The following is a 114,102-nucleotide window of genomic DNA, read 5'->3' as shown; positions in this document are numbered from 1 at the left end:
TTCTACTGGCAGTATGCATGGGGGCCAGGAAAGCACATTGCTATCAATGATGCTGCCATTGATGCATCACGGTATGCTCATATTAGGCCTACCTTACACTGAAACGGCCCTGCGTGAGACAACATCCGGAGGCACTCCCTACGGACCGAGCCATGTGTCATTAAACAATGCAGTGTTAAGTGATCAGGAAAAAAAATTATGCCGTGCTCTTGGTACTCGCTTGGCTAAAACGGCGCAGTATATAAAACAAGGCTCATGAAAATAAAAACGATCTATTATCATTCTATGGCTTTGGCTGGCTTTTTCGGCCTGTTTGTCTTGCTGATGCTGTGGCCTACCATTCTAGTTCCTTCGGTGCACTTTCCTGTTGCCTTAGTGTTATTAATTACCGTTACCCCATTATTGCTACCGATGCGCGGATTGCTGAATAGAAATCGGAAAAGCTGCGCCTGGGCTGCCTACATCAGCCTTATCTATTTTATACACGGCTCTGCTGAAGCGTATGCCAACACGGATGAACGTTTGTACGCCTCTTTGGAAATCATGCTAAGTTTGATGCTTTTTCTCGGTTCGACATTCTATGTCCGCTTTTCAGGAAATCACAGCTGATAATGGCAAAGCAACTCCCCTTACATTTTGAATTCAGGGCCAATCAGACGTTTAATAATTTCTACCCTGGAGAAAACGAAGAAATTATCAATCATTTGCAAAACTGTATTGCAGGCACTGGCGAACAGCTTATTTTTCTCTGGGGTAATCATGGGCTGGGAAAAAGTCATTTATTGCAAGCCTGCTGTTGCCAGGCCTATGTTCTAGGGTTAAATTCGTTCTATTTCTCTTTTTCGAGATCAGCCCTACCTGACCCGGCTATGCTTAATGGACTTGAGGAAATCGATGTCGTCTGCTTTGACAATATTGAGCATTTGGCGGGAGATCCAACTTGGGAGGTGGCTTTTTTTAATTTTTTCAATGACCATCGCGACCGCGGCCACAAACTTATCCTATCTAGCCATCGTGCACCTAACAACATTGCTATTCAGTTGCCAGATCTTAAAACCCGGCTTAATTGGGGACTGGCATTAAAAATCCAGCCTTTAGCTGATCATAACAGAATCGCGGCTTTAACCTTTAAAGCCAATCAAATGGGCTTTGAGATTTCTCCTAAGGCCGGGCGCTTCTTATTGACGCACTATGCCAGAGACTTGGCTTCATTGTGGGCCCTGCTGGAAAAGTTGGATCAGGCATCATTGGCTGCCAAGCGGAAGCTGACCATTCCATTCTTAAAACAGATTATGGACGGCAACCATGCCTAACAAAATACTAATCATTGGTGCTGGCGCCATTGGCGCATTCTATGGTGCGCTATTGGCTAAAGCAGGCGCTGATGTCTCGGTCGTCTGCCGCTCCGATTACGAACATGTCAAACAGCATGGCTTTATTATCAACAGCAATGATCTTGGCAGATGGACTTTCACCCCATCCCAAGTGCTAAAAAATGCGGCGGACTTTAAAGGCATGGCGGATTATGTTTTACTCTGTACAAAAGTGCTTCCCGATATTGATTTGGCTGCATTGGTTCGCCCTGCAGTGACTGCCGAAACAGCTATTGTATTCATTCAGAATGGTGTTGAAATCGAGCAGACGATGCTGACGGCTTTCCCCGACAATGAAGTCATCAGCGGTCTGGCGTTTATTTGCAGTAATCGGATAAATCCCGGAGAGATATTACATTTAGCTTATGGCCATCTGGCACTAGGCAATTTGCCCGGTTTCATCAGCAGCAAGACCATAAGACTTTGCGAATTATTTGTTCGATCCGGCATTGAATGCGAAGCAACTGAAAATATTGTTACCCGACGCTGGCAAAAATGCATCTGGAATGCGCCTTTTAATCCATTATCAGTTCTATCGGGCGGCCTGCCGACCCTTGATATTTTACGATCTCAGGAAACTTTCGTGCGCCATATCATGCAGGAGATTTTCAGCATTGCTGAAGCCTGCGGGCATTCTCTGCCCGAGGATATTATTGACATCAATATCAACAATACTTATGCCATGCCACCTTATAAAACCAGCATGTTACTGGATTATGAAAACGGCCATCCTATGGAAACGGAAGTTATCTTAGGCAACGCGCTACGTGCTGGCAAACGGGAAGGTATTGCGTGTCCTTATCTGGAATCCGTCTATAGCTTGATGAAACTCCGGGAATTAAAGCTCAATCAATCGGCATAAAAAATGTAGTCTGCGGTATATGGAACGCGTTTTTCGCTGCCTAGATGATTAGCATCGCATCCGGATAAAGGCGGGAGCCCTCCATGCGTGTTAACTCGATTGATATATTTCACATTCGAAAACAAGCCGCTGCCTTTGTGTTCTATAACTTCAACCAGTAGCCAGGAAATAGATGTCTCTGGAGCAATATCGACTTTATTGACTATCCGTCCGACAACACGACTACCTTCTTTATACTCCCATATAGGCCCGGCATAGTGATTCCCAACAATCTGACCTTGAGCATCATATAAGCGGGCATCAGGCGCCTGTATTTTCCAGAAATATTTATTGTTATCTACTGAACACTGGTAAATCTGATCACCCTTCGCATGCACGGATAAAACAGGTTTATTGCCAATTGGCACTCGAATTTGCTCAGGTATCGAGGGATCAGCATTGACAGTTCCCAATAACACTCCCCAAACAAACATTATTTTTTTAATCATGTGCTTCACCATGGTAATTGAGTTCCGTCATACTTAATAAAGCTGCCTGATTGCGATAAAGCAAAATTGTCTATCACGGAACGCATGCCAGACACACTCTCATCAGCTTCAATCAAAGCGTTGATACCGCCCATGTCCGTTTTAACCCAACCTGGATGTAAAATAAGCACACCGACAGATTGCTCTTTAAGATCAAGCGCTAAAGACTTCATTGCAGCATTAAGTGCAGCCTTGCTTGAACGATATAAAATACTACCACCGCCTGTATTATCGGCAATACTGCCCATTAGACTACTTATGCTGACGATTAACTTTTTTTCGCTGCGTTTAATTTGCGGCAGAAAAGCTTCCGCCATTTTAACAGGCGCCTGAGTATTAATAAGAAACGATTTAGTCCATGCCTGGTAATCCAACTGACCAAAAGCATGTTTTCGGTCATCGGCATAAAGACCGACGTTATTGATCAGTACATCAATCGATAAATTGGCTAATTTATGCGCAAGCATTCCAATCTGCTCAAAATCAGAAACATCTAAAGTTTCTATCTGCACATTACTTTGTAAGCTCGCGAGATTGTTTAACTCAAACGCATCCTCTGGATTGCGGCAACAAGCAATGACAGTCCAGCCAGTTTGCGCATATTGACGGCAAAACTCAAGACCTAAACCACGACTTGCACCAGTAATTAAAACTGTAGCCATTCTATTACTCCCAATAAAAAAAGCCTTCTGCATTTTAGGATACAGAAGGCTTCTATCAGTTCAGAATTTAAGCTGAGAAGTTTTTAGCTACAAAATCCCAATTAACTAATGACCAGAAATGATCTACATAAGATGGACGTGCATTACGGTAATCAATGTAATAAGCATGCTCCCAAACATCGCAGGTCATCAGAGGCGTTTGTCCTGTAGTTAATGGGCAACCTGCATTACTGGTACTAACAATGGCTAAACTGCCGTCAGCGTTTTTTACCAGCCATGCCCAACCTGAGCCAAATGTGGTGATAGCGCATTTAGTGAATTCTTCTTTAAATTTTTCAAATGAGCCAAAGGCAGCATTAATAGCATCGGCTAAAGCACCTGTAGGCTGGCCGCCACCATTAGGCGTCAGGCAGTTCCAGTAAAATGTATGATTCCAGACTTGAGCCGCATTATTGAAAATGCCGCCAGAAGATTTGACGATGATTTCTTCTAAAGATAAACCTTCGAATTCAGTTCCAGGAATGAGATTATTCAGATTAGTTACATAAGCTTGGTGATGCTTTCCATAATGGTACTCTAGGGTTTCTTCTGAAATATGGGGAGCTAGTGCATCTTTAGCATAAGGTAAAGCAGGAAGTTCGAAAGCCATTTGATTCTCCTTATAAAATACGTTAAGAATTGTTGCTAATTAGTCAGTCTACAACAGAATATAAATACCAAGTAATTTAATAAACTATTACTTTAGCACTGCTAGGCAATTAAATAAAGTAAGACGTACTTAACTCTTCTTTAACTTTCCATAATCAAAAAATATTATATTGCCTCCAATATTTTTTGATTATGGTTAGAGTATTAAAGTTATCTTATAATTCATATTTTTATATGAGAGTATGTCATGCCAACTAAAACTAACTTACCCCTTCCCGCTCAAGTTGAAGCAGGCAAAAGCTATTCATGGTGCAGCTGTGGATTAAGTCAAACCATGCCTTTATGTGATGGCGCACATAAAGGGGCTTCAGATAAAAAACCAGTCACTTTTGTAGCAGAGGAGACTAAAACGGTTTATCTGTGCGCCTGCACAGCATCGCAAACTCCTCCTCGGTGCGATGGCAGCCATTGCAAATAAGAATCTGTTTATTATGGCCATAGAAGTAGAACATAAATTTTTACTTGCCAATAATGATTGGCGCAAACAAATTAAACGCTCTATAAGATATCGACAAGGCTATTTAAGCTCTGTTGAGACTAGTTCAATCAGAATCCGAATCAGTGATGAGCAAGCCTGGTTAAATATAAAAAGCGCAACCATCGGCACACATAGGCACGAATATGAATATGAAATTCCGCTATCTGATGCCAACGAAATCTTAAGCAACCTGTGCAAAAAGCCTCTAATAGAAAAAACCCGTCATTTTGTCACTAATGATACCAACATTTGGGAAATAGATGAGTTTGAAGGGGAAAATCAGGGGTTGGTTATCGCTGAAATTGAGCTATCGGAAGAAGGGCAATCTTTCTCAAAACCTGACTGGTTAGGCGAGGAAGTGACCTATGATTTGCGTTATTACAACAATAATCTTGCGATTCATCCTTATTCAGAATGGTGCAAAAACTAAATCTTTCATACATATATTGAAATAAACGGCAATTTGCTCTATAGTTGCCGTATGAAAAAAACAACTTTTGTTGCATTATTACTACTATCAGCTCAATGTTTTGCAGACACCCTTAACGCTTCTCTGCAAAACATTGAGACTGAATGGGCAACTATTTATTATAACACTCCAAAATCAAAACAAAGTCCGGCTTATCATCAACTCCTCAATAAGTTAATGACTTTATCCGAACAATATCCAAATGACGCTGATCTTATGTTCTGGCAAGCTGTTGTAAAAGCTACAAATGCCGATCATCAAGATGCACTTACTGCACTCGATGCAATTAAAGAGGCTCGATCGCTATTAGTCAAAGCCATACAGATAAATCCAGAAACCATGAACGGATCTGCTTATGTCACCTTAGGCACACTTTACTATATGGCACCTAAATGGCCTATTTCATTTGGTGACGATAAAACTGCTCAAGAAATGTTAGAAGCAGCGCTCCAGATCAATCCTAATGGCATAGACAGCAACTACTTCTATGGTGATTTCCTTTTATCACACGACAAAACTGATGAAGCTATAAAATATTTCGAAAAAGCAGCGACATCTCCTGCACGAGATAACCAACTTTATGCAGACAGCCAACTCAGAACAGAAGCGAATCTTGCTTTAAAAAATGCAAAAGAGCGAAAAGTCAACAGCTCAAAAGGCTTATTTCTGTCTTTATTTAATTAGCAAATACTAAATGCATAAGCGCATTATTTAGCAAACCTATAGCGGGAGCAGTAAGTTTTGAACGATTAAAACTCTACGCGCACCATTAAAATAATTAATAGCGTCTCTCGCAAAACTCAATGTTTTATCGACTACCACTTTCTGCTAAGATGCGCATTAAATTAATCAATTTTCCCTGTAACTTTCCTGGTAATAATTATGACTTTTGTAGTCACTGAAAACTGTATTAAATGCAAATTTACGGACTGCGTTGATGTATGCCCTGTAGATTGCTTTCGTGAAGGCCCTAATTTTCTAGTAATCGATCCAGATGAATGCATTGATTGCACATTGTGCGAACCTGAATGCCCAGCCAATGCAATCTTTTCCGAGGATGAGTTACCGGCAGGACAGGAAATCTTTCTTGAACTCAATGCCAAACTATCCAAAGAATGGCCCGTTATTACCGAAGTCAAAGCTCCTCTGCCAGACGCAGAAGAATGGAACGGTAAACAAGCCAAAATTGACTTACTTGAAAAATAAAAACTTATCTTTTTTATCTTCAGACATAAAAAAAGCCGGTTTAACCGGCTTTTTTTATGTCTGAAGATTAATCTTCAATAGTATTCACTTCAGGTCTGTCAACTAGTTCGACGTAAGCCATAGGCGCATTATCACCAGGCCTAAATCCACATTTCATAATACGTAAATAACCACCCGCTCTATTTTGATAACGTGGACCAAGCTCATTGAATAACTTGGTTACAACTTCACGATCACGCAATCTTGAGAATGCGAGGCGCCTTTTGGCCACATTATCTACTTTAGATAAAGTAATCAAAGGCTCGGCAAAGCTTCTTAATTCCTTAGCTTTTGGTAAAGTAGTTTTAATTAGTTCATGTTTAAATAATGAGCTAGCCATGTTGCTAAATAGCGCCTTACGATGACTACTATTTATATTGAATTTTCTACCGGATTTACGATGTCTCATTGTAAGAAGACCTAAAGTTAGTTAATTTACTGCGTGGTTTTGATCTGCCAGGTTTTCAGGGGGCCAATTTTCCAGGCGCATACCCAGAGACAAACCTTTTAAGGCAAGAATGTCTTTTATTTCTGTTAAAGATTTTTTGCCAAGATTTGGAGTTTTTAATAATTCAACCTCAGTTCTTTGAATTAAATCTCCAATATAAAAAATATTCTCAGCTTTCAAACAATTAGCAGAACGCACTGTCAATTCAAGGTCATCGACAGGACGAAGAAGAACAGGGTCAAAAATTTCTTCAACCTCTACCGGCTCTTCTGCTTGCTGATCACTTACCTTCTCAAAATCAACAAAAACAGATAACTGATCATGGAGTATAGTCGCAGCAAGTTTGATTGTTTCTTCTGGATCTACAGTTCCATTTGTTTCCAGCTCGATAATTAACTTATCCAAATTTGTTCGCTGTTCTACACGCGTACTTTCAACCTGATAAGCCACTTTAACAATTGGACTATAGGAAGCATCTAGTTGGAGAGCACCAACTACTGAACCGTGATCAGAATTTGCTTTACGAGCACTAACAGGCTCATACCCTCTTCCTCTACGCACCCTGATCTTCATATTTAATACGCCAGTTTGAGTCAAATTGGCGATTACCAGTTCAGGATTTATAATTTCAACATCATGAGGAACATTTATATCAGCTGCCGTAACGCAACCTGCGCCAGTTTTAGTAAGAGTCAGCTCAACTTCATCTTTTGAGTGAAGCACAACCGCCAATTTCTTGAGATTCAGCAGAATATCAATTACATCTTCTTGAACACCTTCTATGGTTGTATACTCATGAAGAACACCCTCAATCTCAACATCTGTAACTGCACAACCTGGAATTGTAGATAACAGTACACGTCTCAAAGCATTGCCTAGAGAATGCCCAAAGCCGCGCTCAAGCGGTTCAATAACAATTTTTGAATGATTAGGTGTTTTACTTACAACCTCAACTAATCGAGGCTTCAATAAGCCAGAAATAGAATTCTGCATTTATATTCCTCTGAACTGCAATTATTTAGAGTAAAGTTCCACAACTAACTGTTCATTTATATCACTTCCCAAATCTACACGATCAGGCAATGAATTAAACGTGCCAGACATAGTTTTTGAATTAACTTCAACCCATGAAGGAAAACCATATTGCTCAGATACAGTTAATGCATCAATGATTCTTTGCTGTTTTTTTGCTTTTTCTCTGATTGACAGTACATCGCCTGGACTTACTTGGTAAGAAGGGACATTAATCAGAACACCATTGACCAGAATTGATTTATGACAAACTAATTGGCGAGCTTCCGCTCTAGTAGACGCAAAGCCCATACGATATACAACATTATCAAGCCTTGACTCAAGAAGATTCAATAGGTTCTCACCTGTCGCACCTTTCTTCATATCAGCAGATTTATAATAGTTGCGGAATTGTTTTTCTAAAATTCCATAGATTCTACGTAAACGCTGTTTTGCTCGCAACTGCAGAGCATAATCAGAACTTCTTGTACGTTTAGTACCATGTTGACCAGGCCGCTGATCCAACTTGCATTTATTTTCTAAGGACTTTCCTCTGCTTTTCAAAAACAGATCCGTACCTTCTCTTCTACTTAATTTACAGGTAGGTCCAAGATATCTTGCCATAATAAACTACTCCAGATTCTTATACGCGGCGCTTCTTAGGTGGACGACAGCCATTATGTGGGATTGGCGTCACATCTACAATGTTATTTATTTTAAATCCCAGATTATTCAGTGAACGAACCGCTGATTCACGTCCAGGACCAGGACCCTTAATCATAACATCAAGGTTTTTCATACCAAATTCCTGTGCTACAGAGCCAGCTTTTTCAGCTGCAACCTGCGCTGCAAATGGAGTACTTTTCCTTGAACCCCGGAATCCAGACCCACCTGAAGTTGCCCAAGACAGCGCATTTCCCTTTCTGTCGGTGATAGTTATGATTGTGTTATTGAAAGAAGCATGAACATGCGCAATGCCATCTGCCACTTCTTTTTTTATACGTTTTCTAGAACGATTTGGACTAGCCATTATTTAGAACCTCTAAAAGGAATATCTTATTTTTTAATAGGTTTACGCGGACCTTTCCGAGTACGAGCATTCGTTCTCGTTCTCTGCCCTCTTAAAGGCAAACCTCTTCGATGTCTTATTCCGCGATAGCAACCTAGATCCATCAAACGCTTGATATTCATAGAAACTTCACGACGCAGATCACCTTCCACTGTCATCTTTGAAACCACATTACGAATAGCTTCTAATTGCTCTTCAGTCAGTTCTTTAATTTTTATGGAAGGCGTTATACCTACCTCAACGCAAATTTCACTTGCAGTTTGACGACCAATACCATAAATAGAAGTTAAAGCGATTACCGCGTGTTTATGATCTGGTACATTTATCCCGGCAATACGTGCCATCTAGATACTCCCCTGAGTATTATTCTAAAGTTAAGCGCCGAATTATAGCATTACAGCAATTATAGCGCAACAAATTTTAGCCTTGGCGCTGCTTGTGTCTACCATCTACACAGATAACCCTGACAACACCATTTCTTTTTACCACTTTACATTTTCTACAAATTGTTTTTACAGAAGCTCTAACCTTCACCATTAACTCCGAAGTTATTTATCACATTAAAATCATTTTCTTAAATTGGCTTTTCTCATCAAACCTTCATATTGCTGAGACATAATATGCGTTTGCATTTGTGAAATGAAATCCATTACAACCACAACAATAATTAATAGAGAAGTACCACCGAAATAGAACGGCACATTCCAATATACTATCAAGAACTCTGGCAATAAGCATACTAATGTAATATAAAAAGCACCGATCAAAGTCAATCGAGTCATAACTTTATCGATATAAGAACTGGTCTGCAAACCTGGTCTTATACCTGGCAGAAAAGCTCCAGATTTTTTTAAGTTCTCAGCAGTTTCTTTTGAATTAAATACTAATGCAGTGTAGAAAAAACAGAAGAAGACAATAGCTGCCGCATATAGCATGACGTAAACAGGCTGACCAGGTGATAACATAGTCGCAATATCTTGAAGCCAAGTAAACCCATCAGTATTACCAAACCATCCTGCTACAGTAGCCGGAAATAAGATTATACTTGAAGCGAAAATAGGCGGTATAACACCGGCCATATTAAGCTTCAATGGCAAAAAGCTACTTTGCCCGCCATACATTTTGCGCCCTTGTTGTCTTTTTGGATAATTGATGAGGATTCTTCTCTGCCCTCTTTCAACGAAAACAACAAGCGCCGTTACTGAAAGTGACAGCAAAAACAATAGAATAATAAAACCGGCATTCATTTCACCAGTCCTTGCTAATTCCAATGTTCCACCAATTGCCTTGGGCAAACCTGACACAATACCTGCAAAAATGATAAGAGAAATACCATTACCAATTCCACGCTCAGTTACCTGCTCTCCTAACCACATCAAGAATATAGTACCGGTAACCAATGTAACTGTAGTGATTACAATAAAACCAAGACCAGGATTTAAAACAACCGAGAGCCCTCCGGCAGATTGGTTTTGCAACGCTAGAGATATACCTATTGCCTGGAATGTTGCTAAAACAACAGTACCATATCGGGTGTATTGCGAAATTTTGCGCCTGCCGGACTCGCCTTCTTTCTTTATCTGCTCCATAGCAGGTATAACAACAGTCATCAATTGCATAATAATTGATGCCGAAATATAAGGCATAATACCAAGAGCAAAAAGGCTAAGGCGCATCAATGCACCACCAGAGAACATGTTAAACATATCCAAAATCGATCCACTTTGCTGCTCAAACATAACAGCAAGAGCCTTTGGATCTATCCCTGGGACAGGAATATGCGCCCCGACTCTGTAAACAAAAAAAGCTCCCAAAACAAACAGAAGTCTTGCCTTCAGTTCTGAGAAACCACCAACTTTGCTAGCCATTTGAGCTCTTGAAGTACTCACCTTAAACCTCTACTTTGCCGCCAGCAGCTTCAATAGATTCCTTAGCGCCACCAGTTACTTTGAGACCTTTAACTGTAACCGCTTTATTTACTTCGCCTGATTTAATTATCTTTGCCGTTTTCGTGAAGACAGGCACGACATTTTCTTCAATCAATAATTTCAAATCAATAACATCGGCGCTCAGTGAATTTAATTCACTTAAACGCACCTCTGCTGAGAATTTATTAATTCTGGAAGTAAATCCGATCTTTGGCAAACGGCGCTGGAGCGGCATCTGTCCGCCTTCGAACCCTACCTTATGGAAACCGCCACTTCGAGCTTTTTGTCCCTTATGGCCTCTTCCGCATGTTTTACCGAGTGTACATCCAATTCCACGTCCCACTCTTTTTGATTTTTTTCGTGATCCTTCGCTTGCCTGGATGGTATTTAAAAACATTATACTTCCTCGACTTTTAACATGTATGATATTTTATTTATCATACCCCGGTTTTCTGCTGTATTAAGCACCTCAACCGTTTGATTAATTTTGCGCAAACCCAAGCCTTTTAAACAAGCTTGATGACGTGGTAATCGCCCATGTTTGCTTTTTATCATCGTCACACTTAACTTTGTACCAGCCATCGCTACTACCCAATAATCTGTTCAACTGATAAGCCACGCTTTGCAGCTATTTGGTTGGCATTATGCATTCCTGTAAGCCCATCGATAGTCGCTCTGACCACGTTAATAGGATTACTGGTGCCGATACATTTTGCTAATACATTATGCACACCAACAACTTCAAATACAGCTCTCATGGCACCACCAGCAATAATACCAGTACCTTCAGAGGCTGGCTGCATATAAACTTTTGCAGCTCCAGTTGAAGACATAATAGGGTATTGCAAGGTATCGCCTTTTAATGAAACCTTACGCATATTTTTACGTGCTTGTTCAAGAGATTTTTGTATTGCTATAGGTACCTCGCGCGCTTTACTGACGCCGTAACCTACACGTCCCTCACCATCACCGACAACTGTTAAAGCAGTGAAGCCAAAAACTCTACCGCCTTTTACCACTTTTGCAACGCGTCTTACAGAAACCAGTTTTTCTTGTAATCCGTCTGTACTACCTTGAGAAGGTGCTGTAGCCATTCTATACCCCTAAAATTTCAATCCGGCTTCACGTGCAGCATCAGCTAATGCTTTCACACGACCATGGTATTTAAATCCTGAACGATCAAAAGCAACTTCTGTGATTCCAGCAGCAATAGCTTTCTGTGCAATATATTTACCTACTTGAGTTGCAGCTTCTATATTCCCTGTATTCTTTAGAGCAGATCTAATTTCTGACTGAGTAGTTGAAGCGCTAGCCAATGTAGTTGTACCATCACCACTTATAACTTGAGCATATATATGCTGCGAAGTTTTATGTATGGACAAACGGGTTGCATTTAATTTCTTAATCCTGCTGCGCAACTTTACTGCGCGCTTTAAACGAGACTGTTTCTTTTCCATCACGCTACCTTACTTCTTCTTAGCTTCTTTTCTTACAACATTCTCTTCAGCATATCTGATACCTTTGCCTTTATATGGCTCGGGCGGACGATAAGCTCTGATTTTTGCTGCTACCTGACCAACTTGCTGTTTATCGCTTCCTTTGATCACTATATCAGTTTGGCTTGGCGTTTCGACAGTAATGCCTTCAGGCACTTCAAAATCTATTGGATGAGAGAAACCAAGCGCAAGGTTAAGAATATTTCCTTTCGCTTGCGCTCTATAACCTACTCCAATCAACGTCAGTTTCTTTTCGAAACCAGCAGATACGCCTGCGACCATGTTGCTTACGATTGCTCTTGCAGTCCCGGCCTGAGCAGTAGCTAATTTATTATCTTTGTCCCATTGCATTTGAATTACATTATCTGCAATATCCATGCTTATTGCTGGGTTAAAATCGTATGATAACTGACCTTTACTTCCTTTCACGGTCATACTATTACCATCTAGTTTTACATCTACACCGCTAGGAATAGTAACTGGAGCTTTAGCAATTCTTGACATAAACTGGCCTACAATTAACAAACAGTGCAAATAACTTCGCCGCCATGTCCAATCGCACGAGCCGCTCTATCTGTCATAACACCACTCGATGTTGAAACAATAGCAATACCTAACCCGCCAAGAACTTTCGGCAATTCGTCTTTAGATTTATAAATGCGTAAACCAGGTTTACTAATTCTTTTTAAACTTTCAATTACTGGCGCACCTTTGTAGTATTTCAACTCGATAGTCATTTCTGTATGACTGCCGTTTGTTTCAGTGCTGAAGTCTGTAATATAACCTTCTTCTTTCAATACTTTTGCAATTGATACTTTCAATTTTGACGAAGGTTGTTTGATGGTTTTCTTGCCAGCAGATTGCCCATTTCTAATACGGGTCAACATATCTGCTATTGGGTCTGTCATACTCATTTTCTATTTCTCCAAACTTGACTAACAGATATTACCAACTCGCCTTCACAACACCGGGCACGTCACCCCGCATAGTTGCTTCTCTCAGCTTGTTCCGGCTAAGACCGAATTTGCGGTAATATCCATGAGGACGACCAGTTAAATTACAACGGTTTCTTACTCTCGTTGCACTAGAATCCCGTGGTAATTTTTGAAGTTGAAAATGAGCAGACTCTTTATCTTCAAATGATGCATTTGGATCTCTGATAATCTCTTTCAAAGATTTGCGTTTTGCATCATATTTATCTACTAATTTCTTACGCTTGACTTCGCGCGCAATCATTGACTTTTTTGCCATACTGAAATCGCCCTTTAGTTCTTGAATGGAAAGTTAAAAAGCTTTAACAAAGCCAAACCCTCTTCATTAGTTTGGGCTGTTGTTGTGATAGTAATATCCATACCACGTAAAGCGTCTATTTTGTCATAATCAATTTCAGGAAAAATGATCTGTTCTTTAACGCCCATTGAATAATTACCACGCCCATCAAAGCTTTTAGGGCTTAATCCTCGAAAATCACGAATTCTAGGAATAGAAATAGTGATTAATCGATCCAAAAATTCATACATCCTATCGCTACGCAAAGTTACTTTACAACCGATAGGCATATCATCACGAATTTTGAAGCCTGCAATTGATTTTCTTGCTAAAGTAACAACCGGTTTTTGACCGGAAATCTTTTCCATATCGCTAACAGCAGATTGCAGGATTTTTTTATCTGCGACAGCTCCACCGACGCCCATATTGAGCGTTATCTTTGTAATACGAGGAACTTGCATTACAGATTTATAGCCGAACTGCTCCATTAATGCAGGCAGAATTCTTTCTTTATATTCGGTTTCTAGTCTAGCCATGATTTATCTACACCTTATGCATCAACAACTTTGCTTGTTGACTTAAAATATCTGACTTTTTTTCCATCTTCTAGAAACTTAAAGCCAATACGATCTGCTTTTTTAGTTTCAGGATTATATAGCCCCACATTAGAAATATGGATCGGCATATCTTTGACTATAATTCCACCTGAGATACCTGCATTTGGATTAGATCTCTGATTTTTTTTGACCTGATTGATTCCTTCAACCAAAACTTTATTGTCTTTTAAAACCTTCAAAACTCTACCGCTCTTACCTTTATCCTTACCAGTGCGAACGATAACTTCATCACCTTGTTTAATTTTTTGCATTTTTAACCCTACCTTACAATACTTCAGGAGCAAGCGAGATAATTTTCATGAACTTCTCACCTCTTAGCTCACGTGTTACAGGGCCAAAAATACGCGTACCAAGTGGTTGTAGATTGTTATTCAGAATAACTGCCGCGTTTCCATCGAACCTAATTACAGATCCATCTGGGCGACGCACACCCTTACGGGTTCTAACGACTAAAGCATTATAAACTTCGCCTTTTTTTACTCTTCCACGAGGAATAGCATCTTTAATACTGACTTTGATAATATCTCCAATGCCAGCATAGCGTCTATGCGAACCCCCTAATACTTTGATACACATGACCCTTTTTGCGCCACTGTTGTCGGCGACGTCAAGGTTAGTTTGCATCTGAATCATGATTTATTCCCAATTATCTGAATATTTAATAGCTTATGTACTATTTGTTAGCACTCTCTAAGACTTCAACCAATTTAAAAGTTTTATTCTTAGACATAGGCCTGCATGATGTAATTGAAACTACATCACCTTCTTGACAAATATTTTGTTCGTCGTGAGCCATCATTTTAGTTGACCGTTTAACATACTTACCATAAACAGGATGCTTAACGATTCGCTCAACTAAAACTGTAATTGTTTTATCCATTTTGTTACTAACAACCCGGCCAGTGATTGTCCGCAACTTGGTTTCATTTCCGCTCATATTTATGCGCTCGCCATTTCATTTAATATAGTTTGAATACGTGCCACATCGCGTCTAACCTTTTTTACTTGATCAGGCTTTGACAATTGCCCTGTTCCTTTTTGCATTCTAAGATTAAATTGTTCACGCGACAAATCGAGCAACATAGCCCCTAACTCGTCTTTTGATTTTTGGCGTAGTTCACTTGCTTTCATTACATTATCGTCCGAACAGTAAAAGTTGTTTTTAAAGGTAACTTAGCTGCCGCTAAAGCAAAAGCTTCCCGAGCCAATTCTTCAGAGACACCTTGTATCTCATACAACATTGTTCCCGGTCTGACTTGAGCAACCCAATATTCTACACTACCTTTACCTTTTCCCATACGAACTTCTAAAGGTTTTTTAGTAATTGGCTTATCAGGGAAAATTCTGATCCAGATTTTACCGCCACGTTTTACGTGTCTTGTAATCGTTCTCCGAGCCGCTTCGATTTGCCGGGCGGTAAGTCTACCACGACTGATAGACTTTAGGCCATATTCGCCAAAACTTACTGAAGATCCACGTACGGCAGTACCGTTATTTCTGCCTTTAAATTGTTTACGGAATTTTGTTCTTTTAGGTTGAAGCATTTCTCTATCCCTTCAACTATTTCTTAGATTCTGAGTTAATAGACGCTAGATGCGCATCCATATCGAATACTTCACCTTTGAATATCCAGACCTTAATCCCGATTATCCCATAGGTTGTATTTGCTTCCGCGGTAGCATAATCAATGTCTGCTCTTAAAGTATGCAGAGGCACTCGCCCTTCTCTATACCATTCGCTTCTTGCGATTTCCGCACCATTTAAACGACCGCCAACATTAATCTTTATTCCTTCAGCACCTAAACGCATTGTATTGGTTACAGCGCGTTTCATTGCTCTACGGTACATGATGCGCTTTTCTAATTGCTGAGCAATACTTTCCGCCACTAATTGCGCGTCTAATTCAGGTTTTCTAATTTCTTCAACATTGAGCTGGACAGGAATACCAATCATTTTAGATATTTCTTGTCTTAGAACATCAATGTCCTCACCTTTTTTACCAATTACAATACCTGGACGAGCAGTATGAACAGTAATGTGAGCATTGTTTGCAGGGCGATTAATCTGAATTTTGCTTACAGACGCATGAGCCAATTTTTTCTTAATATAGTCACGAACTGTTAGATCCTGATGCAGGAATACTGAATAATCCTGGCTATTTGCATACCATCTAGAATTCCAATCTTTAACAATACCAAGGCGAATGCCTGTTGGATGTACTTTTTGACCCATTTTTGCCTCTACTCGTTTTCTGCGACTTTAATCGTAATATGGCAAGTTCTTTTGAGGATATGATTTGCACGTCCTTTAGCTCTTGCCTTAAATCTTTTCATTGTCGCCCCTTCATTTACATAAACGGTAGACACTCTTAACTCATCAATATCTGCACTCTCATTATGTTCTGCATTTGCTATAGCAGACTCGAGAACCTTTCTGACAATCGCCGCACCTTTTTTTGAACTGAATTTTAACGTATTCAGTGCTTTTTCAACTGGCATGCCACGGATCTGATCACCTACTAGCCGAGCTTTTTGCGCAGATAAAGGCGCATTACTTAATTTTGCTGAAATTTCCATCATAACCTACCTTGATTTCTTATCAGCCACATGGCCTTTATAAGTACGAGTTGGTGCAAATTCACCTAATTTATGCCCAACCATATTCTCAGTAACGAGAACTGGAATATGCAGACGCCCATTATGAACAGCAATAGTTAAGCCCAGCATATCTGGAATAATCATTGATCTTCTTGACCATGTTTTAATCGGTTTCCGATTATTGCTGCTTACAGCATCTTCAACTTTTTTAAGTAGATGATGATCAATAAAAGGACCTTTTTTAATTGAACGTGGCACGCTAATTCCTCTCTATTTCTGCTTACGACGTCTGACAATCATATTGTCAGTACGTTTGTTTTTTCTCGTTTTATATCCCTTGGTTGGCATGCCCCAAGGCGATACTGGATGTCTACCACCAGAGGTACGACCTTCACCACCACCATGTGGATGGTCTACTGGGTTCATGGCAACACCACGAACAGTAGGGCGAACTCCTCGCCATCTGGCAGCGCCTGCTTTTCCCAATGAAGCTAAATTGTGTTCAGAGTTAGACACTTCACCAATTACGGCCCGACAATCAGCCATAACTTTACGCATTTCGCCTGAACGCATTCTAATTGTTGCATGAATACCGTCTCTAGCTACCAATTGCGCTGACGTTCCGGCACTTCTGGCTACTTGAGCACCTTTACCAGGTTTTAACTCTACACAATGAACTGTCGTACCCATTGGAATATTTCTCAAAGGCATGCAGTTGCCTGGTTTAACAGCAGCAGTTTCTGAAGAAAGAATTTCCTGCCCTACTTCAAGGCCTTTAGGAGCAATAATATATCTACGCTCGCCATCCTTAAACAAAACCAAAGCGATATTCGCCGTTCTGTTAGGATCATACTCTAGACGCTCGACAACAGCAGGAATATCCGTTTTATTCCTCTTAAAATCAATAATACGATAGTGTTGTTTATGACCACCACCTACATGACGTGTTGTTATACGCCCTTTGTTATTACGACCGCCACTTTTACTGTTTTTGCTCAGCAAAGGTGCAAATGGTTTGCCTTTATGCAATTCGTCATTCTTAATACGCACTACAAACCGTGAACCCGGTGACGTCGGTTTTGACTTTACAATCGCCATGCTTTCTACCGTTTCCTATTGATCTTCATTACTTTAATTAAATTAAGCAGCAGAGAAATCTATATCATGACCTGGCTTAAGCTTAACATAAGCTTTTTTCCAATCAGACCTCTGTCCTAATGTACGGCCAAATCTTTTTTGTTTGCCTTTAACGTTTAATACTTGAACTGAATCAACTTCAACATTAAACATAATTTCCACTGCATCTTTGACTTGTTTTTTGGTTGCAACTTTTTGCACCTTAAAAACAAATCTTTTATTTTTTTCAGCTGCAATAGTGCTTTTCTCAGATATTATCGGAGCTTGCAGCACACTTGCCAGTTGGTATTTATTTAAACTCATGCCAAACGTTCCTCTATTTGTTTCAACGCAGCCGGTGTAGCAATAACTTTATCAGCCGAAACTAGTAGAACGGGGCTCAAATTGATAGATTCGACCACTTCCACATAAGGAATATTTCTTGAAGCTAATGCCAGATTTGCATCTACACTATCGACCACAATCAGGATCCGTTTAGCATCAACATTTTTCAGTTTTTCAGCCAACTCTTTTGTTTTAGATGTCTTAGGCAATACATCATTGCTAACAACCAAACGATCTTGTCTTAACAATTCAGACAAAATTGACCGAATCCCAACTCTAAACATCTTCTTGTTGAGCTTCTGGTCATATGATCTAGGTCTTGCAGCAAAAGTAACCCCACCTGTTCGCCAAATAGGGCTGCGCATTGTACCAGATCTTGCACGACCTGTCCCTTTTTGTCGCCATGGTTTTGTACCGCCACCGCTGACATCAGAACGCGTTTTCTGTGCTTTAGTACCGGCACGCGCTCCTGCCAAGTATCTAGTTACTAACTGATGAACCAATGTTTCATTAAAAGACTGGCCAAAAACCGCTTCAGTTACTTCAATTTTTCCGGCAGAGTCTTGTTCGTTTATAGCAGGTATTTGCAAACCCATAGCTTAACCTTTATTCCGCATTTTCATTGCAGGTGTAATAACTACATCACCGCCTTTAGCACCAGGCACAGCACCTTTTACTAAAATTAAATTTCTTTCTTTATCAATTGAATGAATAGTCAAATTTTGAACTGTAACTTTTTCAGCCCCCATATGACCTTCCATCTTCTTGCCTTTAAAAACACGACCAGGCGTTTGATTCTGACCTATAGAGCCCAACACTCTATGTGAGCGTGAGTTACCATGAGTAGCATCTTGCATACTAAAATTATGGCGCTTTACGCCACCAGCAAAACCTTTACCGATGCTTTTACCCTGAACATCAACCACTTGACCTTCAGAAAATATATCTAACGACAATTCGGAACCGGCAGATAAATCTTCACCTTCACCATCTTCGAGTCTAAATTCCCGAAGAGTTCGTCCAGCTGTCACATTAGCCGCCGCATAATGACCAGCCATTGCTTTATTGACTCTTGAAGACTTTTTATCACCCGCCGCCACTTGGATCGACCGATAACCATCTACCTCAATACTTTTGACCTGAGTGACTCTGTTTGAGTCAATCTGGATAACAGTAACAGGTACTGATGAACCATCTTCACAAAAAACTCTGGTCATACCACACTTACGACCTATAAGACCTATTGACATCTGCCAATTCCTCTACTTTTAATTCAACTTTATTTGAACGTCAACGCCAGCTGCTAGATCCAGCTTCATCAGTGCATCCACAGTTTTTTCAGTTGGCTCAACGATATCCAGTAATCTTTTATACGTTCTTAATTCATACTGGTCTCTCGCATCTTTATTTACATGCGGAGAGATCAAAATCGTGAAACGTTCTTTTTTAGTAGGCAAAGGAATAGGCCCCTTTACTTGGGCGCCTGTTCTCTTCGCAGTTTCTACTATCTCACCAGCCGATTGATCTATCAATTTATGATCAAATGATTTCAAACGGATTCTGATAGTTTGGTTAGACATATGTATTACTCGATAATTTGTGAAACAACGCCCGCACCGACGGTACGTCCGCCTTCGCGAATAGCAAAACGCAAACCTTCTTCCATAGCGATCGGCGAAATCAGTTTGACTTCTACAGCAATGTTATCGCCTGGCATCACCATTTCCACACCTTCTGGCAGGGTCACTGCGCCGGTTACGTCAGTGGTTCTGAAATAAAACTGCGGACGGTAACCGTTGAAGAACGGCGTATGACGACCACCTTCATCTTTAGACAAGACGTAGATTTCTGACTTGAAGTTTGAATGCGGTTTAATAGTGCCTTTATGCGCCAACACCTGACCACGCTCGACTTCGTCTCTTTTTGTGCCTCTCAACAGCACACCCACGTTATCGCCTGCCTGACCTTGATCCAGCAATTTGCGGAACATTTCCACACCAGTACAAGTGGTGACAATCGTAGGCCTGATGCCGACGATTTCAACTTCTTGACCTACTTTAATGATACCGCGCTCAACACGACCAGTAACTACCGTACCACGGCCTGAAATTGAAAATACGTCTTCGATCGGCATCAGGAACGCGCCGTCGACCGCTCTTTCCGGCTCAGGAATGTAGCTATCCAAGGCTTCTACCAACTTAACCACAGACGGTACGCCGATATCGCTGGTATCGCCTTCCAGTGCCTTTAAAGCTGAACCGATAACAATCGGGGTTTCATCGCCTGGGAATTCATACATATCCAGCAATTCACGGATTTCCATTTCAACCAATTCGATCAGTTCCGGATCATCAACCATATCGGCTTTATTCAGGAATACGACGATGTAAGGCACGCCTACCTGTCTGGACAACAGGATGTGCTCTCTTGTTTGTGGCATTGGACCATCCGCAGCGGAACAAACCAGAATGGCGCCGTCCATCTGGGCCGCACCGGTAATCATGTTCTTCACATAGTCAGCATGGCCTGGGCAGTCCACATGCGCATAGTGACGGGTAGCTGATTCATATTCTACGTGCGAAGTGGCGATAGTAATACCACGCGCTCTTTCTTCAGGTGCATTATCAATTTGATCAAAAGCTTTGGCTTCGCCACCTTGCAGCTCAGCCATGACTTTCGTCAATGCGGCTGTCAGAGTCGTTTTGCCATGATCAACGTGACCGATGGTGCCTACGTTTACGTGTGGCTTAGTACGTGTAAATTTTTCTTTGGCCATGAGTTAATACCTTTATGTTATATTCAATTTTATGAAGATTTTTTAATAATTGCTTCCGCAATATTTGCAGGCGCTTCATTGTATTTTTCAAACTGCATACTGTATGTAGCTCGCCCCTGCGTTGCCGAACGCAAATCAGTTGCATAACCAAACATTTCAGCTAACGGCACTTCGCAACTAATTGTTTTACCTGATGGTGTATCTTCCATACCCTGGATCAATCCTCGGCGCCTATTGATATCACCGACAACGTCACCCATATATTCTTCAGGGGTAGCAATCTCAACTTTCATTATAGGCTCCAGCAACGCTGGGTTTGCTTTCCGCGCACCTTCTCTAAAACACATCGAACCGGCAATTTTGAAAGCCATTTCGCTCGAATCAACATCGTGATACGAACCATCAAATAAAGACACCTTTACATCAACAACAGGGAAACCTGCAAGAACACCGCTTTTCAACTGTTCTTGAACACCTTTGTCTACTGCTGGAATGTATTCCTTTGGAACAACTCCACCAACAATTTCGTTAACGAATTCATAGCCCGAGCCAATTTCTTTTGGCTCAATACGCAACCAGACATGGCCATATTGACCCCTGCCTCCTGACTGCCTTATAAATTTTCCTTCCTGCTCTACAGTACTACGAATAGTTTCTCGATATGCAACCTGCGGGGCACCTACGTTAGCTTCGACATTGAATTCCCTTTTCATTCGGTCAACAATAATCTCTAGATGAAGCTCGCCCATTCCTGAGATAATTATTTGCCCAGACTCTTCATCTGTATGAACTCGAAATGATGGATCTTCTTGAGCTAACTTACTTAACGCGATGCCCATCTTTTCCTGATCAGCTTTTGTCTTAGGCTCTACTGCAACCGAGATCACTGGATCTGGGAACTCCATGCGCTCAAGAATGATTTTTTCATTAAGATCGCATAAGGTATCACCGGTGGTCACATCCTTTAATCCAATAGCAGCAGCTATATCGCCCGCATAGACTTCCTTTACTTCTTCACGGCTATTAGCGTGCATCTGCACTATGCGGCCAATTCGCTCTTTTTTCATTTTTACTGAGTTGTAAACACTATCTCCGGAATTCAATACACCCGAGTAAACTCTGAAAAAAGTTAATGCACCAACAAATGGATCAGCTGCTATCTTGAAAGCCAAAGCAGCAAATGGCGCATCATCTGTAGCCGGACGATCCGCTTCAGTTACTTCATCTTCAAGCAATCCTTTAATTGCCCGAACATCTGTCGGCGCCGGCAGATATTCAACAACCGCATCCAGCATTGCCTGGACGCCCTTATTTTTAAAAGCGGAACCACAAAATGCTGGAACTACCTGATTAGCTATAGTTTGTGCACGTATGCCCTGTTTAATCTCTTCGTTTGTTAAAACGCCATCTTCCAGATATTTTTCCATTAGTTCTTCGCTGCCTTCCGCAGCAGCCTCAATCATATGCTCTCTCCACTCTTCGCAAAGTTTCAGCATATTGACTGGAATATCCTTTTCCTGAAAGGTCATACCCATATTGGCCTCATCCCAATATATTGCTTTCATTTTGATGAGATCAACAACGCCTTCAAAAGCATCTTCTGCTCCGATTGGCAACTGCATAGGCACTGCTTTACTTCCCAAGCGATTTTTAATTTGCTCGATCACTCGTAAAAAGTCTGCACCCGATCGATCCATCTTGTTAATAAAAGCCAACCTAGGCACATAATATTTATTAGCCTGACGCCAAACCGTTTCAGACTGAGGCTCAACGCCTCCTACAGCACAAAAAACGGCACACGCGCCATCTAAAACGCGCAAGGAACGCTCTACTTCGATAGTAAAATCAACATGTCCTGGCGTATCGATAATATTAATTCGATGCTGCGGAAACTGACTCTCCATTCCGCTCCAGAAGCAGGTCGTAGCAGCAGAAGTGATCGTTATACCTCGCTCCTGCTCCTGTTCCATCCAATCCATGGTAGCAGCACCATCGTGCACCTCACCTATCTTATGAGACACACCTGTATAGTACAGCACACGCTCAGTAGTCGTCGTCTTACCAGCATCTATATGAGCCATAATGCCGATATTTCGATAACGATCTATAGGTGTCTTGCGCGCCACGACTATACAGCCTTTTGTTTAATCTGCTTATTACCAGCGATAATGAGAGAAAGCTTTATTAGCCTCTGCCATTCTGTGGGTGTCTTCGCGCTTCTTAGCCGCAGCACCTCTGCTTTCAAAAGCATCCAATAACTCACCAGCAAGCTTAGCAGACATGCTTCTCTCATTTCTTTTACGAGAAGCATCAATCAACCAACGCATCGCCAAAGCCATACGTCTTGAAGGACGCACTTCCACAGGCACCTGATAAGTCGCACCACCCACACGGCGAGATTTAACCTCAACTCTAGGCTGAACATTTTCAAGCGCTTTTGACAGCACATCCAATGGCTCAGAGTGACCTTTGCTCTCAATTACATCCAGAGCACCATAGACGATCCCTTCTGCAATTGACTTCTTGCCACTTTCCATGATCATATTCATAAACTTAGTCAGCATAACACTGCCAAATCTTGGATCTGGAATAATCTCTCTTTTCGTAGCGACTCTTCTTCTAGACATTTATCTCACCAACCAACGTTTATTTTTTAGGCCGTTTAGTGCCATATTTGGAGCGACCACATTTTCTATTAGTCACACCAGAAGTATCCAAACTACCACGAACGACATGATATCTAACACCGGGCAAGTCTTTTACACGACCGCCCCTTATCAGAACCACAGAGTGCTCCTGAAGATTATGCCCTTCACCACCAATGTAACTACTAACTTCAGATCCGTTAGTAAGTCTAACCCTGGCCACCTTACGCAACGCCGAGTTTGGTTTTTTAGGGGTCGTCGTATAAACACGCGTACACACTCCTCTACGTTGAGGACATGCTTCCAATGCTGGAACATTGCTTTTTTCTACTTTTTTAGCGCGCGGCTTACGAACCAATTGGTTGATCGTGGCCATATCTTTGTTTACTCCGATATACAATTAACTGTCAGACAATAAAAATAACCGTCGAACATAAAATATGTCGACGGTTAATTAGCTTTTCAACCTGACTCAAGCACTTAGCTCATGTGAGCAGAATATGATACTTGCTAATATATGTCAGGTCAAGCTCATTTTATCAATGAGTTTTACTACATTATTAAATATTTAAAGCTTGCTTAAGAGCCTCTTCCACATCCCCAGCATCTACCATAGAAGCTGCTTCGCTTTCGACAACCTCATGCTGAGCAAATCTGTTTTTTCTGTTTTCATGATAAGCAAGACCTGTTCCTGCAGGAATTAATCTTCCTACAATAACATTTTCCTTTAAGCCTTGGAGATTATCACTCAATCCGCGAACAGCAGCATCTGTTAAGACACGGGTCGTTTCCTGGAATGAAGCAGCAGAAATAAAGGACTCTGTAGCCAACGAGGCCTTAGTGATGCCCAGCAACACCGATTCATAACTAGCCGGAATTTTGCCTTCTACTTCCATTCTTTCATTCACTTCTCTTAGAACAGCACGCTCAACTTGATCTCCTTTCAGGAATTCAGTGTCTCCAGAAGCAGTAATTTCTACTTTTCTAAGCATTTGTCTAATGATAGCTTCAATATGCTTATCATTAATTTTCACACCTTGTAAACGATAAACATCTTGAATTTCCTTAACCAGATAGTTGGCCAATTCTTCTATGCCTCTTAATCTCAGAATATCGTGCGGCGTTAATTCACCTTCAGCAATTGTCTCGCCCTTCTCAACGTATTCTCCTTCAAAGACTGTGATATGACGCCATTTCGGTATTAAGGTTTCATACTGTTCACCAGCAGCATCAGTAATTATGACGCGCTGTTTGCCTTTTGTTTCCTTTCCAAACGAAATAGTACCACTCGTTTCTGCAAGAATTGCCGGATCTTTCGTTTTGCGCGCCTCAAACAAGTCAGCTACCCGCGGCAAACCACCGGTAATATCTCTTGTTTTACTGGACTCCTGCGGAATTCTGGCCAAAACGTCACCGACTTTCACTTCACCACCATCTTTAATGCCGACAATCGCTCCAGCGGGCAAGAAATATTGCGCTGGAATTTCGGTACCTGGCAAGAAGATCGCATTTCCATTTACATCCAGCAATCTCACCATTGGACGCAGTTCTTTACCAGCGCCGCCTCTTTGTTTAGGATCAGTAACTACAAGAGAACTTAGACCGGTTACTTCATCAGATTGCTTTTGTACAGTTACGCCATCAACGAAATCGATTAAGCTTACAACACCGTCAACTTCGGTAATAACCGGATGCGTATGAGGATCCCATGTAACAATAATATCGCCAGCATTAACTCTGCCACCTTCTTGTATTGAAAGCACCGCGCCATAAGGAATTTTATAACGCTCTCTTTCACGACCATAATCATCGACCACGCCTACTTCGCCTGATCTCGAAACAGCAACCAGATTGCCTTCTCGGTTGAGCACTGATTTCAAATTGCTTAGACGAACCGTACCAGCTGATTTTACTTGAACATTGCTGATTGCCGCAGATCTAGATGCCGCACCACCAATATGGAAAGTACGCATGGTCAGCTGAGTTCCAGGCTCACCGATTGACTGTGCAGCAATAACGCCAATTGCCTCACCAATATTGACCAAATGGCCACGACCTAAATCACGTCCATAGCAAGCAGCGCAAACCCCATATCTGCTTTCACAAGTAATGACCGACCTTACTAGAACCTGATCAATACTATGCTCTTCGAGAACAGAAACCCAATGCTCATCTAATAACGTACCTTTAGGCACCACGACTTTTTCACCGCTAGCCTCCATTACGTCATTAACTACAACCCGACCTAACACGCGTTCTGATAATGGCTCAACCACATCCCCACCTTCAATAATAGGGGTCATGATCAATCCGTCAGAAGTGCCACAATCATCGGCCGTAACAACCAAATCTTGAGCAACATCCACTAATCTACGTGTTAAATATCCTGAGTTTGCTGTCTTCAGCGCTGTATCAGCCAGACCTTTACGAGCACCATGAGTAGAAATAAAGTACTGCAACACATCCAGGCCTTCCCTGAAGTTAGCAGTAATGGGTGTCTCAATAATTGATCCATCGGGCTTAGCCATCAATCCGCGCATACCGGCCAACTGCCTGATTTGAGCAGCAGAGCCTCTAGCACCAGACTCCGCCATCATAAAGATTGAGTTGAATGACTTTTGCTTTACAGTCTTACCTTCAGCATCAACAACAGATTCTTCACCCAATCCATCCATCATCACCTTAGCAACTTGATCATTGGCACGCGACCAAATATCAACAACTTTGTTGTAGCGCTCACCATCGGTTACTAGACCAGAGGAATACTGACTTTGAATTTCATTTACTTCGGCATCGGCAATTTTGATGATATCGACTTTTTTAGCCGGTATCGCCATATCCTCAATACCAAAAGATACACCTGAAATTGTTGCATATCTAAAACCTAGGTACATCAGCTGGTCAGCGAGCACAACTGTATCTTTATTACCTAAGAAACGGTAACTGTAGTTGATCAACCTCGATATGTTCTTTTTTGTCATATCACAGTTAACCAACTCATAAGGCATGCGATCCGGGACTATTTCCCAAATCAGTGCACGACCGACAGTTGTTTCAACGCGGCGAGTTCTTCCTTCAAGCTCACCCTTCCCATTATCAACTTTCTCTGTAATGCGAAGCTGAATCCTTGACTGCAATTCAACTGTTTTAGCAAGTAGAGCCCTATGGATTTCACCAACACTGCCAAATATGCTGCCATTGCCTTTCGCATTAATTTTTTCACGGCTAATATAATACAGACCCAATACCACGTCTTGAGATGGATTGATAACCGGCTCACCGTTAGCTGGCGATAAGATATTATTGGTCGCCATCATTAATGTACGCGCTTCCAACTGAGCTTCAACAGACAGAGGAATATGTACCGCCATCTGGTCGCCGTCGAAGTCAGCGTTAAAGGCGCTGCACACCAATGGATGCAACTGTATCGCTTTACCTTCAATCAAAATTGGTTCAAACGCCTGAATACCAAGTCTGTGCAGTGTAGGAGCCCGATTCAGCAAAATCGGGTGTTCACGAATGACTTCTTCAAGAATATCCCAGACTTCAGTACCTTCCCGTTCAACCATTTTCTTAGCAGCTTTAATGGTTGTAGCAAGGCCTCTGAACTGTAATTTGCTGAATATAAATGGCTTAAACAACTCCAGTGCCATTTTTTTCGGCAATCCGCATTGATGCAATCTTAGCGTCGGACCAACAACGATAACTGAACGACCTGAGTAATCGACACGTTTACCAAGCAGGTTTTGCCTGAAGCGTCCCTGTTTGCCTTTAATCATATCTGCCAATGATTTAAGAGGGCGTCTATTGGTGCCTGTAATCGCCCGACCGCGACGACCATTATCCAACAAAGCATCAACAGATTCCTGCAACATCCGTTTTTCGTTACGAACGATAATATCCGGCGCATTTAAATCCAACAATCGGTTTAAACGATTATTCCTGTTAATAACCCGGCGATATAAATCATTTAAATCTGAGGTAGCGAACCGACCACCATCTAAAGGCACCAAAGGACGCAATTCTGGCGGCAATACAGGCAGCACCTGCAAAATCATCCATTCAGGACGGTTATTTGAGTTCAGTAATGCATCTATTACTTTAAGACGTTTTGAATACTTCTTGATTTTGGTTTCTGAATTTGTCGAGTTAATTTCTTCGCGAAGAATATTGACCTCTTCCTTCAAATCAATCGCCTTCAGCAAATCATAGATCGCTTCAGCGCCCATTTTTGCAACAAAGTCGTCGCCATGCAGTTCAACTGCATCCAGATACTCATCATCAGTAAGTAACTGTCCTTTCTCTAAAGGTGTCATTCCTGGATCTAAAACTACAAACGATTCAAAATACAACACGCGCTCAATCTCGCGTAGCGTCATATCTAATAACAGTGCAATTCTGGACGGCAGTGACTTTAAGAACCAGATATGCGCAACAGGACTTGCTAAATCAATATGCCCCATTCTTTCACGGCGCACTTTTGACAGCGTTACCTCAACACCACATTTTTCGCAAATAACACCGCGGTGCTTTAGCCTTTTATATTTTCCGCATAAGCATTCATAATCACTGACAGGACCAAAAATTTTTGCGCAAAATAAACCATCACGCTCAGGCTTGAACGTACGATAATTGATCGTTTCCGGTTTTTTTACCTCGCCATAGGACCAGGAGCGAATCATGTCCGGCGATGCCAAACCGATACGGATCGCATCAAAATCATCGGTACGGCCTTGGCGCTTTAAGAAATTCATTAAATCTTTCAAGAGTATGTCCTCTTTAAATACTTTTCTGGCGTATTCCAGAACAGGCTATCAGTTAATTTCAATAAGACGCGGATATTAATCCCGTTCCAATTCAATATTGACAGCCAATGAGCGGATTTCTTTAATTAATACATTAAACGATTCCGGCATGCCGGCTTCCATTTTATGATCACCGTCGACAATATTTTTATACATTCGGGTTCGCCCAGTCACGTCATCGGATTTAACTGTTAACATTTCCTGCAATGTATATGCTGCGCCATAAGCTTCAAGCGCCCAAACCTCCATCTCACCGAAACGTTGACCACCAAATTGCGCTTTACCACCCAATGGCTGCTGGGTAACAAGACTATAAGGTCCTGTTGACCGTGCATGCATTTTGTCATCAACCAAATGGTTCAGTTTTAACATGTACATATAACCAACTGTCACCTTCCGCTCAAACGGCTCACCAGTCAAACCATCATAAAGAATGGTTTGGCCATCTTCTGGAAGATCAGCAAGTCTCAGCATAGTGCGAATTTCTTCTTCAGTAGCACCATCAAATACAGGTGTCGCCATAGGCACACCACCAACCAAGTTGGTTGCCATTTCCAGAATTTCTTCATCAGTAAATGAATCCAGATCTTCTTTACGACCACTACTGTTATAAATTTTATCCAAGAAGCTTCGAATTTCAGCAATTTTGGCTTTTGCTTCAAGCATTTTACCTATCTTGATGCCCAAGCCTTTAGCCGCCCAACCCAAATGAGTCTCAAGCACCTGCCCGACGTTCATCCGCGATGGTACACCTAATGGATTCAATACAATATCAACCGGATTACCATCAGCTGTATACGGCATATCTTCAATTGGTCTAATCATGGAAATAACCCCTTTATTCCCATGTCGTCCCGCCATTTTATCGCCGGGCTGAATACGTCTTTTAACCGCCAAGTAAACCTTGACCATTTTCAAAACACCAGGCGCCAAATCATCACCCATAGTGATTTTTTTACGCTTGATTTCAAATTTCTCGTCAAAGTCTTTCCTTTGCTGCTCGACTTGCTCAGCTACGGCTTCCAGTTGAAGGTTGATATCTTCATCTTTCATTCTGATTTTTAACCAGTCTGAATGCTTAAGATTATCCAAATAAGTTTGGGTTATTTCAGTGCCCGCTTTTAACTGAGCCGGACCTGATTGAGCAACCTTACCAATTAATAGTTTAGCTACACGGGCGAATATATCGCCTTCCAGAATCTTGAGCTGATCATCAAGGTCTTTTCTGTAACGCTTGATTTCGGCTTCTTCAATATCAAGCGCACGCTTGTCCTTTTTAACACCATCCCGAGTGAATACCTGAACATCAATAACCGTCCCTTCAATACTACCTGGAACGCGCAATGATGTATCCTTTACGTCCGCCGCCTTCTCACCAAAAATTGCGCGCAATAACTTTTCTTCCGGCGTTAACTGGGTCTCTCCTTTTGGAGTTACCTTGCCCACCAAAATATCACCACCTTTTACTTCAGCACCCACATAGACAATCCCGGACTCATCAAGTTTTGACAAGGCTTCTTCGCTAACATTTGGAATATCTGCAGTAATTTCTTCCGGGCTATGTTTTGTATCACGCGCTACGCAGGTTTTCTCTTCAATATGGATTGTAGTAAAGCGATCTTCCCTGACAACACGCTCAGAAACCAGAATCGAGTCTTCAAAGTTGTATCCATTCCACGGCATGAAGGCAACTAGCATGTTCTGCCCTAAGGCCAACTCACCAAGATCTGTAGATGGACCGTCAGCCAAGATATCTCCGGCATTAACGATATCACCCGGTTTTACTAACGGCTTCTGGTTAATACAAGTATTCTGATTTGATCGGGTATATTTGGTCAGGTTGTAAATATCTACGCCAGGAGCCCCCGTTTCTGTTTCCGTATCATTTACGCGAACCACAATCCGGGCGGCATCGACCGCTTCAATACGCCCACCTCGTGCAGCCACTACAGTTACACCGGAATCCTTAGCTACGGTTCTTTCCATACCGGTGCCTACCAGCGGCTTTTCCGCCCTTAGCGTAGGAACGGCCTGACGCTGCATGTTAGAACCCATCAATGCACGGTTAGCGTCATCATGCTCAAGAAATGGAATAATGGAAGCAGCAACCGATACAATCTGTTTTGACGATACGTCCATATACTGCACAGTATCTGACATCGCCAGAGTAAATTCATCTTTATGCCGGCATGATACTAAGCCTTCTACCAGTTTGCCGGTTTCATCGACAGCAACACTAGCCTGAGCAATAACGAACTCGCCTTCTTCAATAGCTGACAAATAATCAACTTGATCGGTTACTCTGCCGTCGATAACTTTTCTGTAAGGCGTTTCCAGGAAACCATAATCATTAGTCCGAGCATAAACTGACAGCGAGTTGATCAAACCAATGTTTGGGCCTTCAGGTGTTTCAATTGGACAGACTCTACCGTAGTGTGTCGTGTGTACGTCACGAACCTCAAAACCAGCGCGCTCCCTTGCTAAACCACCGGGCCCTAAGGCGGATACACGGCGTTTGTGAGTCACTTGAGACAGTGGATTATTCTGGTCCATGAACTGTGACAACTGACTGGAGCCAAAAAATTCTTTTACTGCTGCCGAAACTGGTTTTGCATTGATTATTTCCTGCGGCATCAATCCTTCAGAGTCAGCTAACGTTAAGCGTTCTTTTACCGCTCTTTCAACTCTGACCAAACCAACGCGGAACTGGTTTTCAATCATTTCACCGACAGAACGCACACGTCTATTACCCAAATGATCGATATCATCAACATTGCCGTTGCCATTGCGGATGTCGATTAATTCTTTTAAAACATCAATGATGTCTTCATTAGTTAGCGTACCTGGGCCAGTCGTTTCTTCTCGACCTAAGCGCCGATTAAATTTCATCCGACCAACATTGGACAAATCATATCTTTCATCGGTAAAAAATAGATTCTGGAACAGATTTTCCGCTGCTTCTTTAGTTGGTGGCTCACCAGGACGCATCATCCGATATATTTCTACCAACGCCTCTAATGTATTGGTTGTTACATCCAATCTCATGGCATTAGAGATGTACGGACCTTTATCCAAATCATTAACAAACAAGGTATTGATTTCAGTAATACCACTCTCAATGATTCGATCTATTAATTCTGTTGTTAACTCGTCATTAACATTGGCAACCAATTCTCCGGTTGACTCATCAATCACGTTGTGCCCCAGTATCTTTCCTGCCAAATACTCTTTAGGGACTTCAACTACCGTCAGGCCGACTTTATTCATTTCGCGAATATGTTTCGCTGTAATACGACGGCCTTCTTCAACTAAAACCTGTCCATCCCGTTTAATATCAAACGTGGCGATCTCGCCCCGCATTCTTTCAGGCACTATATGAAATAGGCATTTTCCATTACTGAAAGTAAATTTATTGGTTTCGTAGAAGATTTTGATCATTTCTTCATTGTCGAAACCCAATGCTCTAAGCAGGATCGTAGCCGGAATTTTTCTACGTCTATCGATTCGCACGTAAACGCAGTCCTTATGGTCGAATTCAAAATCTAACCAAGAGCCGCGATAAGGAATAACGCGCGCATTAAATAAGAGTTTTCCTGACGAATGTGTCTTTCCTTTATCATGATCAAAAAAGACACCAGGTGAACGATGCAACTGCGAGACAATAACCCGCTCTGTACCATTAATTACGAAAGTTCCGTTTTCTGTCATCAAAGGCAACTCGCCCATGTAGACTTCCTGCTCACGGATATCTTTTACAACTTTGGCAGTGGCTGGAGCATCTTTATCGTAGATAACCAGGCGCACTAATACTCTTAAAGGCGCGGCATAAGTCGCTCCTCGTTGTTGACACTCTCTTACATCAAAAGTGGGATCTCCCAATCTATATCGCACATATTCCAGTACCGCGTATCCAGAGTGGCTTTCAATAGGAAATACACTGGAAAATGCCGCATGCAAACCAATATCGGCACGCTTTTCAGGTACTGCTCCTGATTGTAAAAAGCTTGCATAAGAATTGATTTGAGTTGCCAGAAGATAGGGAACTTCAAGTACTTCAGTACCTTTCCCAAAGTTATTTCGAATACGCTTTTTTTCGGTAAAAGAGTAGGACATATCGCTTCCAAACCTTTTCGTCATGAATAATTTCTACTGTGCATTTATTGCAAACAGTAAAAGGCCGGTGACAGAATTGCCACCAGCCATATTAAAAGGCGTGAGCCTTGTATTTTTTGGGTCAAAATCTTATTTGATTTCGACAGTAGCGCCCGCTTCTTCAAGCTGCTTTTTGAAATCATCCGCTTCGGCTTTAGAAACACCTTCTTTCAAAGTTGTTGGAACGCCTTCTACAGCATCTTTAGCTTCTTTTAGACCTAAACCAGTAATACCACGCACTGCTTTAATTACAGCAACTTTGTTATCACCGAAACCGGTCATGATTACGTCAAATTCAGTTTGTTCTTCAGCTGCCGCTGCGCCTGCTGCTGCAGCAGGCGCAGCCGCTACTGCAACTGCTGCTGTTACGCCGAATTTCTCTTCCATCGCTGAAATTAAATCAACGATTTCCATAATAGTCATATTGGAAACTGCATCCAAGATGTCTTCGTGTGAAACTGCCATTTAGTATTCCTCTAAAACAATAATTTTTTAAACTGGTTAAAAATAAGCTTATGCCGCTTCTTTCTGATCTCTGACCGCAGCCAAAGTACGAACAAGTTTTCCGACCGGTGCTTTCATTACAGACATCAGCATTGCAATAGCTTGATCGCGTGTCGGCATACTTGCCAAACGTGCCAGCTCGGATGCACCGTAAGCTTGACCATTAATGGCCACAACTTTGGTGATTAACTTATCGTGAGTTTTGGCGAAATCACTGATCAGACGCGCAGCACAACCAGGATCTTCCATTGAAAATGCAAGCAATAGAGGGCCTACTAGGCCATCTTGCATACATTCAAATTCAGTTCCGGCTACAGCTCGTTTCGCCAGTGTATTTTTTACCACACGCAGATAAACACCTGTTTCTCTCGCAGTTTTACGCAGCTCGGTCAATTCCGTAACTGTTAAACCACGATATTCTGCTGCTACTGCAGAATGCGCTTTAGCAGCAATTTCAGCAACTTCTTCTACGACAGCTTTTTTGCTATCTAAATTTAGTGCCACAGCTTACCTCCGGTAAGTTCTGGAAGATATCCAGAATTAATAAAACGCATCTTGAAGATGCCCCTTACGGTCCCTTTCCCCAGTTATTAGGTCCAGCTTCCGTCTGCGCAGGAAATATTAAGTTTCGCAACTCCTGCGGTCTTTGACGGTTACCGATAAAACGGCAACCCAAAGTCTTTTTACATATTAATACTGCTTTGGTCCAGCCACAAACCGGGGCCCATGGTAGAAGACAAAGTAATCTTCTTGATATATACACCTTTAGCTGCTGTCGGTTTCGCTTTTTTCAGATCGGATATCAACGCTTCCAGGTTTCCTTGAATCGCATCAGCATCAAAAGTCACTTTACCTAATGTGCAGTGAATAATACCTGCCTTATCTGTACGATAGCGAACCTGGCCTGATTTAGCGTTTCTTACTGCAGTGGCCACATCTGGAGTTACAGTACCAACCTTAGGGTTAGGCATTAAACCTCTAGGGCCCAAGATTTGGCCTAATTGACCAACTACGCGCATCGCATCAGGAGACGCAATGACTACATCAAAGTTCATTTCGCCTTTTTTGACCAAGTCGCCCAGATCGTCCATGCCAACAATATCAGCACCAGCTTCTCTAGCTGCATCAGCATTTGGGCCTTGAGTAAATACAGCAACTCTTACAGTCTTGCCAGTACCATGCGGCAGAACGGTTGCACCGCGAACGTTCTGATCTGATTTGCGTGGATCAACGCCCAGGTTAACACTCACATCAACAGCTTCATTAAATTTTGCTGTACCTAACTCTTTCAATAACTGAACGGCTTCAGTGATGGAATATTGCTTAGTTCTATCAACTTTCGATTTGATAAGTTTCGCTCTTTTTGACAACTTAGCCATTATAATCCCTCCACATTCAGACCCATGCTACGCGCGCTGCCAGCAATTGTTTTTACTGCAGCTTCCAAATTTGCCGCATTCAAATCTTCCATTTTTGTTTTAGCAATCTCTTCCAGTTGCGCACGGGTTACAGTACCGACTTTCTTAGTATTCGGGTTACTGCTTCCACTTTTTATACCGGTTGCTTTCTTTAGAAGGATTGAAGCAGGAGGTGTCTTGGTGATAAAGGTAAAGCTACGATCACTGTAAACAGTGATCACCACAGGCAGAGGCAGTCCTTTTTCCACGTCCTGAGTTTTAGCATTAAATGCTTTACAAAACTCCATAATGTTGACGCCGCGCTGACCCAAAGCAGGACCAACCGGTGGACTCGGGTTTGCTTCACCCGCTTTTACTTGTAACTTAATATAAGCCGTTATCTTTTTTGCCATTTTTTACTCCAATACGGGTTCAAGCGCTTTCCAGCTCCCCTAGACGCAAAAATCCCTGCCTTATTCAGACAGAGATTTCGTAGATACTAACCGCAGACTAACAGTTAGGTTTTTTCAACTTGCCCAAAATCAAGCTCAACAGAAGTTGAACGACCAAAAATGAGCACTGATATTTTCAACTTGCTTTTTTCGTAGTTAACTTCTTCAACTACACCATTAAAGTCTTTAAATGGCCCGTCAATTACTCTTACTACTTCACCAACCTCAAACAGAATTTTCGGACGTGGTTTATTTACACCTTCTTCAACTCTATTGAGAATAGACATTGCCTCTCTTTCTGAGATAGGAGCAGGACGATCTGAGGTGCCGCCTATAAAGCCTAACACCCTTGGAACATCTCGCACCAAGTGCCAAGTCTCGTCAGTCAATTCCATCTGAACAAGGACATAACCCGGAAAAAATTTCCTTTCACTTTTGCGCTGCTGCCCCATGCGCATTTCAACTACCTCTTCGGTAGGAACTAATATCTTTCCAAAATACTGTTGCAATCCTTCTCTTTTAATCCGCTCTTCTAATGCTTGCTTAACTTTATTTTCAAAGTTTGAGTACGCATGCACTACATACCAGCGAAGTGCCATCCTACCCTCCTTGACCAGTCAGAAGCCGCACACCCCAAAACAGGAACATGTCCAACAACCATAAAATCAGCCCCACAATGAATACCATTGCAAATACCAACAAAGTAGTACGTATTGTTTCTTCACGCGTAGGCCAAACAACTTTTCTGACCTCCTGCCTGGACTCCAACACAAAATTCCAAACACTTCGGCCCACATCAGTTGTTAACATAATGCCCAGCACTATTATCACAACGCCTACTAAGCCTAAAACTCTATATAAGAGCTTAACATCTGAGAAATAATAGAATGCAGCCACTCCAGCAGCCACAAAGACAACGGATAAGACCTGCTTTACAACATCAAGGACTGACGTCGTTGCTTCTGCCTGAGTATTCATGTGTTACTTATTATGGAAATGGATAATATTGATATGGTTTTAATCTGATTGGCAGGCCAGGAGGGTCTCGAACCCCCAACCCGCGGTTTTGGAGACCGCTACTCTACCAATTGAGCTACTGACCTAATTCAGACAAACTTTAAAATGAACCACTATATTATACTAGTTTTAAAAATTATTCAAGTATTGATGAAACAACGCCCGCACCGACGGTACGTCCGCCTTCGCGAATAGCAAAACGCAAACCTTCTTCCATAGCGATCGGCGAAATCAGTTTGACTTCTACAGCAATGTTATCGCCTGGCATCACCATTTCCACACCTTCTGGCAGGGTCACTGCGCCGGTTACGTCAGTGGTTCTGAAATAAAACTGCGGACGGTAACCGTTGAAGAACGGCGTATGACGACCACCTTCATCTTTAGACAAGACGTAGATTTCTGACTTGAAGTTTGAATGCGGTTTAATAGTGCCTTTATGCGCCAACACCTGACCACGCTCGACTTCGTCTCTTTTTGTGCCTCTCAACAGCACACCCACGTTATCGCCTGCCTGACCTTGATCCAGCAATTTGCGGAACATTTCCACACCAGTACAAGTGGTGACAATCGTAGGCCTGATGCCGACGATTTCAACTTCTTGACCTACTTTAATGATACCGCGCTCAACACGACCAGTAACTACCGTACCACGGCCTGAAATTGAAAATACGTCTTCGATCGGCATCAGGAACGCGCCGTCGACCGCTCTTTCCGGCTCAGGAATGTAGCTATCCAAGGCTTCTACCAACTTAACCACAGACGGTACGCCGATATCGCTGGTATCGCCTTCCAGTGCCTTTAAAGCTGAACCGATAACAATCGGGGTTTCATCGCCTGGGAATTCATACATATCCAGCAATTCACGGATTTCCATTTCAACCAATTCGATCAGTTCCGGATCATCAACCATATCGGCTTTATTCAGGAATACGACGATGTAAGGCACGCCTACCTGTCTGGACAACAGGATGTGCTCTCTTGTTTGTGGCATTGGACCATCCGCAGCGGAACAAACCAGAATGGCGCCGTCCATCTGGGCCGCACCGGTAATCATGTTCTTCACATAGTCAGCATGGCCTGGGCAGTCCACATGCGCATAGTGACGGGTAGCTGATTCATATTCTACGTGCGAAGTGGCGATAGTAATACCACGCGCTCTTTCTTCAGGTGCATTATCAATTTGATCAAAAGCTTTGGCTTCGCCACCTTGCAGCTCAGCCATGACTTTCGTCAATGCGGCTGTCAGAGTCGTTTTGCCATGATCAACGTGACCGATGGTGCCTACGTTTACGTGTGGCTTAGTACGTGTAAATTTTTCTTTGGCCATTTTAATACGCCTTTAACAATCAATATTACAACTGGAGCCCATAACCGGATTTGAACCGGTGACCTCTTCCTTACCAAGGAAGTGCTCTACCTCCTGAGCTATATGGGCCTAATACAGAAAATTTGGAGCGGGTGATGGGAATCGAACCCACGTGATCAGCTTGGAAGGCTGGAGTTCTACCATTGAACTACACCCGCAGATTTCTTTTAATTGATGATGGTGGAGGGGGGAGGATTCGAACCTCCGAAGGTAGAACCGGCAGATTTACAGTCTGATCCCTTTGGCCGCTCGGGAACCCCTCCGATATCGGATAAGTCAACTATTATCTTGGAACAATGACAACTTGTCAACTTTTTTATTTGGAAATTTTATTTTTCACTGGCACACCCAGCACATTAGGCGTGCAATTTATTCATCACAGCCGCAACGTCACCAGCCACTAACTTATCCATACACGCAATCCCTGCATCAATGGCTGAATTAATTAACTCCCACTCACTCTTTGAAGGAGATCCCAGCACATAATCAGCAATAACCTTCCCTACACCCGGCCGACCAATACCTATCCTTAATCTACAAAAGTCTCTTGAGCCCAGATGAGCAATAATATCCTTTAAACCATTATGCCCTGCGTGCCCGCCGCCCTTTTTCAGCTTGACGATACCCGCATCAAGATCCAGCTCATCATGAACAACCAAAATCTCTTCCGGCATTATTTTATAATAACGCACAATCTTACCAACAGATTGCCCACTACAATTCATGAAGGTTTCAGGCTTTAAAAGCGTCACCTTACCCATCGAAGCATTATACTCAGAGAGCACCCCTTGAAATCTGGGATCACTCACCCAAACACAGCCAAATTTAGATGCCAGCTCATCCAAAAACAAAAACCCGGCATTATGCCGGGTTTTTTCATATTGTCGCCCAGGATTACCCAGCCCAACTACAAGTTTAATCACCCGCTGTTTTTAAGCTTCTGATGATTCTTCAGCACTACTTCTTGAAGCCATCATAGACACCACAGGCAAATCATGCTCAGGCCCGTGCGATAACACCACAATTTCCACTCCAGCCGGCAGAACTAAGTCAGAGAGATGAATCGACTCACCAATATCCAAATTAGCCAAATTTACTTCAATATATTCTGGCAGAGCAGAAGGCAAGCATGTAACCTCCACATCAACCATAGAGTGAGTAGCAACCCCACCCTTTTTACCGCCTATCGAAGTATCTTCATTGATAAAATGCAAAGGCACATGCACCTTAAGAACCTCTGACATACTCACACGCTGAAAATCCAAGTGGAGAACCTGAACCTTAGCAGGATGACGCTGAACACCTTTCAAAATGGCTTTTTCTGTTTTTCCATCAACAGTAACATCAAGAACATGAGAATAAACTGCCTCATGCGCCAAATGCTTAACAACTTCATTGTGACTCAACAACAGCATTTGAGGCTCACCATGCCCACCGTATATCACCGCAGGAACCTTACCTTGACGACGCACGCTTCTTGCTGCGCTTTTACCTGATTGCCCACGACTTTCGGCAACAAACTCAAATACGTTAGACATCTTTCCTCTCAACTCCGTGCCTTCAAGCACACACATTAAATTATATCAATCGACATAAAGTGAACTAACTGATTCACCTACCGCTATACGCCTTATAGTCTCAGCCAACATTTCAGCAACACTCAATTGCCTTATCTTACCCAAGCTGATCGCTTCTTGACTTAATGGTATAGTATCGGTAACAACCAGCTCATCAAGTTCCGAACCATAGAGGTTTTTCATGGCCTTACCTGAAAGCACAGCATGCGTGCAGTAAGCAACCACCTTTATCGCCCCATGCTTTTTTAGCGCATCCGCTGCATGACATAAAGTGCCCGCAGTATCAACCAAGTCATCAATCAATACACAGGTACGCCCATTAACATCACCAATAATATGCATAACCTCTGCAACGTTAGCCTTTGGCCTGCGCTTATCAATGATTGCAAGATCAGCATCATCCAATCGTTTAGCAAGGGCACGCGCCCTAACTACACCACCCACATCCGGCGAGACAACAATCAGATCTTTATATTTCTGCCGCCACACATCACCGAGAAGAATTGGCGACGAATACACATTATCAACTGGTATGTCAAAAAAACCTTGGATCTGATCAGCATGCAAATCAACAGTCAACACCCTGTTGGCACCCGCCTGTTCGATCATCCTGGCAACCAACTTCGCACTGATAGGCACCCGAGCCGATCGCGATCTTCTATCCTGCCTAGCATAACCATAATATGGCATGACAGCAGTAATCCGTGACGCTGACGCCCTTTTAAGCGCATCAATCATCACAAGCAATTCCATTAAGTTTTCATTTGTAGGCGAACAGGTCGGCTGAATAACAAAAACATCCTTACCCCGGACGTTCTCCTCTATTTCTACCGCAACCTCACCATCGCTAAATCTACCGACAGTCGCCATACCAAGGCGCATATTGAGCTTTCTTACTATACCTTCAGACAAAGCCAGGTTAGCATTTCCAGAAAACACCATCATAGAGGTGTCACTCATTCAAGCACTCCCAAACTGAATTTAACTTAGTGGAGGTAAATGGCTGGGCCGCAAGGATTCGAACCTTGGTATGCGGGGATCAAAACCCCGTGCCTTACCGCTTGGCGACGGCCCAATAATCAAGATGTATACTTACCAAACTTCAGCTTTGAAAACAGTGGCGATTCATTAACCCCTTTAGCCAGATAAGCCTGCCACTTATCTTTAAGCGACTTATAGGCATAAACTGCAGCATCTTCCGAATCAAATTGCGCAAAAACACAAGCACCTGTTCCGGTCAGCCTTGCCTCAGAAAAATCAGACAAATCAACCAAAGCATCTTTAACAGACTGGTAACGCTCACGAACCACACCAAGACAATCATTTTGATGCTGGCCCGCTATAAAGTCGCCTATTGTGATTGATTTACTATTTCTTGTCAAATCTTTTGCTGAAAATATTTCTTTTGTATTCACATGACAATCAGGCTTAATAATCACAACCCATTGTTCTGGAATATCTATTTTTTCAAGTTTTTCACCGACACCTTCTGCCCAGGAGGAATAGCCATACACAAATATCGGAACATCCGCCCCCAAAGCCAGACCTAACGTCATCAACTTCTCAGTTGTCAAACCTAGGCTCCACAATTCATTCAGCACCACTAAAGTAGTAGCAGCGTCAGAGCTTCCTCCACCCAAACCACCACCCATAGGCAAGTTCTTCTCCACCTCAATGCACACTCCATGAGTGCATCCAGTCTCTGCCTTCAATAAATTTGCTGCCTTAATGGTTAAATCATCTAACTCGGGAACACCGGGAATAGCTTTATGCAAACTGACTCGCCCATCCTCAGCCGGGCGAAAGGTTATCCAATCGCATAGATCCACAAATTGAAATACAGTTTGTAACAGATGATAACCATCTTCTCTTTGCCCAGTAATGCGTAACATCAAATTTAATTTTGCCGGCGCCGGCCATTTCTCCATCCATGCGGACTGCTTATTTTGCTTTTGCGACATCTAAATCCCAACGATCTACGATTAACTTTAATTTGACTTGATCATTTGTTACTGTGATTTTACGCGGCATAATCTCACCTTCTGCGCGCTGCATTTCTTTGTATTCGCTATGCCATCCCGCCTGCCTGAAACCATCACCAACTTCTTCAAATTCCCGGGAAGGCTCGGGCAATCCCACAACCCAGTACCGAAGCGAATGCACAGGCACAAAGATACCTAACTGTTGATTAATAAATTCTTCCGACCTTGCTGAAGACTCTACTTTTCCATCTCCGCGATCAACAGTCACAAAATCGTTCACCAGCCGGATAAGCATAGCGCCCTGCCCCAACGGTCCAGATAGTTTTATCTTTTCTTCGCCAGGCTCATGCTCCCAACTTATATTTGCGGTCCAGGAATCGTTATGCCCTGAAACAGCCAAACGCCCATCAAAAGCCCACTGTTTCAACTTATAAAGATGAGCTCTTCCAGCCTTTGAGTAATATCCGCCAGGCTCAACAGGAACAACGGAACAGGCCGACATTAACAGGGATAAACAACCACAAATAAAAAGCTTTGCTTTAAAACGTGACACAACTATTCCGCAGTGTTTAATACTCTTTGTTGAAAATCCAATAGATCTTCATCTTCCGGGGCATCTTTAATGGCTTTAGTAAATACTTTTCTCGCTTCAGATTTTCTATTTAAAGTCCATAAAACCTCGGCAAGATGCGCCGCTATTTCACCTTCCTGCCTTTTTGCATAGGCCTTCTGAAGGTAAAACAAGGCTTGCTCAGTATTTCCTAGCTTAAATTGCAACCATCCATAACTATCCATAATAACTGCCTCGTCCGGCTGCAGCCTAAGCGCTTTCTCCAGATATTTTTCAGCTTCAGCGTAACGATCAGTTTTTTCCGCCAAGGTATATCCTAAAGCATTTAGCGCTTCGGCATTATTAGGATCTTCAGCCAATATTTTTTTTAGATCGGTTTCCAATATATCCAACCTGTTGAGGCGCTCAGCCATCAATGCCCGGGTATATAACAATTCTTTCTGCTCAGGCATATCGGCCAACGCATTTGTTAATAGATTAAACGCTTGATCATATTGCTTTTGTTGATTATACAGCTCGGCCTGAATCAGAATGAGCCGCAGCTTCTGTTTTGGAAACTGACTGCGCAAACTGTTGAGCCTGGAATTAGCTTCATCAAATTGATTATCTTTTGCAAGCAATGAAATCGCGGAAATCTCTGCATCGAGAACAAAAGGCCCATCCTTTACCTTATCAAACCAAGCCATAGCCTTTTTCGTATTCTTGCGTTTTTCTTCTATTTTACCCAGATAAAAGCTGGCCTGGGATTGCCACTCCGGCTGCTCCAGCAATTTTTTTAAAATATCCTCAGCCTTATTATCTCTACTTAACTGCAAATGCACCAATGCCAAGGCGAACTGGCTTTCAGCATCATTTGGATTAGCAGAAATTATGCCTTGATAAACTTCACCGGCCTCTTCATATTTTTCTGCTTTTATTAAAACCTGCGCCAGTAATTTTTTAATTTTATCATTTTCCGGATACTTGACAGCCGCCTTCTCCAGCAATTTTGCCGCAGTGCTTAGATCTCCTGAAGACGCCGAGATCTGAGCCTGAAAAATTTGCGCCTTATCCCAATCAGGTTGCACATCCAAAGCTTGCTGTATTTTCGTTTTAGCCAAATCAGTATTTTTCATCTGCATGGCCAACAATGACTGTACAAAATAGACTTCAGCCTGATTTCGATGACGCAGAGATAACGCATCCAACACATCATACAAAAAAGAGACCTTATTTTCCTTTTCCAGAGCAACCGCCAATTCCAGCATTGAATTCTCGAAACCAGCAGGATCAATTGTCAGCAATTTATCCACATGCTCAACGGCAACTTGTTTATCACCCGCTCTTAAAGCCGATAATGCAGCAATTTTTCTGGCTGTTATATTATTGGGATCTTGAGACAACCATAAGGAAACAGCCTCGTTTGTCTTATTGCTGTCTTTCATATACATAGCGATTTTTGCAGCTCTCTCAGCAAATCGCGGGTCCTTGGTACGCTTGGCAGCTTCCATATAACCTTCCAGCGCAATCTCATATTGCCCTCTTTGCCCAGCAAGTTCTGCCGCCAATAACATATACATCACATCAGGATCGATCTCCGTTTTTGTACTGCCGGACTGAGTTTCTCCCTTTGTTTGGGACATTTTGACAGGCTCAACAGACTCCTCCTGCGAATTAAGCTTATCCTGCGAACCAGCACAGCCATTAAGCAAGACCAGAGTTAGCACTGAAATCAATCTAAAAATCACCACGCAATCGTCCTATTTATCACTCAGTAGATATAAGTTAATAGATTATCAGAAAAATCAGCTGATTCAGACAGTTGATTTATTCGATTTGGATAAAGCCGTTATATTTCTTTAGAATAAGCCCTCATAATATACTTTGAATTTACCTGAAAGCCATCTGGTCTCAGTAATTGTGTATAGCTGTGGACGTGTTGGCTACAGCAAAGTTCCTGATCGACTGTGTCGATGCCAAGATAAAAATCACTGTATAAAAATATTATTATAGTACTCTAGAACACATAAACTCTTAACCATCGATACCATGACACTTCTTGCAGTAGGGATTAATTACAATACCGCCCCGGTTTCCATCCGGGAGCGCCTGGCATTCCCTGCCGAAATTCTGGAATCATCGCTACAGGAATTATGGCACCTGAAAGAAATCAGTGAAGCCGCGATTCTTTCAACCTGTAACCGGACCGAGTTTTACTGCAAAGCATCCACGGCAAACAAGCAGATTCTGATCGATTGGGTTGCCGAAAGCAGAAATATCGACCCGGCAGAGCTTACGCCTTACCTGTATTGCCATACTGACAGCCAACTGATCCGCCATATGTTTCGGGTCGCATGCGGCCTGGATTCAATGATACTAGGCGAACCGCAAATTCTCGGACAGATGAAAACGGCTTATCAGGCAGCCTATGAAGCAGGAACTTTAGGAAAACAGTTAGGCAAACTTTTCCAATACACATTTTCAGCAGCCAAGAAAGTCCGCACAGATACGGCTATCGGCTCTAGCCCGGTATCGGTGGCCTTCGCAGCTGTCCAGCTGGCACAGCAAATCTTTGACAAACTCAGCGAACAAACTGCCTTGCTGATCGGCGCCGGCGAAACCATCGAATTGGCAGCCCGCCATCTATCACAACAGGGCATAGGCCGCATTATTGTCGCTAATCGCACATACGATAAAGCCCATACTTTAGCTTCCCAGTTCAACGGTTATGCTATCGCCTTATCCGAACTGCCCACTCATCTGGCTGAAGCCGACATTGTCATCTCATCAACGGCCAGCCAGTTGCCGATCCTTGGTAAAGGCAGTGTCGAAAGCGCGATCAAGAAACGCAAACATAAGCCCGTGTTCATGGTAGATCTGGCCGTTCCGCGCGATATCGAAGCTGAAGTAGAGCAGCTCAGAGATGTATATCTTTATACGATTGATGATCTGCAGAACACTATAGACCAGAACATGAACTCGCGCCGCCAAGCCGCGGAACAGGCCGAAGAAATCATTGACACACAAGTGGGCTATTTTTTAGCCTGGTTACGCTCGCAAGGCGCGCAATCAACTATCCGCGATTATCGTCATCAAGCTGAACAAATGCGTGATGAAGCTCTGCAAAAAGCATTGGCATTGTTGAAGAACGGCACTTCACCTGAAGAAACTTTGAGCCGGCTCGCTTACAGCCTGACCAATAAACTGATACATACGCCCAGCATTCAAATCAGAGAAGCCGGCGAGAACGAAAGACATGATCTGGTTGCCGCTGCCCGCGAAATTTTTAAATTAAAACAGACTCAATGAAACCATCCATACAACATAAACTCGAAAATTTGTGCGAACGCTATGATGAAATCGCCGCGCTGCTCTCCGACCCGGAAGTTCAAGGCAATCAAAATAAATTTCGTTCACTGAGCCAGGAGTACGCCCAAATCAACCCGATCGTTGACTGCTACAAGCGCTATCAAAAAGCGCTGGAAGCTCTGGCTTCCGCCAAGGAAATGGCCAACGACAGCGATCCGGAGCTGCGTGAAATGGCCAAGGAAGAGGTTATCGAAGCGGAAAACCAGATAGAAGCACTGGAACATGAACTGCAAATTCTATTGCTACCCAAAGACCCTAACGATAACCGCAACATTTTTCTGGAAGTCCGGGCTGGAACCGGCGGTGATGAAGCAGCCATTTTCTCGGGCGATCTGGCTCGCATGTACCAACGCTTTGCCGAAAGGAAAGGCTGGAGAACTGAAATCATCAGCGAGAGTCCCGGCGACCATGGCGGCTACAAGGAAGTCATTCTGCGCGTTTCCGGACAGGACGTTTACTCCCAGCTAAAATTCGAATCCGGCGCGCACCGTGTACAGCGAGTGCCTGAAACCGAATCGCAAGGCCGCATCCACACCTCCGCCTGCACTATCGCCGTCATGCCCGAAGTCGAGGAAATTGACGCCTTTGACATCAATCCAGCCGATTTGCGAGTTGATACATTTCGCGCATCAGGCGCCGGCGGCCAGCACGTTAACCGTACCGAATCAGCAATTCGTATCACCCATATCCCAACCGGTGTTGTAGTCGAATGCCAGGACGAACGTTCGCAACACAAAAACCGCGCCCGAGCCATGTCTTTGCTGCAATCGCGTCTTTTAGCCGCCGAACAGGAAAAACACCACGCCGAACAGGCAGCGACTCGGAAGCTGCAAGTCGGCAGCGGCGACCGCTCCGAGCGCATCCGCACTTATAACTATCCGCAAGGCCGGCTAACTGACCACAGGATCAATCTGACCCTCTATAAACTTGAAGACATCATGGAAGGAGGCCTTGAGCAGGTCATCCAGCCGCTGATCAGTGAGCACCAGGCGGAATTACTGACTCAACTGGGCGAAGAGTAGGCCGGATGCACAACATCAAATCCGCGCTGGCTGATGCAGTCGACGCGCTGGCATCCATCTCCGACTCCGCGTTGCTGGATGCCGAGGTTTTATTGTGTCATGTCCTTCAAAAAGAACGCTCTTATCTGCGAACCTGGCCCGATAAACTGCTAGATCCTGAACAGCTGGAACAATTCTGGACATCGATTGAAAAACGACGAAAAGGCATGCCTGTTGCCTATCTTATCGGCCGCCGGGAATTCTGGTCGCGCGATTTCCACGTCTCGCCGGACGTGCTGATCCCGCGCCCGGACACCGAACTGCTCGTAGAGCTTGGATTGGAGCTCATACCGCCTAATAAACCCTTCAAACTTATAGACCTGGGAACCGGCTCCGGCATTATCGCCGTCACACTGGCCGCCGAGCGCCCTCATGCTCAAGTCATAGCAACCGATTTCAGTCCGGCAGCGCTAAAAATAGCCGAGCATAATGCCCAACAACACCACATCACCAACATCCGCTTTTACCAGAGCGACTGGTTTGACAATGTGCCCAACATTCAATTCGATCTGGTGATCAGCAATCCACCTTATATTGCCGAAGACGATAGCCATTTACAGGAAGGTGATGTCCGGTTTGAACCGCAAACCGCCCTGGTCGCCGCCCAGCAAGGGCTCAGAGATATAGAGATTATAGCGGACGGGGCGCGTGGCCGCTTGAAACCTCAAGGGCATTTATTGATCGAACATGGCTACAACCAGCAGCATCAGATACAAACAATCTTTAAAGGCTTGGGCTATGATAAGGTGCGAACCTACCAGGATTTGTCAGGGCAACCGCGTGTCAGCTACGGCCAATGGGATAAATAGGCCCGTCGATTTTAACTTTTACTTTCTTACCTTATGACGCAAGAAGAAATCCATATTCCACGCAAAATTACCAATCAGTTACTGCATCTCGCGCAGCAATCCCCCGACCAGGAAGTCTGCGGTCTTATCAGCAGTAAAAATGGCCTGCCGATTCGCTGCTATCCAATCAACAACATTGCAGAACAGCCTGGGCAGCGTTTTCAACTGGATCCATCGCAACAAATCGCCGCCATGGCCGCTATGCGCGATCAGGGCGAAGCGCTTTTCGCCATTTATCATTCGCACCCAAGCGCGCCGGCCCAACCGTCAGCTATTGACTTGGAATGGGCCGCTTACCCGGACGCGCTGTATCTGATTATTTCATTAAACACGAAAGGCATTCTGGAAATGCGCGGCTTCAGGATAGAACAGCAGTCTGCCAGAGAAATCGCGCTGGCGTTGAGCGAAGACTAAACCTTGCTCAATCCCGGTTTTGCCGTTGATATTGGCAGCAGTAGCCTTTCATGCCAAGGTTCAAAAGCGGTCAACCGGCTTCCGGCCAATTGAACCGATGCTGAAATGTGCCAGGCATGACTGTTAAAGTACAGATGCCCGGCACATTTCATAAGGCAGAGCTTATTTCAACTTATCCTTCAGCATTTTATTCACTTCGCCGGGATTGGCCTTGCCCTGCATCTCTTTCATGACCTGACCGACAAAAAAGCCGAACACTTTGTCTTTACCGCTACGATATTGCTCAACCTGCTCCGGGTTATTCGCGATGATCTTGTCGATAATGGCTTCTATCGCGCCGGTGTCGGTAATTTGCTTTAAACCCTTGGCTTCGATAATCTCATCGGCTGAAGCCGTGCCTTGCCACATCTCCTCAAACACCTGCTTGGCGATTTTCCCCGAAATCGTGTTATCGCTGATACGCGCCAGCAATCCGGCCAAACGTTCGTGACTGACCGGCGAATCAGTGATTTCCAATCCAGACCGGTTAAGCGCGGCTGAGAGATCGCCCGTTACCCAATTGGCACAAATTCTTGCTTCACAAGCTGATTCTTTCACCACAGCCTCAAAATAATCGGCCAATGGGCGCGATGAAGTCAGTATTGCGGTGCTTTCATCATCCAATCCGTATTGATCCTTGAAGCGCTGCTTTTTCGCATCCGGCAATTCGGGCATTGTCGCTTTTACTTGTGCTTTAAACGCCTCATCGACAACCACGGGCAACAGGTCCGGATCGGGGAAATACCGATAATCGTTGGCCTCTTCCTTGCTGCGCATTGAGCGGGTCTGATCCTTATCTGCATCATAAAGCCGTGTTTCCTGAACTACCTCGCCACCGCTCTCGATCAGATCGATCTGGCGCTCAATTTCATAGTTGATAGCCTTCTCGACGAACCTGAACGAGTTGATATTCTTGATTTCGGCACGCGTGCCGAACGCTTGCTGGCCTTTGGGCCGAACCGACACGTTGGCATCGCAGCGGAATGAACCTTCCTGCATATTGCCGTCGCAAATGCCCAGGTAACGCACCAGCTCATGCAGTTTTCTCATGTAGGCGACCGCTTCTTTCGCCGAACGCATATCCGGCTCGGACACGATCTCCAGCAATGGCGTGCCGGCACGGTTTAAGTCGATACCGGTCAAGCCATGAAAATCCTCGTGCAGCGATTTACCGGCGTCTTCTTCAAGATGCGCGCGCGTCACGCCGACGCGTTTTTTGACGCCATCCACGTCAATATCCAGATGCCCAAGGCCTACGATGGGCAACTCAAACTGACTGATTTGATAGCCTTTAGGTAAGTCCGGATAAAAATAGTTTTTTCTGGCAAAAACCGAACACGGCGCAACTTCCGCTTCAATAGCCAGGCCGAACAGTACCGCCATCCGTACGGCTTCCTCGTTCAGAACCGGCAGAACACCGGGCAGACCCAGATCGACCGCGCAAGCCTGGGTATTAGGCTCTGCGCCGTAAGCTGTCGAGGCGCCGGAAAAAATTTTAGATTTTGTGGCGAGTTGCGTATGAATTTCCAACCCGATCACTGCTTCCCATTCCATGATTTTCCCCTTTACTCAAAATCTTTAGGACTTTGTTGATGCCAATCGGTAACCTGCTGATATTGATGGGCAATATTCAACAACCGGTGTTCCGCAAAATAATTGCCGATGATCTGCAGGCCCGCCGGTTTACCACCGACGACTCCGGCTGGTATGGACATGGCCGGCAATCCGGCGAGGTTGATGGCAATGGTATAGATATCGGATAAATACATCTCGATTGGATTGCCGATTTTCTCGCCTATGCCGAAAGCGGCAGACGGCGCCACCGGCCCCATGATCACATCGACTTCCGACAAGGCTTTTTTAAAGTCATCACTGATTAAGCGACGAACCTTCTGAGCCTTGATATAGTAGGCATCATAATAGCCGGCCGATAGCGCATAGGTTCCCATCAGAATCCTGCGTTTGACTTCCTTGCCGAAGCCTTCGCCACGTGAGCGCGTATAGAGATCCGTTAGATCTTCCGGATTGGCGCAACGGTAGCCGTAGCGTACACCGTCAAAGCGGGAAAGGTTGGCTGAACATTCGGCCGACGCGATAACGTAATAAGCCGGAATGGCCAGCTTCAGATTAGGCATCGAAACTTCCTTGATATGCGCGCCCAGTTTCCGGTATTCATTGACGGCGGCTTCAATAACGGCGGCAACGTCGCTGTTGAGCCCGGCGCCGAAGAATTCTTTCGGCAGCCCGATTTTAAGTCCTTCGATAGAATTATTCAGCTCCGCCCGATAATCAGGCACCGGCAAATCGACGCTGGTTGAATCCCGCTCATCGAACCCTGCCATCACCTGCAGCATGATGGCCGCATCTTCGGCGCTACGCGCCATGGGGCCGCCTTGATCCAGACTGGACGCATAAGCGATCATGCCGTAACGCGACACGCGCCCGTAAGTCGGCTTCAATCCCGTAATGCCGCAATGCGAGGCCGGCTGGCGGATCGAGCCGCCCGTATCCGTCCCAGTCGCACAGACTGCCAATCCGGCCGCTACGGCCGCGGCCGAACCGCCTGACGAACCGCCTGGAATGGCATTGAGATCCCAAGGGTTTCTGACCGCGCCGTAATAACTGGTTTCGTTTGACGAACCCATGGCGAATTCGTCCATATTGAGCTTGCCCAGCATCACGCCCCCGGCCTGGTTGAATTTCTCCACGACGGTAGCGTTATAAGGTGCGATGAAATTGTCGAGCATTTTAGAACCGCAAGTGGTTTTCACGCCTTGCGTGCAAAAAATATCTTTCTGTGCGATCGGTATGCCGGTCAACAATGTCGCATCGCCTTTGGCGATTCTGTCATCGGCAGCCTTGGCCTCCTGGAGGGCTAAATCTTCGGTGACCGTAATATAGCAATTAAGCGAGCTGTGGCGCTTGATTCTGTCCAGAAACGCCTGTGTCAGTTCGACACTTGAAAATTCGCCTGAACGCAGGCCTTTAGCTAAATCTGTGATTGACTTATTGTGCATGACTATTCCCTTATTCAATGACTTTCGGCACTAGATAAAGTCCCGCTTCAACTTGCGGCGCAATGACCTGGAATTGCTCGCGGTTGTTCCGTTCCGTAACGGTATCCGGCCTTAATCTTTGCACCTGATCCATCGGATGAGCCATTGGAATGACGCCATCGGTATTCAGTTCGCTCATCTGCGTCATTAAATCCAGCATGCGGGATAAGTCCTTTGCATAGGATTCAATATCCGACTCATCAATACCCAAGCGCGCTAAATGCGCAATTTTCTTCACATCATCAGTCGTCAAAGACACTATCAACTCCTCAAAATTTCAGAGATTTTGTATTATTATAAATATGATACTTTATATCTTGCTCAAATACCCGCTTGATTGATAAAGTAGTACAATTTTATTCCCCACAAAGGACACAGGTAAAAAATGTTCTTCAAAAGAATTCGCGGCCTTTTTTCTAATGACCTTTCGATTGACTTGGGTACCGCCAACACATTGATTTATATTCCCGGCCAGGGGATTGTGCTTAATGAACCGTCAGTTGTCGCCATCAAAGAAGACAAAGTCCGTGGCTCTAAAACCATCGCAGCGGTTGGCGCTGACGCAAAACGCATGCTAGGACGCACCCCCGGCAATATCACGGCCATCCGTCCTTTGAAAGACGGTGTAATCGCCGATTTTGCCGTCACGGAAAGAATGCTCAGATTTTTTATCGAAAAAGTCCACCAAAGCAAACTGTTGCGTCCTAGTCCGCGCATTTTGATCTGCGTGCCTTGTGGGTCAACCCAGGTTGAACGCCGCGCCATTCGGGAATCTGCGGCCATGGCCGGTGCGCGTGAGGTTTACTTGATAGAAGAACCCATGTCTGCAGCCATCGGTGCAGGCCTCCCGGTCGATGAGGCATCAGGGTCGATGGTTCTCGATATCGGCGGCGGCACTTCCGAGGTGGCCGTCATCTCCATAAACGGTATCGTCTATTCCAACTCTGTCCGTATCGGGGGCGACCGTTTTGATGAAGCCATCATTAATTATGTGCGCAGAAACTACGGCACGCTAATCGGCGAATCCACAGCAGAGAGAATAAAATTTGAAATCGGCACGGCTTATCCCGGCAGTGAAGTCAAGGAAATAGAAGTAAAGGGACGTAATCTGGCAGAAGGCGTGCCGCGCAGTTTCGCCCTGAACAGCAACGAAATACTGGAAGCACTGCAGGAACCGCTGTCGGGCATCGTCGGAGCAGTCAAAGTGGCCTTGGAGCAGACTCCGCCCGAATTGGGAGCCGATGTCGCCAACCGTGGTATTTATTTGACCGGGGGCGGTGCCTTGCTAAAGGACATTGATCGGCTGCTGGCTGAAGAAACAGGTTTGCCTGTGTTTATTGCCGACGACCCGTTGACTTGTGTTGCCAGAGGCGGCGGCATGGTTCTGGAAATGCTGGATAAAAAAGGAGTCTCAACTTTTTCATTAGAATAATGATGCATAGCCTTTAATCGCTTATTCTGGCAGATGCCGGGACGCACGCCGCCCGGCCGCTTCTTTTTAACTGATAAGATGACTGCACGGATGCAGGAGGTAGAGCAGCGCTAGGAGCAATTGCCGAGGAAATCCGCCATCAAACTTTTATTTGCCACCGGTCCATCGATCAATACCCGCCTGCTAGTGGCAGTAATCGCCTCTATCGCCCTGCTAGCGACGGAACAGACCAGCATCCGGCTGGACCCGCTTCGCGCCACATTATCGTTTTTTATCGACCCAATAAAATATCTGGTCAATTTGCCTTCCACGCTGATCGAGCAGACTTCCGACTCTATCAGCTCTTACACCGCCTTAAAAAAAGAAAATGAAAGATTGCGCGAAGAGCAACTTATCCAACAAACACGACTACTGAAATTTGCTGCGCTGGAAAAAGAAAATATCCGACTACGCGCACTGCTGGAGAACTCATTCAAGCTCGGCGAACAGGTGCTGGTTGCAGAATTGCTGTCGATCAACATGGATCCTTATGAACACATCGTGCAGGTCAACAAAGGGACTCGCTTCGGCGTTCATCCTCAGCAGCCCGTGCTTGACGCCAACGGCGTTGTCGGACAGGTCATTCGGAGCCTGCCGCTCAGCTCTGAGATCATGTTGATTACCGATCCGAATCATGCCATTCCGGTTCAGGTAAATCGAAACGGCTTGCTGACCATTGCAGTCGGCAGCGGCCAAATGAACCGGCTTAATCTGCCCTATTTGCCGAACAATGCCGATATCCAACCTGGCGACTTATTGATCACATCCGGTTTGGGCGGCACTTTTCCGCAAGGCTACCCTGTCGCGGTTGTGGATGAATTTACACCGGAGCCCAATAAACCTTTCGCCAGCATTACCGCGACACCTAAAGCCATGCTGAACCGGAACAGGGAACTGATGATTGTCTGGAGCAATACCACGCCCATTCCTTTAACCTCACCACAAAAAGCGAACGACAAGAAAACCGAGACACCTGCCGATGAATAACTACTATGGCTTTGGCCGAATCATTTTGACCATAGTCTTGGCGATGTGCTTAAGAATTGCCCCCATGCCGGACATGATGGCGGCCATTAATCCCGACTGGGTGCTGCTGTCTCTCATCTATTGGTCGCTTGCCGTGCCGGAGCGAGTCGGCATATTCCATGCCTGGGCTTTTGGTTTGCTTACCGATGTGTTGATGGGCAAGTTATTCGGCCAATATGCATTGGCTTATTCGCTCGTTATTTATCTTTGCCTCAAGCTTCATAAGCGGCTGCGCCAATACCCTTTGATTCAGCAGGGGCTGTTTATCTTTTTCTGCCTGCTGTTATCCCAATTGCTGCTGTTCTGGATAAAAAATCTCCAGCACCCTTCCCAGCTTCATCCATCCTTCTGGCTTCCCGTTATTACTGGCACATTATGCTGGCCTTTGGTTTATACAATGCTACGCTTTATCCGTCTGTCACGACGCGCTAAGTAAAACAATTCGCTGCTGTCATGTCCCGCACATATATTATTAAAGATAACTCAGTAGAGAATCGCCTGTTCCTCAACCGCATCATCGTCGCATTCGTTATCATCTTACTATTAACTTCCGCCCTGATTGTCCGACTGGTCTATCTGCAAATTGTCGGTCATGAGCATTATTCAAGCCTGGCAAAAGACAACAGCATCAAAATCAAGCCTTTAGTACCAACTCGAGGCATGATTTATGATCGCAATGGAAAGGTTCTGGCCGAAAACATGCCATCTTATAGCCTTGAACTAATCCCTGAACAGATCAAAGACCTCGATGACACATTGAAGCGCTTACAGAAACTGCTCAATATCCCTGACGAAAAAATCCAGCAGTACCATAAGCAGCGCAAACGGGAAAAACGCTTCGCCAGCACCCCGCTGCTGATGAACATGACCGAAGAAGAGCTTGCCAAGTTTGCCGTCGCCCGTCCTTTTTTCCCCGGCGTTGATATTCAGGTTCATCTGGCCCGGCATTATCCCTATGCCGACCTGGCCTCTCATGCTGTCGGCTATGTGGGACGCATCAACGAAACCGAACTCAAGACATTGCCGGTGGCTGAATATCAGGGCTCAAGCCATATCGGCAAAATAGGCATTGAAAGCAGCTATGAAGCTCAACTTCACGGCAAAACAGGATATGCGGAAATCGAAACCAACGCTCAGGCGCGAGCCATCCGAACAGTCAATGCCGTGGAGCCGACGCCCGGCGCCAATCTCTACCTTACGCTGGATATTGATCTCCAGAAAACCGCCTACGACGCGCTGGACATCTATAACGGCGCCGTTGTTGCGATTGATGTCAAAACGGGCGGCGTACTGGTGTTCGCCAGCCGTCCCGGCTTCGATCCCAATCCGTTCGTTGTCGGCATAAGCAATGACGCCTATCAGGCACTGCAATCATCCGAGAACCGGCCGCTCTACAATCGCGCACTGCGCGGCCTGTATCCGCCCGGCTCGACACTGAAGCCATTTGTCGGCCTGGCAGGGCTTGAATATAACGCAATAGGCACGCAGCACAGAATTTTCTGTCCGGGCTTTTATCAGCTGCCTGGCGTCAGCCACCGCTACCGTGACTGGAAAAAGTGGGGCCACGGCTCGGTTAATTTAAACGATGCCATCATGCAGTCTTGCGACGTCTATTTTTATAGCCTGGCCTCCGCTTTAGGCATAGATAACATGCATGATTTTTTGCAGCAGTTCGGCTTTGGCGAGAAAACCGGCATCGATCTGGTCGGGGAGAAAGCGGGCTTGATGCCATCCCGTGAGTGGAAACGCCGACAGAGAAATCAATCCTGGTATCCTGGGGAAACGATAATCACCGGCATTGGCCAGGGATTTACCCAAGTAACGCCATTGCAGCTTGCCAGAGCCATGGCGACACTGGCCAATAAAGGCAATATTGTCACACCGTTTCTGGTGGACAAAATCGTCAATGCCGATAGCACGACGCATGGCCCCGAGACCCATAAAGGCACCCTGCCGGTTAAGCAGGAAAACATCAATAGTATTCTCACCGCCATGGTCAACGTGGTCCATGGCGAACGCGGGACAGCCAAGATCATCGGCAGGAACATTAATTATCAAATTGGCGGAAAAACGGGGACCGCGCAGGTTTTCAATATTAAACAGGACGCCAAATACAACGAAAATGAAATCGAATTCAAACTGCGCGATCACGCGTTGTTTATTGCTTTTGCACCGGCCGATGATCCCAAGATTGCAGTGGCGGTCATTGCTGAAAACGGCGGTCATGGCGGCTCGGTCGCAGCGCCTATCGCCGGAAAAGTCATTAAGCAATATTTAGAGAGCGACAATGAGAACTGAAACCCGCAGAGAACAATTCGAACCGCCTTCAGCTTTAGGCAATCTGCTCAGAAAACTGCACATCGATGTGCCCTTGTTTATCGCGCTTTTCCTCGCGGCAATGGTCAGTTTCGTGATTCTTTACAGCGCCGGCAGCCAGGAAATGGGCATACTGATACGCCAGGCGGCTCGGGTCGGACTGGCCTTTGGCTTGATGACATTACTGGCTCATGTCAATCCTTATCAGTTTAAGCGTTATTCGGCCGTGCTGTTTAGCCTGGGCATCTTGCTGCTCATCGCCGTACTGATCATGGGACAGATCGGTAAAGGCGCGCAGCGCTGGCTGGACCTGGGCTTTTTTCGCTTCCAGCCGTCGGAAATGATCAAAATCACGACGCCCATGATGATTGCCTGGTATCTGTCCGAGCACTCACTGCCTCCCAAATGGAAACAACTCTGCATAGCCGCCGTTCTGATCGTGGTCCCGACTTTATTGATTGCCAAACAACCGGATCTGGGGACGGCTCTGCTGGTAGCCAGTTCTGGCGCCGGCGTGCTGTTTTTTGCCGGTCTTTCCTGGCTTTTCATCCTGGCTATTATTGCTATATTAGCTTCTCTGGCGCCTATCGTCTGGCACCTGATGCACGACTATCAACGCGACCGGGTACTGACTTTCCTAAATCCCGAAGCCGATCCGATGGGCAGAGGCTATCATATTATTCAATCGAAAATAGCTATCGGCTCGGGCGGCATCTACGGCAAGGGCTGGCTGGGCAGTACACAGTCGGAACTGGATTTCCTGCCGGAAAGTTCGACTGACTTTATTTTTGCCGTATTTGCCGAGGAGTTCGGTCTTTTCGGCTGCGTGGGCCTACTGATACTGTACCTGCTCATTATTGGCCGCTGCCTGTACATCGCCTCGCAGGCTCAAGATACTTACAGCCGATTACTGGCCGGCAGTCTGTCCTTCACTTTTTTCGTGTACGTGTTCGTCAACATCGGCATGGTCATAGGCATTCTGCCTGTCGTAGGCGTTCCGCTACCGTTAATCAGTTACGGCGGCACCTCAATAGTGACCCTGCTGGCCGGATTCGGTATCCTGATGTCCATTCATACGCATAGAAAACTTTTGCCAAACTGATGAAATTGAAAAATATGCTAGGCCGCCTTCTGCTAAGCGGCCTCTGTTTAACTGCCGCCTCATGCACCTCCAATATTAAAGAAACGGACCGCATGGATGCTTTCATCCAGCAAATGGCCGCAACGCATCAATTCGATGAATCCGAACTTAATGAGCTGTTTCAGTCAGTCCAGATAAAGGAAAACATACTTAAAACCATTTCGAAGCCCGCCGAAGGGCTGCCATGGCATAAATATCGCAACATATTTCTGACCGAATCCCGCATCAACGGCGGAGTGAAATTCTGGCAGGAAAATGCGCAAGCCCTGGCCTCCGCCGAACAGCAATATGGCGTTCCGGCGGCAATTATTGTCGCCATCATAGGGGTTGAAACCCTGTATGGGCAAAATACCGGCAATCATCGCGTCATCGACGCGCTATCTACCCTGGCGTTTGCCTATCCGCCGCGCAGCCAATTCTTTCTCGGCGAACTGGAAAACTTTCTGCTGCTGTGCCGCGATGAGCACATAAATCCTCTTGAGCCAACCGGCTCTTATGCCGGCGCCATGGGCATACCGCAGTTTATGCCCAGCAGTTTCAGAACTTATGCCGTCGATTTTGATCACGATAATCGCCGCGATATCTGGCATAACAACAACGATGTCATCGCCAGTATCGCCAATTATTTTTCCCGGCATCAATGGCAACCGGGCCAGGCAATCGCCTTTCCGGTTAAAGCCAAAGGCGAAAAGTATAAGGCCATCCTCAAGCCCGACCTTAAGCCCGATTTAACTATTGCAGAGTTACAATCCTTTGACGTTGATATATCAGCATCATTACCTATAAACAGCAAGATAAAACTTCTTGCCTTTGAACAAGAACAAAATAAAGAACTCTGGGCTGCTTTAGACAATTTTTATGTGATCACGCGTTACAATCACAGCCCTTTATATGCAATGGCGGTTTACCAGTTAAGCCAGGCCATTTCAAACAAAAAGGCTTCAATATATGAAGAAAATCATAATCCCCATTTCCTTTTTCATTCTGACCAGTTGCGCTACGGAGCAGATAGAAAAAATCCAGATCTCTAAAGTCGAGTTGGCTTCTAAATCCGTCACTGGCTCATGGTTTCATCCATCATCAAAGGATGAGCAAAAGAGCACTGCTTCAAAGGAAGCATCTCAACAAGAAAATCTATCATCCGGTATTACCCACTATCTGAAAAAAGGCGTTGCTTCATGGTATGGCCCCCGCTTTCATGGCAAAAAAACCGCTAACGGTGAAATATTCGACATGTACGCCATGACTGCTGCCTCGAAAACGCTGCCGATTCCATCGTATGCTCGCGTGACCAACTTGAAAAACAAGCGCAGCGTCATTGTCCGCATCAATGATCGGGGACCTTATCACGGCAACAGAGTATTGGATCTGTCCTATATAGCAGCCAAAAAACTGGGAATTCATAAAACTGGAACCGGGATGGTTGAAATCAAGCCGTTAGCGCCTGAACAGGCCTTGTCCCAACAGCGAGCCTCTGCAACAAAGCAGAAAAATCAGGCCTATTTGCAAGTAGGTGCTTTAGATACTCCCTAAAAGCGCAGAAGTTATAAGACAAAATTATTACTCATGGCTTGCGCCAGCCTAAAATTTTATTCTCCACCCTATAAAAATCCATTCTTTATAAAGTTTAGATGCCCCCTATAGACTCAGCTATGGATGCGGACAAGCTGAATGGGCAATTGGCAAAAAATTGTCGTAAAAGATGCTTAAATTTGTCACAGAAACCAGACAAAATTAAAAAATCACATGGTACAATAAGGCTACGATTTAGCCAGCCCTAGCCCTTACTTATCATGATGTTTTTAAAAAGTTATTTCCGCTTCTACTTTGTTATATTTTTGGGTTTACTGCTTGCCGCTTTCCAGGCAAATTCAGCAGATGAGGACATTGCAACCCCGGCTGCGCCTACTGTTGCCGCAAGCGCTTATATTTTGCAGGATTTTGCCACGGGAAAAGTACTGGCGGAAAGCAACGCTGACGCTAAGGTAGCCCCGGCCAGTCTCACCAAAATCATGACCGTCTATGCGGCCTTCCGGGAACTCAGCAACGGCCACCTGCATCTCGACGACAAAGCCACTATCAGTCAAAAAGCCTGGCAGACTTCCGGCTCGCGCATGTTTCTTGAAGTCAATAATCAGGTATCCATTGAAGATTTGCTGCATGGCATAATCATTCAATCGGGCAATGATGCCAGCGTCGCTTTAGCCGAACATATAGGCGGCAATGAGACGACATTCGCCGACATGATGAATCAGCATGCGGCACGCCTGGGCATGGTCAATACCCATTTCGTCAACAGCGATGGACTGCCTGCCCCGGAGCATTACACAACGGCGCGCGATCTTGCGACGCTGACCCGCGCTCTAATCAAGGAATTTCCCGAGTACTACCGCTGGTTTTCACAGAAGGAATTTACTTATAACAAGATCACCCAGCAAAATCGCAATAAATTGCTCTGGCGCGATGCAACAGTAGATGGTGTTAAGACCGGCTTCACCGATGATGCCGGCTATTGCCTCGTCGCTTCTGCATTAAGGGATAATATGCGATTGATCTCTGTCGTGATGGGGACGTCGAGTTCTAATGTCAGAGCTAACGAAAATCAAAACCTGCTTAATTACGGATTCCGCTTTTTTGAATCGCACCGGCTCTATCAGGCCAAAACGCCTATAACCGAAGCGAGAATATGGAGAGGCGACAGCAAAAATGTGTCCCTCGGTCTGACAGAAGATCTTTTTGCTACGGTTCCGCGCCATCACTATAAAGACCTGAAAGCTGTCATGAATGTCGATAAAAACATTACCGCGCCAGTAAAAGAAGGCGAAAAATTCGGCACTGTAACAGTCTCGCTGGCAAATGAAGTGATTACCACTAAAGATCTGGTAGTGCTTAAAGCCGTGGAGAAGGGCAATATTCTTCAAAGAATCTATGATCAAGCTCTACTATTAATGGAAAAATAATGGAAAATAAAACGGTTTATTTAAACGGCCAATACCTGCCTCTTAGTGAAGCTAAAATATCGGTTATGGACCGTGGATTTTTGTTCGGCGACGGCATCTATGAAGTCATTCCGGCCTATCATGGTCAGTTATTCCGCTTCCAGGAGCACATGGAACGGTTGGAAAACAGCCTTAACAATATTCGCCTGACCAATCCTCATAGCCGCGAGCAGTGGCTGAAGATTCTGACGGAACTGCTAAGCCCTAGCGGGGATCAATATATCTATCTACAGGTTACGCGCGGCGTTGCGCCTAAAAGAGACCATGCGTTTCCGGAAAAAACCGAGCCTACCGTTTTCGCCATGTGTTCAAACATAGCGCCGTTTGAAGGGCGGGAGACCGGCGTCAAGGCAATCAGCCTGGATGACAGCCGTTGGGAGCTGTGTCATGTCAAAGCGACCACGCTGCTGGCTAATATCCTTCTTAGGCAACAGGCTGTTGAACAAGGCTGCGCCGAGGCTGTCTTAGTCAATAAAGACGGCTATGTGACCGAGGGCGCGGCAAGCAATATTTTCGCGGTGATCGATGGCATCCTGATTACTCCGCCCAAAAGCTGCGAGATATTGCCGGGAATTACCCGCGATGTCATTCTGGAAATTGCACAGCAAAACAACATTCCTTACAGAGAGGAAATTATTGCCTTGGAAGCTTTAAACAATGCCAGCGAGATCTGGTTAACCAGTTCCACGCGTGAAATCATACCAGTTGTAGAGTTTGACTCCCACAAAGTGGCAGACGGCAGGCCCGGTCCGGTATGGCAGAACATGAATCGGCTTTTCCAAGCTTATAAGCAGTCCCTGTCATGAGCGAAGAACAATCCCTTTTAGAATTTCCCTGCCAATTTGCTATCAAAGTAATGGGCAGAACCAGCCCCGAGCTTGATGTGCTGATCGTGGAAATTATCCGTCGCCACAGTCCTGACCTCAGAGAAGGCGCAGTGACATCGCGTCCCAGCAAGGGCGGCAATTACACCGCCATCACTGTAACGGTAGAGGCGTTCAGCCGGGAACAGCTGGATGCCATCTATCAGGATTTGACGGCCAGCCCGCATGTTTTGATGGCATTGTAAGCTGGCATAGCATGGCTCAATGCTTTGCTCACAACACCGTCCAGGCAACACTTTTAGCCACAAAGACGCAGAGAAAAACGGTTGGCACTCTACTATACGGGATTCTCTGCCTCTCTGGCAAAAGCCTAACTTAGCGCCATGCAGATAACGATACGAAACCTGGGGCTACAGCACTACGAAACGACGTGGCAGGCTATGCAGCAGTTCACGCTGGATCGTACCGAAGAAACGATCGATGAGATATGGGTCGTGGAGCATTTTCCCGTTTATACACTGGGCATAAACGGCAAGCCCGAACACCTGCTCGATGCAGGTGCCATCCCCGTCATTCATTCCGACCGGGGCGGTCAAATTACTTATCACGGCCCTGGGCAATTGGTCGTTTATACATTGCTGGACATTAAACGGCTAAAAATAGGCGTCCGGCAATTAGTGACGATTCTGGAGCAAGCCATGATCGATACTTTGGCCGGCTATGGCATTACTGCGTTTGCCAGAGCCGATGCGCCCGGCGTCTACGTGGACGGCAAAAAAATCGGCTCGCTCGGCATACGGATCAAGAAAAACTGCAGCTATCACGGCCTAAGCTTCAATAACCAGATGGATTTGAGTCCTTTTGACTCCATCAATACTTGCGGCTATCCTGAACTGGAAGTGACCCAACTGGCTGATCTGGGCGTCACCGTCAACAATTCCGAACTCGCCATCCCTGTTATTCAGGCTATAACCACGGCTATACAAAAATGACTCATCAAGCGCCTTCCCGCTCCACGCCCGAATCGCACCAACGCAATGCTGAAAAACTGGCAAGGATTCCGATCAAAGTCGAGCCGGTCCAGACGCCTCTGCGCAAACCCGAATGGATACGCATGAAAATATCGGCCAGCGAGGAAGTCAGCAGGGTAAAACAGTTATTGCGCCAGAACCAGCTGCATACGGTCTGCGAGGAAGCCGCCTGCCCCAATCTCTCCGAGTGCTTTCAGCACGGCACAGCGACTTTCATGATCATGGGTGATTTATGCACGCGCCGCTGCCCGTTCTGCGATGTTGCCCACGGCAAACCATTGGCGCTCGACAAAGAAGAGCCCCAACATCTGGCTCAGGCGATTCAGGCATTGGCCTTGAAATATGTCGTCATCACTTCGGTAAATCGGGACGATCTGAAAGACGGCGGCGCTGGCCACTTTGCCGACTGCATTGGCGCGATTCGGCAATTGATTCCGACAACCAAAATCGAAATTCTGGTGCCGGACTTTCGCGGCCGCATGGATAAAGCCGTTGAAATATTGGCCGGACAGCCCTGTGATGTCTTCAACCATAACCTGGAAACGGTTCCCAGACTGTACCAGCAAGCTCGCCCCGGTGCCGACTATTCAGGCTCATTGCAATTGCTTCAAAAATATGGCGAGGCTCAGCCGCAGACTCCTACCAAATCCGGACTGATGCTCGGCCTCGGAGAAGAGCCTCATGAAGTCCATCAGGTCATGAAAGATTTACTGGACCACGGCTGTTCCATGCTGACTCTGGGCCAATACCTGCAGCCCAGCAAAGCCCATTTGCCGGTCAAGCGCTATATTACTCCGGGACAATTTGAGGAATATGCCGTCATGGCGAAGGCATTGGGCTTTAAACAAGTTGCCAGCGCACCATTAGTCAGGTCGTCTTATCATGCTGACGCTCAGGCCAAGGCTATTATAAATGTGCCAACTGACTGCCCCGCATAATCGCTTCATCATCTGTACTCACAATAATGCCCCCCGGCCACAGAGCGGCCTGTCAAACCACTTCCTGGCGTTGTCTGGGGTAGACTCTAATAATTTGCCAGCCCACAGATAGCGCTGAAACCAGCCTATCTTGCGTCTTATTCAACAACAGCTTGAGCTATTGCTCATTGATGCTCATCTGGATCATAGCAATTTTTTTGCTGAGATTGATCCAAGTCTGGAAATCACACTCAGCCGACTATTTTACTCATTATTGGGAACCAGTTAGCTTGCCCTTGGATCGAAAAATGTAGACGGCTTTTCTCTTTCTCAATTGGGTCTGGATCACAATTTCGCTATGAAAGCTTCAGGCCCAGTAATCCTACAGGTATTACTTCTGATGGCTATCAAAAGAGTATCTAAAATCGTCAGCCTCATTATTTTCTTATACACGCTGCAAGCTTGTTCCGGCCTGATGTTTTATCCGGATAAAGCGTTAGTCAGAACACCTGCAAAGCTAGGGCTCGCCTATCAGGATGTTCAGTTGGAAGCCAGGGACGGCCTGAAAATATACGGTTGGCTTTTACCTGCGCAAGGCGAGTTGAAAGGCAGTATCTATTTTCTGCACGGCAATGCCCAAAACATCAGCACCCATGTGCAGAACGTAGCGTGGCTGCCGCAGCATGGTTATCAGGTTTTCCTAATTGATTACCGAGGCTTTGGCCGATCGGATGGAGCTCCCCGTCTGCCGGAAGTTTTTTGGGATATTGAAGCGGGCTTCAATTGGCTGCTTGGCCATGCTGACCATAAACCCATTTTTTTGCTGGGCCAAAGCATAGGCGCCAGCCTGGGCATCTACTTTGCAGCAACCAATCCAAAAGCTAAACGGCATCTTGCCGGCATTGTCAGCGATTCGGCATTCAGCAGCTATTTTGAAATCGTTCGCCATGTGTCCGCCTCAAACTGGCTCAGCTGGCCATTCCAATATCCTGCAGCGGCCATGATGGACTATCCCTATAACCCGATTGATGTCATTGCCGATATCGCGCCCGTTCCATTATTGCTGGCTCATGGCAGCCAAGATTCAATCGTGCCTTTTTCGCAAGGACAAAAACTTTATCAGGCAGCAAGACAGCCCAAAATAATGGTCCAATCGGAAGCCGGTCATGATGAGACTTTTCATCTTCAAAATAATCGCTTGAGCTTATTGAATTTTCTACAGCAACATCATTTAGCTCAGAAAGGACTTCCTAACCCGATCGCAGAACCTGAAACCGATCTTTCGCGAAAACTCTAGTTATAAAAAAGCCCCGGCTATTAAAAACAGCCGGGGCTTGCTTAAAGCGACAGGCTTTAAGACAGCATGATTACATCATGCCGCCCATGCCGCCCATACCACCCATGCCGCCCATATCCGGCATGCCATGGCCTTTTTCTTCAACCGGTGCGTCAGCAACCATGACTTCCGTAGTAATAATCAAACTTGCAATAGAAGCAGCGTTTTGCAGCGCAAAACGGGTTACTTTAGCCGGGTCCAGAATACCCATTTCGATCATATCGCCGTACTGGGCAGTTGCTGCGTTATAACCGTAGTTACCTGTGCCTTTAGCGACCTCGTTCAGCACCACAGACGATTCATCACCGGCGTTGGCAACGATTTGACGTAATGGCTCTTCCATTGCACGACGCAGAATGTTAATGCCAACGTCCTGATCGTGGTTGACGCCTTTCAGACCTTCCAGAGCTTTCAATGCGCGAACCAGAGCGGTACCGCCGCCTGCAACGACGCCTTCTTCAACCGCTGCACGGGTAGAGTGCAGCGCGTCTTCAACGCGTGCTTTTTTCTCTTTCATCTCAACTTCGGTCGCCGCACCGACTTTGATAACAGCAACGCCGCCGGCTAATTTAGCCAGACGCTCTTGCAATTTTTCTCTATCATAATCGGAAGTGGCTTCTTCAGCTTGTTTGCGGATTTGCGCAATTCGGCCTTTGATGCTTTCTTCAGAACCCGCGCCATCAATAACCGTGGTGTTTTCTTTGCCGACTTGTACTTTTTTAGCAGTGCCTAACAAGTCGAGTTCCGCTTTTTCCAGAGACAGACCGACTTCTTCAGAAATCACAGTACCACCTGTCAGAACAGCGATATCTTCCAGCATGGCTTTACGACGATCACCGAAGCCTGGCGCTTTAACCGCAGCAACTTTAACGATGCCACGAATCGTGTTGACCACCAGAGTCGCCAACGCTTCGCCTTCCACATCTTCAGCGATGATCAATAATGGACGGCCGGATTTCGCAACGCCTTCCAGTACCGGTAACATGTCGCGGATGTTGGAGATTTTTTTGTCGTACAGCAGGATGAACGGATTGTCCAATTCAGCGCTCATGCTGTCCTGGTTGTTGATGAAGTAAGGAGACAGGTAACCGCGGTCGAACTGCATGCCTTCTACGACATCCAGCTGGTTGTCCAGACCTGAACCTTCTTCAACAGTGATTACGCCTTCTTTGCCGACTTTTTCCATCGCTTCGGCAATGATTTGGCCAACGGACTCGTCAGAGTTTGCAGAGATAGTGCCCACTTGCGCAATGGCTTTGTTATCTGTGCAAGGCGCAGCTGAAGCTACAATAGACTCAACGGCTTTAGATACAGCCAAATCAATACCGCGTTTCAGATCCATTGGATTCATGCCGGCGGCAACAGCTTTCAGACCTTCATTAACGATAGCTTGGGCCAATACAGTCGCAGTGGTTGTACCGTCGCCGGCTACATCGGAAGTTTTTGAAGCTACTTCCTTAACCATTTGCGCGCCCATGTTTTCGAATTTGTCTTTCAATTCGATTTCTTTTGCAACCGATACACCGTCTTTAGTAATGGTCGGTGCGCCGAAGCTTTTGTCCAATACCGCATTGCGGCCTTTAGGGCCCAATGTTACTTTTACTGCGTTTGCTAAAATGTTAACGCCTCGCACCATGCGGCTACGCGCGTCATCGCCAAATAATACGTCTTTTGCTGCCATTTTTATTCCTTAATTTGTTATGTTAAAAATGATTGTGATTAATAAGACTCAGGCTTAACCTAAAACGCCCATGATGTCTTCTTCACGCATAACGATAAGTTCTTCACCGTCAACTTTAACTTCGTTGCCGGCATATTTGCCAAACAGTACTTTATCGCCGACTTTAACATCCAATGGACGAACATCGCCGTTATCCAGCACTTTACCGTTACCTACGGCCAAAACCACGCCTTGGCTTGGTTTTTCTGCCGCAGAGCCAGGCAGAACAATACCACCTGCGGTGGTTGTTTCCTCTTCAACACGTTTAACAATCACTCTATCGTGTAACGGACGTATTTTCATTAATGTCTCCTAACAGTTAAATATAAAAGGTTAATCCAGTTGTTAGCACTCTCTGGCAATGAGTGCTAATAATAATCAGCTTTTGCAGACTGTCAAGTTCTTTGGCATCATCTCTTATCCTTATACGGAAACCACACGACTAATGAATGACAACCAACTATTACGCTATAGCCGTCAAATCATGCTGCCTCAAATTGATATTGAGGGGCAGCAAAAACTCCTGGAAGCCAGGATACTGATTATTGGCGCCGGAGGACTTGGATCTCCCGCATCAATCTATCTTGCCGCTGCCGGTGTCGGTAGCATTACGATTTATGATGATGACGAAGTAGACTTGTCCAACTTACAAAGGCAAATTGCTCATCACACCAACGATATAGGGATTGATAAAGTAATTTCAACCCAGCGGACACTTAAAAATCTAAATCCGGAAATAAACGTGCAGGCTATTAAAGAGCGGCTGGAAGGCGAGCAGCTTGAAACGGCTGTGGCATCGGCCGATGTAGTACTGGATTGCTCTGATAATTTCTCAACGCGTTTTGCCATTAACAACGCCTGCGTCAAACACAAAACCCCGCTGGTATCAGGTGCAGCCATACGCTTTGAAGGCCAAGTAGCCGTATTTACGCCGGGCAAGAATGACAGTCCTTGCTACAACTGTCTGTATCGTAACGATGGCGAGGAGCAACAGACCTGCTCAACCAATGGCGTGATAGCGCCTATTACGGGCATTATCGGCAGCATTCAAGCACTGGAAGCCATGAAGCTGATTATGAATATCGGGGAAACGCTGACCGGCCGGTTACTGTTGGTCGACGGCTATACAATGGAATTCAACACCATGAAATTGCGAAAAAACCCTAGCTGCCCGACCTGCAGTGCTGTTTGAATTTATATTTATGGCTGGAGAAGAACTTTCCGGACCTCCAGGAGCATCCGGAAAGTCCAAAATGAAATATTACTTTTTGCTAAACAACCCCTTCGCTAAACTAATTGCTTTCTCCGCTAGATCATTTATCACAGACGGGCTGTCGCCATGCGGCTCGGTTTCACCGAAAGGCTTGGCGTTTTTCTGCGAAAACTTGTAAATGAAATAACCCAATGGCGCAAACGAAAACGCCGCAAGAATGAACATGCCCAAAAACAGCACAATGACTCCACTCATAACACCTCCTCATGATTTTATCAATATCTATTATTATTTTTAGGTGAAATTGGATAATACTCTCTTACAAGAAAAAAAACACCCCGAACAAATCAATTAAAAATCTGACGAATTTAATTGTTTTTTATCGGTTTCAATCAATGATTGAATTCCGTAGGAGACAAACGCCTCCCGCCAAAAGTTGCGTAAAAAAACGGTTCATCGTATACTTCGGGCCAGCTTACTTGATCAAGCTAGCCTATAACATAAAAAACTTCTGGAGGTTAATACGATGAAATGGGAAACACCAAGTTACACAGACCTGCGTTTCGGTTTCGAAGTAACAATGTATATCTATAACCGTTAATCCATTCGGTTCAGAGTAAAAAGGGGCTCCGCATGAGCCCCTTTTTTTTGCCTGCTTGTCTTTATTCCCGTATCATTCATTTCTTCACAGCTTTTTTCAAATACCGTCCAAACTATGAAAATCAGAGTTTTAGGTTCAGGCGCTGGTGGCGGTTTTCCTCAATGGAACTGCAATTGCCATAATTGCCACCGCTTGCGCCACAATCAAATGAACGGCAAAGCCCGCACCCAATCATCCATTGCCGTAAGCACCGATAGCAGAAACTGGCTACTGTTCAATACCTCGCCCGATATTCGCGCGCAATTGGAAGCCTTCCCTGCCATCCAGCCTAAAGAAGGCATCCGCGATACCGGCATCAAAGCCATTATGCTGATCGACAGCCAGATTGATCACACCACTGGCCTGCTCATGCTTAGAGAAGGCAAGCCGCTAGAAGTCTATTGTACCGATATGGTCAAACAGGACCTGACCACGGGCTTTCCTTTGTTCAACATGCTGGCTGATTACTGCACCGTCAATCATCACCCTGTCCCTGTTGATGGCAGCAGCTTCACCATTCCGGGCATTGATGACTTACGCTTTTACACCCAGGCTTTAAAAAGCAAAGCGCCCCCTTACTCGCCGCATCGGCATGACCCGCACGAAGGTGACAATATTGGCGTTATTGTCGAGCAGATCTCCACTGGCAAAAAATTATTTTATTCTCCAGGCTTGGGCGAAATCGAACCGCATGTCATGGCCGCCATGCAAGCTGCAGACTGCCTGATGGTGGACGGCACATTCTGGACAGAGGACGAAATGTGCACGCAAAATATCAGCCTTAAAAAAGCGCGTGAAATCGGCCACTTGCCTCAATCCGGCCCGGGCGGCATGATAGAAGTGTTAAGCGGCGTCAAAAAAGCCCGCAAAATATTGATCCATATCAACAACACGAATCCGATACTGGACGAAGATTCCGAGCCTCGCAAAATGCTCGATGCGGCCGGCATTGAGGTCGCTTACGACGGATTAGAAATTGATTTATAGAAGGTACATTATGAGCTGCTCTGACAACCAAGCGTGGACCAAAGAAGAGTTTGAAGCCCAACTGCGGGGCATGGAAAGGTATTACCACATTCATCACCCTTATCACACCCTGATGAATGAAGGCAAACTCACTAAAGAACAACTGCAAGGCTGGGTTGCCAACCGTTATTATTACCAGGTCTGCATTCCTATTAAAGACGCCAATATTTTAGCAAACTGCCCGGACCGCGAGACACGCGCACTCTGGGTTCAGCGCATTCTGGACCATGACGGCCACCCTGGCGATCCAGGCGGCATCGAGGCTTGGATACAACTGGGCATAGCGGTCGGCTTGTCGCGCGAAGAAATCACTTCACAAAAATATGTCCTGCCAGGCGTGCGTTTTGCTGTCGATGCCTATGTGAACTTTGCACGCAGAGCTGAATGGCATGAAGCGGCCAGCTCATCGCTGACTGAGCTGTTTGCGCCCAAAATTCATCAGCAACGCCTCGACAACTGGCCTGAGCATTATCCCTGGGTAGAAAAAGAAGGTTATACCTATTTCCGCAAGCGCCTGACAGAAGCGCGGCGCGATGTCGAGCATGGTTTGGCAATCACGTTGGACTGGTATAAAACCCGCGAGCAACAAGAACGCATGATCCAAATCCTGAAGTTTAAACTGGATGTGCTCTGGACCATGGCCGATGCGATGTATATGGCCTACATTAATAATATGCCGCCATACTATAATATTGAAGCATAAGAGCTATTAACTTATTTTCACCGCAGAAGCACAGAAAAAGCACTTAATGTTGAAAATTCTGTGTCCTCTGCGGCTTTTCAGGGTAATGACGAGATAATTTCCCATTCTCCTTCTCATGACCCACCACTACCGAACGATCATAATGACTATCAATCCCGATCTCCCTTTCAAGTTTTCACCCCTGCACCGTCTGCAATGGGAAGAAGCCCAGCAGAAAGATGTTATTCTCTATCCGGAAGGCATGGTGGAACTTAACCAGAGTTCTGCGGAAATACTGAAATTGTGCGACGGCACGCGCAATCTCACCCAAATCGTAGCCGAACTGGAACAGAAATTCGCCACGACGGGTCTTACCAAAGATATCACTACTTTTCTGGAAATCGCTTTAAAAAATGGCTGGATTCAACAAAACTAAGATTACGCCGCCCCGCTGGCTGCTGGCGGAACTCACTTATGCCTGTCCGCTACAATGCCCTTACTGCTCCAATCCGATCGACTACGCGAAGCATCAGTCCGAACTGGCGACGGAAGACTGGAAACGCGTACTGACGCAGGCTCGCAAAATGGGCGCGGTGCAACTGGGCTTTTCGGGCGGCGAACCGCTGACTCGCAAAGACCTTACCGAACTGGTCAGGCATGCGCGGGAACTGGGCTATTATTCCAACTTGATCACTTCCGGCTACGGATTGTCCGAAGAAAAAATCATCCAGCTTAAGGAAGCGGGGCTCGATCATATCCAGGTCAGCATTCAAGCCAGTACGCAGGAATTGAGCGACCATCTGGCCGGCACGGAGTCCTATCAGCATAAAAAAGAAGTTGCGCGCCTGGTCAAGAAACACGGCTATCCAATGGTGCTGTGCGTGGTCATCCATCGAGAAAATATCCATCAAATGCCACAAATACTGGAGATGGCTGAAGAGCTCGGCGCTGACTACCTGGAACTGGCCAATACACAGTATTACGGCTGGGCCCATGTCAACCGTGACTTACTGTTGCCTACCAAAGAACAATTCGAGCAGGCCGAACAAATCGCCCAGGCTTTTAAAGAAAAAGTCGCCGGCAAAATGAAAATCTACTATGTGGTACCGGATTTTTACGAAGATCGCCCCAAAGCCTGCATGAACGGCTGGGGCACGACATTCCTGACGATCGCCCCGGATGGCGTCGCGCTGCCTTGCCACTCTGCGCGCGAACTGCCGGGCCTTGATTGCCCTAATGTCAAAGAATACAGCATCGAGCAGATCTGGAACGAATCGAAAGCGTTCAATTTCTTCCGCGGCTTTGAATGGATGAAAGAACCCTGCCGCAGCTGCGATGAGAAGGAAAAAGACTTCGGCGGCTGTCGCTGTCAGGCCTATCTGTTATCGGGCGACATGTACAATGCCGATCCGGTCTGCAGCAAATCGCCAGACCATGCCGTCATTCAACAGGCAATCGATTCGGCCAGAGCCAGCACCTTATCCGCTGATGAGAAACCGCTGATTTTCCGTAACAGCAAAAACTCACGGATCTTGTCATAAAAAACTGCACATTGTAGGGCCGAATTCGCCTGGAGCGCCTACTGTTGGCATTCGGCCCCAAACAAACTGCCAGCCTGCATTAAAGCTACAGCCCCTGCCAGGGCTCATACAATCCTTCCACATTGACGCCGAACATATCCAGGACCCGGCCCACGGCTTCATCAACCATCGCCGCCAGCGAGTCCGTTTTGCTATAAAAAGCCGGCATCGGCGGAAAGATAATGCCGCCCATTTCAGTCACAACAGCCATATTGCGAATATGCACCAGATTCAGCGGCGTCTCCCTGGGCATGACCACAAGCCGCCGTCGTTCTTTTAATACCACATCGGCCCCGCGCGAGATCAGGTTGTCGCCGAAACCATGCGCGACCGCAGCCAGCGTTTTCATCGAACAGGGCGCAATAACCATGCCTTCCGTTTTAAAGCCGCCGCTGGCGATACTGGCGGCAATATCATCGATGCCATGCGTCACATCGGCCAGCTCATACAATTCCGATCGCCCCATATCCAGCTCGTGTTTCAGATTCACGAGACCGGCTGATGAAATCACCAGATGCGTTTCCCAGTCGTCCTGCCGCTGCAGCACCTGCAGCATTCTTACACCATAGATCGCGCCGGTAGCGCCGGTCATGGCGATAATCAAACGTTTTTTATTCATGTCTGTTCAGTTTAAAGACCTGCTTCTCAGCAAACTTATTGGTCGCGGAAACCAGCGCATCGATCATTTCTTCGCCCTGAGCGACATGCCCGGCATTGGGCAGAACGATATATTCAGCCTCAGGCAATGCCTGATGCAGCCTCATGCCAGCCTCCATAGGGCATACCAAGTCATTACGACCATGAATGATCACGGTTGGAATCGGGTGTAACCTGTCACAGTTCTCCAGAATCTGGTTCTCGCAGATAAAATAACGATTGCGAGCATAGTGCATTTCCATGCTCACCTGTTTGACCATTTTTTCCGTAACATGCTCGGATTCCTGGCCAGGCTGATAATCCTTGCCTAGCGCCACCTGCCCGCTCCAGGCCATCCATTCCTTTGTGACACGGCGTTTTGCTACCTCATCATCACCCCATAATACATCGCATATCCCTTGTATCGGATTTTTACGGCTCGGCTCGGGGATGCTTTCAAGCAGATGCTGCCATTGCTCGGGATAAATCAACCCGGCGCCTGATTTGGCGAACCAATCTAGATCTTGCTGTCTTGCCAGAAACACGCCGCGGATCATCATGCCCATCACTTTATCGACATGCTGCTGGGCATACAGCAATGCCAGCGCACCACCCCAGGAACCGCCAAACAACAGCCATTGCTCAATGCTAAGCCGTTTGCGGATACGCTCCATGTCATCGATTAAATCCTGCGTAGTATTGCCTTCCAGCTCACCGAACGGCAAAGACTGGCCGCAGCCGCGCTGGTCAAAAAGGATAATGCGGTATTTTTTTGGATTGAAAAAGCGTCGGTGGTCAGGCTTGGTCCCGGAGCACGGCCCGCCGTGCAAAAAAATTACGGGCAGACCGTCTGGATTGCCGGATTGTTCTACATAAACGGAATGCTTACCGCCGGTGTCCAAAAAAAATGTTTGGTAAGGCAGGATTTCAGGATAAAGGGTTTTCATGGCTATAGCTTCAATCTCGATCGGCTCCACAGGCAAACAAAGAAGCCTGAAAACACTATTTTACCTTGCTCCTTCACATTGTACCTCTCCATTAATTTTTTCAGGCATAAAAAAAGGGAGGGGTTGAGCCCCTCCCTTTTATCAGATTGGCTTTTAAACGTTTAGTTTAGAAACCGATACCGAGATAACCACCAGCAGTCAAGCCATTAACCTGAACGCCATCAACATCGCCAGGCGCATAGTGGTAACGCGCATCAGCACCGATGAAGATATCTTTCCATATTCTGTAATCAGCACCAGCACCGAACTGCATACCTGGAGTTAATACGGTAATTGCATCGGATGGAGGGCTGATAATGCTCAATTCAAAACCGACTGGAATAACCCATGGACGGAAAGCGCTGCCTTGCATGAACTTGATTTTTGGTGAAGCAGTCAACCTTAACATGTTAACAGTTGCTTGCTCAGTGTTGCCGGCAGGTAGAGGAAAACCTAATGAATCCAGTACTGCTGTTTCCTGAGGAGATAAGCCATTAGGTTTATTTTTGGCGAATTCCGTGTAATCAAACATCAACTCAGCCAACACTTGAGTACTGTCCAACATACCCCAGACATTGTCAGTCAAGCTGAAATCAAAGCCCGCGCCAAAGTAAAAACCATCTTTATCAGCAATCGGACCCACTGCTACGCCATCCCGGCTTGAGCCGACACCTGTAACAACAGTAGGATCAAGTGTGCCGCCTCTGTCGTTATTCTGATGTGCATAACCGCCACGGAAGAACAGAGTGTTATCGTGGTGTTTTTCTGCTACAGGGTGAGCCTTCTGAGATGCCATCCATTGATCCAGTTCCTGAACCTTTGCTGAATCTGCAGAAGGACGGGCTGCTTCAGATCTGACGCGATCCAGTTCAGCCTGCATGGACTGCATCATCTGTTGCATCTGGTTCATTTGGGCCTCTAACGCCTCAGTTCTGCTGTTGGCGCTCTCAGCAACACGCTGCGCTTTAGAGTGAGCGGCTGCCTGTGGAGAAACCAGAGCACCCGCCATAGTTAAAGTTGCTGTAGCGATACCCAGCGCTAATTTAGTTTTTGTAAATGTCATTGTTCCCCCTCGTGAGGTGGTTGTTATTTCTTATTAAATTTGCCTTCTTACAACAAAGCCTTTTTCACAGCCTAAATATAGCAGTAAAACTGATTCCCCACAAGTTTTAACGTCATTTTTTTAATAAATAAAAATCGTTAAAAATCAAAAAGTAATAAAAAAATATTTATTTTATTTATTGACTTGTCTGGAAAAAGCAACAGATTTGTCTCAATGTATCCTCTTAAGTTCGAGTTAATTTTCTACTGTGCTGCGCAATTTTTTGGGTAAGTTATAATGCAAATATTTATTATCAGAAGCATTTTTGCTTCTCTATATACTTTTACCTTATGAACAAAATCACGGATATTACTATTATAGGCGGCGGTGTTATCGGCCTTTTAACAGCTCGCGAATTTTTCCACGCCGGCGCTACAGTGACCGTTATCGAAAAAAACCGGATCGGTCAGGAATCTTCATGGGCTGGCGGAGGAATTTTGCTGCCGCTTTATCCATGGCGCCAGCCGGATGCGATTACCCGTCTGGTCATACAAAGCCTGAGCTTGTATCCTGTGCTGGCTTCGCAACTGAAAGCCGAAACCCAGATAGACCCGGAATGGAACCCATGCGGACTGCTGATGGCAAAAAATCCTGATATTACAGCCGCCACCGACTGGTGCCGCACTAACGGCGTCCGTTTTGAGCCAGCCAGCGCCGATTTTTTTAATCTGATCAATACGCAGCCTGAAAATCCGCTCTGGCTGCCTGAAATTGCACAGGCGCGCAACCCCCGCCTGGTCAAATCATTAAAGCAGGATCTGATCAACAAAGGCGTCCGCCTGATTGAGCAGTGCGAGCTAAAAAACGTTACCCAGGAACAAAACCGTATTACCGCCATCGCCACCAGCGCCGGCCGGTTCACCGTCAATCAATTGATTATTTGCGCAGGCGCCTGGACCGGACAACTGTTTCGTCAGTTTTTTCCGTCTATTGGCCATGCGCCGAAAATTGCGCCTGTCAAAGGTCAAATGCTGCTGTTCGACGCCAAGCCGGACACACTGCCCTATATGGTGCTGGACGAAGACCAATACCTGATTCCGCGCCTGGACGGAAAAATCCTGGCGGGCAGCACCGTGGAACAGGATGGCTTCAATAAAACCACGACGATGGAAGCCAGAAACCGGTTGGAAAGCTTCGCAATAAACTTGCTGCCCGCACTTAAAAAGTATCCAGTGATAAACCATTGGGCCGGCTTAAGGCCGGGCACTGAGCATGGCATACCCTATATCGATAAACACCCTGAAATAGTCAATTTAAGCCTGAATGCCGGCCATTTCAGGAACGGACTGGCGATGGGGCCGGCATCGGCGCAACTGATGGTTGATCTGATCCTGGATCGACCTGCAGCCGTATCGCCAGAGCCTTACAAATTATCGAGCCCACATTAACCAAAAAATCATTCTACAGATTTTTATTAAACCTATTTGCCCGAAGCGCTAACACATCCTATGAATCTTTATCCCCTGCTCCGACCGCTGTTATTTTCGCTTGATCCGGAAACCGCTCATGAAGTCACACTGAAACTGTTAAATACGGCATATGCATCCGGTTTATCGAAACTGATCTATCCGTCTATCGAAGATAAGCCGGTCACGGTCATGGGACTGGAATTCAAAAATCCTGTCGGTCTGGCGGCAGGCCTGGACAAGAATGGCGACTATCTGGACAGTTTGGCCGCTTTAGGCTTCGGCTTTGTGGAAATAGGCACCGTGACGCCGAGGCCGCAACCCGGCAATCCGAAGCCGCGGCTGTTCAGGTTGCCCGAACACCAGGCCATCATAAACCGCATGGGCTTTAACAATCATGGCATCGAGCATTTGCTGGCGCAGGTGAAACAAAGCCGTTATACCGGCATACTGGGCATTAATATCGGCAAGAATTTCGACACGCCGATTGAAAGCGCCGCCGACGATTATCTGATCGGCTTGCGCAAAGCCTATAACTCGGCTAGTTACATCACGATCAATATTTCGTCTCCGAACACGAAGAATCTGCGCCAACTGCAGCAAGGCGACGAGATCAAAAGCCTGATTTCCGCATTAAAGGAAGAACAGCTCAAGCTGCGACAGGAACACGGCAGATACGTGCCTTTGGTGCTGAAAATCGCACCGGACCTGACGACCGATGAAATCGGCCATATTGCCCGGCTGCTGCTGGCATTTGAAATCGACGGCGTTATCGCCACCAATACCACTATTGCGCGCGATGCGATTGCAGGCCATCCGTTGGCGCATGAAACTGGCGGATTGAGCGGCGCGCCGGTCAAGGGCAAATCAACTGCAGTCGTGCGCGAACTGGCCGCCGAACTGAACGACCGCTGCCCGATTATAGCGGCCGGGGGCATTTTGAGTGCGGCCGATGCACAAGAGAAAATAGCGGCAGGCGCGAGTCTGGTACAGATATACAGCGGTCTTATCTATAAAGGACCACAATTGATAGAGGATATTGTAAAAAGCCTTTGATCCGAACAGGGCGATAAGTACATCGCCCTGTCAGTCCAATGGTTTATTGCCCGGCGATAGACAGGCGTTCAACGAGTATTGAACCGGTCCGGATATTGCCGCGGTAATCGACATCATTGCCGATGGCCACAATATTCTTGAACATGTCTTTCAGATTGCCGGCAATCGTGATTTCCTCGACCGGATATTGTATTTCTCCGTTTTCGACCCAGAATCCGGCGGCGCCGCGTGAGTAATCGCCCGTCACCATATTGATGCCCTGCCCCATCAGCTCGGTCACCAGCAAGCCAGTATGCAGTTGCTTCAGCATGCCTTGATAATCGTGTTCGCCGGGGTCTATCGTTAAATTGTGCACGCCGCCGGCATTGCCGGTACTGCGCATGTCAAGCTTGCGGGCTGAATAAGTGCTTAGCACATAGCCGCGCAGAATGCCTCCGCTGACAATATCACGCGTTTGAGTAGCGACGCCTTCGCCGTCATAGTTGGCGCTGCCCAGAGCGCCTTTTAAATGCGGCTGCTCGTGAATACGGATAAATTCCGGAAAAACCTGCGTATCAAGCGCATCCAGCAGGAATGATGATTTGCGGTACAAATTGCCGCCGCTGACCGCACTGATAAACGAGCCCAGAAGACCTGAAGCCACCTCAGCCGCATACATGACCGAGCATTGCCGGGTGCTCAGGCTGCGCGCCTGCAAGCGCCGCAGAGCCCGTTCCGCGGATTTTCTGCCGACATCCACGGCCGGCTCGAGATTATGCGCATCCCTGGCTACCGTATACCAGTAATCGCGCTGCATGCTGTCGCCGCGCTGCGCCAATACCGAACAGCTCAGCGAGTGGCGGGTCGAGGCATAACCTTGCAGAAAGCCCAGTGTATTGCCCATGACCCGGATGCCTTGATGGGTATTGACCGAGGCGCCTTCGGAATTGCTGATTTCCGCATGATAACCGCGGGCGGCATTTTCGCACTCGATAGCCAGCGCGATGGCTTCATCAGCGCGTAAATCCCACGGATGATTAAGATCCAGATCCGGAAACTCGGTCGCCAACTGTTCTTTCTCGGGCAAGCCGGCATATTCGTCTTCGCTGGTATAGCGGGCAATACTGCAAGCCGCGCTGACGGTCTCTTTGATCGATGCCGGCGACAGATCCGACGAGCTGGCAGAACCTTTTCGCTGGCCGAAGTACACGGTTACGCCAAGCCCCTGGTCGCGATGATGCTCTATCGTTTCGACATCGCCAAGGCGAGCCGTTACGGATAAGCCGCTTTCCTGGCTCAAGCCGGCCTCGGCCGCGCTGGCTCCCTGATTTTTAGCCTCATCCAGTATGGACTGAACAATCGTTTTTAATCGGCTGATTTCTTCCTGGGTCTGCAACATATTCTCTTAAGCTATTGTTGTTTAGGTTTAAGCGCCCAAAAGTGCCATCTGTATTCGCCGCAAAGAATACGAGATGCTTTCGTGACCTTCGCGGCCGCTATAAATTCAAATCGTTTATCTAAACGTTGGTGCCGCCGACAGTCAGCCCGTCGATTTTCAGCGTAGGCTGGCCGACGCCGACCGGTACGCTCTGGCCGTCCTTGCCGCAGGTGCCGACGCCGCTGTCCAGCTCCAGATCGGTGCCCACCATCGATACCTTGGTCAGCACATCGGGGCCGTTGCCGATCAGGGTCGCGCCTTTAACTGCCTGCATGATTTTTCCATCTTCGATCAGATAGGCTTCGCTGGCTGAAAATACGAACTTGCCGGACGTGATGTCGACCTGGCCGCCGCCGAAATTCTTCGCGTAGAGGCCTTTTTTGACCGATCGTATGATTTCTTCGGGATCATGGGGCCCTGGCAGCATGTAGGTATTGGTCATGCGCGGCATCGGCAGATTCGCGTAGGACTCGCGGCGGCCGTTGCCGGTTGGCTTGACGCCCATCAGGCGGGCGTTGAGCTTATCCTGCATATAGCCTCTCAGAATGCCGTTTTCAATCAATACGGTTTTTTCGGTCGGCGTACCTTCATCATCGATGCTCAATGAGCCGCGCCGGTTTGGCAGCGTGCCGTCATCGACGACGGTGCATAAATCGGAGGCGACGCGCTGACCGACCCGGCCGCTGAATGCGGATGTGCCTTTGCGATTGAAATCGCCTTCCAGGCCGTGCCCTATCGCTTCATGAAGCAGAATGCCTGGCCAGCCCGGCCCCAGCACGACGGTCATGTTCCCGGCCGGCGCCTCGACCGCATCCAGATTGACCAGCGCTTGTCTGACCGCCTCTCTGCCGTATTCGAGCGCCTTGTCCTGGTCGATGAATCCGCTGTAATCGCTGCGCGCGCCACCGCCCATGCTGCCCTGTTCGCGGCGGCCGTTTGCCTGTACGATCACGGTGACATTCATGCGCACCAACGGCCGGACATCGGCCGCCAGCGAGCCGTCCTGATTGGCGACCAGAATACTGTCATGGACGCCGACCAGGCTGACGATGACTTCTTCAATGCGGCTGTCCAGCTTGCGGGTTTCAATGTCGACTCTGCGCAGCAAATCGATCTTTTGCTGATCAGCCAGGGATTTTAACGGGTTCAGCGGCGCATAGTAGAGCGGCCATTCAGCCGCTTTCACGATGCCGACTTTCGCTTCCTGCCCTTGCCGGACGATGGCTTTAACATTGTTAGCCGCCTCCAGCAGTACCGGCAGTTCAATCCGGTCACTGTAGGCAAAACCGGTTTTCTCGCCCGATACGGCGCGCACGCCGGCGCCTTGCGCAATGTTATGGCTGCCTTCTTTGATGATGCCGCCTTCCATGATCCAGGATTCGAAATGGCTGGACTGAAAATAAATGTCCGCCGCATCAACCGGCGCGCTGAGCAGCTGGCTCATGATTTTTTCGATATCGCCATCCTGTATGCCGGCCGGCGTCAGAATCGATTGTCGTGCAAGATTTAATAGTTCCATAGAAAAATTTAAATTAGTGTTAATTGCGCAACAGATAGTTCCGGGCGCTATTCTTTTATCAGATCATCGCGCAGGGTTTCATGCAATGACTTCAGCAGTCTCTCAGCACCATCGGCTGGTCTGTCCTCATCCGGTGCGCTGTCGGGTTTGGGTTTATCTACCGCTTCAGCACTTATTGCCGTTTCACCGTCCCTGTCTTCCAGCTTTAGCAGATAATCTTCTTTGGCATAATCGTCTTTGAAAAATGAGAAAGTGCTTTCAGGATCATAATCGTCAGGATCAAAGGTCAGATAATAAGCCTTTAACTCCCGGTTACGGTCTGCAACTTCAATATCCTGTTGTTTTAAGGCTTGAGCAAGCGTGCTCCAGGCCACGTCGAAAGGCTGCTTGATGATCAACAACGGTGAATTGGAATCGGCCATATAGACTTTAGTTCCCAGGCCGGTTTTAGCTTCTCCTTCCGATTCAGCGCTATCAGGCTCTGCGCTGCTATCGGCTCCTTTTTGCTCCCCGGCAGGCCTGTTGCTGATCAGCGTCGGCGGTTTTTCAAGCATGGAAGTATCACTGTATCGAACCTCTTCCGTCGTTCCGCAGGAAACCAAGGTTGCAGCCAGCAATACAGCAGGAATAAAGTTTTTGAAGATTATTTGCATAAACGGGTATTTTTAAAAGAAACGACGATGACTCAGCGCCGGAAATGCACTGCGGACTCTTTCCAGGCGGCCCCGATCAATATCGGCGCAAACGAAACCGCCGCCGGTTTTATAGCAATCCAGCACAACGCCCCATGGGTCGATGATCATACTGTGCCCAAAGGTCTTGCGGCCATTCAGATGAAAACCGCCCTGATTCGGTGCGATGACATAACACAGGTTTTCTATCGCCCGCGCGCGCAGCAATATTTCCCAATGCGCAGCGCCTGTTTCGGCGGTAAACGCGGAGGGGATCACCAGTATTTCCATGCCTTGCTCAACCATCTTGCGGAAAAACTCAGGGAAGCGAAGATCATAACAGACCGCCACGCCGAGCTTGCCGAAAGGCGTATCGATGACCAAAGGCTCGGAGCCGCATTCAATGCTATCCGATTCGCGGTAAACCTCGCTCGTGCCCGGCACATTCACATCGAACAGGTGCACCTTGTCATAACGCGCCACTCGCTCGCCCTGATCATTATAAATAAGGCAGGCTGCCCGCACTTTATTTTCATTGTCGGCAGCCAGTGGAATAGTGCCGCCGACTACCCATACTCCGTATTTTTTAGCGACCGAAGATAAAAAATTCTGGATAGGACCGGAACCGTCAGGTTCTTTCGCGTTGAGCTTATCTGATTCATGCTCCCCCATCAGGGCAAAATTTTCCGGCAGGACAACGAGTTTTGCACCGGCTTTTGCCGCCTCGCCAATCAGCTTGTCGGCTTCCAGCAGATTAGCGCTGATACTGGGACTTGATGCCATTTGTATGGCCGCACATTTATTCATATTGATTCTCTTTATTATCCTCGCGTTGCTCTAACCAGGGAAAGTCAGTAATGCCGTTCCAGGTTTTCTGCAACAGACCATCGTTTTCATGCAGCGGAATAATCTCCGCATTTCTCCATTCGCCTTTCACGCGATACTGCGAACCGAAGAAGAAGCCTTCTTTATCTTCACCGGTCAGCGAGCGCGCGACCAAGCCGGCTATTTTTCCCACAATTGTACCAGCAATAGGCACGGCCTCAGAACTTTTAGGCACTACATTAACATTCTGGTCAATGGTTCCATTGACTAGATCCGTATCCCCGCGGATCGTGATCTTTGCCGGCACGGCATCGACAATCAGGTCATGCGTATTAGCCAAGCCGTCCAATAAATCAAAGTGACCTTTGATGCTGTTAAATGTCAGCCCTTCCTCATACACATCACTAAAATCAAGCTGTATGCGCTTGACCCATTGAGCCATAGCCAGCATGCCCAGCACGCGGCCGAATCCCGGCTCTATACTCAAAATTCGTCCGTTTTTTAAATTGACATCAACCTGTCCATTAAGGCCCGCCAACGAGAATTGAAACGGCGCGCCCTGCCAACGCAGGTCATAATGCATGACCCCGCTGGTTTCGGTCATGTCGTCCGTAACGCCGAGTCTGGCGAGCAGCCGGCCCCAGTGCGGTGTTTCCAGCCGTCCTATTATCTGCGACTCATGCTGTCTCCAGGTGCCAGACAAGGTCAATTTTTCATCCGCTCCTAGCAGTTCCACGCGCTTAAAACGGATGCCTTCCGGTATCCGCTCAGTCTCCAGCAGCAACTGCCCGAGATTGGTCGAATGCCACAGCGTTTCCCGGCTCGTGATATTCAATAAAGGTACTTGTTCAGACCGCACGACTGCTCCCTCGAGCCTGAGCTGCCTTAGGGCCGAAATGTCCAGCACATCCATATTCAACTTAATGCTGTCACCACCTTTTGGACTTACGGGAACCTGGAGGTTTCCTCTAGCGAATGAGCTGCTGATATCGCCGGCCCAATAATCGCCATTACGCTTTAGCGCCAGATCGAAAACACCCAGCTCGGTTTTTTTCCAGACGCCCCGATCGCTGTGAATTTTTATTTCCCTGATATCGCTCGTTGCACCGGCGTCATTCTCCTGGCCCTGAGCGGCTGCCGCCGATAGACTCAACCATTCCGGCAAGTCCAGCCGGTCTCTGTTGATTTCCAGTTCAAGTCCGGCTTCCCGAGGCAGAGTTGCCTCGCCGGCTCCGACCAGAACATGGCCAGAATGGATACGCTGCTGCTTCGCATTCAAGCTGATGGCCGCCTTCAATTTATTGTCGTAATTCAATTGTATCGGCAATAACGCTTCGTCCGTCAACTCAAACCTCAGCGATAGCGGCCTTTCCTGTCCGGCGCTTTTAGCCAAAGTATCAGGCAGATCCAGCGCTATCCCGGCCAATGTAGATTGAACCGTCAAGTCGGGCTTATTGTCGCCATAAGGCAAGCGCAGCTGCAGCTGATAATCGGTCTCCCCTTCGGCAATATCCCACCAGGGCATTTTGAATTGCGCTTGCAAATCATCCACGCCGGCATGTCCAGATACATTGATCATAGTCTGGCTGTCATCGCTATTCATGTTAATCCGAATAGCATGGCCTAACGCAGCCGCGTGGACCGTATCGCTATAAAGCCCTTGTTCATTGAATTTCAGAGCGCCGGAAATGCCTTTTACCGGCAGATCCAGCGAATTTACGGTCAGCTGGGCATTGTTCAGCTGCGCCGTTCCGTCGACTTTGGCATCAACTGTGTCAATCAAAGGAATCTGCAAATCCAGCGCCACCTCGGTATTTCCGGCCGGCGTAATGACATCCTGCAAGGCATCGAACGTCGAATGCAACGGCGTCTGTTGCATAAAGCCCAGGATTTGGCCGATTTCACCGGCCACTTGCCCCTTGATCTGTAAATAATCGCTTTCCTGCATCGATGTAATTGCCACTTGCGCCTGTTTAATCGAGGCTTTATCGCTTCGTCCTTGCTTCACGTCGACAAGCAGGCCGTCTTTCAGAAACAACACGTCCGCTGCCATGTCGGTTATGTGCGGCCATTCCGGATGATAAGCCAGTTCCGCCTGCTCAGCCTCAAACAGGGTTTCAAAGACGCCGTTGCCGTCTTTGAACGGGAAATCGCCGGGGTTTCCGTAAAACAACATGCCGCCTTTTTTTATGCGGCCGCCGATAAAGGCATGATCCAGCCAGTCAACGACCGACTTTCCCATAATACCTACCGGCAGATAATGTTTGGCCTGACTGATGTCATGCCCGAGAAATGCACTCTGCAGATCCATGAAAACCTGTCCATCGGCTTTGGGAATGGCTATGCGCAATCGATTCTCGCTCTGAAAATCAGCATTATCAAGCCGGATCATCGAACTGGTCAGAATCCAGTCGGATTCTGTTTGCCGCCAATTTATAACCCCGTTTAGACTGTCGATAGACAGCGCGTTGCGGAACAGCTCCGGTGATGTCAGCAGCGCCCGCTCAGTCATCAAGCGCACAATGCCGCCTTGCTCGGTGCCTCTTATGTGGCCGGCCAGATTCTCCAGCCCCGGAATCGATGGTTGCGGGGCCATGCTTATGCCGGCAAAGCGGCCGTTAATGGCAAAATGACCCGCCTGCAGATCGGCAAACGCGGAAAAGTTCTCGAGCAAGCCTCTTAGCCGGGCTTGCGCCAGCGCCTTTGACTGCTGATCCGATAAAGGCGCAAAAAAGCCGAGAACGCCGGACGCTTCGTGCAAATCCAGCTGTTCGACAAATACGGCAAGTTTTCGCGATAAGTTGTCCTCAGTAAAATCACCCGATACGCTGAAGTCGGCGGCCGGCCACTTTTTGCTGGCGCCATTAGGGGCATCGACTGTTTCCAGCCAGAAATCCTTGACATCAAGACGCCACTGATTGTCTTTGGCCTGCCATTGAAACCGGGTCCTCAGCCTATCGACAGGAAAGGCGCCCTTGCCTTTGCGGGCAAGCTTCGCTCGTTGAATTTGCGCCTCGCCGATAACCGATACAGGCTGGGAGTTTTGCCATTTCGCCCAGGCCTTAAAATCGGCAATACCGGAATCGATCTGCATATCCAACGGCAGGCCGAATTTATCCCATTCGGCCAGTTTTATCCGGCTGCCTTCAATAAAAGCTGTGCCATGAAGATTGGTAGATTCAAAAACGTTACTTTCCAAATCCATCGACACTTTCAACGCATCGCCATACTGCGGCGGCAGCTTCATAAGCATATTAATGCGATGATGTTTGGCATCGGCAGCATTGATGATCGCCAGATCCACGTCATTAAATATCAGAGGCTGGCTGTGATTTCTTTCATCCTGCCAGCTGATTTCGCTGCGTAAAACCTCGTATTTGCCGCCCTCCATCAGCCATAACGGCTGCCCGTCGCTGGCTTTCAGTCCGACAATGGCAAAACTCCCGTCAGGTTTACGTATAACGGTCAGCTTGGCGCCGACCAGCGTGACCCATGAAGAAGACAGCAATTGCCTGTTAATCAGCATATCGAGCAAATTGATGCCCAGGCGTATTTCTTTAAACTGGATGGGCGGTTTCTTATGCGTGCCCGGCGACAGAATAGTGATATCTTCGAGCAGCAATTCAGGGCTGAATCCGCGCATCTTTGCACCTAATCGGCCTATTTCGACCGGCGCACCGACGAGCTCTTCGATATTGCTTGCCAGATTGGATTTATAACTCTCGATCCCGGACAATAATAAACGCACGCCGCTCAAACTTACGGCTATAGCGATCAAGGACCAGAAAATAAGATGCCGCGTTGCCCGCGTAAGATGATAAATTACAAAAACAGGCACAATGTTGAAAGTTCTGCTGTTGATATGCTGCGCTTTATAAAAGCGGTGTTAGTCTTTTTGGGGTGAATGAAACCGGCCTATGGTCTATTTTAAAGCAACACCACATCATACTGCTCCTGATTGTATTCTGCTTCCGCTCGGAATTTGATCTGCACGCCCAGGAACGCCTCCAGTTCGGCCAGCATATCGGCTTCTTCATCGAGCAGCATTTCCACGACTTCATTGGAAGCCAGCACCAGCAACTGCTGGACTTTATATTGTCTGACCTCTCGGATGATTTCCCGGAATATTTCCAGGCACATGGATTCGGCCGTTTTCAGAACGCCGCGTCCGCCGCAGGCCTTGCAGGGCTCGCAGAGCACATGCTCGAGGCTTTCGCGGGTTCTTTTGCGCGTCATTTCCACGAGCCCCAGCACCGACACTTCGGTGATTTTGGTCTTGGCATGGTCTTTTTCCAGATGGCGCTCGAGTGCCTGCAAAACCTGCTTCTTATGATCTTCGCTTTGCATATCGATAAAATCGATAATGATGATGCCGCCCAGATTCCTCAGCCTGAGCTGACGCGAAATCGTCTGAGCCGCTTCCAGATTGGTCTTAAAAATGGTCTCTTCCAGATTGCGGCCGCCGACATAACCGCCGGTATTGACATCGACCGTCGTCATCGCTTCAGTCTGGTCGAACACCAGATGCCCTCCCGATTTCAATTTGACTTTGCGCTCCAGCGCCTTTTGAATTTCGTCCTCGACACTGTAAATATCGAAAACCGGGCATTCGCCGGTGTAATGCTCGATGACCGGCACCATTTCCGGCACGAACACTTCAGCGAATTCGAGCAAGCGATGGTAGGTTTCTTTGGAATCCACGCGGACCCGCTCAATGCCTTCTTTGTATAAATCCCTTAAAGTCCTGACGCTGAGCGGCAAATCCTTGTGAATGAACTGTTTGGGCTTGGCCGTGGCGATTTTGGCCAAAATCGATTCCCATAATTTCAGCAAAAACGTCATGTCGGAAAACAATATAGCTTCTTCCACGCACTCCGCCGCTGTTCTGGCGATAAAACCGCCGCAGTCGTGCTCCCGCCGAAAGGAATCAATGCACGCGCGCAGCCGAGCCCGTTCGGTTTCGCACTCAATGCGCTGAGATACGCCGGAATTGTTGGCATAAGGCATGTATACCTGATAGCGCGAAGGAATTGATATCTCCGTCGTCAAGCGCGCGCCTTTGGTGCCGATGGGATCTTTGACGACCTGTACGACGATGTGCTGGCCCTCGTGCAGATAATGCTCGATATTTTCCGAACGTTTTTTTTCCAGTTCCCTGCTGCACAAATCGGAGATATGCAGAAATGCGGCCCGAGGCAGGCCGATATCGACAAACGCCGCCTGCATGCCGGGCAGCACTCTGCACACTTCGCCTTTATAAATATTGCCGACCAGTCCTATCTGTCGGCTTCTTTCAATGATCAGTTCCTGCAAAACGCCATTTTCGATGACGGCAACGCGTGTCTCGGGAGGTGTAACATTGATTAAAATTTCTTCACTCATTTAAATAGCTCTATTCCTTGTTTAGCTAATAATTCGGCCGTTTCAAACAAAGGCAAGCCGACCACACCGGAAAAGCTTCCTTTTATAGATGCCACAAATATTCCTCCCATCCCTTGAATGGCATAACTTCCGGCTTTATCGGCCGGCTCGCCGCTATGCCAATAGGCCAGCATTTCCTGCTCCGTTAGCGGTCTGAAAGTGACGTCAGTAATGCTGACAGCCTGCCAGTGTTCGCGCCCTCTGAGCGAAATTGCGCTATAGACTTGATGGGTTCTGCCCGACAACTGCGTCAACATGGCGATCGCATCCTGCTGATTTTTTGGCTTTCCCATAATCAAATCATCCAATACCACAGCCGTATCGGCCGCCAGAACCGGTATGCTGGTTCCCACTTGCGCGGCACAGGCAGCCGACTTTTCCGCCGCCACACGCTTCACATAATCCAACGGCAATTCATTGATGTGTGGTGTCTCATCAAGGTCAATCGGATTAACCGCATAAGTGACCTTGATTTGATCAAGCAGTTCCTTTCGGCGGGGCGAAGCTGAAGCAAGAATAAGCTGTACAGTCATTATCGATGATAAGGGTGATTGTGAAGAATGCTCCAGGCACGATAAATCTGCTCGGCCACGATAATCCGCACCAGGGGGTGAGGAAATGTCAGCTTTGAAAGGCTCCAGGATTCCCTGGCCATTTGCTTGGCGGCATCGGCCAGACCTTCCGGCCCGCCGACCAGCAGGGCAATGTTCTGCCCGCCTTCCAGCCAGCGCTTCATGGCCTGCGCCAGTTCGGGAGTCGTCCAGGGCTTTCCGGGAATATCCAGGGTCACGATATGCGCCCCTTGAGGGATGGCTGCCAGCATGCGTTCGCCTTCTTCTTTGACGATTCTGGCCACATCGCTGTTCTTCCCTCGTTTACCCGGCGCTATCTCTTTAAGCACAAGCTCACATTCACGCGGCAGGCGCTTGGCATACTCATCATATCCCTGCTGCACCCAGCCGGGCATACGGTTTCCTACTGAAATCAGATTTATTTGCATGCGGTGCAGAATACAGAGGTCACGGTTTTGATGCAATGCAGCCTGATAGACAAAATCAGCCATTCAATAAAAATACTGGTCGATCATCAGGCGCATACTGGCGAAAAATGATACGGCCTGAAGCTTAACCATTCAGTCGTATCAACTGTTAGCGCAAATGCTATAGTGTAGCCTTTATGGCTCCGTTTTTGCTTAATTTTTTAACTGATGATGCACAGTTGTAGAGGCGATTTTAATCGCCTTGGGCGAATGAATTCGCCCCTACAGGGCATTCTACAAGTCGGGAAGTATTTCCAACCGAATCCTTAGCAAGTTCTCTTCCGGTGTTTTCTTACGGCATAAGAACGGACGTCGACAGTTTTTTATTCACGGTATCAAAAAACTGGCGACCACGACTAAAAACAGCGAAATAGCCGCATTGCCAATAATGGGACACCGAAGCAATTTCGGCCAATATGATTTGAAGAATATAACCTGCTCTCCATTCGACGGCAGGCAGGCTTCAGATGAAAAGCGCTCAGACTCTGAGCCGAATAAGAATAAAAAAATCTAGCTGATTTGCTATACGATGCTAAACATCAAGAACTCAAGCGGCCTGAACGGGAATGGCATGAGAGGAACGCAGAACTTCGTTCTTTTCATTGAAATAGACCAGCGTAGGTTTGTAATTTGCCAGCTCTTTTTGATCCAAAATAGCATAAGCGCAAACAATAATCAGATCGCCAGGGCAGGCCATTCGAGCCGCCGCCCCATTAACGGAAAACAACCCCGAACCTTCTTCCGCGCGAATGGCATAGGTAGTAAAGCGGGCACCGTTATTAACATTGTAAATCTGTATCTGCTCGTATTCCCGAATGCCTGCGAGATCAAGAATATTGCCATCGATTGCACAGGAACCTTCATAGCCCAATTCCGAGTGGGTTACCGTTGCTCTGTGTAATTTCGCTTTAAGCATTGTAAGTTGCATATTAAAAACAATGTAAATATTTTTAAGAACTACCCATTATGCATTAATTGCATAATGGCTTCAACTTTTTAGATATTAAAAATCTAATGATGTCCAGTATTTTCCATCATTGCATAAAGCATGTCGAGTTGCGCCAGAAATAAAGAATTCGAGCAAATACGCAGCAATTCAAAAAAATAATCGCCCTTAATTTTATTTGGAAAAATAGATATTATCAATCAACCGGGTTCTACCCAGCTTTGCCGCTGACAGTATAACCAAATCCTTATCCGCTGTTTCCGCTTTTTTTAGATCGCTGCTGCGGCATATGGAAAAATAGTCTGGTTGAAAGCCGGCTTCGCGCAAAGACAGCATCGCCTGCGCCTCTATATCCGCATAAGCCTGCTTGCCGGATAAAACGGCATCACGCGCCGAGCATAAGGATTCATAGAGTTTAGGCGCCACCTTTATTTCTTCCGTGGATAAATAACCGTTTCTGGAACTCATCGCCAAACCGCTGGGCTCCCGCACCGTATCTACGCCGATAATTTCCACCGGAAAATTCAGATCCCTGACCATGGTCCGTATCACGGCCAACTGCTGAAAATCCTTTAACCCGAATAAGGCAATATCCGGCTGCACCAAATTAAATAACTTGCAGACGACTGTCGCCACGCCGTTAAAATGCCCAGGCCTGGACGCTCCGCAATGCAGTTCGGAAAGCCCCGCTACCGATACGACCGTTTTGGCATCAGGCATATACATTTCCGAAACAGGAGGCAGAAACAGCAGATCTGCGCCGACAGTCTCGAGTTTTTCCTGATCTTCCCGTTCAGTGCGCGGATACGTTTCAAAATCCTCACCCGCACCGAATTGAGTGGGATTGACGAAAATGCTGACCACCACGCGATCGGCTTTTTGCCGGGCCTCGCTGACCAATTTCAAGTGACCTGCATGCAGGTTGCCCATGGTCGGCACAAAGGCGATGCGCTCACCGGCCGAGCGCCAGCCAGCGATGGCTTTGCGCAGTTCAGATGCTAAAGTAACTTTCTGCATAATTTAAAAACTGTGTTCGGATGCTGGAAACTGCGACTGTTTGACGGCTGAATGATAAGCGGCGATAGCCTGCCCGATATCAGCGGCATCCTGCATGAAATTCTTCGAAAATCGCGGCCGCTTGCTGACGCCGATATTGAGCATGTCATAAAGCACCAGCACCTGCCCGTCGCAGTCGATACCGGCTCCGATGCCTATGACGGGGATAGTCAGCTGAGTGCTGACGTCCTTGGCCAACTCGGCAGGTACGCATTCCAGAACCAGCAATCCCGCCCCCGCTTGTTCCAGCTGATGCGCATCGGCAATTATTTTTTCGGCCTCGAGGCGCTCTTTGCCCTGCACTTTATAATCGCCTAATTGATTGATGGATTGCGGCAATAAACCTAAATGTCCACAGACCGGAATACCCTGATCGACCAGAAAACGGACACAGTCAATGCGCGCCCCTTCGAGCTTGACCATTTGCGCACCGCCGGCCTGCATCAGACGGGCAGCGTTTTCGGCCGCCATAAGCGGCGTGGCATAACTCATAAAAGGCAGATCGGCGATAACGAACGCCCGTCGCCTGACATGACTGACGCAACGGGTATGGTAAACCATGTCATCCATAGTGACCGGCAAAGTGGTAGTACCCCCCTGGATAACCATGCCCAAGGAATCCCCCACCAGCATCACATCGATACCAATACTGTCGATCAGCGTGCTGAAACTGGCATCGTAGGCAGTCAGGCAACTAATTTTTTCACCACATCGCTTCATCGCAACCAGATCATTGATTGATAATGGCTTTACCGTGGATAACGAGGAATATTGAGTCATCTCAAGCCAACCGTTTCAGGCCATTTAAAGGACAGTTTTTAACCAGCTCCGCGATATGGCCTTTGCCCGGCACCAATAGTTCCTTCGCAATTTCATACAAGGGATATAGCACAAAGGCTCGCTCGGCGATGCCTACATGCGGAACGGTCAACTCAGGCAGATCAATTTGCTGCTGGCCATAAACCAGCAAGTCCAGATCCAGCGTCCTGGCGCCCCAGCGCTCACCTTTGCGCACTCGGCCGTGCTCATGCTCAATACGCTGCAGGTTTCTCAGCAAATCCATGGCCGACAAGACCGTAGTGACGGCCATAACAGCATTGACATAATCAGGCTGATCCTGCGGCCCCATCGGCGAACTATGGTACAGGCTCGAAAAGGCAAGCTCTTCAACACCCGCCAAGCCGGCAATTGCTGCGTGCGCCGATTGAATTTGCTCTGCCGGGTTTTCAAGGTTGCTGCCCAAGCCTATGTAAGCGATAACCTGGTCCTTGCCTGAGTTTTTCATAGCTGAACTCATTTCAAACCAAACACTTTAAACACTTTTATCCTGAGCGGCAGGTTTTTTACGGTAAGTTCTTTTCCGCTTTGCCTTGCCGGTCTTAACGCCGCGCGGAGGCCGGGTCATCTTCCTTTGCTCGGTTTCGTCGGCCTCCTGATACCGGGCCCACCATGCTGGCAGCTCAGGATCGGCACCGCCTGTCTCTGCACGCAGCACCAGAAAATCATAGGCAGCCCTAAAGCGCGGGTGTGTCAGCAAGCGGCTGGGCTTGGAACCGATACGCATATTGAATTTGGGCTGCAGCGTCCAGACTTCGCGCATTGACATGGTGATATGGCGAGGCAGGGACGTACTGTTATTCTGCCTGGAGACCACTTCATTGGCGGCTTCCTGATAGGCCATGGATTCCGCCATGCCTCTCGCTATTTTTTCCTTGGCCCGTATCGCTACCGGCTCCCATAAAAAAGCAGACCATAGAAAATAAGCCGTAACGGTTTTGCCTTCGGCAATCCTGTTATCGGAATTTTCCAGCGCCTTGACCAGGAACAATTTGGGGAAACCTTCTTCCTCGAGCGCCAGACTGCTTTCGGTATCGGGAAACAATATCTGGAACAGCCCATAATGCCTGAGCATTTCAAAAGTCTGCAATGCGTAGCCCGACAAAAACAGCTTCAAGGCTTCATCGTAAAGCCGGGCAGCCGGTATGCCGTACAGCAACTCGGCGAGCTCATGAATGGGCTTCTCGCAAGCAGGGTCCAGATTAAAACCGAGCTTCACGGCAAAACGCACCGCCCTCAGCATGCGCACGGGGTCTTCACGAAAGCGCGTTTCAGGATCGCCGATCAGCCTGAGCGTTCCGGTCTTATGGTCGTCCATGCCGCCGGTGTAATCGACTACCGAAAAATCCTTGATGTTGTAATAGAGCGCATTGACCGTAAAATCGCGCCGCCAGACATCTTCCTCAATCGTGCCGTAGACATTGTCGCGCAGCAGGCGCCCTTCCTTGCTAAGCACCTGCTTATCATCCTGAGCATCTCCTGCGCCGCGGAAAGTAGCCACTTCAATAATTTCGCGGCCGAAATGCACATGCGCAAGGCGAAATCTGCGACCGATTATGCGGCAATTGCGAAAAATCTTTCTGATCTGCTCGGGATCCGCATCCGTTACGACATCGAAATCCTTAGGCTCCCGCCCCAGCAATAAATCCCGCACACAGCCGCCGACAAGATAGGCCTGGAATCCCGACTTCTGCAACCGATATAAAACCTTCAATGCATTTTCGCTGATCTGGGACCGCGAAATATTATGTTCGGCGCGCGCATATATTCTCACTGCTGGCGCATTTTCTGCTGGTACAGCATCTGGTTCAGCTTCATTTCTGGCTGGATTAATAATTTTTTTAAAAAAGTTTAAAATAGTCTTTATACCCTGTCTGTTTTCTAAAATTTAGTAATCATATCATTTCATATGATTCTAGCCCAATTGACAACTTTCTTTTCTTTTACATTCCCCTTTTTATTATAGTAAAATCGCAATCCTGATTTTTAATAGCAGTCTCAATCGGTTCGACATTTTGTTTTTAACGGTTTATAAAGATCAGGCAACCCTTTTTTTAACTACCTGCACAAATCATTAACGTGCTTGACGGAATTGTTATGTTCAAAAAGATTATAAATGGCTTCATTGACCAACCTTTGCTAACCAGCCTTTTTGTAACAGATTTCTTAATTCTTCTGTTCCATAAACCGCCTTTCCTGTTCTCATTGGCGATGCTGGGAGCGTTAGTCACTATGTGCATGTATTTCGGCCAAAAACTGGCTTTATTTAAAGACTAATTGTCTCGTTCGATCCGGAAAAAGCAGCTAAAACCAGATAATGGCTCATCGCCAGTACCTGGTTTTTTGCGCCGTCTGGCGGCTATTATTTATGATCTTTTTCTGCTGCTCGCCCTTTTGTTTTTCGCGACAGCACTGCTACTGCCGTTGAATGCCGGGGAGGCCTTCACTTCCCAACAATTTTTTTATTCCGTTTATCTGCTCGTTATCAGCTTCTTTTTTTATGCCTGGTTCTGGACCCATGGAGGACAAACCTTGGGACTGCGGACATGGAAACTGAAAGTACTGACCTTCAACGGCGAACCCATTAATTGGAAACAAGCCTTTTTGCGCTTTTTAGGCGCTATAATCTCCTGGGCCTTTTTTGGATTGGGCTTTTTATGGATTCTTATCGATAAAAACCGTCGCGGCTGGCATGACTATTTATCGAAAACCGCCTTGTTTTTTGACTCTCAAGATATACGGCACTAACTAAGGCCAATCAGATCAGGAATTGACGTGATGGCATTATATTGGTTTATCCGACATTTTTCTCACGAACCTGAAAACCTGTATCCAATAGATAAATCGGGTGGCAATCCGTCACCAGGGCAAATAAACTACCCGCATCCTGGAAACTTGATCGCACTAAAGATCGAAACCAACCTTTGCTACTATGGGCAGGCCTCATCAGCAGTCTTGATTCAGAGAACAAGAAAGCCATGCTCGCATATGCCGTATTGAGATGTAACGAATTAGCCCTAACTTTTCTCTGCACGAACCGCATAAAACGCATCAATGCAACCGCGAACCTACTTTGCTTAAAACTATGAACAATCCATTACTGCAAAACTCAGTATTACCGCTATTTTCACAAATCAAACCCGAACATGTTGAGCCTGCCATCGACCAACTGTTGGCCGAAGCCCGAGCCGTTGTCGAACAGCATCTTCAGGCCACTGCCGAATACACTTGGGAAAATTTGGTTGAACCGATTGAAGATGCGGAAGACCGCCTGGGCAAGGCCTGGTCTCCGGTCAGCCATATGAACTCGGTCGTCAACAGCGACGCCCTGCGCGAGGCATATAACGCCTGCCTGCCCAAGCTCAGCGAATATTCGACCGAAATGGGTCAGAATGAGAGATTGTTTAATGCCTATCAGTTTATTGCCGCCAGCGATGCATATGCCGCTTTGGATACGGCGCAGCAAAAAATTATCCAGAATGCGTTAAGAGACTTCAGGTTGTCCGGTATCGATCTCGATGCCGAAAAAAAGCAGCGTTATAAGGAAATCAGTCAGGAATTATCGCAGCTTGCCAGCAAGTACGAAGAAAACCTGATGGACGCGACCAATGCCTGGACCAAGCTGATCAGAGATGCAGCTGATCTGGCCGGACTGCCGGAATCCGCACTGGCGGTGGCCCGGCAGACCGCTGAAAGCCATAATGAAGAAGGCTGGATGATCACGCTGCAGTTTCCTTCCTATAGCGCGGTCATGACTTATGCCGACAACCGGGAATTGCGCCGTGAACACTATGAAGCCTTTGCTACGCGCGCCTCGGACCAGGGACCGCATGCCGGCCTTTACGACAACGGCGAAATCATGAAAAAAACCTTGGCCTTGCGTCATGAGAAAGCGCTATTGCTGGGTTTTAACAATTATGCCGAATTGTCGCTGGCCAGGAAAATGGCCGAAAAACCCGACGACGTGATCGGCTTCCTGGAAGATCTGGCCGACCGATCCTGGCGCCAGGCGCGCAAAGATTTAGTGGAATTGCGCCAGTTCGCCAAGCAGCACTACGGCATCGGTGACCTGCAGCCTTGGGATATCGGCTATTACTCGGAAAAAATGCGCCAGCACTATTACCAGCTGTCCCAGGAAGAAGTCAAAGCCCACTTCCCCATCACACGCGTATTGCCGGGCCTGTTTGCCGTCGTTGAAAAACTGTTCGGCCTGAATATCAGCGAAATTACCGGCTTCGACAGCTGGCATCCTGATGTGCGCTTCTTCGAGATCCACGACCAGCACGGCCAACTGCGCGGCCAATTTTATACCGATCTGTATGCGCGTCCGAAAAAACGCGGCGGGGCCTGGATGGATGATTGCGTAAGTCGCAAGAAATCCGGCGATCGCATTCAAACACCGGTCGCGTATTTAACCTGCAACTTTACGCCGCCTGCCGGCAATGATCCGGCGTTATTGACCCATGACGAGGTCACGACGCTGTTTCATGAATTCGGCCACGGCCTGCACCACATGCTCACGCAAGTCGATCATTTAGGCGTCTCGGGCATCAACGGCGTCGAGTGGGATGCTGTCGAACTGCCCAGCCAGTTCATGGAAAACTGGTGCTGGGAAAAAGAAGCGTTGGCGCTGATCTCCGGCCACTATCAAACCGGCGAGCCGCTGCCTGAAGAACTGTTCAACAAAATGCTGGCCGCCAGAAACTTCCAGTCCGGCATGATGATGGTCAGACAGCTCGAATTCAGCCTGTTCGATTTTAGAATCCACCAGGATTACGACCCCAAAAAAGGCGACCGCATTTACCAGACGCTGGAGCAGGTCAGAGATATGGTCGCCGTCATCAAGCCGCCCAAATTCAACCGGTTTGCGCACAGCTTCTCGCATATTTTCGCAGGCGGTTATGCCGCCGGCTATTACAGCTATAAATGGGCCGAGGTGCTGTCCAGCGACGCCTTCTCCCTATTCGAAGAAAAAGGCATTTTTGATCAGGAAACCGGCCGGTCATTCCTGACCAGCATTCTTGAAAAAGGCGGCAGTGAAAATGCCATGGACTTGTTTGTCCGCTTCCGCGGCCGCAAACCGACCATCGATGCGTTACTGCGGCACAACGGCATAGCGGCATGAAATACAGGGACCTGCGCGACTTTATCAAGCAACTGGAAAAACAGGGCGAGCTGAAGCGGATCACGATTCCTGTCGACCCCTATCTGGAAATGACCGAAATCTGCGACCGCACCTTGAAGCAAGGCGGTCCGGCTCTGCTGTTCGAATATCCGGCAGGCTCCAACATTCCGGTCCTGGCCAACCTGTTCGGCACGCCGCGCCGCGTTGCCATGGGCATGGGCGCCGAATCGGTTTCGGAATTGCGCGGCATCGGCGAATTGCTGGCCTATCTGAAAGAACCGGAGCCGCCCAAAGGCATGAAAGACGCCATGGAAAAAATTCCGGTTTTCAAGCAAGTGCTGAATATGGCGCCCAAGCTAGTCAAGGAGCCGCCCTGCCAGGAACTGGTGCGCGAAGGCGACGAAGTCGATCTGGGCGATTATCCGATTCAAACCTGCTGGCCCGACGATGCGGGGCCTTTGATCACCTGGCCTTTGGTCATCACCAAAGGCCCGAATAAAGAACGGCAGAACCTGGGCATTTACCGACAGCAGGTCATCGGCAAAAACAAGGTCATCATGCGCTGGCTGGCGCATCGCGGCGGCGCTCTGGATTTCAGGGAATGGCAGCAGGCCCATCCCGGCAAACCTTTCCCCGTTGCCGTAGCCTTGGGCGCAGACCCGGCTACGATTTTGGCCGCCGTCACGCCGATTCCCGATACATTATCCGAATATGCTTTTGCAGGCCTGCTGCGAGGCAGCAAAACAGAAGTGGCGAAATGCCTGAGCAACGACCTGCAGGTTCCGGCCAGCGCCGAAATCGTCCTAGAAGGCTTTATCTATCCGGGAGAGACGGCGCCCGAAGGCCCGTTCGGCGATCATACCGGTTATTACAATGAGGTCGATGAATTTCCTGTATTCACAATAGAACGCATCACCCAGCGTCAGGCGCCCATCTATCACAGCACCTATACGGGCCGCCCGCCTGATGAGCCCGCCATCCTGGGCGTGGCTTTGAATGAAGTCTTCGTGCCGATCTTGCAAAAGCAGTTTCCGGAGATTGTTGACTTTTACCTGCCGCCGGAAGGTTGCTCCTACCGCATGGCCGTGATCAGCATGAAAAAACAATATGCCGGCCATGCCAAACGCGTCATGCTCGGCACCTGGTCATTCCTGCGCCAGTTCATGTATACGAAGTTCGTCATCGTCGTCGATGACGATGTCGACGTGCGCAACTGGCAGGATGTAATCTGGGCCATGACCACGCGCATGGACCCGGCCCGAGACTTGACGATACTGGAAAATACGCCTATCGATTATCTTGACTTCGCCTCGCCGGTTTCAGGGCTAGGCTCCAAGGTCGGATTTGATGCGACCAACAAGTGGCCTGGGGAAACCAACAGGGAATGGGGCCGGCCTATCGCCATGTCCGAGGAAATCATTAAAAAAGTGGATAAGATCTGGGACTCTCTGTTTTAAAGCCTTAGAACATTGGCAATCCGGCGCTCCTGAATTATGGGCGCCCGAATTGCCATGTTTTTATTAGGATATGGTATCGATCCGGCTGACGATTTCGCTGGAGGCTAGCTCCAGTCCGGATTTATAGCACTCGCTGGCTTTATCCTTATCGCCGCGTGCAGACAGCAAATCACCCAGCAACTGATAAGCCAGCACAGTCGGCTCAACACTAATGCTGTGGTTGAAATATCTTTCGGCTTTTCCCGCATCGCCGCATTTCAGGCTTAATTTACCTATGATTGACAGCAGCACTGCATCGCCGGCATGCGAAGTGAGCCACTGTTCCGCCGTTTCAAGCTGCCTGGCAGGATCGGCCGACTGTATACTGCCAAACAGGACCAAAAGAGTCTGATCCCAGTTTGCCGATAAAGTCTTAGCCAGCTCATCTTCAACCTTGGCGCCGACACCGGCCCCGATCATCGCGGCAAAATAAATGGCCGAGACGCCATGCACGCTTTTTATATAACCCGGAATTTCCGACCAGAGCGATTCAATTTCATTGATATTGCCATTTTCGGCCGCCTGCTTTAACAGTTTGCTGAATGCTTCTGTTTCCAGCAATTTTATCTCGGCTTCCATCAGAATTTTATTATTGTGCAATGACGGAATCAGCTTTCGTATACCTTCCCAGTCGCCGATATGCTGATAAGTCTGGTGCAGTAATTTCAGCACGCTGGCATGAGTCGGATCTATGGAGTGCAATCGAGTCAGCGTTTCCAGAGCTTGGTCAAACTGGTTCCCTGACAGATTCAGCTCAGCTTGAGCCAAGCCGATTGCGATATCGGAACCGGGCGCCTGATCAGCAGCTTTTCTAAGGTATTCGTCTCTTTTATCAATCGCGCCGCGCGATTGAGCGGCCTTCGCAGCTGTCAAGTAGTGCAACAGTGGCGCGCCGCTATGCGATGCGTGTTTAATCAGCACTTTTTCGGCTCTTTCCCAATTGCCTTCGGCTGAATCCACCAATCCTGCAATCAAAGCTTCCTGAGAACGGTTGAATTTAACGCTTTTTCCGCGCGCTTTGATTTGCTCGGGCAATCTGAGCAGCCATCCCAGGAATCTGAAAAACAGATAGAAGATAAAAAATCCCATGATCAGGCTGACTGCAAAAACAACCAATGAAGTCTCAACGGACCACTGGCCAATGCCAATCAGTACATAACCGGGACTTTCAAAGCTACTCAGCCATTGATTGGCTAAAAAAGCGGCCGCAATCGCAAGTAAAAAAGCCCCTAAAAAGAAAAATATGGTTTTCTTCATCGCAGACTCTCTTGTTATTGCGCAGCAGGTGCAGATTCAGGTGTCGTCGGAGCCGGTGCCGCTGCCGGTTCCGGCTCTTGCTTGGGCTGAGGCTCTTGCTTGGACTTGGGCTCCGCTGCAGGCTCTGGCGAAGGCATGGCTTTATCTGTTTCCAGCCTGAGTTTGACAATGTCCCTGAGCATTTTCAAAGACAGACTGATGTCTGGATACTGGCTATGGATCTGGATACCCTTCATTCTATCCAGCTCGGCAATAAAGCTTTTCGTCTGTGCATCCTGCATGAAATGTTGTTCGGCCCATTTTTTTGCATCCGCCAAGCCTGCCTGATAAAGCGTTTCATTACGCTGAACCAGTGCAACTTTGGCCGATTCCAGCTTTAGTCTCAACTGCTCTTTAATAAATTGAGCTTCCTCCTGGGTCAATGTCGCCTTGATCGGCTGCTCGGTATGCCGGATCGTGACATATTCTTCCAATCCGCTCAGCGCTGAATCAATCAGATCCTGTCCTTCCTGGGATTCACCCGCCGGCTTTTCAGGGGCTTTTGGCGGTGTCGGCGTCTTTCCGGCATACGGCAGAAATAAAGTCAGATTGTCAATCTGGCTCGCCTGCGTCTGAATTGAGGAATACATACCGACAATATCAGGCTCCTCGACTCTGTTGAGAGCAGCGATATCCTTGACGATCTGTTCACGCACTTTAAATACTGCCGCATCACCGCTCTCCCGTAAGCGCTGGTCAGCCGCCTCCAATGCCTGGCGCGCTGTGTTTACATCGCCTATCAGATGCAAACGTTCGTTGGCTGTACTGAGCAGATATTCGGCATCGGCAATCAGCCAGTCGCCGCGCGTCTTGCTGAGCTGTCGCTGCACCTGCTGTATGGCTGTGTTTAACTCTTTGCGGGTACTGTCGAGTTTTTCATTATGTAAACGGGAAAAGTCCTCGAGCGTTTTGGTAAAATGCGTGTCTTTGCCGGCAATACTGGCTTCCAGAGTGGCCAATTGCGACTGCACAGAGGCCAGTTGCGACTGATAACCGCTGATCTGCTTCGATAATTCGAGCAACTGCATGTCACCCTTGTTGACCTCACTGTCTAAGCTGGCCTGTTCTTCGCGCAATTGGGTAAAAAGGAAGAATCCAGCGCCTGCCAATGCGATAATAATGAGCAAAGTAATGATGCCAAACCAGAACCCGCTACGAGACCGGTGAACTTTATTACTCTCGCCCACATTCTGTTCCTGTTTTTCACTCAATTCGGCCACACTATTCCCCATTACATACTATTGTTACTGTCTCAAGAATTGCTGTATCAGCAGGACTTTCCGTCACGGCAATTCGCTTAAAACCCATCCCGGCAGCTAATTGCCCGATCCTATCGCTCACCACCACCAAGGGTATAGGCAATAACAGCCGATGATTTTTTTCGCCCAGCATGATCAATAAATTTTGTAGTGCTTCACCGCTGGTTACAGTAATAACATCCAACCGGTGCTGGGTAAGTAATTGGACTACTTGCGAGTTATCAATGCTGGGAATTGTCCTTTTGTACACTTCCAGATACTGAACATCCGCCCCCCGACTGCGCAGCGTATTGGCCAGTTCCTCTCGTCCGCCTTCTCCTCGCACGATCAAGCAGGACTGCCCTTTTATCTGTTGTATTTGCGGCATGGCCAACAATGCTTCACTGGTATAACCCTGTTCAGGCACTGCATCGACAGTCAGCCCGGCGGCTTCCAATACCTGAGCGGTTGCTCGCCCCACTGCGGCAAATCGCACAGCCTTTAATCGATCTATTTTGCCATTATTCGCTTTCAGTGCAAAATTTACTGCATTTGGACTAATAAAAACAACCCATTGGAATTTACCGAGGTTTTTTAGCGCATCCTGAACCTCGTCAATATTGTCGCGCGCAACAATATCGAGCACGGGAAACCGAACGGCCTCACCGCCGCGCGCCTGAATCAAGCGGCTTAGATTTTCTGCCTGATGCGCCGGCCGTGTCACTAGAACCCGCGCACCGTTCAAATCTCTGCTCAATGAAACAACGCTTGCAGAATTTTATCTGCGCCACAGGCCAATAAATCTTCCGCGATCGAGCGTCCAATTGCCTCGGCCTGGTCAGGAGTGCCTGACTGCGCGGTGCGGAAAATCACCGTGCCGTCAGGGCTGCCGACCAATCCGCGCATGACCAGCTGATTGCCCTGCAATTGCGCAAAGCCGGCAATCGGAACCTGGCAGCCGCCGTTCAGGCGCGCGTTCATCGCTCTTTCGGCGCTGACGCAAATGCTGGTGTCTCGATCATGCAAGGCGCTCAGCATCGCATTGACTTCAACGTCATCCACCCGGCATTCTATGCCGATAGCACCTTGGCCTATAGCCGGCAGGCTGATGCCGGGATCGAGTCTTTCGGCAATACGGCCGGCCATACCCAATCTTTTCAATCCGGCCGAAGCCAAAATAATGGCGTCAAACTCATCGGCATCAAGCCTGGCCAATCGCGTATTGACGTTGCCTCTCAGCGACAGGATTTCCGCCTCGGGAAATCGCTCTTTTATCTGGCATTGCCGGCGCAAGCTGGACGTGCCGATCCGGGCATCAGGCGGCAACTCTTCCAATGACGCATAGCGGTTCGATACAAAGGCATCGGTTGGATCTTCGCGCGTTAAAATAGCAGCCAGATGCAACCCTTCCGGAAACTCCACAGGCACATCTTTCATCGAATGCACGGCGATGTCGGCCATCCCTTCCAGCATGCCCTGTTCCAGTTCCTTGACGAACAACCCTTTGCCGCCCACCTTGGCCAAAGGCGCATCCAGAATTTTATCGCCGCGCGTAGTCATTTTAACCAGCTCGGTTTTCAGGCCAGGAAAAGCCCGCTCCAGGCGTTCGGCGACATGTTCTGCCTGCCACAGCGCCAGAGGACTTCTGCGCGTGGCTATACGAATAATTTTTTCAGCCAAAATAAACCCTTCTATTTTGAATATAAAAAACGCATTGTAACTCCATTTAACGCAATGGTGCCTTATTGTGCTTAAATTCTTTAAGACAAGTGCGCACTTTCGCAGCCAGCCTGCGACTGACTGCCAATCTCTCGTCAGTGCCTTGACATTTGACCAGCAATTGCCCGTCCGGTTTTTTCTCCAGCTCTTCAATATGCAGCAAGGAAACCAGCGCATTACGGTGTATGCGGATAAACAATCCGCTGAACTCGTCTTCGAGCGTTTTCAACGACTCGTCGAGCAAATAAGCTTTCTGTAGCGTTTTAATGATGACGTATTTTTGATCGGCCTGAAAAAACACAATGTCTTTAACCGGAATCAGGTGCAAATCAGCCTGCACCTGCACGCAGAGATGGGATCGTACCGGCCGCTCCGGCAGCCATTGCATCAGGCCGTCCCATTTTGCACGATTGAACACCTGCGCTTTTTGGAGCGCATTCAGCAAGCGCTCCTTGCGTATCGGCTTCAACAAATAATCAACCGCATTCGCGTCAAATGCCTGCAAGGCATGCTCATCATAAGCGGTCGTGAAAATAATGGCCGGCGGCGATTGTGTCCTTGCCAGCTCCCGCGCCACGTCCAGCCCGTCCATGTCCGGCATTCTGATATCCAGCAGCAGAATATCGGCTCCTGTCTGCTGCCATTTTTGCAGCGCGACACGGCCGTTTTCGGCCTCCGCAACGATCTGAATATCCTCATTCAGTTCATTGAGCAGGCTTTTCAACCGCAACCTGGCCAGTTTTTCATCATCGGCGATTAAAACTTTCATAGCGCGGCCTGATAAGGGATCATTATATCCACGTGATAATTACCTTCTTTTACATACCGGTTGATGTAGCCGTTGCCCTCGAAACAGCCCGCTATCCTGGCCGCCAGATTAGCCATCGCGACCTGGTTGCCTTTGCGCTGGCGATGGCTTCCCTCAGGCGGCAGCGTGTTGCTCACCGTCAGCACAATTCCACCGATGCTCCTGGCGCCCTTGATGACAATTTCGCCACCGTTCGGATCGGGCTCCACGCCATGATAGATCGCGTTTTCAACCAGTGGCTGCAGGCTCAGCGGCGGCAGCAGGGCGTCCTTGGGCACATCGTCAATATCCCAGCTGACTTTCAATCGCTCGTCCAGACGATGAAACTCGATCGCCAGATACAGATTCACCAGCTTGATCTCCTCGTCCAGCCGGACCAAGCGGGCATGATCGACCAGCATGCTGGCGCGGATCAGCTCTGCAAGATCTTCCACCAGTTCCTCGGCCAATCCGGGATCGATTCGGGTCAAACTGGCAATGGTGTTCAAACTATTGAACAGGAAATGCGGCCTCATCCTTGCCTGCAGCGCATCCAGACTGGCGGCGGCCTGTGCTTCGACCTGTTGCCGCCATTGGTGCAGGACAAACAGATAGCGCAGGATCGCCAATGACACCAGACTGCTGATGCCTAGCGTGCGCCAGTAAAATTCGGCCTTTTGCACCGGCTCTACCAAGGGCAATAAAAGGCCCGCATTCGGCAACGCCTCCACGACCAGCCAGCAAACCAGAACGCTGATCAGCTGAATAATGCAGAATGCCGCCAATCCGGCGATAAAATCATTGCCCCGCGCCAGTTTTTTCCTTAGCAGGCACAAGCAGGCCGCGCTCATCAAGGCAATCCACAGCGCGAGCAACGATCGGATGCCGAATTCGGATAAAAATCCCAATGCCGACGTATTGGCTGCCAATGTCAGTAAAAACGCCAGCAACTCAGCCAGAAAAAACACGGCCAGCAGCATCCTGACTGAGCAAAAATCCGGCAAAAAAATCTTCTCTGCTTTTAAATTCATAACCAACAGTTTAGTTGTATAATTCGGGATTTTCCGTTAATGCATTAAAAAAATCGCCATGACCACAGTTAATTCCGACAAACTTTCCAGTGCCCGCTTTGCCGAAGCGACCGATGCCTTTGTTGAGGTATTCACCGCTTCGGTGGATTTTGACAAGCGCATGGCGGAGCAGGATATCCAAGGCTCCATCGCGCATGCGACCATGCTCTGCAAAATCGGCATCCTGACTGAGCAGGAACGCGACGACATCATCGGCGGCCTGACCCAAATCGGGCAGGAAATCAGGGACGGCAAGTTTACCTGGTCGATCAAGCAGGAAGATGTGCACATGAACATCGAAGCGCGGCTGACCGACATGATCGGCATCGCCGGCAAAAAACTGCATACGGGCCGCTCGCGCAATGACCAGGTGGCGACCGATATTCGCCTGTATCTGCGCAGCGAGATCGACAGCATCAGCGGCCAACTCAAACGCCTGCAGACAGCCATCCTCGATCTGGCCGAAAAAGAAGCCGACACGATCATGCCCGGCTTCACGCACCTGCAGGTTGCCCAGCCGGTCACGTTCGGCCACCACCTGATGGCCTGGTTTGAAATGCTGAGCCGCGACTACGAAAGGCTGCAGGACTGCAAGAAACGCCTCAACATTATGCCCCTGGGCGCTGCCGCATTGGCCGGCACCAGTTACCCAATCGACCGGCAGATGACGTCCGACCTGCTCGGCTTCAGCCGTCCGTCGGCCAACTCGCTCGATTCGGTCAGCGACCGCGATTTCGCCATCGAATTCACGGCCGCCGGCAGCCTGATCATGATGCATTTGTCGCGTTTTTCCGAAGAAATGATCCTGTGGTCCAGCGCGCAGTTCAACTTCATCGATATTCCCGATGCATTCTGCACCGGCTCGTCGATCATGCCGCAAAAGAAAAACCCGGATGTGCCCGAACTGGTGCGAGGCAAATCCGGCCGTGTCACCGGCCATCTGATGTCGCTGCTAATGCTGATGAAGAGCCAGCCGCTGGCTTACAACAAGGACAACCAGGAAGACAAGGAACCGCTGTTTGATACGGTCGATACCTTGATCAACTGCCTGCGCGCCTTTGCCGACATGGTGCCGCATATCATCGCCAAACGGCAGAACATGTACGATTCGGCCAAACGCGGCTTTGCCACGGCCACCGACCTGGCTGATTATCTGGTACGCAAGGGCATGGCTTTCCGCGATGCGCATGAAGTAGTGGGACAGGCTGTACGCCTGGGCCTTAACAGCAACCGCGATCTGTCTGAGCTTTCACTGGCGGAACTGCAGCAGTTTTCAACGGCGATTGCAGACGATGTGTTTGAGGTGCTGACGCTGGAAGGCTCGGTCGCGGCCCGCAAGCATATCGGCGGCACAGCGCCTGAAACGGTCAAACAAGCTATTCAGACCGCGCGGCAAAGCATGCTGGCGGCACAATAACGTCTGTCTCAAGGTGCAAAGTCCTTATACGCTTTGCACCTTAGTATCAGTCTCAATACAGGGCTGATTTAGACCTGTTTCATCTCTCACTAACAGTGAATTTCACTGAATGCTTGCCATCATCGGTATTGATCAGCCAATTTCCGCATTTCATGCTGATGGCCTGGAACAATTTCACCCCATTCATTATCTGAATTAAAAACAAATCATGGGAGCCAGATTAAGGGTGGGGGCGAGAAATAACTTCCCTGAATTTTGACGGGCGACAGATGTGGGGGCGACTTCGCCTACCAACAGTAGGCGCTTTAAGCGAAGTGCCTACTGTTGGAAGTCGCCCAGAGCGAATACCCGCAAGGGGCACAAGTACCCTAAAGGGCATAAATAAATTCGCCCCTACATAACCTGAGTTCGGTTTAAGCATTCTGTAAAAGAGGTAGTAAATCAGCCTCACGTAATTGAAGAGCCGGCTTTTTATCCTGATAGGAATAAGCGACTAAACTCGCAATGATATTGGACATGTAATGGGTCAACGAACGATGCCGCGAATGCTCGAGATCGCCAATATTCTTGAGCTGGTCATTGATGGTTTCGATAATGCTGCGCTTGCGCAGCAGTAGTTTATCAAAGGCATCCATGGCCTGAGCTTTCATGTTCTTTTTCAAGGTGGTAATCAGTTTAATATTCTCGCCGGCCAACAGTTGAGCTAATGGCTTCGAAATATAGCCTCGGTCGCCGAACAGCTTGCCGGTCAATGATTGCACCAATTTGGGTACCGGTTTTCTATCATCGACATTGCCGGCGGTGATACAAAATGACAGGATTTCGCCCTGGTCATTGACGACCAGGTGCAGTTTAAAGCCATAAAACCAGCCCGTCGATGACTTGCCGCGCCCCGCTTCCTTGACGAAGGTTTTGTGCCGGGGAATACGGATATTCTTGCAGACTTTCAGGGGCGTAGAATCAATAAAAGCAATGCCTTGCGAGGTACCGCAACGGCTGTTCATGAACGCCGTCAAAGGCATGATGGTAGTCGGCAGAAGCTCGATAAACCGGTTGTAACTCAACAGGCTAGGAAACGCTGATCGCCAATATTTCCGAACATGATTGAGATAAAACCACTTGAAGGTTCGGTAGCCTGACTGATGGTAAGACACTAACAGCGTGATCATTTCGCTATAACTCATGCGATGTGCGCGGTTACGCTTCCGGTCGCCGTTCGTCAACTGTTTTTCTTGCCAGACTGGAATAAAAGTCCGGCAAAAATCATCTACATCGCAGAACAATTGTGTTAATTTCATGGTGGGCAGGTTTTTGAGGAAAAAAATGGAGGTCGGAGTCTATATTTTTCTTGTTTTTCAAAAATCTGCCTACTTTTCTTATCCCGAACTGAGGTTACATAAGTGCTGATTTCATCGGCAAATCAGAAAGCTATTTTTTAACCTAATCCTAAATGGCTGATTTTATTGTCATAGTGATCATAAACAAGAATACCAGACATCTTATGCCGCCCCCTAAAACCGGCATCAATGGACTAAGCGCCTAGGCTTTTGGTATAGTCGCTGAAACTACGGGGCTTCGGCATATCCGTTTCAATTAGCTTTTCAAACTATCTATATGGAGAAATTCTATGCCAATTAAAGTCGCAATCAATGGTTATGGTCGTATCGGCCGGAATGTCGTACGCGCCTTATATGAATCAGGCCGTACCAATGAAATTCAGATTGTTGCAATCAATGATCTGGGCGACAGCGAAACCAACGCGCACCTGACTCAATACGACTCGGTGCATGGAAAATTTCCATTTGAAGTCAGCGTCGATGGCGACTATATCGTCATCAACGGCGACAAAATCAGAGTATTTTCGGAACGGGATCCGTCAAAACTGCCGTGGGGCGATCTGGGCATTGACGTCGTACACGAATGCACCGGCTTGTTCACCAGCAAAGCCAAAGCCTCGGCCCATATCAATGCCGGCGCCAAAAAAGTCATTATTTCAGCGCCCGGCGGCAATGACGTCGACGCCACGGTCGTTTACGGCGTCAACCATAATGTGCTGAAAGCATCGGATACCGTCATTTCCAACGCTTCCTGCACCACCAACTGCTTGGCACCGCTGGTCAAGCCTTTGCATGATGCGTTAGGCATCCAAAGCGGCTTGATGACCACAATCCATTCCTATACCAATGACCAGGTTCTGACCGACGTTTATCACAGCGACCTGCGCCGCGCCCGCTCTGCCACGCAATCGATGATTCCTACCAAAACCGGCGCCGCCGCGGCCGTAGGATTGGTTCTGCCTGAACTGGCCGGCAAACTGGACGGCTTCGCCATGCGCGTGCCGACCATTAACGTATCGGTAGTGGACCTGACTTTCCAGGCATCCAGAAACACCAGCAGAGAAGAAATCGACGACATTTTGAAAGCTGCTGCGGCCGGTCCTTTGAAAGGCATTCTGGAAATCAACACCAAACCATTAGTGTCGATCGATTTCAACCACAACCCGGCTTCCTCGATTTATGAAGCACCCTCAACCAAGGTCATGAACGGCAACTTTGTCAAAGTTCTGTCCTGGTACGACAACGAATGGGGCTTCTCAAACCGCATGCTGGATACTTCCATTGCTTTATTCAATGCAAAATAAACAAATGCTGAGACGAACCAAGATTTTAGCCACACTCGGGCCTGCAACCGATCAACCCGGCGTTCTGGAAGGCTTGTTTCATGCCGGCGTCGATGTCGTGCGCCTGAACTTCTCGCACGGCTCGGCTCAGGATCATATCAACCGGGCCAATGCCGTACGCGAACTCAGCCAGAGAACCGGCAGGCTCGTAGGCATTCTGGCTGATCTTCAGGGCCCGAAAATCCGCATCGCCCGCTTTAAAAACCGCAGCGTATTCCTGAATGAAGGCCAGAATTTCGCGCTGGACATCAATCTGGATGAAAATGAGGGCGATCATGCCCAGGTCGGCATTACTTATGAACCGCTGGCCCGGGAAGTTAAGCCTGGCAGCCGGTTGCTGCTCGATGACGGGCGCATTGTGCTGGATGTGGTCAACGTCGAAAACATGCGCGTCAACTGCACCGTGGTCGTCGGCGGCGTGCTGTCCAACAACAAAGGCATCAACCTGCAGGGCGGCGGGCTTTCGGCGGCGGCCTTGACGGACAAGGACAAGGAAGACATCAAAACGATTGCCGAGATAGGTGCCGACTATGTCGCCATCTCGTTCCCGCGCTCGGCCGATGATCTGCACGAAGCTCGCCGCTTGTTGCGCGAAGCCGGCAGCGAAGCCGGCATCGTAGCCAAGGTCGAACGCGCCGAAGCGCTGAAGGGAGTCGATGCCATCATTCTGGCTTCCGATGCCATCATGGTGGCCCGCGGCGATCTCGGCGTCGAAATAGGCGATGCCAACCTGCCCGCCGTACAAAAACACATGATCAAGCGCACGCGTGAACTGAACCGCGTCGCGATTACGGCTACCCAGATGATGGAGTCGATGATAGAAAATCCGATTCCGACACGCGCCGAAGTCTTTGATGTGGCCAACGCCGTTTATGACGGCACCGATGCGATCATGCTGTCGGCCGAAACCGCCTCCGGAAAATATCCGGTCAAAGCCGTCGAAGCGATGCATCGCATCTGCATAGAGGCGGAGAAACAGCCCGTCGTCCGTGTCTCCGATCACCGGGTCAATATCCAGTTTGAGCGCGTCGATGAGGCGATCGCCATGTCCGCCATGTATATGGCCAATCATACCAAGATCTCCGGCATCGCCGCCTTGACGGAATCCGGCTCTACGGCATTGTGGATGTCCAGGATCAGCTCGGGCATTCCTATTTTCGCCTTCAGCAGCTACCAGAAAACCCTGGGCCGGGTAACGCTGTACCGTGGAGTTTTTCCGGTTTATTTCACGCATGAAGCGCAGGATCATGCCGAGGTAAACCGCAAGATCGTCGATCAATTGAGAAAATACCTGAACGTCAAGGATGGCGACAAGTTCATCATTACCAAAGGCGATCTGATCGGCGTGCAAGGTGGCACCAACGCCTTGAAAGTCGTTACGGTCGGACAGGGCCTGGTCCCGTAAGACAGCTTTGTGCCCGGAAAGCCCGGGCACAAATATCGGCCCTAAGGAAGCCTTACAAAACGGAATTTTTCCTGGCGCACGAAATTTTCAAAGGCCGTGCCGACGGCCGACAACCGCTTGCCTTCGCGGCGCACCATGTACCAGGTTCTGACCAGCGGAAAGAACTGCACGTCCAGAATGATCAATCGCCCTGCCCTGACTTCGCTGTCGATCGTATGCTGAGACACAACGCCCAACCCCAGGCCTTCCTCTACGCCGAGCTTGATGGCGCCGTTATTGTTCAGCTCCATATTGGCCGAAATCTTCATGCCGTTTTCGGCAAAGAACCGCTCCGTTGAGGTTCGGGTGCCGGAACCTTGTTCGCGCATCAAAAAAGTCTCGTTTCTCAACTCGGCCAGCGAAATGCCTTTTTTATCTTTTAAGTGGTGATTGGGCGGCGCAATCACGACCAGCGGATTTTCCAACAACGGCTCGGACACCAGATCCAGCCCTTCCGGCGGCTTACCCATCAGCACGATGTCCGTCTCATTATTTTCCAGCAGCTGAATCAGGCCCTTATGGTTGGTCACTTTCAGATTGACATTGACTTTAGGATACTGCTTGCAGAAACCTGCCAGCAGGCGGATCGCAAAATACTGTACCGTACTGGCGACCGAAACCAGCAGGCGGCCGCCTTCCGAGCCCTTGATTTCATCCAGAATCAGATCGGCCTCGGACATCTTGGCGATGATATCCCTGCTCAGGCGGTACATCTCCTCGCCGGCTTCGGTCAAATAGATCTTGCGCCCCAGCCGCTCGAACAAAGCCAAGCCCGCCGCATCTTCAAACTGTTTGATCTGCATCGATACCGCCGGCTGCGTCAGGAAAAGCTCCTCCGCCGCGCGCGTGAAGCTCAAGTGCCGAGCCACCATTTCAAACACTTTCAGTTGCCTAAGCGTTACGTTCACAGACTACTCCTAAACCTTATGCATTTAGCCGAATTTTCTCACTTTTCATTATAATACCCCAGCTTTAACCCTCAATGGTCTTAATCTCCGTATTTTTTCTGAGGAAATCCCCATTCGTAACTGCAGAATCATTTGTAAGCCGGGCAATATTTTGTTTATATACATTGCAGAATCGTGAGCGTAAACGGCTCCATCATCCTCACGCATCCGCGTAGGAACACAATAACAATCCAAACCAGGATCAAGATATGTCACAGAAAATCTTAGACGCAGTGAAACCCGGCGTTGTGACCGGCGCCGATGTCCAGAAAATCTTCGCGATTGCCAAGGAAAACAACTTCGCGCTGCCGGCCGTCAACGTCATCAGCACTGACTCGATCAATGCGGTGCTGGAAGCGGCGGCACAGGCCAAATCGCCCGTCATCATCCAGTTCTCGAATGGCGGCGCCCAGTTCGTGGCCGGCAAAGGCCTCAAGCTGGAAGGCCAGCAATCCCACATCCTGGGTGCGATTTCCGGCGCCCAACATGTGCATACGGTTGCCGAATACTACGGCGTGCCGGTCATTCTGCATACCGACCATGCCGCCAAGAAACTGCTGCCGTGGATCGACGGCCTGCTCGATGCCGGCGAAAAGCATTTTGCCGCAACCGGCAAGCCGCTGTTCAGCTCCCACATGCTGGACCTGTCCGAAGAAAGTCTGAAAGAAAACATCGAAATCAGCGCCCGTTACCTGACCCGCATGGCCAAGATGGGCATGACGCTCGAAATCGAGCTGGGCTGCACCGGCGGCGAGGAAGACGGCGTCGACAACACCGACATGGATCATTCGGCACTGTACACGCAGCCTGAAGATGTGGCCTATGCCTATGAAGAGCTGATCAAAATCAGCCCGAATTTTACCATCGCAGCCTCGTTCGGCAACGTGCACGGCGTTTACAAGCCCGGCAACGTCAAACTGACGCCGAAGATTCTGGATAATTCGCAAAAATACGTCTCGGAAAAATTCGGCGTGCCGCACAACACCTTGAACTTCGTGTTCCACGGCGGTTCAGGCTCATCCGCTGAAGAAATCAAGGAATCGATCAGCTATGGCGTGATCAAGATGAACATCGATACGGACACGCAATGGGCTTACTGGAGCGGCGTCCGGGAATTCTACCGCAGCAACGAGGGCTATCTGCAAGGCCAGATCGGCAATCCGGACGGCGACGACAAGCCCAACAAGAAATACTACGACCCGCGCGTATGGATCCGCGCCGCCCAACTGAGCATGGTGGCGCGCCTGCAGCAGGCCTTCCAGGAATTAAACTCTATCAATTCTCTATAAATGCTAAACCGTAGGAGCGACTCGATTGGGCCGCTCCTACGGAAGCCTGCAACATCGTAGGGTACGCACTGCGTACCTTTTTAAACTCATACGAACGGGCAAATTTTGAAAGATATGCGTTGCATACCCTACAAAGCCTCCAGCTTGGCATAAGCCAGCATCAGCCATTTGATGCCGACCGCTCTGAAATTGATCTGCACGCGCTCATGCGCGCCCTCACCTTCCATTTGCAGCACCACGCCTTCGCCGAATTTTTCATGGCTGACGCGCTGCCCCAGCTTGTATTTGCCTTCCACGATCGGCGCCGACGCCTTGGGCTGAGCCGCTGCCGTTACCGGACGGCTGACATTGGCGCGCATTCTGACTTCCTGAATGAACTCGGGCGGAATCTCGCGCAGAAAACGCGACGGCCTCGGGTACGATTCACGGCCGTACAAGCGCCGCGATTCGGCATAAGTCAGATAAAGCTGCTTCATGGCGCGCGTCATGCCCACATAGCAAAGCCGGCGTTCCTCTTCCAGGCGGCCGGCATCGTCGACCGATTGCAGGGACGGAAACAGCCCTTCTTCCATGCCGACCAGAAACACCAGTTTGAACTCCAGTCCCTTGGCCGAATGCAGGGTCATCAGCTGCACGCAGTCCTCAAAATCATCGGCCTGCATTTCGCCGGCTTCCAGCGCCGCATGCGCCAGGAACATGTCCAGCTCGCCGAGGTTTTCCTCATTGCCGGCATCAAAATCGAACAGGCGCGCCGCGTTGACCAGCTCCTCGAGGTTTTCGACCTTTTCTTCGCCTTTGTCGGCCTTATCGTTCTGATACAGCATGATCAGGCCGCTTTTTTCAATCACCAGCTTGACTTTCTCAAACAGCTCCAGGCCCTCGCCCTGCGTCGCCATCTGTTCGATCAACTGCATGAATCCGGCTAGGGCATTGGCCGCACGCGCGGACAACCGCCCCGGCCTGAGCATTTCCTCGGCCGCGGCCCACAGGGAAATGCGCTGATTGCGCGCGAGACTGCGCAGATCGTCCAGCGTTTTGGGACCTATGCCGCGTGTTGGCGTGTTGATGACGCGCTCGAACGACGCATCATCATGCCGGTTCGAGGTCAGGCGCAGATAGGCCAGCGCGTTCTTGATTTCGGCCCGGTCGAAGAACCGCAAGCCGCCATAGACGCGGTACGGCGTGCCGGTCGCCATCAAGCGCTCCTCAAACTGGCGGGATTGGGCGTTGGAACGGTAAAGGATAGCTACATCGCTGCGCGCACCGCCCTCATTGATCCAGGCCCTGATGCGCTCGACGACGAAATAAGCCTCGTCCTGCTCATTGAAGGCCGCATACAGCGAAATCAGGTCGCCGTCGCCGGTATCGGTCCACAGTTCCTTGCCCATACGGCCGTCGTTATTGGCGATGACCTTATTGGCCGCTTTCAGGATATGGCCGGTCGAGCGGTAGTTCTGTTCCAGCTTGATGACCTGATGGTTCGGATGGTGTTTCTGGAAATTGTAGATATTTTCGATCTTGGCGCCGCGCCAGCCGTAAATGGACTGGTCGTCGTCGCCGACCACGAACAGGTTGTCCTTATCCTGGGTCAACAGTCTCAGCCAGGCATACTGGATCGTGTTGGTGTCCTGAAACTCGTCGACATGCACCTGCCTGAACCGCTGCTGGTAAAACTCCAGCACGTCCTCGTTGTCGCGTAGCAGCTCATGCGCGCGCAGCAGCAGCTCGGCAAAGTCTACCAGGCCTGAGCGCTCGCAGATCTCCTCATAGGCGCGGTAGATGATCAGCATCTGGCGCTGATACAGGTCGCCGGTCTCGAGGATGTGACGCGCCCTGATGCCTTCGTCTTTCTGCGCGTTGATATACCACTGTATCTGCTTCGGCGGCCATTTCTTCTCGTCGAGATTCAATGTCGCCAGAAGGCGCTTGATGAGCCTTAACTGATCGGACGAATCCATGACCTGAAACGTCTCCGGCAGTCTGGCCTGTTGCGCGTGCCGCCTTAACAGCCTGTGCGCAAGGCCGTGAAAAGTGCCTATCCACATGCTGTGCGTCGATATACCCAGCAGATCCTCGATACGGCCGCGCATCTCCCGGGCGGCCTTGTTCGTGAACGTGACGGCCAGAATGCTGTGCGGCGACAGGCCTTCGACCTGAATCTGCCAGGCGATGCGGTGTACCAGAACCCGGGTCTTGCCGCTGCCGGCGCCGGCCAGCACCAGCATGGATTGGGAAGGTGCCGAAACAGCCTGGCGCTGGGCATCATTTAGAGGATCTATAATTCTGGTAATATCCATGTGTTATCGCTTGCACATTTTTTGGAGCTGTGTATATTGTTTCGGATTTCGTCAGACGGGCAAAACCATTGCCTTGTTACAAATAATTACTATCACAAAGAAGGTTTTCAAGATGAGCTTCGATTATAAACGCATGATTAAGTTTGAATATAATATTGGCGACAAGGAAAAAAACTACCGCATGGCGGCCGGCGCCGTCTTACTTTTCATCTCAATTTTCACGGCCAAAATCATTTTATTGGTCCTGGGCTTGGTGCTGGTTGCCACCGGCTACTCAGGCTGGTGCCCTGCCTATTCGGGCTTTCATAAAAATACCCGCGATACCGGCAGCAACACCCCTGACGCCACAGCCGGCTAATCCAATCGCCTGACTACAAGGACGTAGTTGCCAATGCTGGTGCTCTGATCACGATCATCAGTCATAGTTCAAAAACAAACGCAGTAATCACGCCATTATGACCGCCAAATCTATCGCGGTCTATAGGGTTATCCGGTTATTTCCGGCCCACAGGCCGTGAAGCGGCCAGGGATATCTCTAAAACCCATCAAAAAGCCAACGCCCGCTCTATGTCCTGCTATCGTATGGACGTATTTGATGAGAGACTAGAATCAAGTGGCTACTTTATTCCCTATTCCTGAAAATCATCCGCAACGCTTCATTCTGCATAATGAAGTCCATGCCCGGGCCTCGCTGGTTCTGGATCTACCGGTCAGGGCCAGTCATCTGGCGCTGCTATTATCCACTGCCGAGAAAATACAGGAACGCCAGCACCTGGCTATGCTATGCGAGCGTTTTGGCGTCACGCCGCCGAAACAGGACGCCGACCATTTCAGCGCGGCGTTCGACACGTTCCAGATTCGCTGGGGGCAGCACGGTGAATTCAGCACCTATACGTTTTATGTGCAGGACAACCCAGAGGATCCGTTTTCAGAACCGGCCTTGACGAAAGTGCCGGTCGACTGGCTGGCCCTGCTGCCCGGCAAAGTTATGGTGGCGGCGCATGCAGCCATCATAACCAAACCAAACGAAGAGGCCTATCAGGAACCCGACCTGCATATTGTGGCCTCATACTTTGACGGCAATCCTGTAGTCGGCTCTGAAGTCACGGGAGGTGCCGCTTTCGCGTTTACCGACTTTCGCATCCATGTGGACGGCTTCAGCCGTTTCCTGATCATCGATAATTATCTCAGAACCGAACAGGCCGGCCGCCTGTTGCAACGGTTGTTTGAAATTGAAGTGTATCGCGTGATGGCCTTATTGGCGTTTCCGATAGCGCGCCGGCTTGCGCCGGAGCTGAAGAAAGCCGACCGGCAGCTGTACACGATCACAAACGCCATGGCGCAGCCGGACAGCAATGACGCGGAACTGCTGGATGAACTGACGCACTTGGCGGCCGAAGTCGAAAACCACATATCGAGCAGCCACTTCCGGTTCGGCGCGGCCAATGCCTATTATCAGCTTGTGGAACAGCGCCTTGATGATTTGCGCGAAATCAGAATCCAGGGCATCCAGACCCTGGGCGAGTTCATAAGACGGCGCATGGAGCCGGCCATCAAGACCTGCCAGTCGACCGCGAACCGCTTTACGTCAATATCGGAAAGGGTCAGCAATGCCGGGCAACTGTTGCGTACGCGCGTGGACATCATGATTGAGCGACAGAACCAGGATTTGCTGGCTTCGATGGATTTGCGCGCGAAAATGCAGTTGCGCCTGCAGGAGACGGTTGAAGGCATTTCCGTCGTCGCCATTACCTATTACAGCGCCGGCCTGGTCGGCCTCATCGCTAAAGCTGTTTATGCCGCAGGCTGGCCGATCAATCCCGAGCTTACTGTCGGTTTGTCCCTGCCGTTCATCATGGTCGCCGTTATCTTAGCTATCAGGCGCATTCATAGAATGATCAAGACCACGACCTCTTAGTCTTCCTTGTGATATTCACCCTCCAGCGCGTCTTTCTCGGCAGGTCTGGCCGGCTGAAAAGGCTCGCCGGCCTGGATCAGATGATTTTCAATCACATATTGCGCTATTTTCCGGCGCAGCTGTGGGATCAGGCAGGCAAAACCCATGATATCGGTGATAAAGCCCGGCGTCAGCAATAAAGCGCCGCCAACCAGCAGTATCGGGCCTTCGATCATCTCATAGGCCGGAAGCGTGCCTTGCGCCAGACTGGCCTGAAACCGTTGCAGTGTCGCCAGGCCCTGCTGCTTCAGCAGCCAGGCCCCCAATACGG

125 protein-coding genes and 5 tRNA genes (2 of these 130 running past the window's edge) are annotated in these 114,102 nt (G+C 47.8%); 43 read left to right on the top strand and 87 right to left on the bottom strand.

What is annotated here, in order from left to right; translation table 11 throughout:
• The 4 genes in view from wrbA to ACTNE6_RS02485 are tightly spaced (at most 2 nt apart) and all read left to right on the top strand, a layout consistent with a single transcriptional unit that may run on beyond the window.
• Positions 1-259, top strand: partial view of an NAD(P)H:quinone oxidoreductase gene (gene wrbA, locus ACTNE6_RS02500; RefSeq protein WP_442498485.1) — the 3' portion only. The gene continues 335 nt to the left of window position 1, outside the view; 259 of the gene's 594 nt are visible here — the last part of the coding sequence; its start codon lies beyond the left edge, outside the window; it ends in the stop codon at positions 257-259.
• Positions 256-609, top strand: coding sequence for a DUF2069 domain-containing protein (locus ACTNE6_RS02495; RefSeq protein WP_442498484.1), 354 nt, complete (start codon positions 256-258; stop codon positions 607-609). The genes wrbA and ACTNE6_RS02495 overlap by 4 nt, the downstream gene beginning before the upstream one ends.
• 2 nt (positions 610-611) lie before the next feature.
• Complete coding sequence (hda, locus tag ACTNE6_RS02490) at positions 612-1,313, top strand: DnaA regulatory inactivator Hda (RefSeq protein ID WP_442498483.1); 702 nt, start codon at positions 612-614, stop codon at positions 1,311-1,313.
• Complete coding sequence (locus ACTNE6_RS02485; RefSeq protein WP_442498482.1) at positions 1,306-2,235, top strand: ketopantoate reductase family protein; 930 nt, start codon at positions 1,306-1,308, stop codon at positions 2,233-2,235. Before hda ends, ACTNE6_RS02485 begins: the two co-directional genes overlap by 8 nt.
• Here the strand turns inward: ACTNE6_RS02485 and ACTNE6_RS02480 are convergent.
• The 3 genes from ACTNE6_RS02480 to sodB form a co-directional block, all read right to left on the bottom strand.
• A complete protein-coding gene (locus ACTNE6_RS02480) occupies positions 2,223-2,723 on the bottom strand; it encodes a DUF3455 domain-containing protein (protein WP_442498481.1) in 501 nt (166 codons plus the stop codon). The genes ACTNE6_RS02485 and ACTNE6_RS02480 overlap by 13 nt on opposite strands.
• 5 nt (positions 2,724-2,728) lie before the next feature.
• Positions 2,729-3,424, bottom strand: coding sequence for an SDR family oxidoreductase (locus ACTNE6_RS02475; RefSeq protein WP_442498480.1), 696 nt, complete (start codon positions 3,422-3,424; stop codon positions 2,729-2,731).
• Between the two features lie 67 nt (positions 3,425-3,491).
• The gene (gene sodB / locus ACTNE6_RS02470; RefSeq protein ID WP_194971445.1) at positions 3,492-4,073 is read right to left on the bottom strand and encodes a superoxide dismutase [Fe]; all 582 of its coding nucleotides are present in this window, start codon (positions 4,071-4,073) and stop codon (positions 3,492-3,494) included.
• Positions 4,074-4,319: 246 nt separating this feature from the next.
• Between sodB and ACTNE6_RS02465 the strand changes: the two genes are divergently transcribed.
• The 4 genes from ACTNE6_RS02465 (at position 4,320) to fdxA (ending at position 6,285) form a co-directional block, all read left to right on the top strand.
• Positions 4,320-4,550: a CDGSH iron-sulfur domain-containing protein gene (locus tag ACTNE6_RS02465; protein WP_194971446.1), complete on the top strand. Its 231-nt coding sequence runs from the start codon at positions 4,320-4,322 to the stop codon at positions 4,548-4,550.
• Positions 4,551-4,563: 13 nt separating this feature from the next.
• A complete protein-coding gene (locus ACTNE6_RS02460; protein WP_194971471.1) occupies positions 4,564-5,040 on the top strand; it encodes a CYTH domain-containing protein in 477 nt (158 codons plus the stop codon).
• Between the two features lie 51 nt (positions 5,041-5,091).
• Positions 5,092-5,763: a tetratricopeptide repeat protein gene (locus tag ACTNE6_RS02455; protein WP_442498479.1), complete on the top strand. Its 672-nt coding sequence runs from the start codon at positions 5,092-5,094 to the stop codon at positions 5,761-5,763.
• Between the two features lie 198 nt (positions 5,764-5,961).
• Positions 5,962-6,285: a ferredoxin FdxA gene (gene fdxA / locus ACTNE6_RS02450; RefSeq protein ID WP_194971448.1), complete on the top strand. Its 324-nt coding sequence runs from the start codon at positions 5,962-5,964 to the stop codon at positions 6,283-6,285.
• Between the two features lie 67 nt (positions 6,286-6,352).
• On the opposite strand, the gene rplQ is transcribed toward fdxA, so the two are convergent.
• The 52 genes from rplQ to ACTNE6_RS02190 form a co-directional block, all read right to left on the bottom strand.
• On the bottom strand, positions 6,353-6,733 hold the full coding sequence (gene rplQ / locus ACTNE6_RS02445) for a 50S ribosomal protein L17 (RefSeq protein WP_194971449.1): 381 nt from the start codon (positions 6,731-6,733) through the stop codon (positions 6,353-6,355).
• 21 nt (positions 6,734-6,754) lie between these two features.
• Positions 6,755-7,765 (bottom strand): DNA-directed RNA polymerase subunit alpha, encoded by a 1,011-nt coding sequence (locus ACTNE6_RS02440; RefSeq protein ID WP_442498478.1) that lies wholly within the window; start codon positions 7,763-7,765, stop codon positions 6,755-6,757.
• A gap of 21 nt (positions 7,766-7,786) precedes the next feature.
• Complete coding sequence (rpsD, locus tag ACTNE6_RS02435) at positions 7,787-8,407, bottom strand: 30S ribosomal protein S4 (RefSeq protein ID WP_194971451.1); 621 nt, start codon at positions 8,405-8,407, stop codon at positions 7,787-7,789.
• Positions 8,408-8,426: 19 nt separating this feature from the next.
• Positions 8,427-8,813 carry a 30S ribosomal protein S11 gene (rpsK, locus tag ACTNE6_RS02430; protein ID WP_194971452.1) on the bottom strand — a complete coding sequence of 129 codons (387 nt, stop codon included), beginning with the start codon at positions 8,811-8,813 and terminating at the stop codon, positions 8,427-8,429.
• A gap of 26 nt (positions 8,814-8,839) precedes the next feature.
• The gene (gene rpsM / locus ACTNE6_RS02425; protein WP_027159786.1) at positions 8,840-9,196 is read right to left on the bottom strand and encodes a 30S ribosomal protein S13; all 357 of its coding nucleotides are present in this window, start codon (positions 9,194-9,196) and stop codon (positions 8,840-8,842) included.
• A gap of 76 nt (positions 9,197-9,272) precedes the next feature.
• Positions 9,273-9,386, bottom strand: a complete 114-nt coding sequence (rpmJ, locus tag ACTNE6_RS02420) for a 50S ribosomal protein L36 (protein WP_081679145.1) — start codon at positions 9,384-9,386, stop codon at positions 9,273-9,275.
• 32 nt (positions 9,387-9,418) lie between these two features.
• A complete protein-coding gene (gene secY / locus ACTNE6_RS02415) occupies positions 9,419-10,720 on the bottom strand; it encodes a preprotein translocase subunit SecY (protein WP_194971453.1) in 1,302 nt (433 codons plus the stop codon).
• Positions 10,721-10,742: 22 nt separating this feature from the next.
• Positions 10,743-11,177, bottom strand: coding sequence for a 50S ribosomal protein L15 (rplO, locus tag ACTNE6_RS02410; protein WP_194971454.1), 435 nt, complete (start codon positions 11,175-11,177; stop codon positions 10,743-10,745).
• Entirely contained in the window at positions 11,177-11,362 is a 186-nt protein-coding gene (gene rpmD / locus ACTNE6_RS02405) for a 50S ribosomal protein L30 (RefSeq protein WP_194971455.1), read from the bottom strand. Before rpmD ends, rplO begins: the two co-directional genes overlap by 1 nt.
• 5 nt (positions 11,363-11,367) lie before the next feature.
• Positions 11,368-11,874 carry a 30S ribosomal protein S5 gene (gene rpsE / locus ACTNE6_RS02400; RefSeq protein WP_036243323.1) on the bottom strand — a complete coding sequence of 169 codons (507 nt, stop codon included), beginning with the start codon at positions 11,872-11,874 and terminating at the stop codon, positions 11,368-11,370.
• Between the two features lie 9 nt (positions 11,875-11,883).
• Positions 11,884-12,237, bottom strand: coding sequence for a 50S ribosomal protein L18 (gene rplR, locus ACTNE6_RS02395; protein ID WP_194971456.1), 354 nt, complete (start codon positions 12,235-12,237; stop codon positions 11,884-11,886).
• Positions 12,238-12,246: 9 nt separating this feature from the next.
• A complete protein-coding gene (rplF, locus tag ACTNE6_RS02390; RefSeq protein ID WP_442498477.1) occupies positions 12,247-12,780 on the bottom strand; it encodes a 50S ribosomal protein L6 in 534 nt (177 codons plus the stop codon).
• Positions 12,781-12,794: 14 nt separating this feature from the next.
• Positions 12,795-13,190: a 30S ribosomal protein S8 gene (gene rpsH / locus ACTNE6_RS02385; RefSeq protein ID WP_194971458.1), complete on the bottom strand. Its 396-nt coding sequence runs from the start codon at positions 13,188-13,190 to the stop codon at positions 12,795-12,797.
• 31 nt (positions 13,191-13,221) lie between these two features.
• The gene (rpsN, locus tag ACTNE6_RS02380; protein WP_194971459.1) at positions 13,222-13,527 is read right to left on the bottom strand and encodes a 30S ribosomal protein S14; all 306 of its coding nucleotides are present in this window, start codon (positions 13,525-13,527) and stop codon (positions 13,222-13,224) included.
• 14 nt (positions 13,528-13,541) lie between these two features.
• On the bottom strand, positions 13,542-14,081 hold the full coding sequence (gene rplE, locus ACTNE6_RS02375; RefSeq protein WP_194971460.1) for a 50S ribosomal protein L5: 540 nt from the start codon (positions 14,079-14,081) through the stop codon (positions 13,542-13,544).
• 14 nt (positions 14,082-14,095) lie between these two features.
• Entirely contained in the window at positions 14,096-14,413 is a 318-nt protein-coding gene (gene rplX, locus ACTNE6_RS02370; RefSeq protein ID WP_442498476.1) for a 50S ribosomal protein L24, read from the bottom strand.
• A 13-nt stretch (positions 14,414-14,426) separates the two neighbouring features.
• Positions 14,427-14,795 carry a 50S ribosomal protein L14 gene (gene rplN, locus ACTNE6_RS02365; RefSeq protein ID WP_020159215.1) on the bottom strand — a complete coding sequence of 123 codons (369 nt, stop codon included), beginning with the start codon at positions 14,793-14,795 and terminating at the stop codon, positions 14,427-14,429.
• Positions 14,796-14,835: 40 nt separating this feature from the next.
• Positions 14,836-15,099, bottom strand: a complete 264-nt coding sequence (gene rpsQ / locus ACTNE6_RS02360) for a 30S ribosomal protein S17 (protein ID WP_194971462.1) — start codon at positions 15,097-15,099, stop codon at positions 14,836-14,838.
• Between the two features lie 2 nt (positions 15,100-15,101).
• Entirely contained in the window at positions 15,102-15,293 is a 192-nt protein-coding gene (gene rpmC / locus ACTNE6_RS02355) for a 50S ribosomal protein L29 (protein ID WP_027159775.1), read from the bottom strand.
• Positions 15,293-15,706, bottom strand: coding sequence for a 50S ribosomal protein L16 (gene rplP / locus ACTNE6_RS02350; RefSeq protein ID WP_194971463.1), 414 nt, complete (start codon positions 15,704-15,706; stop codon positions 15,293-15,295). Before rplP ends, rpmC begins: the two co-directional genes overlap by 1 nt.
• Before the next feature lie 16 nt (positions 15,707-15,722).
• Positions 15,723-16,394, bottom strand: coding sequence for a 30S ribosomal protein S3 (gene rpsC, locus ACTNE6_RS02345; protein WP_194971464.1), 672 nt, complete (start codon positions 16,392-16,394; stop codon positions 15,723-15,725).
• An 8-nt stretch (positions 16,395-16,402) separates the two neighbouring features.
• A complete protein-coding gene (gene rplV / locus ACTNE6_RS02340; RefSeq protein ID WP_194971472.1) occupies positions 16,403-16,738 on the bottom strand; it encodes a 50S ribosomal protein L22 in 336 nt (111 codons plus the stop codon).
• Positions 16,739-16,744: 6 nt separating this feature from the next.
• Positions 16,745-17,017, bottom strand: coding sequence for a 30S ribosomal protein S19 (gene rpsS / locus ACTNE6_RS02335; RefSeq protein WP_194971465.1), 273 nt, complete (start codon positions 17,015-17,017; stop codon positions 16,745-16,747).
• Between the two features lie 12 nt (positions 17,018-17,029).
• A complete protein-coding gene (gene rplB, locus ACTNE6_RS02330; protein ID WP_194971466.1) occupies positions 17,030-17,857 on the bottom strand; it encodes a 50S ribosomal protein L2 in 828 nt (275 codons plus the stop codon).
• Positions 17,858-17,899: 42 nt separating this feature from the next.
• Positions 17,900-18,199 (bottom strand): 50S ribosomal protein L23, encoded by a 300-nt coding sequence (gene rplW, locus ACTNE6_RS02325; protein ID WP_194971467.1) that lies wholly within the window; start codon positions 18,197-18,199, stop codon positions 17,900-17,902.
• Positions 18,196-18,816, bottom strand: a complete 621-nt coding sequence (gene rplD / locus ACTNE6_RS02320; protein WP_194971468.1) for a 50S ribosomal protein L4 — start codon at positions 18,814-18,816, stop codon at positions 18,196-18,198. The genes rplW and rplD overlap by 4 nt, the downstream gene beginning before the upstream one ends.
• Before the next feature lie 3 nt (positions 18,817-18,819).
• Positions 18,820-19,470, bottom strand: coding sequence for a 50S ribosomal protein L3 (gene rplC / locus ACTNE6_RS02315; protein WP_194971469.1), 651 nt, complete (start codon positions 19,468-19,470; stop codon positions 18,820-18,822).
• 18 nt (positions 19,471-19,488) lie between these two features.
• Positions 19,489-19,800 carry a 30S ribosomal protein S10 gene (gene rpsJ, locus ACTNE6_RS02310; RefSeq protein WP_194971470.1) on the bottom strand — a complete coding sequence of 104 codons (312 nt, stop codon included), beginning with the start codon at positions 19,798-19,800 and terminating at the stop codon, positions 19,489-19,491.
• A gap of 5 nt (positions 19,801-19,805) precedes the next feature.
• Entirely contained in the window at positions 19,806-20,996 is a 1,191-nt protein-coding gene (gene tuf, locus ACTNE6_RS02305) for an elongation factor Tu (RefSeq protein ID WP_442498475.1), read from the bottom strand.
• A 29-nt stretch (positions 20,997-21,025) separates the two neighbouring features.
• Complete coding sequence (gene fusA, locus ACTNE6_RS02300; protein WP_194971953.1) at positions 21,026-23,122, bottom strand: elongation factor G; 2,097 nt, start codon at positions 23,120-23,122, stop codon at positions 21,026-21,028.
• A gap of 30 nt (positions 23,123-23,152) precedes the next feature.
• Positions 23,153-23,623 (bottom strand): 30S ribosomal protein S7, encoded by a 471-nt coding sequence (rpsG, locus tag ACTNE6_RS02295; protein ID WP_194971954.1) that lies wholly within the window; start codon positions 23,621-23,623, stop codon positions 23,153-23,155.
• 19 nt (positions 23,624-23,642) lie between these two features.
• Positions 23,643-24,017 (bottom strand): 30S ribosomal protein S12, encoded by a 375-nt coding sequence (rpsL, locus tag ACTNE6_RS02290; RefSeq protein ID WP_027159763.1) that lies wholly within the window; start codon positions 24,015-24,017, stop codon positions 23,643-23,645.
• 184 nt (positions 24,018-24,201) lie between these two features.
• Complete coding sequence (rpoC, locus tag ACTNE6_RS02285) at positions 24,202-28,395, bottom strand: DNA-directed RNA polymerase subunit beta' (RefSeq protein WP_194971961.1); 4,194 nt, start codon at positions 28,393-28,395, stop codon at positions 24,202-24,204.
• Between the two features lie 87 nt (positions 28,396-28,482).
• The gene (gene rpoB, locus ACTNE6_RS02280; RefSeq protein ID WP_194971962.1) at positions 28,483-32,559 is read right to left on the bottom strand and encodes a DNA-directed RNA polymerase subunit beta; all 4,077 of its coding nucleotides are present in this window, start codon (positions 32,557-32,559) and stop codon (positions 28,483-28,485) included.
• A 129-nt stretch (positions 32,560-32,688) separates the two neighbouring features.
• Positions 32,689-33,063 carry a 50S ribosomal protein L7/L12 gene (gene rplL / locus ACTNE6_RS02275; protein WP_194971955.1) on the bottom strand — a complete coding sequence of 125 codons (375 nt, stop codon included), beginning with the start codon at positions 33,061-33,063 and terminating at the stop codon, positions 32,689-32,691.
• Between the two features lie 48 nt (positions 33,064-33,111).
• Positions 33,112-33,606, bottom strand: a complete 495-nt coding sequence (gene rplJ, locus ACTNE6_RS02270; RefSeq protein ID WP_194971956.1) for a 50S ribosomal protein L10 — start codon at positions 33,604-33,606, stop codon at positions 33,112-33,114.
• Between the two features lie 179 nt (positions 33,607-33,785).
• Entirely contained in the window at positions 33,786-34,481 is a 696-nt protein-coding gene (rplA, locus tag ACTNE6_RS02265) for a 50S ribosomal protein L1 (RefSeq protein WP_194971957.1), read from the bottom strand.
• Positions 34,481-34,912: a 50S ribosomal protein L11 gene (gene rplK, locus ACTNE6_RS02260; RefSeq protein ID WP_194971958.1), complete on the bottom strand. Its 432-nt coding sequence runs from the start codon at positions 34,910-34,912 to the stop codon at positions 34,481-34,483. Before rplK ends, rplA begins: the two co-directional genes overlap by 1 nt.
• 104 nt (positions 34,913-35,016) lie before the next feature.
• A complete protein-coding gene (gene nusG, locus ACTNE6_RS02255) occupies positions 35,017-35,550 on the bottom strand; it encodes a transcription termination/antitermination protein NusG (protein WP_194971959.1) in 534 nt (177 codons plus the stop codon).
• A gap of 1 nt (position 35,551) precedes the next feature.
• On the bottom strand, positions 35,552-35,929 hold the full coding sequence (gene secE / locus ACTNE6_RS02250; RefSeq protein ID WP_194971960.1) for a preprotein translocase subunit SecE: 378 nt from the start codon (positions 35,927-35,929) through the stop codon (positions 35,552-35,554).
• Positions 35,930-35,978: 49 nt separating this feature from the next.
• A tRNA-Trp gene (locus ACTNE6_RS02245) sits at positions 35,979-36,054 on the bottom strand.
• Between the two features lie 50 nt (positions 36,055-36,104).
• Positions 36,105-37,295, bottom strand: a complete 1,191-nt coding sequence (gene tuf, locus ACTNE6_RS02240) for an elongation factor Tu (RefSeq protein WP_442498474.1) — start codon at positions 37,293-37,295, stop codon at positions 36,105-36,107.
• A 32-nt stretch (positions 37,296-37,327) separates the two neighbouring features.
• Positions 37,328-37,403: transfer RNA gene (locus ACTNE6_RS02235), tRNA-Thr, on the bottom strand.
• A 15-nt stretch (positions 37,404-37,418) separates the two neighbouring features.
• Positions 37,419-37,492: transfer RNA gene (locus ACTNE6_RS02230), tRNA-Gly, on the bottom strand.
• 20 nt (positions 37,493-37,512) lie between these two features.
• Positions 37,513-37,597: transfer RNA gene (locus ACTNE6_RS02225), tRNA-Tyr, on the bottom strand.
• A 93-nt stretch (positions 37,598-37,690) separates the two neighbouring features.
• Complete coding sequence (pth, locus tag ACTNE6_RS02220) at positions 37,691-38,257, bottom strand: aminoacyl-tRNA hydrolase (protein WP_442498473.1); 567 nt, start codon at positions 38,255-38,257, stop codon at positions 37,691-37,693.
• Positions 38,258-38,266: 9 nt separating this feature from the next.
• Complete coding sequence (locus tag ACTNE6_RS02215) at positions 38,267-38,872, bottom strand: 50S ribosomal protein L25/general stress protein Ctc (RefSeq protein WP_434482378.1); 606 nt, start codon at positions 38,870-38,872, stop codon at positions 38,267-38,269.
• Positions 38,873-38,917: 45 nt separating this feature from the next.
• Entirely contained in the window at positions 38,918-39,871 is a 954-nt protein-coding gene (locus ACTNE6_RS02210) for a ribose-phosphate diphosphokinase (protein ID WP_194969186.1), read from the bottom strand.
• A gap of 40 nt (positions 39,872-39,911) precedes the next feature.
• Positions 39,912-39,986: transfer RNA gene (locus tag ACTNE6_RS02205), tRNA-Gln, on the bottom strand.
• Positions 39,987-39,990: 4 nt separating this feature from the next.
• Positions 39,991-40,872 (bottom strand): 4-(cytidine 5'-diphospho)-2-C-methyl-D-erythritol kinase, encoded by an 882-nt coding sequence (ispE, locus tag ACTNE6_RS02200; RefSeq protein WP_442498472.1) that lies wholly within the window; start codon positions 40,870-40,872, stop codon positions 39,991-39,993.
• Positions 40,853-41,446 carry a lipoprotein insertase outer membrane protein LolB gene (lolB, locus tag ACTNE6_RS02195; protein WP_194969188.1) on the bottom strand — a complete coding sequence of 198 codons (594 nt, stop codon included), beginning with the start codon at positions 41,444-41,446 and terminating at the stop codon, positions 40,853-40,855. The genes ispE and lolB overlap by 20 nt, the downstream gene beginning before the upstream one ends.
• Positions 41,447-41,448: 2 nt before the next feature.
• Entirely contained in the window at positions 41,449-43,194 is a 1,746-nt protein-coding gene (locus tag ACTNE6_RS02190) for a tetratricopeptide repeat protein (RefSeq protein WP_442498471.1), read from the bottom strand.
• Between the two features lie 298 nt (positions 43,195-43,492).
• On the opposite strand from ACTNE6_RS02190, the gene hemA reads away from it, so the two are divergent.
• Genes hemA through ACTNE6_RS02170 form a run of 4 tightly spaced genes read left to right on the top strand, consistent with a single transcriptional unit; the run spans position 43,493 to position 47,135 of the window.
• A complete protein-coding gene (gene hemA, locus ACTNE6_RS02185) occupies positions 43,493-44,752 on the top strand; it encodes a glutamyl-tRNA reductase (protein ID WP_442498470.1) in 1,260 nt (419 codons plus the stop codon).
• Positions 44,749-45,834: a peptide chain release factor 1 gene (gene prfA / locus ACTNE6_RS02180; protein ID WP_442498469.1), complete on the top strand. Its 1,086-nt coding sequence runs from the start codon at positions 44,749-44,751 to the stop codon at positions 45,832-45,834. Before hemA ends, prfA begins: the two co-directional genes overlap by 4 nt.
• 5 nt (positions 45,835-45,839) lie before the next feature.
• Positions 45,840-46,682, top strand: a complete 843-nt coding sequence (gene prmC, locus ACTNE6_RS02175; RefSeq protein ID WP_442498468.1) for a peptide chain release factor N(5)-glutamine methyltransferase — start codon at positions 45,840-45,842, stop codon at positions 46,680-46,682.
• 33 nt (positions 46,683-46,715) lie between these two features.
• Positions 46,716-47,135, top strand: coding sequence for a Mov34/MPN/PAD-1 family protein (locus tag ACTNE6_RS02170; protein ID WP_442498467.1), 420 nt, complete (start codon positions 46,716-46,718; stop codon positions 47,133-47,135).
• Positions 47,136-47,297: 162 nt separating this feature from the next.
• Here ACTNE6_RS02170 and gatB read toward each other — a convergent pair whose 3' ends face one another.
• Genes gatB through gatC form a run of 3 tightly spaced genes read right to left on the bottom strand, consistent with a single transcriptional unit; the run spans position 47,298 to position 50,489 of the window.
• A complete protein-coding gene (gene gatB / locus ACTNE6_RS02165; protein ID WP_442498466.1) occupies positions 47,298-48,728 on the bottom strand; it encodes an Asp-tRNA(Asn)/Glu-tRNA(Gln) amidotransferase subunit GatB in 1,431 nt (476 codons plus the stop codon).
• Between the two features lie 11 nt (positions 48,729-48,739).
• Complete coding sequence (gatA, locus tag ACTNE6_RS02160) at positions 48,740-50,191, bottom strand: Asp-tRNA(Asn)/Glu-tRNA(Gln) amidotransferase subunit GatA (RefSeq protein ID WP_442498465.1); 1,452 nt, start codon at positions 50,189-50,191, stop codon at positions 48,740-48,742.
• 10 nt (positions 50,192-50,201) lie between these two features.
• Positions 50,202-50,489 carry an Asp-tRNA(Asn)/Glu-tRNA(Gln) amidotransferase subunit GatC gene (gatC, locus tag ACTNE6_RS02155; RefSeq protein ID WP_442498464.1) on the bottom strand — a complete coding sequence of 96 codons (288 nt, stop codon included), beginning with the start codon at positions 50,487-50,489 and terminating at the stop codon, positions 50,202-50,204.
• 126 nt (positions 50,490-50,615) lie between these two features.
• On the opposite strand from gatC, the gene ACTNE6_RS02150 reads away from it, so the two are divergent.
• From ACTNE6_RS02150 to ACTNE6_RS02090, 13 genes are all read left to right on the top strand, one after another.
• Positions 50,616-51,662: a rod shape-determining protein gene (locus ACTNE6_RS02150; protein ID WP_194969197.1), complete on the top strand. Its 1,047-nt coding sequence runs from the start codon at positions 50,616-50,618 to the stop codon at positions 51,660-51,662.
• Between the two features lie 120 nt (positions 51,663-51,782).
• Positions 51,783-52,688: a rod shape-determining protein MreC gene (gene mreC / locus ACTNE6_RS02145; RefSeq protein WP_255528658.1), complete on the top strand. Its 906-nt coding sequence runs from the start codon at positions 51,783-51,785 to the stop codon at positions 52,686-52,688.
• Entirely contained in the window at positions 52,681-53,163 is a 483-nt protein-coding gene (mreD, locus tag ACTNE6_RS02140) for a rod shape-determining protein MreD (protein ID WP_194969198.1), read from the top strand. Before mreC ends, mreD begins: the two co-directional genes overlap by 8 nt.
• 17 nt (positions 53,164-53,180) lie before the next feature.
• Positions 53,181-55,025 carry a penicillin-binding protein 2 gene (gene mrdA, locus ACTNE6_RS02135; RefSeq protein WP_442498463.1) on the top strand — a complete coding sequence of 615 codons (1,845 nt, stop codon included), beginning with the start codon at positions 53,181-53,183 and terminating at the stop codon, positions 55,023-55,025.
• The gene (rodA, locus tag ACTNE6_RS02130; RefSeq protein WP_194969200.1) at positions 55,015-56,145 is read left to right on the top strand and encodes a rod shape-determining protein RodA; all 1,131 of its coding nucleotides are present in this window, start codon (positions 55,015-55,017) and stop codon (positions 56,143-56,145) included. Before mrdA ends, rodA begins: the two co-directional genes overlap by 11 nt.
• A complete protein-coding gene (gene mltB, locus ACTNE6_RS02125) occupies positions 56,145-57,215 on the top strand; it encodes a lytic murein transglycosylase B (RefSeq protein ID WP_442498462.1) in 1,071 nt (356 codons plus the stop codon). The genes rodA and mltB overlap by 1 nt, the downstream gene beginning before the upstream one ends.
• Positions 57,133-57,717 carry a septal ring lytic transglycosylase RlpA family protein gene (locus ACTNE6_RS02120; protein ID WP_442498461.1) on the top strand — a complete coding sequence of 195 codons (585 nt, stop codon included), beginning with the start codon at positions 57,133-57,135 and terminating at the stop codon, positions 57,715-57,717. The genes mltB and ACTNE6_RS02120 overlap by 83 nt, the downstream gene beginning before the upstream one ends.
• Before the next feature lie 260 nt (positions 57,718-57,977).
• On the top strand, positions 57,978-59,144 hold the full coding sequence (locus ACTNE6_RS02115) for a D-alanyl-D-alanine carboxypeptidase family protein (RefSeq protein ID WP_442498460.1): 1,167 nt from the start codon (positions 57,978-57,980) through the stop codon (positions 59,142-59,144).
• The gene (locus ACTNE6_RS02110; protein WP_194969204.1) at positions 59,144-59,989 is read left to right on the top strand and encodes a D-amino acid aminotransferase; all 846 of its coding nucleotides are present in this window, start codon (positions 59,144-59,146) and stop codon (positions 59,987-59,989) included. The genes ACTNE6_RS02115 and ACTNE6_RS02110 overlap by 1 nt, the downstream gene beginning before the upstream one ends.
• A complete protein-coding gene (locus tag ACTNE6_RS02105; protein ID WP_331817779.1) occupies positions 59,986-60,252 on the top strand; it encodes a YbeD family protein in 267 nt (88 codons plus the stop codon). The genes ACTNE6_RS02110 and ACTNE6_RS02105 overlap by 4 nt, the downstream gene beginning before the upstream one ends.
• Before the next feature lie 138 nt (positions 60,253-60,390).
• A complete protein-coding gene (gene lipB, locus ACTNE6_RS02100; RefSeq protein ID WP_442498459.1) occupies positions 60,391-60,999 on the top strand; it encodes a lipoyl(octanoyl) transferase LipB in 609 nt (202 codons plus the stop codon).
• Positions 60,996-61,976 (top strand): lipoyl synthase, encoded by a 981-nt coding sequence (gene lipA, locus ACTNE6_RS02095; RefSeq protein ID WP_442498458.1) that lies wholly within the window; start codon positions 60,996-60,998, stop codon positions 61,974-61,976. The genes lipB and lipA overlap by 4 nt, the downstream gene beginning before the upstream one ends.
• A gap of 379 nt (positions 61,977-62,355) precedes the next feature.
• Positions 62,356-63,252: an alpha/beta hydrolase gene (locus ACTNE6_RS02090; RefSeq protein ID WP_442498457.1), complete on the top strand. Its 897-nt coding sequence runs from the start codon at positions 62,356-62,358 to the stop codon at positions 63,250-63,252.
• Between the two features lie 70 nt (positions 63,253-63,322).
• Here ACTNE6_RS02090 and groL read toward each other — a convergent pair whose 3' ends face one another.
• Together groL and groES are read right to left on the bottom strand one after the other, a co-directional pair.
• Positions 63,323-64,972 (bottom strand): chaperonin GroEL, encoded by a 1,650-nt coding sequence (gene groL, locus ACTNE6_RS02085; protein ID WP_194969209.1) that lies wholly within the window; start codon positions 64,970-64,972, stop codon positions 63,323-63,325.
• A gap of 54 nt (positions 64,973-65,026) precedes the next feature.
• On the bottom strand, positions 65,027-65,314 hold the full coding sequence (gene groES, locus ACTNE6_RS02080; RefSeq protein WP_194969210.1) for a co-chaperone GroES: 288 nt from the start codon (positions 65,312-65,314) through the stop codon (positions 65,027-65,029).
• A 142-nt stretch (positions 65,315-65,456) separates the two neighbouring features.
• Between groES and ACTNE6_RS02075 the strand changes: the two genes are divergently transcribed.
• Positions 65,457-66,203 (top strand): HesA/MoeB/ThiF family protein, encoded by a 747-nt coding sequence (locus ACTNE6_RS02075; RefSeq protein WP_442499662.1) that lies wholly within the window; start codon positions 65,457-65,459, stop codon positions 66,201-66,203.
• A gap of 69 nt (positions 66,204-66,272) precedes the next feature.
• Here ACTNE6_RS02075 and ACTNE6_RS02070 read toward each other — a convergent pair whose 3' ends face one another.
• Positions 66,273-66,479 (bottom strand): hypothetical protein, encoded by a 207-nt coding sequence (locus tag ACTNE6_RS02070; protein WP_194969211.1) that lies wholly within the window; start codon positions 66,477-66,479, stop codon positions 66,273-66,275.
• A 271-nt stretch (positions 66,480-66,750) separates the two neighbouring features.
• Here ACTNE6_RS02070 and pqqA point away from each other — a divergent pair, with 271 nt between their 5' ends.
• The 5 genes from pqqA to pqqE all read left to right on the top strand — a co-directional run bounded on the left by pqqA (position 66,751) and on the right by pqqE (position 70,113).
• Entirely contained in the window at positions 66,751-66,825 is a 75-nt protein-coding gene (pqqA, locus tag ACTNE6_RS02065; protein WP_006892363.1) for a pyrroloquinoline quinone precursor peptide PqqA, read from the top strand.
• A gap of 114 nt (positions 66,826-66,939) precedes the next feature.
• Entirely contained in the window at positions 66,940-67,851 is a 912-nt protein-coding gene (gene pqqB, locus ACTNE6_RS02060; protein ID WP_442498456.1) for a pyrroloquinoline quinone biosynthesis protein PqqB, read from the top strand.
• Positions 67,852-67,861: 10 nt separating this feature from the next.
• Entirely contained in the window at positions 67,862-68,593 is a 732-nt protein-coding gene (gene pqqC, locus ACTNE6_RS02055) for a pyrroloquinoline-quinone synthase PqqC (RefSeq protein ID WP_442498455.1), read from the top strand.
• A gap of 142 nt (positions 68,594-68,735) precedes the next feature.
• Entirely contained in the window at positions 68,736-69,008 is a 273-nt protein-coding gene (gene pqqD, locus ACTNE6_RS02050; protein WP_434482357.1) for a pyrroloquinoline quinone biosynthesis peptide chaperone PqqD, read from the top strand.
• Positions 68,986-70,113, top strand: coding sequence for a pyrroloquinoline quinone biosynthesis protein PqqE (gene pqqE / locus ACTNE6_RS02045; protein WP_442498454.1), 1,128 nt, complete (start codon positions 68,986-68,988; stop codon positions 70,111-70,113). The genes pqqD and pqqE overlap by 23 nt, the downstream gene beginning before the upstream one ends.
• A gap of 85 nt (positions 70,114-70,198) precedes the next feature.
• On the opposite strand, the gene ACTNE6_RS02040 is transcribed toward pqqE, so the two are convergent.
• The 3 genes from ACTNE6_RS02040 to ACTNE6_RS02030 all read right to left on the bottom strand — a co-directional run bounded on the left by ACTNE6_RS02040 (position 70,199) and on the right by ACTNE6_RS02030 (position 72,837).
• A complete protein-coding gene (locus ACTNE6_RS02040; protein ID WP_442498453.1) occupies positions 70,199-70,771 on the bottom strand; it encodes a UbiX family flavin prenyltransferase in 573 nt (190 codons plus the stop codon).
• Positions 70,764-71,735, bottom strand: a complete 972-nt coding sequence (gene pip / locus ACTNE6_RS02035) for a prolyl aminopeptidase (protein ID WP_442498452.1) — start codon at positions 71,733-71,735, stop codon at positions 70,764-70,766. The genes ACTNE6_RS02040 and pip overlap by 8 nt, the downstream gene beginning before the upstream one ends.
• Positions 71,736-71,901: 166 nt before the next feature.
• Positions 71,902-72,837 (bottom strand): porin family protein, encoded by a 936-nt coding sequence (locus ACTNE6_RS02030; RefSeq protein WP_442498451.1) that lies wholly within the window; start codon positions 72,835-72,837, stop codon positions 71,902-71,904.
• Positions 72,838-73,166: 329 nt separating this feature from the next.
• Between ACTNE6_RS02030 and thiO the strand changes: the two genes are divergently transcribed.
• The gene (gene thiO / locus ACTNE6_RS02025) at positions 73,167-74,264 is read left to right on the top strand and encodes a glycine oxidase ThiO (RefSeq protein WP_442498450.1); all 1,098 of its coding nucleotides are present in this window, start codon (positions 73,167-73,169) and stop codon (positions 74,262-74,264) included.
• A gap of 60 nt (positions 74,265-74,324) precedes the next feature.
• Complete coding sequence (locus ACTNE6_RS02020) at positions 74,325-75,338, top strand: quinone-dependent dihydroorotate dehydrogenase (protein WP_442498449.1); 1,014 nt, start codon at positions 74,325-74,327, stop codon at positions 75,336-75,338.
• A 43-nt stretch (positions 75,339-75,381) separates the two neighbouring features.
• Here the strand turns inward: ACTNE6_RS02020 and pmbA are convergent, their stop codons facing one another.
• From pmbA to pcnB, 13 genes are all read right to left on the bottom strand, one after another.
• Positions 75,382-76,716 carry a metalloprotease PmbA gene (pmbA, locus tag ACTNE6_RS02015; RefSeq protein WP_442498448.1) on the bottom strand — a complete coding sequence of 445 codons (1,335 nt, stop codon included), beginning with the start codon at positions 76,714-76,716 and terminating at the stop codon, positions 75,382-75,384.
• 118 nt (positions 76,717-76,834) lie between these two features.
• Entirely contained in the window at positions 76,835-78,274 is a 1,440-nt protein-coding gene (tldD, locus tag ACTNE6_RS02010; RefSeq protein WP_194969221.1) for a metalloprotease TldD, read from the bottom strand.
• Between the two features lie 47 nt (positions 78,275-78,321).
• Positions 78,322-78,927 carry an outer membrane protein assembly factor BamC gene (gene bamC / locus ACTNE6_RS02005; RefSeq protein WP_442498447.1) on the bottom strand — a complete coding sequence of 202 codons (606 nt, stop codon included), beginning with the start codon at positions 78,925-78,927 and terminating at the stop codon, positions 78,322-78,324.
• A 12-nt stretch (positions 78,928-78,939) separates the two neighbouring features.
• Positions 78,940-79,752, bottom strand: coding sequence for a carbon-nitrogen hydrolase family protein (locus ACTNE6_RS02000; protein ID WP_194969223.1), 813 nt, complete (start codon positions 79,750-79,752; stop codon positions 78,940-78,942).
• A complete protein-coding gene (locus ACTNE6_RS01995) occupies positions 79,745-83,608 on the bottom strand; it encodes a YhdP family protein (protein WP_442498446.1) in 3,864 nt (1,287 codons plus the stop codon). Before ACTNE6_RS01995 ends, ACTNE6_RS02000 begins: the two co-directional genes overlap by 8 nt.
• A gap of 89 nt (positions 83,609-83,697) precedes the next feature.
• On the bottom strand, positions 83,698-85,152 hold the full coding sequence (gene rng / locus ACTNE6_RS01990) for a ribonuclease G (protein ID WP_442498445.1): 1,455 nt from the start codon (positions 85,150-85,152) through the stop codon (positions 83,698-83,700).
• The gene (locus ACTNE6_RS01985; RefSeq protein ID WP_442498444.1) at positions 85,149-85,724 is read right to left on the bottom strand and encodes a Maf family protein; all 576 of its coding nucleotides are present in this window, start codon (positions 85,722-85,724) and stop codon (positions 85,149-85,151) included. The genes rng and ACTNE6_RS01985 overlap by 4 nt, the downstream gene beginning before the upstream one ends.
• On the bottom strand, positions 85,724-86,191 hold the full coding sequence (gene rlmH, locus ACTNE6_RS01980; protein ID WP_194969271.1) for a 23S rRNA (pseudouridine(1915)-N(3))-methyltransferase RlmH: 468 nt from the start codon (positions 86,189-86,191) through the stop codon (positions 85,724-85,726). The genes ACTNE6_RS01985 and rlmH overlap by 1 nt, the downstream gene beginning before the upstream one ends.
• A gap of 586 nt (positions 86,192-86,777) precedes the next feature.
• Positions 86,778-87,158 carry an aspartate 1-decarboxylase gene (gene panD / locus ACTNE6_RS01975; protein WP_442498443.1) on the bottom strand — a complete coding sequence of 127 codons (381 nt, stop codon included), beginning with the start codon at positions 87,156-87,158 and terminating at the stop codon, positions 86,778-86,780.
• Positions 87,159-87,350: 192 nt separating this feature from the next.
• A complete protein-coding gene (gene panC, locus ACTNE6_RS01970) occupies positions 87,351-88,193 on the bottom strand; it encodes a pantoate--beta-alanine ligase (RefSeq protein WP_442498442.1) in 843 nt (280 codons plus the stop codon).
• Positions 88,194-88,196: 3 nt separating this feature from the next.
• Positions 88,197-89,012, bottom strand: a complete 816-nt coding sequence (gene panB, locus ACTNE6_RS01965; RefSeq protein WP_442498441.1) for a 3-methyl-2-oxobutanoate hydroxymethyltransferase — start codon at positions 89,010-89,012, stop codon at positions 88,197-88,199.
• Position 89,013: 1 nt separating this feature from the next.
• Entirely contained in the window at positions 89,014-89,517 is a 504-nt protein-coding gene (gene folK, locus ACTNE6_RS01960) for a 2-amino-4-hydroxy-6-hydroxymethyldihydropteridine diphosphokinase (protein WP_442498440.1), read from the bottom strand.
• A gap of 27 nt (positions 89,518-89,544) precedes the next feature.
• A complete protein-coding gene (gene pcnB, locus ACTNE6_RS01955; RefSeq protein ID WP_442499661.1) occupies positions 89,545-90,936 on the bottom strand; it encodes a polynucleotide adenylyltransferase PcnB in 1,392 nt (463 codons plus the stop codon).
• 230 nt (positions 90,937-91,166) lie between these two features.
• On the opposite strand from pcnB, the gene ACTNE6_RS01950 reads away from it, so the two are divergent.
• The 4 genes from ACTNE6_RS01950 to ubiD all read left to right on the top strand — a co-directional run bounded on the left by ACTNE6_RS01950 (position 91,167) and on the right by ubiD (position 95,651).
• The gene (locus tag ACTNE6_RS01950; protein ID WP_228778958.1) at positions 91,167-91,346 is read left to right on the top strand and encodes a hypothetical protein; all 180 of its coding nucleotides are present in this window, start codon (positions 91,167-91,169) and stop codon (positions 91,344-91,346) included.
• Positions 91,347-91,817, top strand: a complete 471-nt coding sequence (locus ACTNE6_RS01945) for an RDD family protein (RefSeq protein ID WP_442498439.1) — start codon at positions 91,347-91,349, stop codon at positions 91,815-91,817.
• Between the two features lie 337 nt (positions 91,818-92,154).
• Positions 92,155-94,194, top strand: coding sequence for an oligopeptidase A (prlC, locus tag ACTNE6_RS01940; RefSeq protein WP_442498438.1), 2,040 nt, complete (start codon positions 92,155-92,157; stop codon positions 94,192-94,194).
• On the top strand, positions 94,191-95,651 hold the full coding sequence (gene ubiD, locus ACTNE6_RS01935) for a 4-hydroxy-3-polyprenylbenzoate decarboxylase (RefSeq protein WP_442498437.1): 1,461 nt from the start codon (positions 94,191-94,193) through the stop codon (positions 95,649-95,651). Before prlC ends, ubiD begins: the two co-directional genes overlap by 4 nt.
• Before the next feature lie 63 nt (positions 95,652-95,714).
• Here the strand turns inward: ubiD and ACTNE6_RS01930 are convergent, their stop codons facing one another.
• The 6 genes from ACTNE6_RS01930 to ACTNE6_RS01905 are packed head-to-tail and all read right to left on the bottom strand — an operon-like array spanning position 95,715 to position 101,761.
• Positions 95,715-96,947, bottom strand: a complete 1,233-nt coding sequence (locus ACTNE6_RS01930; protein WP_442498436.1) for a heme biosynthesis HemY N-terminal domain-containing protein — start codon at positions 96,945-96,947, stop codon at positions 95,715-95,717.
• A 14-nt stretch (positions 96,948-96,961) separates the two neighbouring features.
• On the bottom strand, positions 96,962-98,206 hold the full coding sequence (locus ACTNE6_RS01925; protein WP_442498435.1) for a uroporphyrinogen-III C-methyltransferase: 1,245 nt from the start codon (positions 98,204-98,206) through the stop codon (positions 96,962-96,964).
• A gap of 1 nt (position 98,207) precedes the next feature.
• Positions 98,208-98,981, bottom strand: a complete 774-nt coding sequence (locus ACTNE6_RS01920) for a uroporphyrinogen-III synthase (protein ID WP_442498434.1) — start codon at positions 98,979-98,981, stop codon at positions 98,208-98,210.
• On the bottom strand, positions 98,978-99,904 hold the full coding sequence (hemC, locus tag ACTNE6_RS01915) for a hydroxymethylbilane synthase (protein ID WP_194969237.1): 927 nt from the start codon (positions 99,902-99,904) through the stop codon (positions 98,978-98,980). Before hemC ends, ACTNE6_RS01920 begins: the two co-directional genes overlap by 4 nt.
• Before the next feature lie 46 nt (positions 99,905-99,950).
• Positions 99,951-100,712 carry a LytR/AlgR family response regulator transcription factor gene (locus ACTNE6_RS01910; protein WP_442498433.1) on the bottom strand — a complete coding sequence of 254 codons (762 nt, stop codon included), beginning with the start codon at positions 100,710-100,712 and terminating at the stop codon, positions 99,951-99,953.
• On the bottom strand, positions 100,709-101,761 hold the full coding sequence (locus ACTNE6_RS01905) for a sensor histidine kinase (protein WP_442498432.1): 1,053 nt from the start codon (positions 101,759-101,761) through the stop codon (positions 100,709-100,711). Before ACTNE6_RS01905 ends, ACTNE6_RS01910 begins: the two co-directional genes overlap by 4 nt.
• Positions 101,762-101,819: 58 nt before the next feature.
• Between ACTNE6_RS01905 and argH the strand changes: the two genes are divergently transcribed.
• Positions 101,820-103,217, top strand: coding sequence for an argininosuccinate lyase (argH, locus tag ACTNE6_RS01900; protein ID WP_442498431.1), 1,398 nt, complete (start codon positions 101,820-101,822; stop codon positions 103,215-103,217).
• Positions 103,218-103,630: 413 nt separating this feature from the next.
• On the opposite strand, the gene ACTNE6_RS01895 is transcribed toward argH, so the two are convergent.
• A complete protein-coding gene (locus tag ACTNE6_RS01895; RefSeq protein ID WP_442498430.1) occupies positions 103,631-104,515 on the bottom strand; it encodes an IS982 family transposase in 885 nt (294 codons plus the stop codon).
• A gap of 329 nt (positions 104,516-104,844) precedes the next feature.
• Here ACTNE6_RS01895 and gap point away from each other — a divergent pair, with 329 nt between their 5' ends.
• Together gap and pyk are read left to right on the top strand one after the other, a co-directional pair.
• Positions 104,845-105,858: a type I glyceraldehyde-3-phosphate dehydrogenase gene (gene gap / locus ACTNE6_RS01890; RefSeq protein ID WP_442498429.1), complete on the top strand. Its 1,014-nt coding sequence runs from the start codon at positions 104,845-104,847 to the stop codon at positions 105,856-105,858.
• A 4-nt stretch (positions 105,859-105,862) separates the two neighbouring features.
• Positions 105,863-107,302 carry a pyruvate kinase gene (gene pyk, locus ACTNE6_RS01885; protein ID WP_442498428.1) on the top strand — a complete coding sequence of 480 codons (1,440 nt, stop codon included), beginning with the start codon at positions 105,863-105,865 and terminating at the stop codon, positions 107,300-107,302.
• Positions 107,303-107,343: 41 nt separating this feature from the next.
• On the opposite strand, the gene ACTNE6_RS01880 is transcribed toward pyk, so the two are convergent.
• Positions 107,344-108,249 (bottom strand): LysR family transcriptional regulator, encoded by a 906-nt coding sequence (locus ACTNE6_RS01880; protein WP_268118407.1) that lies wholly within the window; start codon positions 108,247-108,249, stop codon positions 107,344-107,346.
• Positions 108,250-108,497: 248 nt separating this feature from the next.
• Between ACTNE6_RS01880 and fbaA the strand changes: the two genes are divergently transcribed.
• Positions 108,498-109,577, top strand: a complete 1,080-nt coding sequence (gene fbaA, locus ACTNE6_RS01875; protein WP_442498427.1) for a class II fructose-bisphosphate aldolase — start codon at positions 108,498-108,500, stop codon at positions 109,575-109,577.
• A 128-nt stretch (positions 109,578-109,705) separates the two neighbouring features.
• Here the strand turns inward: fbaA and uvrD are convergent, their stop codons facing one another.
• A complete protein-coding gene (gene uvrD, locus ACTNE6_RS01870) occupies positions 109,706-111,874 on the bottom strand; it encodes a DNA helicase II (protein ID WP_442498426.1) in 2,169 nt (722 codons plus the stop codon).
• 112 nt (positions 111,875-111,986) lie between these two features.
• Between uvrD and ACTNE6_RS01865 the strand changes: the two genes are divergently transcribed.
• Both ACTNE6_RS01865 and ACTNE6_RS01860 read left to right on the top strand, forming a co-directional pair.
• The gene (locus tag ACTNE6_RS01865; protein ID WP_442498425.1) at positions 111,987-112,232 is read left to right on the top strand and encodes a YgaP family membrane protein; all 246 of its coding nucleotides are present in this window, start codon (positions 111,987-111,989) and stop codon (positions 112,230-112,232) included.
• A gap of 255 nt (positions 112,233-112,487) precedes the next feature.
• A complete protein-coding gene (locus ACTNE6_RS01860; protein WP_442498424.1) occupies positions 112,488-113,792 on the top strand; it encodes a DUF3422 family protein in 1,305 nt (434 codons plus the stop codon).
• Here ACTNE6_RS01860 and ACTNE6_RS01855 read toward each other — a convergent pair.
• Positions 113,789-114,102: the 3' portion of an FxsA family protein gene (locus tag ACTNE6_RS01855; RefSeq protein ID WP_442498423.1), read on the bottom strand. 124 nt of this gene lie beyond the right edge of the window; the window shows 314 of its 438 coding nt (coding positions 125-438); its start codon lies off the right edge, out of view; it ends in the stop codon at positions 113,789-113,791. The two genes, ACTNE6_RS01860 and ACTNE6_RS01855, sit on opposite strands and share 4 nt — an antisense overlap.

The sequence above is a fragment of the Methylobacter sp. sgz302048 genome (assembly GCF_052162025.1).
GTDB lineage: Bacteria > Pseudomonadota > Gammaproteobacteria > Methylococcales > Methylomonadaceae > Methylobacter.
This window is presented reverse-complemented; position numbering and strand designations above follow the sequence as displayed.

What these genes read in the sequence shown, in the direction of transcription:
- ACTNE6_RS02495 (WP_442498484.1), top strand. Translation starts at nt 256, where the DNA reads ATGAAAATAAAAACGATCTATTATCATTCTATGGCTTTGGCTGGCTTT.
- hda (WP_442498483.1), top strand. Translation starts at nt 612, where the DNA reads ATGGCAAAGCAACTCCCCTTACATTTTGAATTCAGGGCCAATCAGACG.
- ACTNE6_RS02485 (WP_442498482.1), top strand. Translation starts at nt 1,306, where the DNA reads ATGCCTAACAAAATACTAATCATTGGTGCTGGCGCCATTGGCGCATTC.
- ACTNE6_RS02480 (WP_442498481.1), bottom strand. Translation starts at nt 2,723, where the DNA reads ATGATTAAAAAAATAATGTTTGTTTGGGGAGTGTTATTGGGAACTGTC.
- ACTNE6_RS02475 (WP_442498480.1), bottom strand. Translation starts at nt 3,424, where the DNA reads ATGGCTACAGTTTTAATTACTGGTGCAAGTCGTGGTTTAGGTCTTGAG.
- sodB (WP_194971445.1), bottom strand. Translation starts at nt 4,073, where the DNA reads ATGGCTTTCGAACTTCCTGCTTTACCTTATGCTAAAGATGCACTAGCT.
- ACTNE6_RS02465 (WP_194971446.1), top strand. Translation starts at nt 4,320, where the DNA reads ATGCCAACTAAAACTAACTTACCCCTTCCCGCTCAAGTTGAAGCAGGC.
- ACTNE6_RS02460 (WP_194971471.1), top strand. Translation starts at nt 4,564, where the DNA reads ATGGCCATAGAAGTAGAACATAAATTTTTACTTGCCAATAATGATTGG.
- ACTNE6_RS02455 (WP_442498479.1), top strand. Translation starts at nt 5,092, where the DNA reads ATGAAAAAAACAACTTTTGTTGCATTATTACTACTATCAGCTCAATGT.
- fdxA (WP_194971448.1), top strand. Translation starts at nt 5,962, where the DNA reads ATGACTTTTGTAGTCACTGAAAACTGTATTAAATGCAAATTTACGGAC.
- rplQ (WP_194971449.1), bottom strand. Translation starts at nt 6,733, where the DNA reads ATGAGACATCGTAAATCCGGTAGAAAATTCAATATAAATAGTAGTCAT.
- ACTNE6_RS02440 (WP_442498478.1), bottom strand. Translation starts at nt 7,765, where the DNA reads ATGCAGAATTCTATTTCTGGCTTATTGAAGCCTCGATTAGTTGAGGTT.
- rpsD (WP_194971451.1), bottom strand. Translation starts at nt 8,407, where the DNA reads ATGGCAAGATATCTTGGACCTACCTGTAAATTAAGTAGAAGAGAAGGT.
- rpsK (WP_194971452.1), bottom strand. Translation starts at nt 8,813, where the DNA reads ATGGCTAGTCCAAATCGTTCTAGAAAACGTATAAAAAAAGAAGTGGCA.
- rpsM (WP_027159786.1), bottom strand. Translation starts at nt 9,196, where the DNA reads ATGGCACGTATTGCCGGGATAAATGTACCAGATCATAAACACGCGGTA.
- secY (WP_194971453.1), bottom strand. Translation starts at nt 10,720, where the DNA reads ATGGCTAGCAAAGTTGGTGGTTTCTCAGAACTGAAGGCAAGACTTCTG.
- rplO (WP_194971454.1), bottom strand. Translation starts at nt 11,177, where the DNA reads ATGTTTTTAAATACCATCCAGGCAAGCGAAGGATCACGAAAAAAATCA.
- rpmD (WP_194971455.1), bottom strand. Translation starts at nt 11,362, where the DNA reads ATGGCTGGTACAAAGTTAAGTGTGACGATGATAAAAAGCAAACATGGG.
- rpsE (WP_036243323.1), bottom strand. Translation starts at nt 11,874, where the DNA reads ATGGCTACAGCACCTTCTCAAGGTAGTACAGACGGATTACAAGAAAAA.
- rplR (WP_194971456.1), bottom strand. Translation starts at nt 12,237, where the DNA reads ATGGAAAAGAAACAGTCTCGTTTAAAGCGCGCAGTAAAGTTGCGCAGC.
- rplF (WP_442498477.1), bottom strand. Translation starts at nt 12,780, where the DNA reads ATGTCAAGAATTGCTAAAGCTCCAGTTACTATTCCTAGCGGTGTAGAT.
- rpsH (WP_194971458.1), bottom strand. Translation starts at nt 13,190, where the DNA reads ATGAGTATGACAGACCCAATAGCAGATATGTTGACCCGTATTAGAAAT.
- rpsN (WP_194971459.1), bottom strand. Translation starts at nt 13,527, where the DNA reads ATGGCAAAAAAGTCAATGATTGCGCGCGAAGTCAAGCGTAAGAAATTA.
- rplE (WP_194971460.1), bottom strand. Translation starts at nt 14,081, where the DNA reads ATGGCTAGACTAGAAACCGAATATAAAGAAAGAATTCTGCCTGCATTA.
- rplX (WP_442498476.1), bottom strand. Translation starts at nt 14,413, where the DNA reads ATGCAAAAAATTAAACAAGGTGATGAAGTTATCGTTCGCACTGGTAAG.
- rplN (WP_020159215.1), bottom strand. Translation starts at nt 14,795, where the DNA reads ATGATTCAGATGCAAACTAACCTTGACGTCGCCGACAACAGTGGCGCA.
- rpsQ (WP_194971462.1), bottom strand. Translation starts at nt 15,099, where the DNA reads ATGAGCGGAAATGAAACCAAGTTGCGGACAATCACTGGCCGGGTTGTT.
- rpmC (WP_027159775.1), bottom strand. Translation starts at nt 15,293, where the DNA reads ATGAAAGCAAGTGAACTACGCCAAAAATCAAAAGACGAGTTAGGGGCT.
- rplP (WP_194971463.1), bottom strand. Translation starts at nt 15,706, where the DNA reads ATGCTTCAACCTAAAAGAACAAAATTCCGTAAACAATTTAAAGGCAGA.
- rpsC (WP_194971464.1), bottom strand. Translation starts at nt 16,394, where the DNA reads ATGGGTCAAAAAGTACATCCAACAGGCATTCGCCTTGGTATTGTTAAA.
- rplV (WP_194971472.1), bottom strand. Translation starts at nt 16,738, where the DNA reads ATGGAAATTTCAGCAAAATTAAGTAATGCGCCTTTATCTGCGCAAAAA.
- rplB (WP_194971466.1), bottom strand. Translation starts at nt 17,857, where the DNA reads ATGGCGATTGTAAAGTCAAAACCGACGTCACCGGGTTCACGGTTTGTA.
- rplW (WP_194971467.1), bottom strand. Translation starts at nt 18,199, where the DNA reads ATGAGTTTAAATAAATACCAACTGGCAAGTGTGCTGCAAGCTCCGATA.
- rplD (WP_194971468.1), bottom strand. Translation starts at nt 18,816, where the DNA reads ATGGGTTTGCAAATACCTGCTATAAACGAACAAGACTCTGCCGGAAAA.
- rplC (WP_194971469.1), bottom strand. Translation starts at nt 19,470, where the DNA reads ATGTCAATAGGTCTTATAGGTCGTAAGTGTGGTATGACCAGAGTTTTT.
- rpsJ (WP_194971470.1), bottom strand. Translation starts at nt 19,800, where the DNA reads ATGTCTAACCAAACTATCAGAATCCGTTTGAAATCATTTGATCATAAA.
- tuf (WP_442498475.1), bottom strand. Translation starts at nt 20,996, where the DNA reads ATGGCCAAAGAAAAATTTACACGTACTAAGCCACACGTAAACGTAGGC.
- rpsG (WP_194971954.1), bottom strand. Translation starts at nt 23,623, where the DNA reads ATGTCTAGAAGAAGAGTCGCTACGAAAAGAGAGATTATTCCAGATCCA.
- rpsL (WP_027159763.1), bottom strand. Translation starts at nt 24,017, where the DNA reads ATGGCCACGATCAACCAATTGGTTCGTAAGCCGCGCGCTAAAAAAGTA.
- rpoC (WP_194971961.1), bottom strand. Translation starts at nt 28,395, where the DNA reads ATGAATTTCTTAAAGCGCCAAGGCCGTACCGATGATTTTGATGCGATC.
- rpoB (WP_194971962.1), bottom strand. Translation starts at nt 32,559, where the DNA reads ATGTCCTACTCTTTTACCGAAAAAAAGCGTATTCGAAATAACTTTGGG.
- rplL (WP_194971955.1), bottom strand. Translation starts at nt 33,063, where the DNA reads ATGGCAGTTTCACACGAAGACATCTTGGATGCAGTTTCCAATATGACT.
- rplA (WP_194971957.1), bottom strand. Translation starts at nt 34,481, where the DNA reads ATGGCTAAGTTGTCAAAAAGAGCGAAACTTATCAAATCGAAAGTTGAT.
- rplK (WP_194971958.1), bottom strand. Translation starts at nt 34,912, where the DNA reads ATGGCAAAAAAGATAACGGCTTATATTAAGTTACAAGTAAAAGCGGGT.
- nusG (WP_194971959.1), bottom strand. Translation starts at nt 35,550, where the DNA reads ATGGCACTTCGCTGGTATGTAGTGCATGCGTACTCAAACTTTGAAAAT.
- secE (WP_194971960.1), bottom strand. Translation starts at nt 35,929, where the DNA reads ATGAATACTCAGGCAGAAGCAACGACGTCAGTCCTTGATGTTGTAAAG.
- tuf (WP_442498474.1), bottom strand. Translation starts at nt 37,295, where the DNA reads ATGGCCAAAGAAAAATTTACACGTACTAAGCCACACGTAAACGTAGGC.
- ACTNE6_RS02215 (WP_434482378.1), bottom strand. Translation starts at nt 38,872, where the DNA reads ATGTCTAACGTATTTGAGTTTGTTGCCGAAAGTCGTGGGCAATCAGGT.
- ACTNE6_RS02210 (WP_194969186.1), bottom strand. Translation starts at nt 39,871, where the DNA reads ATGAGTGACACCTCTATGATGGTGTTTTCTGGAAATGCTAACCTGGCT.
- ispE (WP_442498472.1), bottom strand. Translation starts at nt 40,872, where the DNA reads ATGTCGCAAAAGCAAAATAAGCAGTCCGCATGGATGGAGAAATGGCCG.
- hemA (WP_442498470.1), top strand. Translation starts at nt 43,493, where the DNA reads ATGACACTTCTTGCAGTAGGGATTAATTACAATACCGCCCCGGTTTCC.
- prfA (WP_442498469.1), top strand. Translation starts at nt 44,749, where the DNA reads ATGAAACCATCCATACAACATAAACTCGAAAATTTGTGCGAACGCTAT.
- prmC (WP_442498468.1), top strand. Translation starts at nt 45,840, where the DNA reads ATGCACAACATCAAATCCGCGCTGGCTGATGCAGTCGACGCGCTGGCA.
- ACTNE6_RS02170 (WP_442498467.1), top strand. Translation starts at nt 46,716, where the DNA reads ATGACGCAAGAAGAAATCCATATTCCACGCAAAATTACCAATCAGTTA.
- gatB (WP_442498466.1), bottom strand. Translation starts at nt 48,728, where the DNA reads ATGGAATGGGAAGCAGTGATCGGGTTGGAAATTCATACGCAACTCGCC.
- gatA (WP_442498465.1), bottom strand. Translation starts at nt 50,191, where the DNA reads ATGCACAATAAGTCAATCACAGATTTAGCTAAAGGCCTGCGTTCAGGC.
- ACTNE6_RS02150 (WP_194969197.1), top strand. Translation starts at nt 50,616, where the DNA reads ATGTTCTTCAAAAGAATTCGCGGCCTTTTTTCTAATGACCTTTCGATT.
- mreD (WP_194969198.1), top strand. Translation starts at nt 52,681, where the DNA reads ATGAATAACTACTATGGCTTTGGCCGAATCATTTTGACCATAGTCTTG.
- mrdA (WP_442498463.1), top strand. Translation starts at nt 53,181, where the DNA reads ATGTCCCGCACATATATTATTAAAGATAACTCAGTAGAGAATCGCCTG.
- rodA (WP_194969200.1), top strand. Translation starts at nt 55,015, where the DNA reads ATGAGAACTGAAACCCGCAGAGAACAATTCGAACCGCCTTCAGCTTTA.
- mltB (WP_442498462.1), top strand. Translation starts at nt 56,145, where the DNA reads ATGAAATTGAAAAATATGCTAGGCCGCCTTCTGCTAAGCGGCCTCTGT.
- ACTNE6_RS02120 (WP_442498461.1), top strand. Translation starts at nt 57,133, where the DNA reads ATGAAGAAAATCATAATCCCCATTTCCTTTTTCATTCTGACCAGTTGC.
- ACTNE6_RS02115 (WP_442498460.1), top strand. Translation starts at nt 57,978, where the DNA reads ATGATGTTTTTAAAAAGTTATTTCCGCTTCTACTTTGTTATATTTTTG.
- ACTNE6_RS02110 (WP_194969204.1), top strand. Translation starts at nt 59,144, where the DNA reads ATGGAAAATAAAACGGTTTATTTAAACGGCCAATACCTGCCTCTTAGT.
- ACTNE6_RS02105 (WP_331817779.1), top strand. Translation starts at nt 59,986, where the DNA reads ATGAGCGAAGAACAATCCCTTTTAGAATTTCCCTGCCAATTTGCTATC.
- lipB (WP_442498459.1), top strand. Translation starts at nt 60,391, where the DNA reads ATGCAGATAACGATACGAAACCTGGGGCTACAGCACTACGAAACGACG.
- lipA (WP_442498458.1), top strand. Translation starts at nt 60,996, where the DNA reads ATGACTCATCAAGCGCCTTCCCGCTCCACGCCCGAATCGCACCAACGC.
- ACTNE6_RS02090 (WP_442498457.1), top strand. Translation starts at nt 62,356, where the DNA reads ATGGCTATCAAAAGAGTATCTAAAATCGTCAGCCTCATTATTTTCTTA.
- groL (WP_194969209.1), bottom strand. Translation starts at nt 64,972, where the DNA reads ATGGCAGCAAAAGACGTATTATTTGGCGATGACGCGCGTAGCCGCATG.
- groES (WP_194969210.1), bottom strand. Translation starts at nt 65,314, where the DNA reads ATGAAAATACGTCCGTTACACGATAGAGTGATTGTTAAACGTGTTGAA.
- ACTNE6_RS02075 (WP_442499662.1), top strand. Translation starts at nt 65,457, where the DNA reads ATGAATGACAACCAACTATTACGCTATAGCCGTCAAATCATGCTGCCT.
- ACTNE6_RS02070 (WP_194969211.1), bottom strand. Translation starts at nt 66,479, where the DNA reads ATGAGTGGAGTCATTGTGCTGTTTTTGGGCATGTTCATTCTTGCGGCG.
- pqqB (WP_442498456.1), top strand. Translation starts at nt 66,940, where the DNA reads ATGAAAATCAGAGTTTTAGGTTCAGGCGCTGGTGGCGGTTTTCCTCAA.
- pqqC (WP_442498455.1), top strand. Translation starts at nt 67,862, where the DNA reads ATGAGCTGCTCTGACAACCAAGCGTGGACCAAAGAAGAGTTTGAAGCC.
- pqqD (WP_434482357.1), top strand. Translation starts at nt 68,736, where the DNA reads ATGACTATCAATCCCGATCTCCCTTTCAAGTTTTCACCCCTGCACCGT.
- pqqE (WP_442498454.1), top strand. Translation starts at nt 68,986, where the DNA reads ATGGCTGGATTCAACAAAACTAAGATTACGCCGCCCCGCTGGCTGCTG.
- ACTNE6_RS02040 (WP_442498453.1), bottom strand. Translation starts at nt 70,771, where the DNA reads ATGAATAAAAAACGTTTGATTATCGCCATGACCGGCGCTACCGGCGCG.
- pip (WP_442498452.1), bottom strand. Translation starts at nt 71,735, where the DNA reads ATGAAAACCCTTTATCCTGAAATCCTGCCTTACCAAACATTTTTTTTG.
- ACTNE6_RS02030 (WP_442498451.1), bottom strand. Translation starts at nt 72,837, where the DNA reads ATGACATTTACAAAAACTAAATTAGCGCTGGGTATCGCTACAGCAACT.
- thiO (WP_442498450.1), top strand. Translation starts at nt 73,167, where the DNA reads ATGAACAAAATCACGGATATTACTATTATAGGCGGCGGTGTTATCGGC.
- ACTNE6_RS02020 (WP_442498449.1), top strand. Translation starts at nt 74,325, where the DNA reads ATGAATCTTTATCCCCTGCTCCGACCGCTGTTATTTTCGCTTGATCCG.
- pmbA (WP_442498448.1), bottom strand. Translation starts at nt 76,716, where the DNA reads ATGTTGCAGACCCAGGAAGAAATCAGCCGATTAAAAACGATTGTTCAG.
- tldD (WP_194969221.1), bottom strand. Translation starts at nt 78,274, where the DNA reads ATGGAACTATTAAATCTTGCACGACAATCGATTCTGACGCCGGCCGGC.
- bamC (WP_442498447.1), bottom strand. Translation starts at nt 78,927, where the DNA reads ATGCAAATAATCTTCAAAAACTTTATTCCTGCTGTATTGCTGGCTGCA.
- ACTNE6_RS02000 (WP_194969223.1), bottom strand. Translation starts at nt 79,752, where the DNA reads ATGAATAAATGTGCGGCCATACAAATGGCATCAAGTCCCAGTATCAGC.
- rng (WP_442498445.1), bottom strand. Translation starts at nt 85,152, where the DNA reads ATGAGTGAAGAAATTTTAATCAATGTTACACCTCCCGAGACACGCGTT.
- ACTNE6_RS01985 (WP_442498444.1), bottom strand. Translation starts at nt 85,724, where the DNA reads ATGACTGTACAGCTTATTCTTGCTTCAGCTTCGCCCCGCCGAAAGGAA.
- rlmH (WP_194969271.1), bottom strand. Translation starts at nt 86,191, where the DNA reads ATGCAAATAAATCTGATTTCAGTAGGAAACCGTATGCCCGGCTGGGTG.
- panD (WP_442498443.1), bottom strand. Translation starts at nt 87,158, where the DNA reads ATGCAACTTACAATGCTTAAAGCGAAATTACACAGAGCAACGGTAACC.
- panC (WP_442498442.1), bottom strand. Translation starts at nt 88,193, where the DNA reads ATGCAGAAAGTTACTTTAGCATCTGAACTGCGCAAAGCCATCGCTGGC.
- panB (WP_442498441.1), bottom strand. Translation starts at nt 89,012, where the DNA reads ATGACTCAATATTCCTCGTTATCCACGGTAAAGCCATTATCAATCAAT.
- folK (WP_442498440.1), bottom strand. Translation starts at nt 89,517, where the DNA reads ATGAAAAACTCAGGCAAGGACCAGGTTATCGCTTACATAGGCTTGGGC.
- ACTNE6_RS01950 (WP_228778958.1), top strand. Translation starts at nt 91,167, where the DNA reads ATGTTCAAAAAGATTATAAATGGCTTCATTGACCAACCTTTGCTAACC.
- prlC (WP_442498438.1), top strand. Translation starts at nt 92,155, where the DNA reads ATGAACAATCCATTACTGCAAAACTCAGTATTACCGCTATTTTCACAA.
- ubiD (WP_442498437.1), top strand. Translation starts at nt 94,191, where the DNA reads ATGAAATACAGGGACCTGCGCGACTTTATCAAGCAACTGGAAAAACAG.
- ACTNE6_RS01930 (WP_442498436.1), bottom strand. Translation starts at nt 96,947, where the DNA reads ATGAAGAAAACCATATTTTTCTTTTTAGGGGCTTTTTTACTTGCGATT.
- ACTNE6_RS01910 (WP_442498433.1), bottom strand. Translation starts at nt 100,712, where the DNA reads ATGAAAGTTTTAATCGCCGATGATGAAAAACTGGCCAGGTTGCGGTTG.
- ACTNE6_RS01905 (WP_442498432.1), bottom strand. Translation starts at nt 101,761, where the DNA reads ATGAATTTAAAAGCAGAGAAGATTTTTTTGCCGGATTTTTGCTCAGTC.
- argH (WP_442498431.1), top strand. Translation starts at nt 101,820, where the DNA reads ATGACCACAGTTAATTCCGACAAACTTTCCAGTGCCCGCTTTGCCGAA.
- ACTNE6_RS01895 (WP_442498430.1), bottom strand. Translation starts at nt 104,515, where the DNA reads ATGAAATTAACACAATTGTTCTGCGATGTAGATGATTTTTGCCGGACT.
- gap (WP_442498429.1), top strand. Translation starts at nt 104,845, where the DNA reads ATGCCAATTAAAGTCGCAATCAATGGTTATGGTCGTATCGGCCGGAAT.
- pyk (WP_442498428.1), top strand. Translation starts at nt 105,863, where the DNA reads ATGCTGAGACGAACCAAGATTTTAGCCACACTCGGGCCTGCAACCGAT.
- fbaA (WP_442498427.1), top strand. Translation starts at nt 108,498, where the DNA reads ATGTCACAGAAAATCTTAGACGCAGTGAAACCCGGCGTTGTGACCGGC.
- uvrD (WP_442498426.1), bottom strand. Translation starts at nt 111,874, where the DNA reads ATGGATATTACCAGAATTATAGATCCTCTAAATGATGCCCAGCGCCAG.
- ACTNE6_RS01865 (WP_442498425.1), top strand. Translation starts at nt 111,987, where the DNA reads ATGAGCTTCGATTATAAACGCATGATTAAGTTTGAATATAATATTGGC.